Here is a 110733-nt window from a genome sequence, read left to right as displayed (position 1 = left end):
TCGGGGCGAAGAAGGGGTTCTGCGCCACATGCTGCCAGCCCTCGAAGGCGATCTCGGTGGCGCCGAGTGCGGCCATGCCGCCACGCAGGGCGATGCCATGCTGCTCGTGCAGCCACTTGCGCGCCACGGCGCCGGCCGCCACCACCGGCGCGGTCAGCCGCGCCGAGCTGCGGCCACCGCCGCGCGGGTCGCGCAGCCCGTACTTGTGGTGGTAGGTGTAGTCGGCGTGGCCGGGACGGAAGGTGTCGAGCAGGTTGCCGTAGTCCTTGCTGCGCTGGTCGGTGTTGCGAATCAGCAGGGCAATCGGCGTGCCGGTGGTGCGGCCCTCGAAGACGCCGGAGAGGATCTCGACCTGGTCGGCCTCCTGGCGCTGCGTCACGTGGCGCGAGGTGCCGGGGCGGCGGCGGTCGAGCTCGGGCTGGATGTCGGCCTGCGACAGCAGCATGCCGGGCGGGCAGCCGTCGATCACGCAGCCGATCGCCGGACCATGGGACTCACCGAAGGTCGTGATGCGAAAGAGATGGCCGAGGGTGTTGCCGGACATGAGCGTGCGATGCAGGAGGACGACCGCGATTGTCGCCGACCTCCCGCCCCGCGCGGCCGCAGATGCCGCGGCGCTCGTGCCGACCCGTGCAGATCGTCAGAACTGGCACGCCGGCCCGGCCTCCGCGGCCGGATCGTCGCCAGCGGCGGCGCGCCGGTTCAGCGTTGCGGCTGCTGCTCGGCCGGCGCCGCGTCCTCGACCGGCCAGTCGCGGATGTAGGCCTTGAGCATGCGGTTCTCGAAGTCCTGGCTGTCGACCACCGCCTTGGCAACGTCGTAGAAGGAGATCACGCCGAGCAGCGTGCCGCTGTTCATCACCGGCATGTAGCGCGCATGGCGGCCGAGCATCATGCGGCGCACCTCGTCGATCTCGGCCTCGGGCGTGCAGGTCAGCGGGTGGTCGTCCATCACGCTGCGCACCAGGCTCGCGCCGACGCTGCCGCCGCCCTTGACCACCGCCGCGATGACCTCGCGGAAGGTGAGGATGCCGACGAGGTCGCCATGCTCCATCACGACCAGCGAGCCGATGTCGAACTCGGCCATCGTGATCAGGGCCTCGGCGAGAGGCTGGTCGGGCACGACGGTGTAGAGCGTGCCGGCGCCCTTGCTACGCAGGATGTCACTGACTTTCATGGCCGGCTCCTAGAGAAACTGAAGGCCAATATAGCCCACAATGCCGCGCAATCGCATCGGGCCCGGACCTCTGCCGGCCGTCGCGAAACCCCTAGAGGAGAGCCCGATGCCCGGAGCATCTGATCCCGGTTTCGACACCCTCGCGCTGCATGCCGGCGCCGCCCCCGACCCGGCCACCGGCGCGCGCGTGACGCCGCTGCACCTGAGCACCTCCTTCGTCTTCGAGAGCAGCGAGCAGGCCGCCTCGCTGTTCAACCTCGAGCGGCCCGGCCATGTCTACAGCCGCATCAGCAACCCGACCAACGCGGTCTTCGAGGAACGCATGGCCGCGCTCGATGGCGGCGTCGGCGCCATCGCCACCGCCAGCGGCCAGGCCGCGTTGCATCTGGCGATCAGCACGCTGCTCGGCGCCGGCAGCCACATCGTGGCCAGTTCGGCGCTGTACGGCGGCTCGCACAACCTGCTGGCCTACACGCTGCCACGCTTCGGCATCGAGACGACCTTCGTCAAGCCGCGCGACATCGACGGCTGGCGCGCCGCGATCCGGCCCAACACCCGGCTGCTGTTCGGCGAGGTGCTCGGCAACCCCGGCCTCGACGTGCTCGACATCCCGCGCGTCAGCGCCATCGCGCACGAGGCCGGCCTGCCGCTGCTGGTCGACGCCACCTTCACCACTCCCTGGCTGCTGCGGCCGATCGAGCATGGCGCCGACATCGTCTTCCACTCGGCCACCAAGTTCCTCTGTGGCCACGGCACCGTGGTCGGCGGCGTGCTGGTCGACGGCGGCCGCTTCGACTGGGAACTCTCGGCGCGCTTTCCCGAGCTGACCGAGCCCTACGAGGGCTTCCACGGCATGGTCTTCAGCGAGGAAAGCAGCGACGGCGCCTTCCTGCTGCGCGCACGGCGCGAGGGGCTGCGCGACTTCGGTGCCTGCATGAGCCCGCACACCGCGTGGCTGATGCTGCAGGGGTTGGAGACGCTGCCGCTGCGCATGGCACGCCATGTGGAGAACACGCGCAAGGTGGTCGAGTTCCTCGCTGCGCAGCCGATGGTGGCGGCAGTCGGCTACCCCGAACTGGAGTCGCACCCGGACCACGCGCTGGCGCGCCAGCTGCTGCCGCGCGGCGCCGGGGCGGTGTTCAGCTTCGAGCTGAAGGGCTCGCGCCGCCAGGGCGAGGCCTTTGTCGAGGCGCTGAAGATCTTCTCGCACCTGGCCAACGTCGGCGACTGTCGCTCGCTGGTGATCCACCCGGCCTCGACCACGCACTTCCGCATGGACGAGGCAGCGCTGCGCGCGGCCGGCATCGGGCCGGGGTCGATCCGGCTGTCCATCGGGCTCGAGGATCCGGCGGACCTGATCGACGACCTGAAGCGGGCGCTGAAGGTGGCCGAGAAGGCGGTGCCATGAAGGCCGAGCGCCGGGCCGCGCCCAAGCCGGCCGCAGCCAGCCGCGAGACGCGCCTGGCGCTCGTGGCGTCCAAGTCGGCGCAGGCCGGCTTGGAGCCGCGCCACTCGCTCCCCTCGGGGGCTGAGCCCGGACATGGACAGTCCTGTGGACTGTTCATGCCTGGCGAAGGGCTGGGCCTCCCGGCCCAGCGCGGTCTGCAAGACCGGCCGACGTACTCGTCGGACGAGGGGTTGTCATGAATTTGATCGTCGACGGCCACGAGGCCTACGCCTACACCGGCGGCAAACCCTTCGACCCGGCCCTGCCCTGCGTGGTCTTCATCCACGGCGCGCTCAACGACCACGGCGTCTGGAACCTGCTGGCGCGCTGGTTCGCCCACCATGGCCGCTCGGTGCTGGCGGTCGACCTGCCCGGCCACATGCGCAGCGCCGGCCCGCCGCTGGCCGATGTCGAGGCCGCGGCCGACTGGGTGCTGGCGCTGCTCGATGCCGCCGGCGTGCAGCGCGCCGCGCTGGCCGGCCACAGCATGGGTTCGCTGATCGCGCTGGAGGCCGCCGGCCGCGCCCCCGAGCGCATCACCCACCTCGCGATGCTCGGCACCGCCTACCCGATGACGGTCTCGGCCGCGCTGCTCGAGACCGCGCTCGTCGAACCGTCGCGGGCGATCGAGATGACGGTCCAGTTCAGCTTCTCGACGCTGGCGCCCAAGCCGGGCTTTCCCGGCCCCGGCAACTGGTTGCGCGGTGGCAGCCGGGCACTGATGCACCAGGTGCTGGCACGCCAGGATGACCCGACCCTCTTTCACCACGACTTCTCGGTCTGCGACCGCTACGCCGGCGGGCTCGAGGCCGCGAGCCGCGTGCGCTGCCCGGCCACGTTCATCCTCGGCGAGCGCGACCAGATGACATCGCCCAAGGCCACGGCCGAACTGGCGCAGGCACTCAAGGCGCGGGTGCTGATGGTGCCGGCAGGGCATCAACTGATGGCCGAGGCGCCCGAGCCCGTATTGAATGCGATGCGAAGCGCATTAAGCTGATCCAGGCCGCTTTTTCACGATTGCCATGAACACCATCGCCGACACCTCCGCCGCCAAGCCCGACCCCCGCGCCATGCGCAGCTTCGCCGAGTTCTATCCCTTCTATCTGAGCGAGCACAGCAACCGCACCTGCCGCCGGCTGCACTTCGTCGGCTCGACGCTGACCCTGGTCTGCCTGGCGATGCTGGTAGCCACCGGCCGGCCGCAGTACTTCCTCTACGCCCTGCTCTGCGGCTACGGCTTTGCCTGGATCGGACACTTCGGCTTCGAGAAGAACAAGCCGGCCTCCTTCAAGCGCCCGCTGTGGAGCTTCATGGGCGACTGGGTGATGTACAAGGACATCTGGACCGGCAAGATCCGGTTCTGAGCCCCTCACCCGAACGCTGCGCCGATGGACGGCTCCTTCGATCATGTCGCGCGGCTGGCCGACGCGATCGAGCTGCCGATCGGTCGCTGGGACGGCGAGTTGCGGCTGAGCTTCTGCAACCAGCCCTACGTGGCCTGGTCGGGCCTCGATCGCGAACAGCTGATTGGCCGCACGATGGCCGAGATCTTCGGCGATGCCGCCTGGGCGGCCGCCAGCGACGCCTTCACACGCGCCCTTGCCGGCGAGACCGTCCGCTACGAACGGCAGCTGACGCACCAGGGCGGACCCTCGCGCTGGGCACGGATCCTCGCCTTCCCGGACCGCAACAAGGAGGGCCGGGTCGAGGCGATCTACACGATCGCGGTCGACATCCATCTGGACGTGCTCGCGCGCGAGCAGCTCGAGGCCAGCCGCAGACGGCTCGACCGGTTCACCGAGAACATTCCCTACCCGCTGACCTACGTCGACCGGGAGTTCAAGCTGCTGTTCGTCAACAAGGCCTACCAGCAGATCACCGGCATGGATGCCGCCCAGTTGCTCGGGCGCCCGATCGGCGAGGTGCGAGGCCCCAAGCGCTGGGAGGAGCACCGGCCCTACTTCGAGCGCGCGCTGGCCGGCGAGTCGGTGCAGTACACGCGCCTGGTGCGGCTCTCGGAACACGAGCAGCGCTGGATGCGCACCAGCTACGTGCCCGACCTCGATGCCAACGGCGAGGTCGTCGGCCTCTACACCGTCAGCATCGACGTCCACGAGCTCTCGCAGGCGCGCGAGCAGCTGCAGCGCAGCGTCGAGGAAGACACGCTGACCGGCGTGCTGAGCCGTGGCGCGGTCCTGGCCCGGCTCGAGAGCCGGCTGCCGCATGCCAGCCGGGCGGCGCCGCTGGCGCTGTTCTTCGTCGACCTCGATGGCTTCAAGGCCGTCAACGACAGCCTCGGCCATCGCGCGGGCGACCAGTTGCTGGTGGCCACCGCCGCCGCGCTGCAGTCGGCCGTTCGCGCCGACGACGTGGTCGGCCGCTACGGCGGCGACGAGTTCCTGGTGCTGGCCTCGGTGCGCGACGAGGCCGGCGCCCACGCGCTGGCCTCGCACCTGCGCGCCGCGGTGCGCCGCTGCGGCGCAGGCGTGGCGGGCGAGCCTAGCGTCAGCGCCAGCATCGGCTATGCGCTGGCGCCCGACGACGCGCTCGAGTCGGTGCGGCTGATCCAGCGTGCCGACGATGCGATGTACGCGGCCAAGCGGCTCGGTCGGGACCGCGCCTTTCACTGCGCCGAGGCCGAGCCGCTCAAGCGCGGCTGAAGACCGGGTGCCGGCCGCGAGTTCAGCGCCGGTCGATCATGTCCTGCAGCGTCAGCGTCTCGAAGCCGGCGCGTTGCCAGAAGCCGCGCACCGCCTCCGAGGGTTCGAGCAGCAGCGCAGCCAGCAGCGGCTGCGCCGGCGTGCGGGCCGGATCGACCAGCAGCACGTGGCGCGGCTCGTCGCCCTCGTCGAGCCGCACGACCCAGTCGAGCTGCAGCAGCGTGTCGAGGATCGGCTCGAGCTGCAGCGGGTCGGCCCGCAGCGTGGCCGCCATCTGCGCCGCACTAAGCCCATGCGCGCTGCCCTCGCGCGCCTGCGCGAGCAGGCCCAGCACCACCAGCGCCAGATCGAAGCGGTAGCCCGGCGTGTCGGCGCGCCGCACCACCTGCATCGACAGGCTGGGCGCATAGGCGGCGATCACCGCGCCGAGCAGCACGATGACCCAGACGAAATAGAGCCAGAGCAGGAAGATCGGCACCGCGGCAAAGGCGCCGTAGATCGTCGTGTAGCTCGGCGCCATGCGCAGGTAAAGCGCGAAGCCCCACTTGGCGATCTCGAAACCGATCGCCACGAAGATGCCGCCGGCCCAGGCGTGGCGCCAGCGCACCGCGGTGTTGGGCACGTAGTGGTAGAGCGCGGCCATGCCGGCAGCCAGCAGCACCGACTGCAGCACGTCGAAGAACAGCGCGCGGCCCTCCGAGCTCGGCGCGGCGCGGCCGCCCGACAACGCCATCAGGTACGTGGGCAGCGACAGGCTCATCCCCAGCACCAGCGGGCCCAGCGTCAGCGCGGCCCAGTAGACCAGCACCCGCTGCGCGATCCGCCGCGAGTGCGGCACGCGCCAGATGCTGTTGAGCGTGCGGTCGATGGTCATCATCAGCATCAGCGCGGCCAGCACGACGAACAGCAAGCCGACCAGGCCGATGCGGTTGGCCTTGAGCGCAAAGCCGGTCAGCGCGCCCAGCACCGGCTTGGCGATGTACTCCGGCACCAGCGCCTGCACGAAGTACTTCTCCACCGTGGCCTGCATGCGGCCGAACATCGGGAACGCGGTGAACACGGCCAATGTCACGGTGGCCAGCGGCACCAGCGCCAGCGTGGTGGTGAAGGTCAGGCTGCTCGCGGTCAGGCTCAGGTGGTCCTCGCCGAAACGCTTGCGCAGCGTGGCCAGCGTGTCGAACCAGGGCCAGGTGCGCAGGGTGCGCAGCAACTCGCGCAGGCGAGCGAGCAGCGAGCGCGACAGGGCGAGCGAGGAAGTCATGCTGGCTATCATGCCAGCCGTGACTGTCACTCCTGCCCCTGCCGACACCTCCGCGACGCCTGCCGCGGCCCCTTCCAGGGCGGCCCTCGCCTCGCGTGCGCTCGCCGTTTCCTGCGTGCTGGCGCTGATCGTGCTCGGCCTGGCCTGGGAACTGTGGCTGTCGCCCACCGGCCGCGGCACGCTGGCGCTCAAGGTGCTGCCGCTGGCCTTCGCCGTGACCGGGTTGCTGAAGATGCGGCTCTACACCTACCGCTGGCTCAGCCTGCTGGTCTGGCTCTACTTCACCGAGGGCGTGGTGCGCGCCAGCACCGAGACCGGCATCGGCATGGTCCTGGCGCTGGTCGAGGTGGCCCTGAGCGTGTTGCTCTTCGTGGCCTGCAGCTGGCATGTGCGAGCCCGGTTCAAGAACCGGGCGGCGCTCGCCGCCGGCTGAATCCCCGAGGTCGGAGCGCGCGGCCGACCCGAATTCAGATCGATGCAATGACCCCGACCCAAGACTCCAAACCCGCCCTGCTGCAGGAACTGCGCACGCTGCTTGGCGCCGCCCACGTGCTCGACGAAGGCGATCTCTCGGCCTGGGAGATTGACTGGCGCAAGCGCTACCGCGGCCGCGCGCTGGCGGTGGTGCGGCCCGGCAACAGCGAAGAGGTGGCGGCCGTGGTACGCGCCTGCGCGGCGCATGGCGTGGCCCTGGTGCCGCAGGGTGGCAACACCGGCCTGGTCGGCGGCGGCGTGCCCGATGCCAGCGGCAGCCAGTTGTTGCTGTCGCTGGCGCGACTGAACCGCATCCGTGCGATCGACCCCGCCAACCTGACGCTGACCGCCGAGGCCGGCTGCGTGCTCCAGGTGGTGCAGGAGGCGGCCGACGGCGCCGGGCTGCTGTTTCCGCTCAGCCTGGCGGCCGAGGGCAGTTGCACCATCGGCGGCAACCTCGCGACCAACGCCGGCGGCACCCAGGTGCTGCGCTACGGCAACGCGCGCGAGCTCTGCCTCGGGCTCGAGGTCGTCACGGCAACCGGCGAGATCTGGCACGGCCTCTCGGGCCTGCGCAAGGACAACACCGGCTACGACCTGCGCGACCTGTTCATCGGCAGCGAAGGCACGCTCGGCATCATCACCGCCGCCACGCTCAAGCTGCATCCGCGACCGGCGGCGAGCATGACCGCGCTGGCCGCCTGCGGCTCGCTCGAGCACTGCGTGGCGCTGCTGATGGGCGCCCGCGCGACGCTGGGCGCCGGCCTGAGCGGCTTCGAGGTGATGAACCGGCTTTCGCTGGCGCTGGTGGCGCGGCATTTCCCTCAGCTCGCGCAGCCGCTGCCACCGGCAAGCTGGGCGGTGCTGCTCGAACTCTCCGACCACGAGAGCGCCGAACACGCGCGCAGCGCCTTCGAGGCCCTGCTCGAGCAGGCGCTCGAGGCGGGCGAGATCTCGGACGCGGTGGTCGCCGAGAGCCAGGCGCAGTCGCACGCGCTGTGGCACCTGCGCGAGAGCATCCCGCTCGCGCAGAGCGAGGAAGGGCTCAACATCAAGCACGACATCGCGCTGGCGGTGTCGAGCATCCCGGCCTTCGTCGCCGCGGCCGACGCGGCGCTGCTGCGCCACGACGCCGGCATCCGCTTCGTCAACTTCGGCCACCTGGGCGACGGCAACCTGCACTACAACGTGCAGGCACCCGAAGGCGTCGATGGCGCCGCCTTCCTGCGCGAGCAGGAGCCGGCGGTCAACCGCATCGTCTATGACGCGGTGGTGGCCCATGGCGGCTCGATCTCGGCCGAGCATGGCATCGGCGAGCTCAAGCGCGAGGAGTTGGCGCAGCGCAAGAGTGCGGTGGCGCTCGCGCTGATGCGAGCGATCAAGCAGGCGCTCGACCCGCAGGGGATCATGAACCCGGGGCGGGTGCTCGCCGAGCCCTGAAGGCCCGGCCGCTATTGCAGCGGCTCTTTCAGCGCCGGCGGAAGGCTCAGGCTCATCACCTCGATGCCCTCGTCGCGCAGCGAAGCCGCGTCTTCGGCCGAGGCGCGACCGCGAATGCCGCGCTGCTCACCCTCGCCGTAGTGGATGCGCCGGGCCTCCTCGGCGAAGCGCTCGCCGACATCCTCGGTGCTGGCAATCGCGTGCCGCACGGCCTTGAGCCACAGAGCCTGCACGCTCTGCTGCTCGGGCGTGTGGCAGGCCGCCGGCACCGGCTCGGCAGCCCGCGGTGGTCGCGGGTTCGACAAATTCAGCCGCGGCGCACTCGGCAGCCGGTGCACGGTGGCACTGGCGCACAGCGGGCACTCGAGCAGGCCGCGCTCGCACTGCTGCGCATAGTCGGCCTCGGAGCCGAACCAGCCCTCGAAGCCATGACCCTGATCGCACTGGAGGTTGAGCACCTTCATTTCGACGCGATTATGGGCAGCCGCCCTCGACCGCGTTAGGTCGCCAGCTCAAGTCCCAGCGGCCTTCGCGCCAATGGCGCAGCCAGAGCAGGCCGATCAGGGTCTTGGCATCGGTGAGTTCGCCGGCGGCAGCCTGGGCCTCGAGCGCCTCGAGCGTGCTGAACTGCACATCCAGGAACTCGCCGGCGTCCAGCCGGGCCTCGCCGGCCACCAGGCCGCGCGCAAACCAGATCTCGATGCCCTCGGTCGAGTAGGCGATCGCGTTGTGCAGCACGCCGGCGCGAGCCCACTCGCGGGCGCGGTAGCCGGTTTCCTCGGCCAGCTCGCGCACCGCGCAATCGAAACCCGGCTCGCCGGCATCGAGCTTGCCGGCCGGGAACTCGAGGAAGGCTCGATCGAGCGGGTAGCGCCACTGGCGCTCGACGACCAGCCGGTCATCGTTGCAGATCGGCACGATCATCACCGCGCCCGGATGGACGACGTACTCGCGGTTGGCGGCGCGGCCGTCGGGCAGGCGCACGCTGTCGCGCCGGACCTCGAGAAAGCCACCGCGCCAGACCTGTTCGCTGTCGACGCGCCGCTCGCGCAGGTGGGCGTCGGGATCGGCGAGCGTCCGCTCCGGGGAAGCCGGCACGGCCGGATCAGACATGCCGGCGCCGCAGCAGGGCCCAGACAAATCCGGGGGCCGCGAAGGTCAGCATCAGGCAGGCCATCACCGCGTAGAACTCCCAGCCCTGCGCCGAGACCTGGCCGATGCGGCCCTCGATCAAACGACCGATAGCCACCACCGCGACGCCATAGACCACCAGTTCGAGCAAGCGCCACCCCAGCGACTTGCGCGGCAGCCGACGCGGGCCGAACGCGAACAGGCGCTCGTTGAGGAACGGCAGGTTGGCGCCGACCAGCGCCAGCGTGACGAGCAGCCAGGTGGCGGCGTCGGATGACATCGGCGGCACCGCTCCCGCCGGATCAGGTCGAAAGCGCGATGCGGATCGCGTCGGCGCAGGCGGCCATCAGCGCACCCGGCATCAGGCCCAGCACCAGAACCGCGGCGCCGTTGAACGAGAGCAGCACGCGCACGCCGGTCGGCGTCTCGATCAGCGGCTCGTCGCCGGCCGGGGCGTCGAAGTACATGGTCTTGACGACGCGCAGGTAGTAGAAGGCGCCGACCAGCGACAGCAGCACCGCGACCACCGCCAGCCCGATGTAGAACGGCGAGTTGGTGGAGACGATCGACTGCAGCACCGCCAGCTTGGCGTAGAAACCGACGGTCGGCGGAATGCCGGCCAGCGAGAACATGCAGATCGCCATCACCGCGCTCATCCAGCGGCTGCGCTGGTTGAGGCCGCGCAGGTCGGTGATCTCGTCGGCCTCGAAACCCTGCCGTGACAGCACCATGATCACGCCGAAGGTGGCCAGCGTTGTGATCACGTAGGTCAGCAGATAGAACATCGACGAGCTGTAGCCGTTGGCCGCCGAGTAGGTGTTGCCGAACACCACGGTCGGCGTCAGACCGAGCAGCATGAAGCCGAGCTGGGCGATCGCCGAGTAGGCCAGCATGCGCTTGAGGTTGGTCTGCGCGATCGCGGCCAGGTTGCCGAGCGTCATCGAGGCCACCGAGATCACGATCAGCATCTGCTGCCAGTCGACCGCCAGGCCGAGCATGCCCTCGACCAGCAGGCGGATCGTGACCGCGAAGGCGGCCAGCTTGGGCGCGCCGGCGATCATCAGCGTGACCGCGGTCGGTGCGCCGTGATAGACGTCGGGCACCCACATGTGGAACGGCACCAGGCCGAGCTTGAAGGCGAGGCCGGCGACGACGAAGACGATGCCGAAGACCAGCACCGACTTGTTGAGCTGGCCGCCGCCGATGGCCTTGTAGACCTCGGCGATCTCGAGCGAGCCGGTGGCGCCGTACATCATCGACAGGCCGTAGAGCAGGAAGCCGCTGGCGAGCGCGCCGAGCACGAAATACTTCATCGCCGCCTCGGTCGACTGCGCATGGTCACGCCGCAGCGCGACCATCGCGTACAGGCTCAGCGACATCAGCTCGAGGCCGAGGTAGACCACGAGGAAGTTGTTGGCCGAGATCATCACCGAGATGCCCAGCAGCGCGAACAGCGCCAGCGTGAACAGCTCGCCCTTGAGCAGGTCGCGGCTCTCGGCGTAGGGCCGCGCGTAGACCAGCGTCACCGCCACCGCCAGCGCGGCGAACAGCGCCAGCAGGTGGCCCATCGGGTCGGCGACGACCATGCCCTGCATTGCGTACAGCGTGAAGCCGCCCTGCAGGTAGAGCAGGTGCAGCAGCGCGACGGCGCCCAGCGTCAGCAGGCTCAGCACGTAGCTGACGGTGCGGCGCGGCGACTTGTCGAAGAGATCGACCAGCGCGATGACGCAGGTCATCGTCAGCAGCAGGATCTCGGGGTAGACGGCGAGCCAGTTCATCGCGGCGTTGGGATCGAGGGGATTCATGCGGGTGTCCTCAGTTCAGCTTGGACACCGCGACGTGCTTGAGCAACTCGGCAACCGAGACCTGCATCACGTCGGTGAAGGGCTTGGGATAGATGCCCATCCACAGCACGGCCGCCGCCAGCAGCGAGAGCATCAGGAACTCGCGCGCATTGATGTCGGAGAGCGTGCGGACGTCATCGTTGGCGACAGCGCCGAAGTAGACCCGCTTGACCATCCACAGGGTGTAGGCGGCGCCCAGGATCAGCGTCGAGGCGGCCAGCATGCCGATCCAGAAGTTGAACTTCACCGCACCGAGGATGACCATCCACTCGCCGACGAAGCCGGCGGTGCCCGGCAGGCCGCAGTTGGCCATCGCGAACAGCATCGCGAAGGCGGCGAACTTGGGCATGGTGTTCGTCACGCCGCCGTAGGCCGAGATCTCGCGCGAGTGGACGCGGTCGTAGAGCACGCCGATGCACAGGAACATCGCGCCGGAGACGAAGCCGTGGCTGATCATCTGCACGATGCCGCCGGCCATGGCGAGTTCGTTGAAGACGAAGAAGCCGAGCGTGACGAAGCCCATGTGGGCGATCGACGAGTAGGCCACCAGCTTCTTCATGTCGCCCTGAACCAGTGCGACGAAGCCGATGTAGAGCACCGCGATCAGCGAGATCGCGATGATGAAGCCGGCCCATTCGTGCGCGGCGTCGGGCACGATCGGCAGCGAGAAGCGCAGGAAGCCGTAGGCGCCGAGCTTGAGCATGATCGCCGCCAGCACCACCGAGCCGCCGGTCGGCGCCTCGACGTGGGCGTCGGGCAGCCAGGTGTGGACCGGCCACATCGGCACCTTGACCGCGAAGGCGGCGAAGAAGGCGAAGAACAGCAGGGTCTGCGCGGTCGCGCCTAGCGGCAGGTTGTGCCAGGCCAGGATGTCGAAGCTGCCACCCGACTTGGAGTACAGGTAGATCAGCGCGATCAGCATCAGCAGCGAGCCGAGCAGCGTGTAGAGGAAGAACTTGAAGGCCGCGTAGACGCGGTTCGGTCCGCCCCAGATGCCGATGATGATGTACATCGGGATCAGCGTGGCCTCGAAGAACACGTAGAACAGCAGGCCATCGAGCGCGCTGAACACGCCGACCATCAGCCCCGAGAGGATCAGGAACGCGCCCATGTACTGGTTGACGCGGGTGGTGATCACCTCCCAGGCCGAGATCACGACGATGATCGTGATGAAGGCCGTCAGCAGCACGAACCAGACCGAGATGCCGTCGACGCCGAGGGCGTAGCGCACGTTGAAGCGCTCGATCCAGCTCAGATTCTCGGCGAACTGCATCGAGGCCGTCGTGGTGTCGAAGCCGCTGATCAGCGGCAGCGTGACGAGGAAGGAGGCGATCGCGCCGACCAGCGCGATCCAGCGCACCGGGTTGGCGTGTTCGTCCCGGCCGAGCACGAGCAGCACGAGGCCGAAGGCGATAGGCAGCCAGATGGCGAGGCTCAACAGTCCCATTTGTGTTCTTCTTTGATCAGCGGCCCGGGCTCAGCGCCAGGTAGGGCCAGAGCTGCCAGGTCATGAGGGCGAACACGCCGATGATCATCACCAGCGCGTAGTGGTACAGGTAGCCGGTCTGAAACAGGCGGGTCAGCGACGCCACCATGCCGACCACGCGTGCCGAGCCGTTGATGGCGATGCCGTCGATCAGGCCGACGTCGCCGCCCTTCCACAGGCCGCGGCCGAGCAGGCGCGCACCGGCGGCGAGCACGTTCTCGTTGAACCAGTCGAAGTAGTACTTGTTGTCGAGCAGCTGGTAGAGCCAGCCGCAACGCGCCTTGATGGCGGCCGGAATCGCCGGCTGCTTCAGGTAGAACCACCAGGCGGTGACCACGCCGGCCAGCGCCAGCCAGAACGGCGCCGTCGTCAGCGAGTGCAGCGCCATCGCGGCGGCACCGTGGAAGTTCTCGGCGAGCTCGGCCATGGCCGGATGGCGCGCAGGGTCGACGACGATCGCGTCCTTGAAGAAGTCGCCGAACAGCATCGGGCCGATCGTCATGAAGCCGATCACGACCGAGGGAATCGCCAGCAGCACCAGCGGCGCGGTCACGACCCAGGGCGACTCGTGCGGCTCGTGCACCGCGTGGTCATCGTGGTCGTGCTCGGCATGGTCGTCGTGTTCGCCCGGGAAGGGCTTGTGGCGGAAGCGCTCCTCGCCGTGGAAGACGAGGAAGTACATGCGGAACGAATAGAAGGCGGTGATGAACACGCCCGCGGTGACCGCGAACAGCGCGAAGCCGGCGCCCGGCAGGTGGCTGGCATGGACCGCCTCGATGATGCTGTCCTTGGAGTAGAAGCCGGCGAACAGCGGCGTGCCGATCAGCGCCAGCGAACCGAGCAGCGAGGTGATCCAGGTGATCGGCATGTACTTGCGCAGGCCGCCCATGTTGCGGATGTCCTGGTCGTGGTGCATGCCGATGATCACCGAGCCGGCGCCGAGGAACAGCAGCGCCTTGAAGAAGGCGTGCGTCATCAGGTGGAACACCGCGACCGAGTAGGCAGAGACGCCGAGCGCGACCGTCATGTAGCCGAGCTGCGAGAGCGTTGAGTACGCCACCACGCGCTTGATGTCGTTCTGGATGATGCCGAGGAAGCCCATGAACAGCGCCGTGATCGCGCCGATCACCAGCACGAGGCTGAGCGCCACGTCCGACAGCTCGAACAGCGGCGACATGCGCGCGACCATGAAGATGCCAGCGGTGACCATGGTCGCGGCGTGGATCAGCGCCGAGATCGGGGTCGGGCCCTCCATCGAGTCGGGCAGCCAGACATGCAGCGGCACCTGCGCGCTCTTGCCCATCGCGCCGATGAACAGGCAGATGCAGGCCGCGGTGATCAGCGCCCAGCCGGTGCCCGGCATCGTCAGCTTGGCCAGCTCCGGCCCCTTGGCGAACAGCTCGGCGTAGTTCAGCGAGCCACCGTAGGCCAGCAGCAGGCCGATGCCGAGGATGAAGCCGAAGTCGCCGACCCGGTTGACCAGGAAGGCCTTCATGTTGGCGAAGATCGCGGTCGGCTTGGTGTACCAGAAGCCGATCAGCAGGTAGCTCACCAGGCCCACCGCTTCCCAGCCGAAGAAGAGCTGGAGCATGTTGTTGCTCATCACCAGCATCAGCATGCTGAAGGTGAACAGCGAGATGTAGGCGAAGAAGCGCTGGTAGCCCGGGTCCTCTTCCATGTAGCCGATGGTGTAGATGTGCACCATCAGCGAGACGAAGGTGACGACCACCATCATCATCGCGGTCAGCCCGTCGACGAGGAAGCCGATCTCCATCTTCAGGCCGCCGACGTTGAGCCATTCGTAGATCGTGGCGTTGAAGCGGGCGCCGTCGACCGCGACCGCCTTGAGCACGATGACCGACAGCACGAAGGAGATCGCCACGCCAAGCACGGTGATCCAGTGCGCGCCACGGCGGCCGACGGTCTTGCCGAACAGGCCGGCGACGATCGCGCCCACCAGGGGGGCGAGCGGCACGACCGTCAGCATTGATTGAGATAGCGCGGACATTGTTGTTCTCTCTCCGCGGCCCGCTGGTGCGAACCGCCTCAGGATGTCGTCTTTGCGGCCGATCCCTCGATCAGCCCTTGAGCGTGTCGAGTTCCTGGACGTCGATCGTCGAGCGGTTGCGGAACAGCACGACCAGGATTGCCAGGCCGATCGCCGACTCGGCGGCGGCCACGGTGAGGATGAAGAACACGAAGACCTGGCCCGCCATGTCGCCCAGGTAGTGCGAGAAGGCAACGAAGTTCAGGTTGACCGCCAGCAGCATCAGCTCGATGGCCATCAGCAGCACGATCAGGTTCTTGCGATTGAGGAAGATGCCGATCACCGACAGCGAGAACAGGATCGCGCCGAGGGTCAGGTAGTGGCCGAGGGTGATCATCACTGCTTGCCTCCTGCGACCTGCGCGCCTTCAGCCGCGGCGGCCACCGGCGCCACCTCGGGCTTCATCGGCACGATGCGCAGGCGGTCGGCCTTGCGCGCCTTGATCTGGTCGGCCGGGTCGATGTAGCGGCTGTCCTTGCGCCGGCGCAGCGTCAGCGCGATGGCGGCGATGATCGCCACCAGCAGCAGCACCGCGGCGATCTGCAGCGGGTAGAGGTACTGCGTGTAGATCTCGATGCCAAGCAGCTTGGTGTTGCCGAACTTGGCGAGCAGCGGATCGGCCGGCGCCGCCGTGCCGAGCCTGAAGCCGCGCATCACGATCAGCGCCATCTCGAGCGCGATCACGACGCCGATGATGGCCGCCAGCGGAAAGTGCTTCCAGAAGCCCTCGCGCAGGCGCTCGACGTTGATGTCGAGCATCATCACGACGAACAGGAACAGCACCATCACCGCGCCGACGTAGACCAGCACCAGCGCGATCGCGAGGAACTCGGCGCGCAGCAGCATCCAGATGCAGGCGGCGTTGAAGAAGGCCAGCACCAGGTAGAGCGCCGAGTGGACGGGGCTCCTGGCGGTGATGACGCGCAGCGACGCCAGCAACAGCAGTGCCGCGAATAGATAGAAGAGCGCGGAGTCGGTAGTCATGTTCTTGGCTGCGCTGATCAGCGGAAGCGGCCGTCGGCGGCGCGCGCCGCGGCGATCTCGGCCTCGTAGCGGTCACCGACGGCGAGCAGCATGTCCTTGGTGAAGTAGAGGTCGCCGCGCTTCTCGCCGTGGTACTCGAGCACGTGGGTCTCGACGATCGAGTCGACCGGGCAGCTCTCTTCGCAGAAGCCGCAGAAGATGCACTTGGTCAGGTCGATGTCGTAGCGCGTGGTGCGGCGGCTGCCGTCGTCGCGCACCTCGGACTCGATCGTGATCGCCATCGCCGGGCAGACCGCCTCGCATAGCTTGCAGGCGATGCAGCGCTCCTCGCCGTTGTCGTAGCGGCGCAGCGCGTGCAGGCCGCGGAAGCGCGGCGACAGCGGCGTCTTTTCCTCAGGGAACTGGACGGTGATCGCGGGCGACAGGAAATGACGGCCGGTGAGCTTCATGCCCTTGAGCAGCTCAATCAGCATGAAGGAGCTGAAGAACTCCTTGACCGACGTGATGGTGCTCATGCCGCACCTCCCAGATTCCAGATGTTCCACGGCGAGCGGATCCACAGGCCGACGACGACCAGCCAGACCAGCGTGATCGGGATGAAGACCTTCCAGCCCAGACGCATGATCTGGTCGTAGCGGTAGCGCGGGAAGGTGGCCCGCACCCACAGGAAGACCGTGACGACGCAGAAGGTCTTGAGGCCGAGCCAGATCCAGCCCGGGATCCAGTTGAACAGCGCGCTGTCGATCGGCGGCAGCCAGCCGCCGAGGAACAGCGTGACGGTCAGGATCGAGACCAGCAGCATGTTGGCGTACTCGGCGAGGAAGAACATCGCGAAGCTCATGCCCGAGTACTCGATCATGTGGCCGGCGACGATCTCGGACTCGCCCTCGACCACGTCGAAGGGGTGGCGGTTGGTCTCGGCCAGGCCGGAGATGAAGTAGACGAGGAAGATCGGGAACAGCGGCAGCCAGTTCCAGCTCAGGAAGTTCAGGCCCATCGAGGCGAAGCGGCCCTGGTCCTGGCTCAGCACGATGCCGCTCATGTTGAGCGTGCCCGAGACCATCAGCACCACGACCAGCGCAAAGCCCATCGCGATCTCGTAGCTGATCATCTGGGCCGAGGCGCGCATCGCGCCGAGGAAGGCGTACTTCGAGTTCGAGGCCCAGCCGGCGATGATCACGCCGTAGACCTCCATCGAGGTGATCGCCATCAGGAACAGCAGGCCGGCGTCGATGTTGGACAGCGCCTGCTCGGGGCCGAAGGGAATCACGACCCAGGCCACCAGCGCCGGCATGATCGTCATCACCGGGCCGAGGAAGAACAGGCCCTTGTTGGCCGCCGTCGGGACGATGATCTCCTTGAAGATCAGCTTCACCGCATCGGCGATCGGGGTCAGCAGGCCCCAGGGGCCGACGCGGTTGGGGCCGGGGCGGATCTGGGTCCAGCCGATCGCCTTGCGCTCCCACAGCGTGAGGTAGGCGACGCAGCCCATCAGCGGCAGCACCAGCAGGACGATCTTGAGCAGGTTCCAGAGCACCGGCCAGAAGCCGCCGAAGAGGCCGCCGCCGAAGTTGTAGAAGGTGTCGATCATGCTCAGGCCCTCTCGACGCCGATGGCACCGAACATCGCGCCGAGCGCGGCGGTGTCGGCATGGCCGGCCGGCACGCGCACGGTGCTTGCGGCGAGCGTTGCATCGAGTCGCGCCGGCAGCACGACGCTGGCGCCGCCCTGCGTGACACGCACCTTCGCGCCCGACTGCAGCCCGAGTTGCTGCCAGAGCGCGGTCGGCAGCGAAGCCACCGGCGGCGCGGCGTCGGCGGTGCGCTGCAGCGCCTCGGCGCGGCGCACCAACGAGTCGGTGCTGTAGATCGGCACGTCGGCAATGCGCTCGAAGGACCCGCCCTGCCCCGCAGCCGCGGCCGCGTCGGCAGTCGCCACGTTCGACAGGCGCCCAGGCAACTGGCTCAGGTCGCCCAGCGCCTCGGCCTTGATCTCCTCGCTGCTCTCGAAGCCGAAGCCCGGCACGCCGAGCATCGAACCCAGCACGCGCAGCACCTTCCACCCCGGGCGCGTCTCGGCCAAGGGCTTGACGACACCATGGAAGCTCTGCGCACGACCCTCGGCGTTGACGAAGGTACCGGAGGTCTCGCTGAACGGCGCAATCGGGAGCAGCACGTCGGCCACGTCGAGGTTGGCGTCGGCGAAGGGGCTCAGGCTCACCACCATCTGCGCACGGCCAAGCGCGCTGCGCGCGGCCTGCGGATCGGCGGCGTCGAGCACCGCCTCGGTGTTCATCAGCAGCATCGCCTTGCGCGGCTGGGCGCCGAGCATCTGCGCCGCGCTCAGGCCAGCAACGCCAGGCTGGGCATTGACGAGCTGGGCGCCGACGCTGTTGGCGGCGGCACCGAGATAGCCGCAACTGGCGCCGACCTGCGCGGCGATCCAGTTCGCCAGCGCGAGCAGCGATTCGGCCTGCGGATGGGCCGCGGCGGCGTTTCCGAGCAGCAGCGCCTTGCGCTCGCCCGAAAGCAGCGAGTCGGCGATGGACTGGGCCTCGGCACTGATGGCCACCGCGACCGGTGCGGCCACACCCTTGGCCTGCGCCACCGCAGCCGCCACCGAAGCCAGCGCGCCAACCCAGGCACTCGGCGCCGCGCTGATGCGCTGTGCCATCGGCATCAGCCAGTCGTCGGCCAGTGCGTTCAGCGCCGTGACCTGCGCGCCGCGGCGGGCCGCCTGGCGCAGGCGCTGGGCGAACAGCGGATGGTCCTTGCGCAGGAAGGAGCCGACCACGAAGGCACGATCCAGTGTCGACAGCGACGCGATCGAGGTGCCGAGCCAGCGCACCGATGCACTTGCCTCGGCGCCGGCATGGCGCAGCCGGTGGTCGATGTTCTCGCTGCCGAGGCTGCGTACCAGCTTGGCCAGCAGATGCAGTTCCTCGACGGTGCTGTGGGCCGAAGCCAGCGCGCCGATGGCGGCCGCGCCGTGGTCGGCCTTGACCTGCTGCAGGCCGTTGGCGACGTACTCGAGCGCGGTCGACCAGTCGACCACGACCCACTGCCCGCCCTGCTTGAGCATCGGTGCACGCAGCCGCTGCGAGCCATTGAGGGCCTCGTAGCCGAAGCGGTCGCGGTCGGCGATCCAGCATTCGTTGACCGCCTCGTTCTCGAGCGGCACCACGCGCATCACCTGGTTGGCCTTGACCTGGACGACCAGGTTGGCGCCGGTGCTGTCGTGCGGGCTCACGCTCTTGCGGCGCGACAGCTCCCAGGTGCGGGCGCTGTAGCGGAAGGGCTTGCTGGTGAGCGCGCCGACCGGGCAGATGTCGATCATGTTGCCCGAGAGCTCGGAGTCGATCGTCTCGCCGGCGACGGTGGTGATCTCGCTGTGCTCGCCGCGATGGATCATGCCGAGTTCCATCACGCCGGCCACTTCTTGCCCGAAGCGCACGCAGCGGGTGCAATGGATGCAGCGGCTCATCTCCTGCATCGAGATCAGCGGACCGACTTCCTTGTGGAAGACGACGCGCTTTTCCTCGTCGTAGCGCGAGGCCGACTTGCCGTAGCCGACCGCGAGGTCCTGCAGCTGGCACTCGCCGCCCTGGTCGCAGATCGGGCAGTCGAGCGGGTGATTGATGAGCAGGAACTCCATCACCGACTGCTGGGCCTTGAGCGCCTTGTCGCTCTTGGTGCGCACGATCATGCCCTGCGTCACCGGCGTGGCGCAGGCCGGCATCGGCTTGGGCGCCTTCTCCACCTCGACCAGGCACATGCGGCAGTTGGCCGCGATGCTGAGCTTCTTGTGATAGCAGAAGTGCGGGATGTAGGTGCCGGCCTTGTCGGCGGCATGCATCACGGTGCTGCCTTCGGTCACCTCGACCTTGCGGCCGTCGAGTTCGATTTCGATCATGTTCAGACAGTCGCCGCTGCGACCTTGGCGGTCTTGTGTTCGATCAGGTAGACGAACTCGTCGCGGAAGTGCTTGAGCATCGCCTGCACCGGCATCGCGGCGGCGTCACCGAGGGCGCAGATGGTGCGGCCCTTGATGTTGTCGGCCACCGAGTCGAGCAGCGCGATGTCTTCGGGTCGGCCCTGGCCCTTGGCAATGCGATCGACCATGCGCCACAGCCAGCCCGTGCCCTCGCGACACGGCGTGCACTGACCGCAGGACTCGTGCATGTAGAAGTAGCTCAGCCGCAGCAGGCTTTTCACCATGCAGCGCGAGTCGTTCATCACGATCACCGCGCCCGAACCCAGCATCGAGCCGGCCTTGGCGATGCTGTCGTAGTCCATCGTGCAGTCCATCATGATGGACGCCGGCAGCACCGGCGCCGATGAACCGCCCGGGATCACTGCCTTGAGCTTGCGCCCCTGCGCCCCGCCCTTCACGCCACCGGCCAGTTCGAGCAGCTTGGCAAACGGGGTGCCCATCGGCACCTCGTAGTTGCCCGGCCGCTCGACATCGCCGACCACCGAGAACAGCTTGGTGCCGCCGTTGTTGGGCTTGCCGCACTCGAGGTAGGCCTGGCCGCCGTTGCGGATGATCCACGGCACCGCGGCGAAGGTCTCGGTGTTGTTGATCGTGGTCGGCTTGCCGTAGAGGCCGTAGCTGGCCGGGAACGGCGGCTTGAAGCGCGGCTGGCCCTTCTTGCCCTCGAGCGACTCGAGCAGCGCGGTCTCTTCGCCGCAGATGTAGGCGCCGAAGCCGTGGAAGGCGTGGAGCTGGAAGCTGAAGCCGGATCCCAGGATCTTGTCGCCGAGGAAGCCCGCAGCGCGCGCTTCTTCGAGCGCAGCCTCGAAGCGATCATAGATCTCGAAGATCTCGCCGTGGATGTAGTTGTAGCCGACGCTGATGCCCATCGCGTAGGCGGCGATCGCCATGCCCTCGATCACGATGTGCGGGTTGTAGGCGAGGATGTCGCGGTCCTTGCAGGTGCCCGGCTCGCCTTCGTCGGAATTGCAGACCAAGTACTTCTGGCCCGGAAACTGACGCGGCATGAAGCTCCACTTCAGGCCGGTCGGGAAGCCCGCGCCGCCACGGCCGCGCAGCGCCGAGAGTTTCACTTCGGCGATCACCTGGTCGGGCGTCATGCCGCCGTCGGCGGCCAGGATCTTCCTGAGGGCGGCATAGCCGCCGCGTGCCACGTAGTCCTGCAGACGCCAGTTGCTGCCATCGAGGCCGGCAACGATCTGCGGGCCGATGTGGCGGTCGTGGAAGCAGGTCTCGCGGCCGGTGGCCTGGAACTTGGACAGGTCGAGCATGGTCGTCGCGTCCTTACTTCTTGTGCTGCGCCACGGGGTGGGCGGCGGCGTGGGCCTGCAGCGTGGCCAGCAGCTCATCGAGGCGCTGCTCGTCCATGAAGCTCAGCATCTGGCGATCGTTGACCAGCATCACCGGCGCGTCGGCGCAGGCGCCCAGGCACTCGCTGGGCTGCACGGTGAACACGCCGTCGGCCGTGCTGCCGTAGGGCTCGACGCCGAGCCGGCCGCAGACATGCTCGAGCGCGGTCTGGCCGTTGCGCAGCTGGCACGGCAGGTTGGTGCAGACGTTCAGCTTGAACTGGCCGACCGGCTGCTGGTTGTACATGTTGTAGAAGGTCGTGACCTCGTGCACCGCGATCGGCGCCATGCCGAGGATCGCTGCGATGCCCTCTTCGGCCTCGGGCGAGACGAAGCCCTGCTCGTGCTGGACGATCGCCAGGCAGGCCATCACGGCCGAGGCCTTGTGCTCGACCGGGTACTTGGCGATCTCGCGTTGGAAGCGCGCGAGGGTCTGTTCACTGAAATCCATGTTGCTCGCCTGCGGCTCGGGGCTGCTCATCGGTCGATCTCGCCGAACACGATGTCCATCGTGCCGATCACCGCCACCGCGTCGGCAATCATGTGGCCGCGCGACATCTCGTCCATCGCCGCCAGATGCGCGAAGCCCGGGGCGCGGATCTTGAGTCGGTAGGGCTTGTTGGCACCGTCGCTGACGAGATAGATGCCGAACTCGCCCTTGGGGTGCTCGACCGCCGCGTAGGCCTCGCCTTCGGGCACGTGGAAGCCTTCGGTAAAGAGCTTGAAGTGGTGGATCAACTCCTCCATGCTCGACTTCATCTCGAGCCGCGAGGGCGGCGCCACCTTGTGGTTGTCGGTGATCACCGGGCCAGGGTTGGCGCGCAGCCAGGCGATGCACTGCTTGATGATGCGGTTGCTCTGGCGCATCTCCTCGACGCGAACCAGGTAGCGGTCGTAGCAGTCGCCGTTGACGCCGACCGGGATGTCGAAGTCGAGGTGTTCGTAGACGTCGTAGGGCTGCTTCTTGCGCAGGTCCCACTCGACGCCGGAGCCGCGCAGCATCGGGCCGGTGAAGCCGAGGTTCAGCGCACGCTCGGGCGAGACGACGCCGATGCCGACGGTGCGCTGCTTCCAGATGCGGTTGTCGGTCAGCAGCGTCTCGTACTCGTCGACCCGGCCGTCGAAGCTGGCACAGAACTGCTCGATGAAGTCGAGCAGCGAGCCGCCACGGTTCTCGTTCATCTTCGCGAGCGCCTTGGCGTTGCGGATCTTCGAGTGCTTGTACTGCGGCATCGAGTCAGGCAGGTCGCGGTAGACGCCGCCCGGACGGAAGTAGGCCGCGTGCATGCGCGCGCCCGAGACCGCCTCGTACATGTCGAACAGGTCTTCGCGCTCGCGGAAGGCGTAGATCAGCACGTTCATCGCGCCGCAGTCGAGGCCGTGGGCGCCGATCCACATCAGGTGGTTCAGCAGCCGCGTGATCTCGCTGAACATCACGCGGATGTACTGCGCGCGCACCGGCACGTCGACGCCGAGCAGCTTCTCGATGGCCAGGCAGTAGGCGTGCTCGTTGCACATCATCGAGACGTAGTCCAGCCGGTCCATGTAGGGCAGCGACTGGATGTAGGTCTTGGATTCGGCGAGCTTTTCAGTCGCGCGGTGCAGCAGGCCGATGTGCGGATCGGCGCGCTGGATCACCTCGCCGTCGAGTTCGAGCACCAGGCGCAGCACACCGTGCGCGGCCGGGTGCTGAGGACCGAAGTTCAGCGTGTAGTTCTTGATCTCTGACATCACTGCAGCCCGCCGTAGTTCTCTTCGCGGATGATGCGCGGCGTGATCTCGCGCGGCTCGATCGTCACCGGCTGGTAGATCACGCGCTGCTGCTCGGGGTCGTAGCGCATCTCGACATGGCCCGAGACCGGGAAGTCCTTGCGCAGCGGATGGCCGATGAAGCCGTAGTCGGTGAGGATGCGGCGCAGGTCGGCGTGACCGTCGAAGACGATGCCGCACATGTCGAAGGCCTCGCGCTCGAACCACTCGGCCGCGCTCCAGACGCCGGTCAATGAGTCGACCAGCGGCAGATCGTCCTCGGGGCAGAAAGCCTTGAGGCGCAGGCGCCAGTTGTGACGCACCGAAAGAAGGTGCGAGACCACGCAGTAGCGCGGACCTTCGGCCAACGGCGAGGCGCCATCCTTGTAGCTCGAATAGTCGAGACCGCAGAGGTCGATCAGCTGCTCGAAGGCTAGCGTTGCGTCGTCGCGCAGCGTGCGGGCAATGGCCAGGTACTGGTCGGCGCGCACGGTGAGCGTGAGTTCGCCGCGGTCGCGCACCAGCGCGACGATCTTGTCGCCCAGCGCGGCAACGAGGGCCGGCTGCAGCAGGTCGAGTTTGTGGTCCATGGATCCTCGGTCCGGCTCAGCGCGCGATGGTGTTTTCGCGCCGGATCTTGCTCTGCAGCTGCAGCACGCCGTAGAGCAGCGCCTCGGCGGTCGGCGGGCAGCCCGGCACGTAGACGTCGACCGGCACGATGCGGTCGCAGCCGCGCACCACCGAGTAGCTGTAGTGGTAGTAGCCGCCGCCGTTGGCGCAGGAACCCATGCTGATGACCCAGCGCGGCTCGGCCATCTGGTCGTAGACCTTGCGCAGCGCCGGCGCCATCTTGTTGCACAGCGTGCCGGCGACGATCATCAGGTCGCTCTGGCGCGGGCTCGGCCGGAACAGCATGCCGAAGCGGTCGATGTCGTAGCGGGCCGCGCCCGCATGCATCATCTCGACCGCGCAGCAGGCCAAGCCGAAGGTCATCGGCCACAGCGAGCCGGTCTTGGACCAGTTGATCAGCTTGTCGGCCGAGGTGGTGATGAAGCCTTCGCTGAGAACGCCTTCAATGCCCATGTGCTACTCCGTTGAAGTCTGCGTTCATTCCCAGTCGAGGGCGCCCTTTTTCCACTCGTAGGCAAAGCCGACGACGAGGATGGCGAGGAAGATCATCATGGCCCAGAAGCCGGTGGCGCCGATCTCGTTGAGCGAGACCGCCCACGGAAAGAGGAACGCGATCTCGAGATCAAAGAGGATGAACAGGATCGCGACGAGGTAGTAGCGCACGTCGAACTTCATGCGCGCGTCCTCGAAGGCCTCGAAGCCGCATTCGTAGGGACTGTTCTTGGCCGCATCGGGCTTGCGCGGGCCGAAGATGAAACCGAGCACCTGGGGCGCCACGCCGACCGCCACGCCAACCAGGATGAACAGGATCACGGGCAGGTACTGGTCAAGGCTCATGTTCGGCTGGCTCTCTGCGCGGGTAAACCACAGGCTATTGTCGTCCGGACAAAACAAAGCGCGCTGGCACAACCGGGTCCACCTTGCGACCCCGTCGCACTTGCAGCGCGCCCGGTCCCCTGTTCATTGCTGTCAGGGCGCTGGACCGGGGCCATTTGGCGCCCGATCCACGTTCATCAATTCGTTGGTGCCGTCGGCGAGACTCGAACTCGCACAGCTTTCGCCACTACCCCCTCAAGATAGCGTGTCTACCAATTTCACCACGACGGCTCCGGTGGCCGTGATGCTCGCTTCGTGCTCGAACATCGCAGGCTCGGAAATACTGTTCGGCTGGCTTGAGGAATGGCTCACCGAACAGCCAGAGATTCTAGCGTCAAACGAAGTGCCGATCCAACATTTTGGTGCACTGCGCCATTGGAATCGCGCAACTTCAACGCGTCGGAATCTGGTCGGCGCCCGAAGCCGCAGGCGCCGGCGTCAACACCGCGCTGGCAGCCGGTGCAGCGCCGGGAATCTGCGTCGCGATCGCGGCACTTGCTGCCGAGGCGGCGGGTGCCGCACGCTCGAGGATGCTCGAGCCGGCACCGGCATCGCGGTGCGTGGCCAGGTAGCCCAGCGCCAGCGTGCTGACGAAGAAGATGCCGGCGCAGACCGCGGTCGTGCGCGACAGGAAGTTGGCGCTGCCGGTGGCGCCGAACAGGCTGCCCGAGGCACCGCTACCGAAGGAGGCGCCCATGTCGGCGCCCTTGCCGTGTTGCACCAGCACGAGGCCGATCATCGCCACCGCGGAGAGCATCTGCACGACGAGAACGAGGGTGGTCAGAAACTGCATTTCAAAGGACTCCAGGAAGCTTGATAGTTGATGTTGGGTTGGCCGCGGCGATCGGGCTCAGACCCGCGCCGCGCGGCAGATCGCGAGGAAGTCGGCCGCCTTCAGCGAGGCGCCGCCGATCAGGCCGCCGTCGATGTCGGCCTTCGCGAAGAGTTCGACCGCGTTGTCCGGCTTGACGCTGCCGCCGTAGAGGATCTGCATCTGTGCCGCGCGCGGCGTGGCCGCGGCCAGTTGCGCGCGCAGCAATGCATGAACCTGCTGCGCCTGTTCGGGGCTGGCGGTGCGACCGGTGCCGATCGCCCACACCGGCTCGTAGGCAACGACCATCTCGCCGGCGCAATGGGCCAGCGTGTGGATCACCGCCGACAGCTGCCGCTTGACCACGGCCTCGGTCTCGCCGGCTTCGCGCTGGGCCAGCGTCTCGCCGACGCAGACGATCGGCGTGATGCCCTTCGCGAGCGCGGCCTTGGCCTTGTCGGCCACCAACTGGTCGGACTCGGCATGAAGCGCGCGGCGCTCGGAGTGGCCGACGATCACGTAGCGGCAGCCGAAGTCGGCCAGCATCGGCGCCGAGACCTCGCCGGTGTAGGCGCCCTGCTCGTGCTGCGAGCAGTCTTGCGCGCCCCAGGCGAAGGCGGTGCGCGCCAGCCGCTCGGCGGCCTGCGCCAGGTAGGGAAACGGCACGCAGACGGCGGCATCGGCCGGCAGCGGCCCGGCCGCCTTGAGCGCCTCGAGCAGCTGCTCGTTGGCGGCATGGCTGCCGTGCATCTTCCAGTTGCCGACGACCAGGGTTCGACGCGATTGAGTCATCTGCTTGGCTCCGTTCACCAGCTCAGCACGATCTTGCCGACATGCTTGCCGGACTCCATCAGCGCATGCGCCGCAGAAGCCTGCGCCGCCGGGAAGGTGGCATGGATCGCCGGCTTGACACGCCCGGCCTCGATCAGGGGCCAGACCCGCTCGCGCAGCGCGCGCGCGATCTGCGCCTTGTATTCCACCGTGCGTGGGCGCAGCGTCGAGCCGGTGATGCTCAGCCGGCGCCGCAGCAACTGGCCGGCATCGAAGCCGGCCTTGACGCCGCCCTGCACGGCGATGATCGTGATACGCCCATCGTCGGCCAGGGCCTCGATCTCGCGCGCCACGTAGTCGCCGGCCACCATGTCGAGGATCACGTCGACGCCGCGGCCAGCGGTCAGGCGCTTCGCCTCGGCCACGAAGTCCTGCGTCTTGTAGTTGATCGCATGGTCGGCACCGAGCGCGAGGCAGGCCCGGCCCTTCTCGTCGTCGCCGGTGGTGACGATCACCTTCGAGCCCAGCGCCTTGGCAATCTGGATCGCGGTCACGCCGATGCCACTGGCACCGCCCTGCACCAGCAGCGTCTCGCCGGGTTGCAGGCGAGCACGCTCGAAGACGTTGATCCAGACCGTGAAACAGGTTTCCGGCAGGCTCGCGGCCTCGACATCGCTCAGGCCCCTGGGCACCGGCAGCACCTGGCCGGCCGGCGCCACGCATTGCTGCGCATAGCCACCGCCATGGGTCAATGCGCAGACCCGGTCGCCGATCGCGACGTTGGCCAGCGCCAAGGCCTCGGCACTGCCGCCGATCACGCGGCCGGCCACCTCCAGACCCGGCAGGTCGGAGGCGCCCGGCGGCGGCGGGTAGACGCCGAGGCGCTGCAACACGTCGGGACGGTTGACGCCCGACGCGCTGACCTCGATCAGCAACTCGCCGGCCGCAGGCACCGGCGCCGGTCGCTCGACCGGCGTCAGTACCTCGGGGCCGCCGGGGCGGGAGATCTCGATCGCTTGCATGCTTGCGAGAACCAGGGCGCTCGCGCGCCCCGACTCACCCATCGATCAGGACTGCTGCGGCTCGTTCGAGCCGTTGTCGCCCTGCGGCGCAGCCTCGGCGGTCGCCGGCGCGTCGTTGCGTTCGGTGCGCTCCGGGCGCGAACCACGGTCGCCGCGCTCTCCACCGCGATAGCCGCCACGGTCACCGCCGCGGTCGCCACGATCGCCGCGGAAACCGCCACGGTCGCCGCCTTCGCGACGCGGACGGTCATAGCCACCACCGGTGTCTTCCGGCATGCCTTCGGGACGCTCGAGCAGCGCCTTCAGCGACAGCTTGATGCGGCCCTTCTCGTCGGTCTCGAGCACCTTGACCTTGACGACCTGGCCTTCCTTGAGGAAGTCCTCGACGCGCTCGACGCGCTGGTGCGCGATCTGGCTGATGTGCAACAGGCCGTCCTTGCCCGGCAGGATGTTGATCAGCGCACCGAAGTCGAGGATCTTGGTGACCGGGCCTTCGTAGACTTGGCCGATCACGGCCTCGGCCGTGATGTCCTCGATGCGCTTCTTGGCCAGCGCGGCGCGCTCGCCGTCGGTCGAGGCGATCGTGATGGTGCCGTCTTCGCCGATGTCGATCGTGGTGCCGGTTTCCTCGGTCAGCGCACGGATCACCGCGCCGCCCTTGCCGATCACGTCACGGATCTTCTCGGGGTTGATCTTCATCGTGTACAGACGCGGTGCGAACTCCGAGACTTCGGTGTTGGGCGTGCCCATCGCCTCGACCATCTTGCCGAGGATGTGCAGGCGCGCTTCCTTGGCCTGCGCCAGCGCAACCTGCATGATCTCCTTGGTGATGCCCTGGATCTTGATGTCCATCTGCAGCGCGGTCACGCCGCCGGTGGTGCCGGCGACCTTGAAGTCCATGTCGCCGAGGTGATCCTCGTCGCCGAGGATGTCGGTCAGCACCGCGAAGCGGTTGCCGTCCTTGATCAGGCCCATCGCGATGCCGGCCACGTGCGCCTTCAGCGGCACGCCGGCGTCCATCAGCGCGAGGCAGCCGCCGCACACCGAGGCCATCGACGAGGAGCCGTTGCTCTCGGTGATCTCCGAGACCAGGCGGATCGCGTAGGCGAACTCGTCCTTCGGCGGCAGCACCGGGATCAGCGCGCGCTTGGCGAGTCGGCCGTGGCCGATCTCGCGCCGCTTGGGGCTGCCAACACGGCCCGTCTCGCCGGTGGCGAACGGGGGCATGTTGTAGTGCATCATGAAGCGGTCTTCGAACTCGCCGGCCAGCGCGTCGATGCGCTGCGCGTCGCGGTCGGTGCCGAGCGTGGCGATCACCAGCGCCTGCGTCTCGCCGCGCGTGAACAGCGCCGAGCCGTGGGTGCGCGGCAGCACGCTGCTGCGGATCTCGATGTCGCGCACGGTGCGCGTGTCGCGACCGTCGATGCGCGGCTCGCCGGCCAGGATCTGGCTGCGAACGATCTTGGCTTCGATGTCGAACAGCAGGCCCTCGACCTTGACCTTGTCGAAGCTGGCGCCATCGGCACCCAGCGCGGCAAAGACTTCGGCGTAGGCGGCGCGCGTGGCTTGCGTGCGCGACTGCTTGGAGCGGATCTGGTAGGCGGCGCGCAGCTTGTCTTCGGCAATGCCGTTGACCTTGGCGATGAAGTCCTCGTCCTTGGCCGGCGGCTGCCAGTTCCAGGCCGGCTTGCCGGCGTCACGCACCAGTTCGTTGATCGCGGCGATCGCGATGTTGCCCTGCTCATGGCCGAACACCACGCCGCCGAGCATGACCTCTTCGCTGAGTTGGTCGGCTTCGGACTCCACCATCAGCACGGCGGCTTGCGTGCCGGCGACGATCAGATCCATCTTCGACTCGGTGAGCTGGGTCTTGCCCGGGTTCAGCACGTACTCGCCGTTGATGTAGCCCACGCGAGCGGCACCGATCGGGCCGTTGAACGGGATGCCCGAGATGGCCAGCGCGGCGCTCGAACCGATCAGCGCGGCGATGTCGGCCGAGACCTCGGGGTTCAGCGAAAGCACGTGCACCACGACCTGGACTTCATTGAAGAAGCCTTCCGGGAACAGCGGACGCAGCGGGCGGTCGATCAGGCGGCTGGTCAGCGTCTCGAGCTCGCTCGGGCGGCCTTCGCGCTTGAAGAAGCTGCCGGGGATCTTGCCGGCGGCGTAGGTCTTCTCGATGTAGTCGACGGTCAGCGGAAAGAAGTCCTGGCCCGGCTTGGCCTCGGTGCGCGCGACCACGGTGGCGAGCACGACGGTGCCTTCGATGTCGACGACGACGGCGCCGCCCGACTGGCGGGCGATCTCACCGGTCTCGAGCACGACCTGATGCTGGCCCCACGTGAAGCTCTTGGTGACTTTGTTGAACAGGCTCATGGAGTGTCTCCGTTGAAAGCGTTCGGTACGCGCGGCGTACTCATCGCGTTGGCCCGCAGGAACGGCGCGGGGCGAACCGGGAGTCAGCGTCTGGTGCGGGATGCCATTCCAGGGCGGGCGCTTGCAGGGCGCGATTCACGCGCCGGCCTTGGAATGACACATCTTCCGACCCATTGATTGGCCGAACTCCAAAGACAAAGAGCCTGTGCTGGCAGCAACCAGACAGGCTCTTCGTGTTCATGGGCAAATTACTTGCGCAGGCCCAGCTTGGCGATCAGCGCGGTGTAGCGGTCGGCGTCCTTGGCACGCAGGTAGTCCAGCAGCTTGCGGCGGCGGCTCACCATGCGCAACAGGCCGCGACGGCCGTGGTGGTCCTTGGCGTTGGCCTTGAAGTGCGGCGTCAGGTGGTTGATGCGTGCGGTCAGCAGCGCGACCTGGACTTCGGGGCTGCCGGTGTCGTTAGCGGCGCGGGCATTGGCCTGGACGACTTCGGTCTTGTTGATCGTGACGGTGGTCATGTGTTTCCTGTGGGAGATCAGGGACGAACCACAGGCCACCACGATGGGCAACTAGCGGTTTCGTCGTTGCGACTTGCGGTCACGGGTGAAACCGACCCATGCCGTGCGAATCCCTGCGGTCGTTTGACTGCAGAGCCGGGCATTATAGCGCGACCCGACGATTCGCCGCCGGCTCTTGAATCGGCGGCCACCAGTCCCAGATGCGGGTCATGGGTGGCGCAAGGGGCGCCGCCAGCACCGGACCCAAGGAAGACACCATGTTCGTGATGCCCGTGACCCGCTCCCACCGCGCCGCTTCGCTCGGCGACTTCAACCGTGCCGTCGACCGCCTGTTCGACAGCGGCTTCGACCGCTTCCTGGACGGCGTGCGCACCGGCGCGCCGCGCCTGCCGGCCGTCGATCTCGTCGAAACCGAGGCCGGCTACACGCTGAGCGCCGAATTGCCCGGCGTCGCCAAGGAAGACATCAAGGTCTCGATCATCGGCAAGCGCGTCTCGATCGAGGCCGCCGTGAAGGCTGCGCCGAAGTCCGAATCCGCAGAGAGCACCGAGCCGGCGCAAGTCGCCAGTCGCGTCCTGCTGACCGAGCGCGGGACGGCCCGCTTCGAACGCCGCTTCAGCCTGCCACGCGAACTCGACGAGCAGGCCTCGAGCGCCCGCTTCGACAACGGCGTGCTGGTGCTGGACCTGGTCAAGAAGGCGCTGCCCGGCGCGACCGAGCTGAGCATCGGCTGATCGGCCCTCTGGCCAGGCTCAACAGAGCTCGGCCAGCGGCCAGCGCGGCAGCACGTCGAAGGCGCCGGCCGCCTGCGGCCGCGCCAGTCCGGCCTGCACCCGCATCGCCGCGGCCAGCGCGATCATCGCGCCGTTGTCGGTGCACAGCGCGAGTTCGGGGTAGTGCACGCGCACGCCACGCCGCGCGCACTTCTCGTCGAGCAGCGCGCGCAGTCGCAGATTGGCGCCGACACCGCCGGCCACCACCAGCCGCCGCAGGCCGCTGGCCTTGAGTGCTGCCATCGACTTGGCGACCAGCACGTCGACGATCGCGGCCTGGGTCGAGGCGGCCAGGTCGGCGCGGCCCTGCTCGCAGACATTGCTGCCGAGCTTGCCGAGTTGCACCCGCACCGCCGTCTTGAGCCCGGAGAACGAGAAGTCCAGGTCGCCGCTGTGCAGCAGTGGCCGCGGCAGCTTGAAGGCCTGCGCGTCGCCGAACTCGGCCAGCCGCGCCAGCGCCGGCCCGCCCGGGTAGCCCAGCCCGAGCAGCTTGGCGCTCTTGTCGAAGGCCTCGCCGGCGGCATCGTCGATGGTCTCGCCGAGCAATTCGTAGCGGCCGACACCGTCGACCCGCATCAACTGGGTATGACCACCCGACACCAGCAACGCGACGAACGGAAACTCGGGCGGATCGGTCGACAGGAACGGCGACAGCAGATGTCCTTCAAGGTGGTGCACGCCGACCACCGGCCGGTTGAGCGCCAGCGCCAGCGCGCTCGCCGCGGCACTGCCAACCAGCAGCGCGCCGGCCAGGCCGGGTCCGCGGGTGAAGGCGACCAGGTCGACCTCGGCCAGCGTACGCTCGGCCTCGGTCAGCACCTGCCGTGTCAGCGGCAACACGCGCCGAACGTGGTCGCGCGAGGCAAGCTCGGGCACCACGCCACCGTAGGCCTCGTGCATCTGCACCTGGCTGTGCAGCGCGTGCGCCAGCAGGCGCGGCGGCGCGGTGCCGCCGGCGTCGACCAGCGCCACGCCGGTCTCGTCGCAGGAAGATTCAAAGCCCAGGATCAGCATGCGGCGAGTGTAGACAGCGCCGTTGTCGCAGGAGCCCGGCCGCGGCCCCGGCTGCCAGCAACCGGCGGTACATCAACTTTCAGCTTGTCACACTTCAGCCGTTGCAACCGTCACGAACTCAGGGCTGACCGGTCTTTCGGCCGTCACGGTCGCGCGCTACTCTGGCGTCCCATAGAACGACTTCAGTCGTCGCCACGCTCAACCGAGGCACCCCCGTTGGGACCATGAAGCACTACAAGCTCTCCGGCTGGCCCGACCTGCCGCCGGTCTACCACCGCACCGCCTACCGCCGGATGCTGCACCTGATGTCGCAGCGTTTTGCGTCCGTGGCCCAACTCACCAACGAGAGCGGCCTGGCCCGACCTGCCGTCATCGCCTTCCTCGACATGCTCGGCGAGCGCCAGGTGCTGCGCGAGCAGGAGGTTGGCGCGCCCGATTCGCTGTTCGGCAATTCGCTGAGCTGGTTCCGCCGCACGATCAGCGGCGCCCTCGACCGCAGCCACCGCCTCTGATGCCGTGCGCCGCGGCCCCGAGCCGCCGGTGGCACGGAACTTGATACATCTTTCATGGCCACTCGAGCCTTGGTTCGGGTTGCCATCTCCTCAGCAGGGCCTAGGCCCTTTCCCCACCCTCCCGGTGCAAGCCGGGAGGGTTTTTTCATGGCCGCGGGTCAGGCGGTGCGCGTGCGCACCGTGCCGGTGCTGTTGCGCCCCGCCCGGAACCACACCCACAGGCCGATCGCCACCATCGGCAGGCTCAGCCACTGGCCCATACTCAGGCCCAGGCCGAGCAGGCCGAGGAAGCTGTCGGGCTCGCGGAACCACTCCGCCGTGAAGCGCAGGCAGCCATAGCCGATCATGAACAAGGCCGCCACGCGGCCGGTCGCGCGCGGCTTGCGGCCATACCACCAGAGCAGCGCAAACAGCAGCACGCCCTCGAGCGCGAACTGGTAGAGCTGCGAGGGGTGCCGCGCGATGCCGTCGCGTGCCTGCGGAAACACCATCGCCCAGGGCAAGGCCGGATCGGCGGCGCGCCCCCACAACTCGCCGTTGATGAAGTTGCCCATGCGCCCGGCCGCCAGGCCCAGCGGCGCGCAGGGCGCGACCACGTCGGCCACTTCGAGGAAGGGTCGCTTGCGGGTGCGGCCGAACAGCCAGAGCGCGGCGATCACGCCCAGCAAGCCGCCATGGAAGGCCATGCCGCCCTGCCAGACGGCGAAGATCTCGAGCGGATGGGCGAGGAAATGCGCGGGCTTGTAGAAGATCACATAGCCGAGTCGGCCACCGAGGATGACGCCGAGCACGCCGTAGAACAGCAGGTCCTCGATGTCGCGCGGGGTCCAGCCGAGTTCCACGTAGGGCGGCCGCGAGACGCGCAGCCGGGCCAGCAGCAGGAAGAGCACGAAGGCCACCAGGTACATCAGGCCGTACCAGTGGACGCCAAAGGGAATGCCGATCGAGTGCAGGTCGATCGCGATCGGGTTGTATTGCGGATGGGTCAGCATGGGACGGGATTCTCGCCGCGTCACACGGCAGCCGAGCGGCGCGGCGTCGGCGCCGGGTGGGCACGTACGAAGTCGATGAAGCGTGCCAGCGCCGGCGGCGGTAAAGGCTCGGCACGCCAGACCAGACTGGTCCGGACCCGCACCTCCAGCGCCCGCGGCGCCGGCCGATAGACCACACCGGGCCGCTGCAATGCGCCGATCGTCGCCGGCACCCAGGCCAGGCCGAGCCCGGCCGAGACCAGGTTGACGATGGTCTGCATCTGGATCGCCTGCTGCGCGACGGTTGGCTGCAGGCCGTGGCGCTGGTAGAGCGCCAGCACGGTGTCGAACAGCGAGGGCGCGATGGCCCGCGGAAACAGCACCAGCGGCTCGGACAGCACCGCGGCCGGCGCCAGCCGCGCGCTGGCGGCCAGCGGATGAGCCTCAGGCAGCGCCAGCCACAGCGCCTCGTCGAGCACCGCCATCGAGGCCAGCCCGGCCGGCGGCGCTTCGGGCGCGTGCAGCACGAAGCCGGCATCGAGCTCGCCGCGCTCGAAGGCGCGCAACTGCACGTCGGCGGTGGCCTCGATCAGTTCGACGCCGACCCCGGGTTGCGCTTGCCGGAAGCCACGCAGCCAGCCAGGCAGCGGGCCGAAGCCGATGGTCGAGACAAAGGCGAGCCGCAGCCGTCCGACGCTGCCGGCCGCGGCCTCGCGGGCGGCCGCCGGCAGCGCCGCCGCGGCGGCCAGCAGCGAGCGCACCGGCTCGACCAGTGCCGCGCCGGCCACGCTCAGCGCTACGCCGCGGCGGCCGCGCTCGAAGAGCCGCTCGCCGACCCTCGCCTCGAGCTGCAGGATCGACTGCGTCAGCGCCGGCTGCGTGATGTGAAGCCGCTGCGCGGCGCGGCCGTAGTGCAGCGTCTCGGCCAGCAGCATGAAATGGCGCCAGCCCCGCAATTCCGGCGAGGCACTCGAACTCGTCGTTTCCATCAGCCGAACTTATCAGAGTCGCCAGCCGATGCGATTGGACGCCGGTCGGCGGCGGCTCCGATACTTCGGCCCTGAATCCGCACGTTCAAGGACCGCCATGAGCAACTCTCTCAACCGCCGCTCGAGCCACATCACCGAGGGCGTCGCCCGCGCCCCGAACCGCTCGATGTACTACGGCATGGGCTACCAGGAGAGCGACTTCGGCAAGCCGATGGTCGGCGTCGCCAACGGCCACAGCACGATCACGCCCTGCAACTCGGGCCTGCAGCGGCTGGCCGATGCCGCCGTCGAGGGACTCAAGGCGGCCGGCGCCAACCCGCAGATCTTCGGTACCCCGACCATCAGCGACGGCATGGCGATGGGGACCGAGGGCATGAAGTACAGCCTGGTCTCGCGCGAGGTGATCTCGGACTGCATCGAGACCTGCGTCGGCGGTCAGTGGATGGACGGCGTGCTCGTCATCGGCGGCTGCGACAAGAACATGCCGGGCGGCCTGATCGGCATGCTGCGCGCCAACGTGCCGGCGGTCTACGTCTACGGCGGCACGATCCTGCCCGGCAAGTACAAGGGCCAGGACCTCAACATCGTCAGCGTCTTCGAGGCCGTCGGCCAGTTCAGCGCCGGCAACATGAGCGAAGAGGATTTCTGCCAGATCGAGCGCCGCGCGATCCCCGGCAGCGGCTCCTGCGGCGGCATGTACACCGCCAACACCATGAGCTCGGCCTTCGAGGCGCTCGGCGTCGCCCTGCCCGGCTCGTCGACGATGGCCAACGTCGAGGACGAGATCGTGGCCCGCACCGCCGAGGCGGCGCGGTTCCTGGTCGAGGCCATCCGCAACGACCTCAAGCCGCGCGACATCGTGACCCGCAAGAGCATCGAGAACGCGGTCGCGGTGATCATGGCCACCGGCGGCTCGACCAACGCGGTGCTGCACTTCCTGGCCATCGCCCACGCGGCCGAGGTCGAGTGGACCATCGACGACTTCGAGCGCATGCGCAAGAAGATCCCGGTGCTGTGCGACCTCAAGCCCAGCGGCAGGTACCTTGCGGTCGACCTGCACCGCGCCGGCGGCATTCCGCAGGTGATGAAGCTGCTGCTCGACGCCGGCCTGCTGCACGGCGACTGCATCACGATCACCGGCAAGACGGTGGCCGAGAACCTGGCCGAGGTGCCGCCGCTGCGCACCGACCAGGACGTGATCCGCGCCGTCGCGCAGCCGATCTACGCCCAGGGCCATCTGGCGATCCTGCGCGGCAACCTCTCCAGCGAAGGCTGCGTGGCCAAGATCACCGGCCTGAAGAACCCGGTCATGAGTGGACCGGCGCGGGTCTTCGACGACGAGCAATCGGCGCTCGCCGCGATCATGGCCAAGCAGATCGTCGCCGGCGACGTGATGGTGCTGCGCTACCTCGGCCCCAAGGGCGCGCCCGGCATGCCGGAAATGCTCGCCCCCACCGGCGCGCTGATCGGCCAGGGCCTCGGTGAAAGCGTCGGCCTGATCACCGACGGTCGCTTCTCCGGCGGCACCTGGGGCATGGTGGTCGGCCACGTGGCGCCGGAAGCGGCTGCCGGTGGCCCGATCGCGCTGGTGCAGGAGGGCGACACGATCACGATCGATGCCCATCGCCTGCTGCTGCAACTCGAGGTCAGCGACGCCGAACTGGCACGTCGGCGCGCCGCCTGGACCGCGCCCAAGCCGCGCTACACGCGCGGGGTTCTGGCCAAGTTCGCGTTCAATGCCTCGAGCGCCAGCACCGGCGCGGTGCTCGACCGTTTCGAGGACCGCTGAGAGTAGTGGCCGCGACGAGTCGCGGCGTTCGCGCTGTCCAGGCTCGCAGCTGCGGGCCTGGAGCCGCGGCACTCGCTGCGCTCACCTTCGGCTCATGCCGCTCGCAGAGCTCGCGTCCTTCGTGCCGTCCAAGCCCGCGCAGGCGGGCTTGGAGCCGCGGCACTCAGCGCTTGGTGTCTTCGCCGTCGACGCGGCTGACCGCGCTGTCGATGCGGCTGTGAATGATCGAGTCGTGCTGCTTCTTGCGCTCGGCCGTACGCTTGCGCTCGATCGATTCTTCCTGCTTGCTCTGCATCGCCTTGTACTGGGCGGCACGCTTGTTCAGCTTTTCGTGCGAGCGCGGATCGATGCCCAGGGCGACCATGTTGCGCCGACGGCGCTCGTTCTTGCGCTCGTCCATCTTGCGCATCTCGGCGCGCTTGGTGAAGCCGGTCGCATCGGCCCACCACCACCACGCGGCGGCCACGCCGAATGGCGACAGGATCACCCACCACGACCAGGCACCGGGCGGGCCAACGTCGACCAGCTTGAGCAGCAGGAGCAGCACGCCCAGCACAATGAACCACATGTCTCGAAGCCCTCTTCGACGACGCAAGCAGCATCGAGCCTTCGCCTGTGTCGCCGATCAATAGAATGTCTCGAAGCACTTTACTCGATGACCCCTCGGGTCAGAAGGAAGGATTCCATGAATCTGCGCCTGCCGCTGTTCCTGCTCGCCGTTGCCATGGGGGCCGCGGCGCCTGCCCTTGCCAGTTCCGAGCTCGCGCAGAAGAAGAACTGCATGAGCTGCCACCAGGTGGACAAGAAGGTGATCGGCCCGTCCTTCAAGGACATCGCCGCCAAGTACGCGGGCCAGAAGGATGCCGCCGACCGGCTCGCACAGAAAGTCGTCAAGGGTGGTGTCGGTACCTGGGGCCAACTGCCGATGCCGGCCAATCCGCAGGTCAGCGAGGCCGAAGCCAAGCAGCTGGTCGGCTGGATCCTCGGGCTGAAGTAGAGCCCCACCGGCATGAAAAAAGGCCCGCCTAGGCGGGCCTTTTCTTGGGCGCCCGGAGCGCGGCCTCAGTTCGTCTGCGCGAGCTGCTCGAGGATCGCCGGGTTCTCGAGCGTCGAGATGTCCTGCGTCACCGCCTCGCCCTTGGCGACCTGGCGCAGCAGGCGCCGCATGATCTTGCCGCTGCGGGTCTTGGGCAGGTTGTCGCCGAAGCGTATGTCCTTGGGCTTGGCTATCGGGCCGATCTCCTTGGCGACCCAGTCGCGCAGCTCCTTGGCGATGGCCTTGGCCTCCTCGCCGGTCGGGCGCGAACGCTTGAGCACGACGAAGGCGCAGATCGCCTCGCCGGTGGTGTCGTCGGGCCGGCCGACCACCGCCGCCTCGGCCACCAGGTCGGTGTGCGCCACCAGCGCGCTCTCGATCTCCATCGTGCCCATCCGGTGGCCCGAGACGTTGAGCACGTCGTCGATGCGGCCGGTGATCGTGAAGTAGCCACGCTCGGCATCGCGGCTGGCGCCGTCTCCGGCCAGGTAGTAGCCCTTGAGCTCTGGCGGGTAGTAGCTCTTCTTGAAGCGCTCGGGATCGCCGTAGATCGTGCGGATCATGCTCGGCCACGGCTTCTTGACGACGAGGATCCCGCCCTGCCCGTTCGGCACGTCCTCGCCCAGTTCGTCGACGATCGCCGCGGTGATGCCGGGGAACGGCAGCGTGCACGAACCCGGCACCAGCGGCGTGGCGCCCGGCAGCGGCGTGATCATGTGGCCGCCGGTCTCGGTCTGCCACCAGGTGTCGACGATCGGGCAGCGGCCGCCGCCCACGTTGGCGTGGTACCACTCCCAGGCCGCCGGGTTGATCGGCTCGCCGACCGAGCCGAGGATGCGCAGGCTCGACAGGTCGCTGTGCTTCGGATGGGTCGCCGGGTTGGTCTCGGCGGCCTTGATCAGCGAGCGGATCGCGGTCGGCGCGGTGTAGAAGATCGTGACCTTGTGCTTCTCGATCGTCTTCCAGAAGCGGGCCGCGTCGGGGTAGGTCGGAACGCCTTCGAACACGATCTCGGTGCCGCCGCAGGCCAGCGGTCCGTAGGTGATGTAGGTGTGGCCTGTGACCCAGCCGATGTCGGCGGTGCACCAGAACACATCGTCGTCCTTCAGGTCGAAGGTCCACTTGGTGGTCAGCGCCGCGTGCAGCAGGTAGCCGCCGGTCGAATGCTGCACGCCCTTGGGCTTGCCGGTCGAACCCGAGGTGTAGAGCAGGAACAGCGGATGCTCGGCCGAGACCCATTCGGGTTCGCAGGTGGTCGGGCGGTCATAGGTGAGTTCGTGCAGCCACAGGTCGCGCGGCGCGTTCAAAGCGACCTTGCCGCCGGTGCGCTGGTAGACGATGACGTTGCGAATCGAATCGCAGCCACCGAGCGCGAGCGCCTCGTCGACGATGCTCTTGAGCGGCAGCGCCTTGCCGCCGCGGGCCTGCTCGTCGGCCGTGATCACCAGCACCGCGCCGGCGTCCTCGATGCGGTCGCGCAGGCTCTGCGCCGAGAAGCCGCCGAAGACCACCGAGTGGGTGGCACCGATGCGGGCGCAGGCCTGCATCGCGACCACGCCCTCGATGCCCATCGACATGTAGATGACGACCCGGTCGCCCTTCTTGACGCCGAGCGAGCGCAGGCCGTTGGCCAGGCGGCAGGTCCGCGCCAGCAACTCGGCGTAACTGACCTTCGTGACCGCACCATCATCGGCCTCGAAGATGATCGCGGTCTTGTCGCCAAGGCCGCGCTCGACATTGCGGTCGAGGCAGTTGTAGGAGACGTTGAGCGTGCCGTCCTCGAACCACTTGAAGAAAGGCGCATTGCTCTCGTCGAGCACCTTGGTGAAGGGCTTCTTCCAGCTGACGAATTCGCGCGCCAGCCGGCCCCAGTAGCCCTCGTAGTCGGCCTCGGCCTCGGCCGCCAGCTTGAGATAGGCCGCCATGCCCGACACATGGGCTCCGGCCGCAAGAGCGGCGGGCGGGGCATAGACCTTGAGTTCGTGGTTCTGCTCGCTCATCTGGATGTCTCCTCTTTGCTGGTGGGCGCTCGGGTCTGTGCCTGCGCCCTCGCACTGTCACTGCAGCCTCTTACTATCGCCTGACGCAGCCGCTGCAACATGCACCCCACCTAGAATTCGCCGCAACCGGACATTCCCTCGACCGCCCTCCCATGCCAAACAACCTCGACCACCCCATGCCCGCGGGCATGCGCCCGCTGTCCAACCTGATTTTTGCCAGCCGCTGGCTGCAGTTGCCGCTGTACCTGGGCCTGATCCTGGCCCAGGGCGTCTATGTTTACCTGTTCTGGGTCGAACTGGTTCACCTGATCGAAGCCGCCTTCGGCAACCAGGCGGCCATCCAGACCCTGGTGGCGAGCAGCGGCTACAAGTCCGAAGCCGCCGTGAACTCGCTCAACGAGACGGTGGTCATGCTGGTGGTTCTGGCGCTGATCGACGTGGTGATGATCAGCAACCTGCTGATCATGGTCATCGTCGGCGGCTACGAGACGTTTGTATCGCGGCTGCGGCTGGAGAACCACCCCGACCAGCCCGAGTGGCTGAGCCATGTGAACGCCTCGGTGCTCAAGGTCAAGCTGGCCACCGCGATCATCGGCATCAGTTCGATCCATCTGCTGAAGACCTTCATCAATGCCGCCAACTACGACGAGAAGGTGCTGATGTGGCAGACGCTGATCCACATCACCTTCCTCTTCTCGGCGCTGGCGATTGCCGGCGCTGACCGCCTCATGCCGCATCCTGCCCGCCCACCCGCGGCAGGCGGGCACTGAGCGGGGCCTTGCGCGCCCTCGCCGCGAACGCGCTGATCGCGCTGCTGGTCTGCGCCGGTGTTGCGCCGGCTTCCGCCGGCGACAGCCCCTCGGCCCGACCCGGCGTCAGCGTGCTCGCGCCGCCGCTGAGGATCGCCCCGCTCGGCCGCGATCGCACGCTGCGCATCTACCTGCCACCGTCGTATGCGCAGGGTCAACGGCGCTACCCCGTGATCTACATGCACGACGGGCAGAACCTGTTCGACGCCGCCACCTCCTTCGCCGGTGAATGGGGCGTCGATGAGACGCTGGACGAGCTGGCGCGCAGCAAGGGCTTCGAGGCCATCGTGGTCGGCATCGACCACGGCGGCGACAGGCGCACGACCGAGCTGAACCCTTGGGACCACCCACGCTTCGGCCGCGGCGAGGGCGAGGCCTACCTCGACTTCGTGGTCGAGGTCGTCAAGCCCTTCATCGACGCGCGCTACCGCACGCGCCCCGAGCCGGCGTCGACCGCGATCATCGGCAGTTCGCTCGGCGGCCTGATCTCGCACTACGCGATCCACCGTCACCCGCAGGTCTTTGGCAAGGCGGGTGTGTTCTCGCCAGCCTACTGGGTCGCGCCGGCGATCTACGACTACGTGCGCGAGCATCCGCTGCCGGCCACGGCGCGGGTCGAGCTCACCATGGGCGGACGCGAGGGCAGCGAGCCGATCACCGACGTCAGGCGCATGCAGGCCCTGCTCGCGCAGGCGCCGGCGACGCGCGGGCAGCAGCTCGTGCTGGAGCCGCAAGCCGAACACAACGAGGCCGCCTGGCGTGCCCGCTTCGGCCCGACGGTGATCCGGCTCTTCGATCTGCCGGACTGACTCGGCCTCAGTCGCGCGCCAGCGACTCCGGCAATGGCGCCTTCGACGCCAGGCGCCGATGCAGCGCCGCCTGCGCCATCAGGTTGGCCGACACCGGGGCGCTCAGGAACAGGAACAGGGTGATCAGCAGTGCGGCCAGCCCGAAACGGCCGTCGAGCCAGGACGTCATCAGGCTCGCCAGCAGCAGGCCGCCGACACCGAGCGTGGTGGCCTTGGTCGGCGCGTGCAGGCGCATGAAGAAATCCTCGAAGCGCAGCAGGCCGAGCGAGCCGATCAGCGTGAACAGGCCGCCGAGCACCAGCAAGAGCGCGATGACGATCTCGCCGCCAAGCAAAAGGAACAGGAAGGTGCTCGCAATCATGGTCCCGTCCTCACTCCACGGCGTTGCCGCGACTCAGGTAGCGCGCCAGCGCCACCGTCGAGACGAAGCCCAGCATCGCGACGATCAGCGCCGCCTCGAACAGCAGGTCCGAGCGCAACCGTACGCCAAGCAGGATCACGAGTGCCACGACGTTGATGTAGAGCGTGTCGAGCGCCAGCACACGGTCCGTCGCGTCGGGCCCGCGCAGCAGGCGCCAGCCGCCGAGCAGCAGCGCCAGCGTCACGCAGACCATGGCAAAGCCCAATGCCCATTCGATCATTCGAAGATCTCCTTCAGCGGTGCCTCGTAGCGGGTGCGGATCTCGGCCACCAGCGCGGCGGCGTCTTCGCAGTCGAGGGCGTGGACGAGGATCGCATGGCGAGCCTCGTCGACCACGCAGGACACGGTGCCGGGCGTGGTGGTGATGATGGTGGCCAGCAGGCTGATCGCGCGCTCGCCGCGCAGCGCCAGCGGCACGACGACCCATTGCGGATGAGGTTTGCGCCACGGTGACAGCACGAGCCGCGCGACCACGAAGTTCGACACCACGATGTCGCGCAGCACGGTCGAGACCAGCCGCACCAGTGCCCAGCCCAGCCGCCACGGCGGCGCCGACCGGCGCAGCGGCGAGCCTTGCGGCAGGAAGCCGCTGAGCAGGCGCGGCAGAACCAGACCGAGCAGCGCGGCCGTGATCAGCTGTGGCAGGGCCAGGCTGTGCTGCAGCAGCAGCCACATCGCGGCGATGAGCAGGCTCAGCACCGGATAGGGCAGCCAGCCGCGCGACTTGTCCTTCATCGACCTGCTCCCGCCGGTTCCCCGCGGTAGGGCCGCAGCGTCGGCGCCGGTGCCGTGCCGAGCACGGCCCGGCCGTAGGCCTCGCGGTCGAGCAGTTGCAGCGCGGTGGCGTCGGTGTAGCGTTTCAGCGGTTCGGCGCAGAAGCTCAGCGCCACGCCGGCCAGCAGCGGCGCGATCGTCGCCATCAGCAGGCGCGGACTGGCACCGGCCGAGGCCGCCACCGGCTCGCCGCCCACGCTCCAGAACAGGATGCTGCCGGCTCGGGCCAGGCCTAGCAGCGTGAGGAAGCCGACGCCCAGCACCACGCTCCACACCGCGACCTGCCACGGATGGCCGCTGGCCGACTGCAGCAGCATCAGCTTGCCGATGAAGCCCGGCAGCGGGGGAAGCCCGGCCACCGAGCCGGCGGCCATCAGCATCAGCAGCCCGAGCAGTGCCGGCTGCGCCACCGCCGAGCCCGGCACCAGCCGCTCGGCGGCGTCGCCACGCTGTGCGGCCACCAGTTCGACCAGCATGAACAGGCCAGCAATCACCAGCGTGCTGTGCGCCAGGTAGTACAGCGTGGCCGACCAGGCCGCAGCACTGAACAGGCCGAGCGCGGCCAGGATGGTGCCGACCGAGACCACGGTCAGCCACGCCACCAGGCGCGGCAGCGTGTGCGCCGCGAGCGCGCCCAGCACGCCGAGCACGCTGGTGGCCAGCGCCAGCGGCAGCAGCCAGGGCTGCATCAGCAGCGCGCTGGCACCGGCCTCCGGACCGAGGATCACACCGTGAAAGCGCAGGATCGCGTAGACGCCGACCTTGGTCATGATCGAGAACAGCGCGGCCACCGGCGCACAGGCCGCGGCATAGGTGGCCGGCAGCCACAGGCCGAGCGGCACCAGCGCCGCCTTGAAGCCGAACACCACCAGCAGCACGCCGGCAGCCACCTGCAGCAGCGCCGCGTCGGCCGCGCCGAGCTGCGGCACGCGCAACGCCAGCTCCGCGAAGTTGAGCGTGCCGGTGCTGGCATAGACCAGCGCGGCACCGACCAGGAACAGCGCCGAGCCGAGCAGGTTGAGCGCGACGTAGGCGATGCCGACCCGGAAGCGCTCGCGCCCCTGGCCGTGCAGCAGCAGCACGTAGGAGGCGATCAGCAGCACCTCGAAAAAGACGAAGAGGTTGAACAGGTCGCCGGTCAGGAAGGCGCCGTTGAGCCCCATCAGCTGGAACTGGAACAGCGCGTGGAAGTGGCGCCCGTGCGCATCCCAGCCGCCGCTCGCGTAGAGCAGCACCGGCAGCGCGACGCAGGCGCTCAGCACCAGCATCCAGGCGGCGAGCCGGTCGACCACCAGCACGATGCCGAAGGGTGCCGGCCAGTGGCCGAGCGGGTAGGCCATCAGCTCGCCGGCGGCGGCCGCGCGCGCCAGTTGCACAGCGACCAGCAGGCCGAGCGTCACCGAGGCCAGCGACAGCCAGCGCGCCCAGCGCAGCCGGCGGTGGCCGTGGCCACCCTGCGGCGTACCGCCGTGGTCGCCGAGCAGCAGCAGCGCGATCGCGGTGAAGGCCGGCAGCAGCACCGGCACGACCGGCAGGTGGTTGGCCAGGGCGCCGCTCATCGAGGCCCCTCCTCGTGGCCGTCGACCTGGTCGGTGCCGGTTTCGTGGCGGGCGCGCAGCGCCAGCTCGATCAGGAAGCCGGTGGTCGCGAAGCCGATCACGATCGCGGTCAGCACCAGCGCCTGTGGCAGCGGGTCGGCCATGCGCGCGCCGGCGCCGACGATCGGCGCCGCGTCGAGCCACAGCCGCCCCATCGCGAAGATGAAGACGTTGACCGCGTAGCCGAGCAGCGTGAGGCCGAGCACGACGCTGAAGCTGCGCCCGCGCAGCAACAGGTAGATGCCGCAGGCACTGACCCAGCCGATGCCGGTGGCGATGAGGAACTCGAGGCTCATCTGGCGCTGGCCTCCATCGTCGCCGGCGTCCTGCTGACCGCGCCGAGCACCGACAGCGCCAGCAGCGTCGCCCCGACCACGGTCAGATAGACGCCCAGGTCGAACAGCGCCGCGCTGGCCAGCGCCAGTTCGCCCAGCAGCGGCACCACCGGATGGCCGAAGGCGCTGGTCAGGAAGGGTTCGCCGAAGGCCATCGCGCCGGCTCCGGTCAGCGCGGCCACCAGCAGCCCGCTGCCGACCCAGGCGGTGAAGCGGCGCCCGCCGGCGGCGTGCAGGATGGCGTCCGCCCGCGCCTGGCCGAGCGCCATGTACTGCAGCACCAGCGCCGCCGCGGTGATCAGGCCGGCGACGAAGCCGCCGCCGGGGAGGTTGTGGCCACGCCAGAACAGGTGCAGCGAGAACACCAGTGCCAGCGGCAGCACCAGCCGCGCCAGCGCGCGCAGCAGCAGCGGATGGGTCGCGAAGCGCCATGGCCGGTTCGCCTCGTCGAGCGCAGGTCGGCGCAGTCGCAGCCCGTCGAGCATCGCCAGCGCGCCGATGCCGGCGATCGCCAGCACCGTGATCTCGCCGAAGGTGTCGAAGCCGCGGAAGTCGACCAGGATCACGTTGACCACGTTGTTGCCGCCACCCTGTGGCAGTGCGTTCTGCAGGAAGAACCAGGAGATCGAGTCGTGCTCGCGCGTCATCACCAGCCAGGCGAGCCAGCCGATGGCGCCGCCGCCGGCCAGCGCCAGCAGCGCGTCGCGAGTGCGGCGCAGCGCACTCGATTCGCGCGGCGCGACCGTCGGCAGCAGGGCCAGGCCGAGCATCAGCAGCACCGCGGAAATCACCTCGACCGCGAGCTGGGTCAGCGCCAGGTCGGGCGCCGACAGGCTGGCAAAGGCCAGCGCCGCGACGAGCCCGATCACGCCGACCAGCACCACCGCGGTGAAGCGCTGTCGGTGCCAGCGCAGCAGCGCCGCGCCGCACGCCAGGAGCAGCAGCCACAGCGCCAGCGCCAGCGGCGTGACCGGCGTCAGCGCGCGAGCGCCGGTGCCCAGGTCGGCGCCGAGCAGCGGCCAGCCGCCGACGACGAGTGCCGCCGCCAGCATCAGGGCCGCGTAGCGCTGCAGCGAGCCGTTCTCGAGGCGTGCGGTGACACGCCCGGCCAGGCCGAACAGGTGATCGACCGCGTGCGTGAACAACAGCCGGCCGGTGAGCCCACGCGGATGGTGCAGATGGAGATCGAAACGGCGCTGCAGCGCCCAGTACAGCGCAAGGCCGCTGACGGTGGCGATCAGGCTCATCACCAGCGGCAGGTTGAAGCCGTGCCAGAGCGCCAGGCGCACCCGCGGTGCCGGCGCGCCGAGCACGGCGTCGGCCGCTACCTGCACCAGCGGACCGACCGTCAGCGCCGGCAGCACCCCGACCAGGATGCACAGGCCGACCAGCAACGCCACCGGCAGCTTCATGAACAACGGAGGTTCGTGCGGATGCGGCCTGGGCAGATCGCCCAGCTCGCCGTTGAAGAACACGTCGTGCACGAAGCGCGCCGAGTAGGCCACCGAGCAGGCCCCGGCGAAGGTGGCCACCACCGGCACGATCCAGCCCCAGCCCGCATGGACCGCGGCTAGTGCCTCGGCGAAGAACATTTCCTTGGACAGGAAGCCGTTGAACAGCGGCACGCCGGCCATCGAGGCCGCCGCCACCATCGCCAGCGTCGCAGTCCAGGGCATGTACCTCAACAGCCCCGAGAGCTGGCGCATGTCGCGGGTGCCGGTCTCGTGGTCGATGATGCCGGCGGTCATGAACAGGCTGGCCTTGAAGGTCGCGTGGTTGATGACGTGGAACACCGCCGCCACCGCCGACAGCGGCGAATCCAGGCCGAGCAGGAAGACGATCAGGCCCAGATGGCTGATCGTCGAGTAGGCCAGCAGGCCCTTGAGGTCGTGGCGGTAGACCGCGATGTAGGCGGCGAAGGCCAGCGTCAGCAGGCCGGTGCCGGCGACGATCACCTCGAACAGCAGGCTGCCGCCGAGCACCGGATACAGCCGCGCGATGAGGAACACGCCGGCCTTGACCATCGTCGCCGAGTGCAGGTAGGCCGACGCGGGCGTCGGCGCCGCCATCGCTTCGGGCAGCCAGAAGTGGAACGGCCACTGCGCGCTCTTGGTGAAGCAGCCGAGCAGGATCAGGCACAGCGCGGCCGGGTACAGCGGGTGCGCACGCACGACGTCGCCGCGGCCGAGCAGCTCCGAGAGCTCGTAGCTGCCGCCGATCTGGCCCAGCAGCACCACGCCGGCGAGCAGTGCGAGGCCGCCGCCGCCGGTGACCGCGAGCGCCATGCGCGCGCCGGCGCGCGCCTCGGCCTTGTGGCCCCAGTAGCCCACCAGCAGGAAGGAGCTGATGCTGGTCAGCTCCCAGAACACGACCAGCAGGAGCAGGTTGTCGGCCAGCACGACGCCGAGCATCGCCGCCATGAACAGCATCAGCAGCGCGTAGAACTTGCCGCGCGGATCGTCCGGGCCCAGGTAGTACTGGCCGTAGAGCACCACGAGCGCACCGATGCCGGTGATCAGCAGGCCGAACAGCAGTGCCAGTCCGTCCAGGCGTAGGCCGAAGCTCAGGCCGAGCTCCGGCACCCAGTCCCGGTGCGCGAGCAGCGTGCGGCCCGCAAAGACCTCGGGGGCGAGCGACAGCAGGATCGCCAGCGCCGCCAGCGTCACCGCCGCGGCGATCCACGCCGGCAGCGCACCCGCCACCCGCCTGCGACCGGCCCATGCCGTGAGCAGCACGCCCGGCAGCAACGGCAACAGGACGACGAGCGGCAACAACAGTTCGGTCATTCAGGCAGCGCGGGCATCGGTGGCTTGGCCGCGATGATGCCCGCTGCCGCGCGGGGCTGGCTAAACTTCTGGTTTCCCCTGTCCTCCAGCCACACGCCGCGCCGGCGTCCCGCCATGAGCACCATCCGCTACGCCGACTTCGTCGAATCCATTGCCGCCGCGCTGCAGTACATCAGCTACTACCACCCGGCCGACTACATCGCCCACCTGGCCCGCGCCTACGAGCGCGAGCAGAGCCCGGCGGCGAAGGACGCGATCGCGCAGATCCTCACCAACAGCCGCATGAGCGCCGAGGGCAAACGGCCGGTCTGCCAGGACACCGGCATCGTCAACGTCTTCCTCAAGATCGGCATGGACGTGCGCTGGGAGGGCTTCCCGGGCTCGATCGAGGACGCCGCCAACGAGGGCGTGCGCCGGGCCTACAACTTCGCCGACAACAAGCTGCGCGCCAGCATCGTGGCCGACCCGCATTTCGCCCGCAAGAACACCGGCGACAACACGCCGGCGGTGATCCACATGAACGTGGTGCCGGGCAGCACGGTCGACGTGACGGTCGCCGCCAAGGGCGGCGGCTCGGAGAACAAGAGCAAGTTCGTGATGATGAATCCGAGCGATTCGCTGGTCGACTGGGTGCTGAAGACGGTGCCGACGATGGGCGCCGGCTGGTGCCCGCCGGGCATGCTCGGCATCGGCATCGGCGGCACCGCCGAGAAGGCGATGCTGCTGGCCAAGGAAGCCTTGATGGAAGACATCGACATGCACGAGTTGCTGGAGCGCGGTCCCAAGGACAAGTTCGAGGAACTGCGCATCGAGCTGTACCAGAAGATCAACGCGCTCGGCATCGGCGCCCAGGGCCTGGGCGGCCTGACCACGGTGCTCGACGTCAAGATCGCGACCTACCCGACCCACGCCGCCGGCAAGCCGGTGGCGATGATCCCGAACTGCGCCGCGACGCGCCATGCGCACTTCGTGCTCGACGGTTCCGGGCCGAGCTACCTCGAGGCGCCGAGCCTGGACCTCTGGCCCGACGTGCACTGGGCGCCCGACTACAACAAGAGCAAGCGCGTCAACCTCGACACGCTGACCCGCGACGAGGTGGCCAGTTGGAAGCCGGGCGACACGCTGCTGCTCAACGGCAAGATGCTGACCGGCCGCGACGCCGCCCACAAGCGCATCCAGGACATGCTGGCCAAGGGCGAGCAACTGCCGGTGGACTTCAGCAACCGCGTCATCTACTACGTCGGCCCGGTCGACCCGGTGCGCGACGAGGTGGTGGGCCCGGCCGGCCCGACCACCGCGACGCGGATGGACAAGTTCACCGAGATGATGCTGGCCCAGACCGGCCTGATCGCGATGATCGGCAAGGCCGAGCGTGGACCGACCGGCATCGAGGCCATCAAGAAGCACAAGAGCGCCTACCTGATGGCGGTCGGCGGCGCGGCCTACCTGGTGAGCAAGGCGGTCAAGACCGCCAAGGTGGTCGGTTTCGCCGACCTCGGCATGGAGGCCATCTACGAGTTCGAGGTGGTCGACATGCCGGTCACGGTGGCGGTCGATGCCGCGGGCACCAGCGTCCACAACACCGGCCCGGCCGAATGGCAGGCCAAGATCGCCAACATCCCGGTCGCGGTGGTGGCCTGAAGGCGCCGCTGCCGGCCTATGCCTGCCCCGTGTGCGGCGGGCCGAACGGCTGCGCGCCCGCCGCCAGCGGCAGCTTCGAGTCGGCCTGCTGGTGCGCCTCGTTGCGCATCGCGCCGGCCGTACTCGACGTGTTGCCGCCGGCGCAGCGCGGTGCAGCCTGCCTGTGCCGCGATTGCGCCACGCGCGAGCCGTGCTGAATCAACTCGCCAACCCAGGCGGGGGATAGCCCCCGGCGCTCGGGCGGGCTGACACTGCGGCCCGCGCCGGGCCGGCTTCGTCGTGGTCGGCGGCGCGCGCGCCCAACGCCCGGAGCGACCCTTATGAAAACCTGGATTCGTCGCGGTCTGATCGCCGTGTTCGTCCTCGCCCTGCTGGCCGGCGGCGCCATCTGGGTCGGCCTGCGCTTGGGCGACGCTCGCCACCAGCGCGTGGTGCAGGTTCCGACGCTCAAGATCGAGCTTCCGACCGACCCCGCCAGCCTCGAGCGCGGCGCCTACCTGTACCGCTCGCGCGGCTGCGCCGAGTGCCACGGCCAGAACGGCGAGGGCCGCGTGTTCGCCGACAACCAGAAGGACCTCAGGCTGGCCGGTCCGCACATCGGCCCGCACTCGGCGCTGACCGCCGGCTACCAGGTCGAGGACTGGGTGCGCGTCATCCGCCACGGCGTCAAGCCCGCTGGCCACCCGGTCTTCGTGATGCCGAGCGAGGACTACAACCGCCTGAGCCGTGCCGACCTTGGCGCGCTGGTCGCGCACCTGCAGCGGCTGCCGGCCACGCAGGGCGGACCTGCAGTGCTCGAACTGCCGCTGCCGGCACGCGTGATGTATGGCTTCGGCGCACTGAAGGACGCTGCCGAGAAGATCGACCACACGCTGCCGCCCTCGGAGCCGATCGCCGACGACGGCTCGGCGCGGCATGGCGAGTATGTGGCGCAGATGTGCCTCGGCTGCCACGGCCCGGGCCTGGTCGGCGGGCGCATCCCGGGCGCGCCGCCGGACTGGCCGCCGGCCGCCGACCTGCGCCGCGGGGGGCCGATGAAGCTCTACGCCAGCACGGAGCAGTTCACTTCCATGATGCGCACCGGCAAGCGCCCCGATGGCAGCGCCGTGAGCCCGGTGATGCCCTTCACCGCACTGAAGGAACTCAGCGACATCGACCTGCGCGGCTTGCACGCCTACCTGCAGACGCTGCCGCCGGCGGCGCCCTGAGCGACGCCCTTAGCGCACCGTCACGCCCTTCCAGAAGGCGACGCGGCCCTTGAGTTCGGCCGCGGCCTCCCTGGGTTCGGGATAGAACCAGGCCGCGTCGGGGTTGATGTTGCCGTCGACCAGCAGCGAGTAGTAGCTGGCCTCGCCCCTCGACGAGGACATGGTCTTGTGGTTGCTCGACAGCAGGTACTCGCGCTTGACGGCGCTCTCGGGGAAGTAGTGGTTGCCTTCGACGACCACGGTATCGTCGCTTTCGGCGATCACGACGCCGTTCCATATCGCTTGCATCGGGGAGTTCCTTGGGGGGCGGTTGCTCACAGGCCCAGCCAATGCAGGCTGAACCAGCGCCTGGCGTCGCACCAGACCGGGCCGGGGACGAAGCCGGCCCGGGCCGCCAGCTCGCGAAAGCCGTCGACGCCGTACTTGTACGAATTCTCGGTGTGAAGGCCCTGCCCGGCCGCGAAGTCGAAGGCCTGGCCGGCCAGGTGCACGCGTTGGGCGCGGCGGCTGAGCAGATGCATCTCGACGCGCTGCAGCCGCGGCTCGTAGAAGGCGTAGTGCTCGAAGCCATCGAGCTCGAAGTCGGCACCGAGTTCGCGGTTGGCGCGCGCCAGCAGGTTGAGGTTGAAGGCGGCAGTGACGCCGGCCGCGTCGTTGTAGGCCGCGTGCAGCAGGCCGGCATCCTTGACCAGGTCGACGCCGACCAGCATGCCGCCGGGCACCGCGCTGCCGCGCAGCAGCGCCGCCGCGTCGCGCAGGAAATGCAGCGCCTCGTCGGGACTGAAGTTGCCGATCGACGAACCGGGAAAGAAGCCGACCCGGCGCACCGGCCCCGGACCGGGCGGCAAGGCGGGCAGATCGAAGGGCCGCGTGAAGTCGGCCGCCAGCGGCTGCACCAGCAGCCCCGGATGCTCGAGCCGCAGCAGGTCGGCCGCGGCGTGCAGGTGCTCGGCGCTGATGTCGATCGGCACGAAGCGCCGCGGCTGCTGCAGCGCCTCGAGCAGCAGCCGCACCTTGCGGCTGGAGCCGGCCCCGAACTCGATGATGTCGGCGTGCGGCCCGATGCAGCGCGCGATCTCCGGCGCATGGTCGGCGAGGATCCGCAACTCGGTGCGGGTCGGGTAGTACTCGGGCAGCTCGCAGATGCGGTCGAACAGCGCCGAGCCGGCCGCGTCGTAGAAGAACTTGGGGGGCACAGAGCGCGGTCGCCGCTCGAGACCGGCGAGCAGTTCGCGTCCGAACTCGCTGGCCGTCGTGCGGGTGTCGAGCGCCTGCTTCACGCCACGGACTCCACACCCTTGGTTGCGCGCCAGCCGCAGGTTCGTCGGCCGCTCGCTCCCTTCACGCTGCGCCGATCACCATTGGCATTGGGCCCCTCGTAGCGTGCGCTCATGTCGCATCCCTTGCCAGCCGCAGGCCGCTGAACTGCCAGCGCGCCGCCGGCGGGAAGAAGTTGCGATAGCTGCTGCGCGCGTGGCCGGGCGGTGTCGCACGGCTGCCGCCGCGCAGCACCACCTGGCCGACCATGAACTTGCCGTTGTACTCGGCCACCGCGCCCGCCAGCGGCCTGAAGCCGGGGTATGGATCGTAGGAGGAGCGCGTCCATTCCCAGACCGAGCCGACGTCGCCGAGCAGGCCATCGTCGGCCGCGGCCTCCCACTCGAACTCGGTCGGCAGCCGCGCGCCGGCCCATTCGGCGTAGGCCGCCGCTTCGTAGAAGCTCAGGTGGCAGGCCGGCGCGGCCGGATCGAGGGCCCGCCGGCCCTGCAGCGTGAAGTGCAGCGGTGCCGCGCGCTCGCGCAGGTCCCAGTACAGCGGCGCGCTCCAGCCCTGTGCCTGTACCGCAGCCCAGCCATCGCTGAGCCAGAGGCTCGCCTGGCGGTAGCCGCCGTCGTCGATGAAGGCAAGGAATTCGCCGCAGCTCACCGGCCTCGAAGCGACCTCGAAGGGCTGCAGCAGCACGCGGTGGCGCGGCCGCTCGTTGTCGAAGCAGAAGCCGGCGTCGTCGGCCGCACCCGCCTGCGCGATGCCGCCGGGCCGCCCTCGCCACGCGCACGGCTCGACGCCTGCCGGCTGCAGCGCAACGGCTTCCGCTGCCGCTCCGGATGCGTAGGCCGGCTGCAGCGGATTGAGCGACAGCAGGTGCAGGATGTCGCTGAGCATCAGCTCCTGGTGCTGCTGTTCGTGCTGCAGGCCAAGCTCGATCAGCGGCGCAGCCGCCGACCAGGCGACGGGGTCGGCTTCAGCGGCAAAGCTGGCCAGCGCCGAGTCGACATGTGCGCGGTAGGCCAGCACCTCGTCGAGCGAGGGTCGGGTCAGCAAGCCACGCTGCGGTCGCGGATGGCGTGCACCGAGCGCCTCGTAGTAGGAGTTGAAGAGAAAGCCGTAACGCGGGTCGAAGACGCGGTAGTTGCCGGCATGGGGCTGCAGCACCACGGTCTCGAAGAACCAGCTCGTGTGCGCCAGGTGCCACTTGGTCGGACTGGCGTCGGGCATCGACTGCACGCACTGGTCCTCGGCCGACAGCGGCGCGGCGATCTCCAGCGACCGTCCCCGCACGGTCTCGACGCGGGCGCCGAGGGCGGCTCGCGGATCGGTGCTGGCTTGGCGCTGTGAGTTGCTGATCAAGGCCGGCCCTCGGGCATCGCGGCGCACGGATGGCGCCTGCGCAAGACGCGCACCGTAGCAGAAGCCGCGCGCCGGTGCAGCGCCTCGGACTCAGTGCGACGGCCGCCAGCGCCTCAGCAGCAGCGCGTTGCCGACCACGCTGACGCTGCTGAAGGCCATTGCCGCGCCGGCGATCACCGGATTGAGGCCGCCGAGGGCCGCCAGCGGGATGCCGACCACGTTGTAGGCGAAGGCCCAGAACAGATTCTGGCGGATCTTGGCCCAGGTGCGGCGCGAGACGTCGATCGCGTCGGCCACCAGCGCCACGTCGCCGCGCATCAGCGTGATGCCGGCGGCGTGCATCGCGACGTCGGTGCCGGTGCTCATGGCGATGCCGACGTCGGCCGCGGCCAGCGCCGGCGCGTCGTTGATGCCGTCGCCGACCATCGCCACCGTCGCCCCGCCGGCCTTCAGGCTCGCGACCAGCGCCGCCTTGTGCTCGGGCAGGACCTGGGCATGGACCTCGTCGATGCCGAGCGTGGTCGCGACCGCCTGCGCCGCGCCCGGGTTGTCGCCGCTGACCAGCACCGTGCGCAGGCCCCGGCGCTGCAGGCGCGCGATCGCCTCGGGCGCGCCCGGCTTGAGCGCATCGCCAAAGGCGAGCAGGCCGAGCAGGCGCGGCGCGGCGCCGACCCCGGCAGGGACTTCGGCGATGAAGGACACCGTGCGGCCCTCGGCCTGCAGTTCGGCGACGCGCGGCGCGAGCGCCGTGATGTCGACGCCGAGCTGCGCCATGTAGGGCTCGCTGCCCAGGTGCAGTTCGCGGCCGCCGACGCTGCCGGTGATGCCGCGTCCGCTGACGGCGCGCAACTCGCGCGCGGCGGGGATCGCGATGCCTTCGGCCTGCGCCGCGCGCAGCACCGCGCGCGCCAGCGGATGCTCGCTGCCCGATTGCAGCGCCGCGCTGGCGGCCAGCAGCGCGCCGCGCTCGCCATCGGTGGCGACCGCCGCCACCAGTTCGGGCCGGCCGACGGTCAGCGTGCCGGTCTTGTCGAAGGCGACGATGCCGATCCGGTGCGCCGTCTCCAGCGCCTGCGCGTCCTTGATCAGGATCCCGTGGCGGGCCGCGACGCCGGTACCGGCCATGATCGCCGCCGGCGTCGCCAGGCCGAGCGCACACGGACAGGCGATCACCAGCACCGCCACCGCGTTGAGGATCGCGCGCTGCCAGTCGCCGGTGCCGATGCCCCAGCCGAGCAGCGTGAGCAGCGCGATGCCGAGCACCACCGGCACGAAGACCGCGCTGACCCGGTCCACCAGGCGCTGGATCGGCGCCTTCTGCGCCTGCGCCGACTCGACCATCCGCACGATGCGCGCCAGCGTCGACTCGGCACCGACCGCGCTGGCACGCACCAGCAGCCGGCCCTCGCCGTTGACCGCGCCACCGGTCACTCGGTCGCCGACATGGCGCGCCTGCGGCAGGCTCTCGCCGGTGATCAGCGACTCGTCGACCTCGCTCGCGCCCTCGAGCACCACGCCATCGGCAGCGATGCGCTCGCCCGGCCGCACCACCAGCACGTCGTCCGCGCGCAACTCGGCCAGCGCCAACTCGTGCTCCGCGCCGTCGCGCAGCACCTGCGCGCGCTGCGGCCACAGCGCCTGCAGCGCGCGGATCGCCTCGGTGGTCTGGCGCTTGGCGCGCGCCTCGAGCCACTTGCCGAGCAGCACCAGCGTGATCACGACCGCCGAGGCCTCGAAGTACAGGTGCGGATCACCCGTCATCAGCAGCCACAGGCTCAGGCCGAAGGCGGCCGAGGTGCCGAGTGCGACCAGCAGGTCCATGTTGCCGGTGCCGGCCCGCAACGCGGCCCAGCCGGCGCGATAGAAGCGCGCGCCGAGCCAGAACTGCACCGGCGCCGCCAGCAGCAGCTGCAACCAGCCGGGCAGCATCGCGTGCACGCCGAAGGGCATGCCGAGCATCGGCAGCGCCAGCGGCAGCGACAGTGCGGCGGCGATCAGCACATGACGCTTCTCGCGCGCACCGCGGTCATCGCCGGCATCGGGTGCCGGTGTCGTGGCGGTGTCCTCGTGCGCGCCATAGCCGGCGCGCCGCACCGCGGCCACCAGCGTCGCGACCTCGGTGCCGACAACGCTCACTTCGGCGCTCTCGGTCGCCAGGTTGACGCTGGCCTCGACCACGCCCGGCACCGCGCGCAGCGCGCGCTCGACGCGACCGACGCAGGAGGCGCATGTCATGTCCTCGATGCGCAGCCGCACGCTGCGCTGTGCCAGCGCGTAGCCGGCACGCTCGACCGCCGCGCGCAGCGCCGGCAGCGCCAGGCCGGCCTCGGCCCGCACATGGGCCGTGTCGGTCGCCACGTTCACCTCGGCCCGCTGCACGCCCGGCACGGCGGCCAGCGCGCGCTCCACGCGCCCGGCGCAGGCCGCGCAAGTCATGCCGACGATCGGCAGCGACCACTCGCGCCCGGTGGCATCGGGTGTCGCGGCACCGGGGCTGGCAAGGGTGGCGGAGGTGTTCATCGGCAAGGGTTTCGGTCCAAGTCTGTCAGATCGGGGCCGAAGCCCGCTTCTCAAGCCGGCAGCAGCCGGGTTCCAATGGCTTCGATGGCCACACCGACCGACGATCCGCCGACGCCGCCGCAGCCCGGTCTTTTCGGCGAGCCCGCCCCCGTCGCGCCGCCGCCGAAGCCCAAGGCCACCGGCGTGCGCGCCATCGAGGCCGACGCGGAGCTGCGTGCCCTCGGCGCCGCGATGCCGCCGCTGCTGCGCATGGGCAGTTCGTCCTGGTATTTCCCGGGCTGGCGCGGCCTGGTCTGGGCCGACGAGGTATCGGAAGCGGCGCTGCCGCGCCAGGGCCTGCCGGCCTACGCGCAGCATCCGCTGCTGCGCACCGTCAGCCTCGACCGCAGCTTCTACCGCCCCCTGCCGAGCGCCGAGTACGCGCGGTTGGCCGCACAGGTCCCGGCCGACTTCCGCTTCGTCGTTAAGGCCGCGTCGATGGTCTGCGACGCCACGGTGCGCGAAGCCGGCAGCGGCCGCGCGCTGCTGCCCAATCCGCTGTTCCTCGATCCGGCCGCCGCGCTCGAGCAGGTCTGGCGGCCGGCGGTCGAAGGTCTGGGCGACAAGCTCGGCGCACTGGTGTTCCAGCTCTCGCCGCTGCCGCGCGCCTGGCTGGCGGAGCCGGCGCTGTTCCTGGCCCGGCTCGATGCGATGTTCGAGGCGCTGTTCGCCTGGCGAGCGGCCGCGCGCACGGGCGACAGCGGGCTGGTCGCCATCGAGCTGCGCGACCCCGGCCCGCTCGGCCCCGAACTGGCCGCCCTGCTCGCCCGCCACGGCGTGCGCTACTGCGTCGGCTTGCACGACCGCATGCCGCCGCTGGAGGAGCAGCTACCGATGCTGCGCGCGCTGTGGCCCGGCCCGCTGGTGCTGCGCTGGAACCTGCAGCGCGGCTATCGCTACGGTGCGGCCAAGGAGGCTTTCGAGCCCTTCGACAAGCTGCTGGCACCCGATCCGCAGACACGCTCGGCGCTGGCCAGGCTCGTCGCCGCCACGCTGCGCGCCGGCCAGCCGGCCCTGGTGACGATCAACAACAAGGCCGAAGGCAGCGCGCCGCTGTCGGTGCGGGCACTGGCGCGGGAAATCGCCGCCCTGCTCAGCGCGGGGTGAGCGTCAGCACCCGCGGCTCCGATGCGCCGTCACCCCAGACCGGCAGGTCCTCGCCACGGGCCCAGCCGGCCACCATGTTGCGGTAGCCCGGCTCGAAGAACAGGCCGCTCTGGCCGCTCGAATGCATGAAGCGCGACTTCGATGGATCGCCGAGGTCGTAGATCGCGCGCAGGCTCGGTCCATGCTCGTCGAGGAACAGCTCGCCGGTGCCCGGGTCGGGCTTGAGCGCGACGCGGCTGACGTTGACCGTGTAGGTATCGCCGCCGACCGGCACCCGCAGCTCGAACAACCGGGCCAGCAGCGGCACCTTGCTGAAGGGCCGATGCTCGCTGCGAGCCTGGTGCGCATCGCCCCAGCGCCACTTCGCCACATCGCTGCCGTGGCGTGCCGCCAGTTGCACCAGTGCGCGATCGAAGGCGGCGTCGGCCTGGTCGGCGCAGGTCTCGACGGCCGGCGTGTGGAGCTCGTCGCACCAGGACGCGTCGTCGCGCTCGAGCACCGCCTCGAGCGCATCGCGGAAGCTGCGGTTGGCGAGCTGGCGTTCGTAGAGCGCCTCGCCGACGTCGTCGGCGAAGACGCCACGCGTGAGTTCGCGCACCCAGGCCCAGGCGATCAGCGGCGCGGCGTGGTCGGCCTGCATGTCGGCCTCGAAGGCGCGCAGCTCGGCCTGCGCGGCCGCCGCCAGCGGATGCTTCGAACGCGCCGCGCGCAGCAGCGGCAACAGCTTCTGCGTGGCGAGCGAGACCTGGTCGAGCTGGATCGCGCGCAGGCTCGCGACGTCATGCTGCGGTCTGGCCCGCAGCAGCGCCTCGATGCGCTGCTGGCGATAGGGCAAGGCCCATTCGCTGCCGATGTAGTGCGGGTAGCTGTCGTCGTGGATGCGCTGGTTGGCGGTCGCGATCCAGCCGCGCGCCGGCGCGATCTCGCGTGGCGTGCGGTTGGCCGGCAGGTAGCCCTCCCAGTCGTAGCGCGGCTCCCAGCCGGGCGCCGGCGCCAAGCCGCCCAGGTCGTTGTCGGCGCGTCGCACCGGCACCCGCCCGGCCGCCACGAAGGCGATGCGATCGCGGTCGGCGACCACCATGTTCTGCATCGGCGCGACGTATCTCGCCGACGCGCTGATGAACTCCTCGACCGAGTGCGCCCGATTGAAGGCGATGCCGGCGGCGACCGCGCTGGCGTCGGGGTCGAGCGCGGTCCAGCGCATCGCGATCGCGTAGCGCTGGCCGTCCTGCCCGGTCAGGCCCGCGGTGGCCGGAGCGCCGGCATCCGAGATCAGCGGCCCGTGACGCGAGCGGCGCGCGGTGAAGGCGACATCGGGCGCACCCTTGACCTTGATGAGCTCGTCGAAGCGCTCGAAGCGCGCCCAGCGATTGCCCTCGCGGCTCTCGAGGTAGCGCTGGGGGTCGGCCGGGTCGATCTTCTCGAGATAGAGGTCCTGCACGTCGGGCCCGGTGTTGGTGAAGCCCCAGGCGATCTGCTCGTTCTGCCCCAGCACCACCATCGGCAGGCCGGGCATCGTGGCACCGGCCACACGCAGGCCGGGCGCCTCCAGGCGCGCGAAATACCAGAGCGCCGGCGCGCTCAGCTTGAGGTGCGGATCGTTGGCCAGCAGCGGCTGCCCGCTCGTGCTGTGCGCCCCGTCGACGACCCAGTTGTTGGAGCCCGCGCCCTCGACTCCGGCATCGCCCAGCAGGCGATCGAGCCATGGCGAAGCCGCCGCCAACGCGGCCGGTGCACCGTCGCCATGCACGCCGAGCCGCTTGTAGAGCGAGGCGTAGTCGCGCACCGGCAGCGGCTCGTCGCCCGGGTACGGCGGCAGCAACTGCCCGACCCGCTCGACCGGCATCCGCTCTGCCAGGCGCAGACGCAGCAGTTCGCTGTTCCAGTTGCCGCCGAGATCCCAGGCCATCATCGTGGCCCAGGCCAGGCTGTCGACCGGGCTCCAGTCCTCGGGCTTGATGCCCAGCAGCACAAACTCCGGCGGCCGCGCGGGCAGGTGCTGGCGCAGCACCGCATTGATGCCGGCCGCGTAGGCTTCGAGCGCGCGGCGGGTGCCGGCATCGGCCTTGACCCACTGCTCGGCCGCGGCGCGCCGCACGCCCAGGGCACGCAGGAACTTGTCGGCCTCCAGCGCGTTAGGCCCGAAGGCCTCAGCCAGGCGTCCGGCGCCGATGCGGCGATGGGTTTCGAGCTGCCACAGACGGTCCTGCGCATGGGCAAAGCCCAGGCCGAACCAGGCGTCCTCGGCCGAAGCGGCGCGGATGGTCGGGATGCCGTGCTCATCGCGCTCGATGCGCAACTCGGCCAGCGGCCCGCGTACCGACAGATTGCCCTCGACCTGAGGCCGGGCCCGGCTGGTGTAGATCCATCCGCTGGCCAGCGCCAGCAGCAGCAGCAACAACAGGCTCAACAGAACCCAGCGCAACACTCGCATCGACACGTCCCTCGACTACGCGATCAGTGTCGACGCGCGCCGCTCTCGCGCGCATCGGGGCAAGTGCCCCCGGGGGAATCGCTAGCCGGCTACTGGAATGCCCGCTGCGGCCACTCCGACGCCCCGGTCAGCCGCCGAGGAAGTCGCGCTTGCCGAGATCGACGCCGTTGTGGCGCAGGATCGCGTAGGCCGTCGTCACGTGGAAGAAGAAGTTCGGCAGCGCGAAGTGGCGCTGATAGTTCTCGCCGTCGAACTGCATCGGCTCGCGGTTGCGCATCGGTATGCTGACCGGCGCCGATTCGCGCCCATCGAGTTGCGCCGCCGGCACGCTGCCGACGAATTCGAGGGTCGCGGCGATGCGCGCCTTCAGTTCGGCGAGGCTGGTCTCCTTGTCCTCGAACTTCGGCGCCTCGATGCCGGCGACCCGCGCGACACCGAACTTGGCGGCGTCGCAGGCCATCTGCACCTGGCGCACGAAGGGCAGCATGTCGGGCGCCAGCCGCAGCTGCAGGTAGACCGCGGGCTCGAACTTCTTGCCGACGGCATGGGCCTCGGCCTTGTCGAGCCAGGCCGACAGGTTCGAGAGCATCTTCAGGTAGACCGGCACGCTGGCCGAATGCATCGAGATCGTCATCACGCTTCTCCTCAACGAAGCGTGATCCTAACGACGAGCGCCAGAACGCGCTCGGCGAGGGCCACAGGCACAATCCGCGGCAGCAAGCCGTCCCCCGCATGAACATCATCATCCTCGACGACTACCAGGACGCGGTGCGCAAGCTGCGCTGCGCGAGCCGGCTCGAAGGCCTCAACGCCAAGGTCTTCACCAACACGGTCAAGGGCATCGGGCAGCTCTCGGTGCGACTGCGCGACGCCGAGGTGCTGGTGCTGGTACGCGAGCGCACCGCGTTCCCGAAGCAACTGCTCGAGAAGCTGCCCAAGCTCAAGCTGCTGGCGCAGACCGGGCCCGTCGGCCCGCATATCGACATCGAGGCCTGCACCCGGCTCGGCATCGCGGTGGCCGAGGGCGTGGGTTCACCGATCGCGCCGGCCGAGCTGACCTGGGCCCTGACGCTGGCAGCGATGCGGCGCCTGCCGCAGTACATCGGCAACCTCAAGCACGGCGCCTGGCAGCAGTCGGGTCTCAAGTCCTCGTCGATGCCGCCCAACTTCAGCATCGGCCTGGTGCTGCATGGCAGGACGCTCGGCCTCTGGGGCTACGGCAAGATCGGCCAGCTGGTTGCCGGCTACGGCCGTGCCTTCGGCATGCGGGTGCTGGTCTGGGGCAGCGAGGCCTCGCGCCAGCAGGCGCTGGCCGATGGCTTCGAGGTGGCGCCGAGCCGCGAGGCGCTGTTCGAGCAGGCCGACGTGCTGAGCCTGCATCTGCGGCTAGTCGATGCCACGCGCGGCGTCGTGCGCTACGAAGACCTGTCGCGCATGAAGCCGACCGCGCTGTTCGTCAACACCTCGCGCGCCGAACTGCTCGAGGAAAACGCGCTGGTGACCGCGCTCAACCGCGGGCGGCCCGGCATGGCCGCGGTCGACGTCTTCGAGAGCGAGCCGATCCTGCAGGGCCACCCGCTGCTGCGGCTGGAGAACGCGGTTTGCACGCCGCACATCGGCTATGTCGAGCAGGACAGCTACGAGCAGTACTTCGCCGCCGCCTTCGAGAACGTCGTCAACTTCATCGCCGGCCAGCCGAGCGGGATCGTCAACCCCGAGGCGCTGAAGGTGCGGCGTTGAGCGCCGCAGCAGTCGCCAGTTCGCGCTGGGCGCTGCTGTTCGGCAATTTCGTGATCGGCTGCGGCCTGATGGTCGTGGCCGGCTCGCTGAACGACCTGACGCGCTCGCTCGAAGTGAGCGTCGCGGTTGGCGGCCAGCTGATCGCGATCGCCGCGGTCGTGATGTGCGTGGCCGCGCCGCTGCTGGCCGGGCTGGTGTCGGGTTTCGACCGGCGTGTGCTGCTCGCGCTGGCGCTGCTCTGGTACGGCGTGGGCCACGCGGTCAGCGCGCTGGCGCCGAACTACGCCGCGCTGGTGCCGCTGCGCGCGATCTCGATGCTGGCGGCGGCGGTGTTCACGCCGCAGGCGGCTGCGGCGATGGGCTTCATCGCCGCGCCGGCCGAGCGCGGCCGGGCGATCACCTTCATCTTTCTCGGCTGGTCGGTGGCGTCGGTGTTCGGCATGCCTCTGCACGCCTGGATCGGCGAGAGCTTCGGCTGGCGCTGGGCCTTCGCGCTGGTGGCGCTGCTGTCGCTGGTCGGCGCGGCCTGGGTCTGGCGCGCGATGCCAGCCGGCATCCGGCCGCCGGCGCTGGGCGCGGCCGCCTGGCGCGAGACGCTGACCAATCCGGTGCTGATGGCCGTGATCGGCGTCACCGCGCTGCAGGGCGCGGGCCAGTTCACTCTGTTCTCCTACTTCGCGCCCTACTACCGCCAGGTGCTCGGCGCCAGTCCGCTGCAGATCAGCCTGCTGTTCGGCTGGTTCGGTCTGTTCGGGCTGGTCGGCAACGTGATCCTGTCGCGCAACATCGATCGCATCGGCCCGCCGCGTGCGGTCTTCTGGCTGATGCTGCTGATCACGACCAGCCTGCTGCTGTGGCCGCTGGCGACGACGGTGGGTACGGTTGCGATCGTGGTCGTGCCATGGGCACTGGGTTGCTTCGCCGCCAACTCGGCGCAGCAGGCCCGGCTCGGCGCCGCCGCGCCGGCGCTGGCTCCGGCGCTGATGGCGCTCAACTCCTCGGCGATCTACCTCGGCCAGGCCGCGGGTGCGGCCAGTGGCGGCCTGATGCTGGCCGGCAGCGGCTACTCGATGCTGGCAGCGGTCGGCATCGCCTGGATGGTGGCGGCCCTGGTGCTGAGCCGCTGGGCGCAGCGGCGCGGCACTTGAAACACCCGCTCTACTTGGTGCCGAAGATCTTGTCGCCGGCGTCGCCCAGGCCGGGAATGATGTAGCCCTGCTCGTTGAGGTGGCTGTCGATGGCGGCGGTCCAGCAGCGCACGTCAGGGTGGGCCGCGGCCAGCGCGCGCACGCCCTCGGGCGCGGCCACCAGCACCAGCGCGCGAATGTCGCGGCAGCCGCGCTTCTTGAGCAGGTCGACGGTCGCGATCATCGAGCCGGCGGTGGCCAGCATCGGGTCGATGATCAGCGCGCAGCGCTCGTCGAGCTGGCCGACGAAGTTCTCGAAGTAGTGCACCGGCTGCAGCGTCTCGTGGTCGCGGGCGAGGCCGACGACGCTGATCTTGGCGTTGGGCACCATGTCGAGCACGCCGTCGAGCATGCCGATGCCGGCGCGCAGGATCGGCACCACAGTCACCTTGCGGCCCTTGATCTGCTCGATGTCGGTCGGCCCGCTCCAGCACTCGACGCGCACCGTCTCGAGCGGAAAGTCGGCGGTGGCCTCGTAGGCCAGCAGTCGCGCGACCTCGGCAGTCAGCTCGCGGAACTTCTTGGTCGAGATCTCGGCCGCGCGCATCAGGCCGAGCTTGTGGCGCACCAGCGGGTGGCGGACTTCGATGACGGACATGGCAGCACTCGCTCGAGGGTTCGGCGCAGTGTAGCCAGCGCCGGCGGCGGCACGGCCGGGGCTCAGGCCGGCACCGGCGCCTGCAGCACCGCGATCGTCGCAAGGCAGGTCGCGACATGCTCGCGCCGCTCGCCGTCGTGGGCCCAGACATCGGCGCGCACCACGGCCTGGCGGCGGCCGGCGCGCAGCACCTCGCCACGCGCACTGAGTGCCTGGCCGCGTGCCGGCGCCAGCAGGTTGATCTTGAACTCGGAGGTCACGACGTCGCCCACCACCGTGGCCGCGGCCCACGAGACCGCGGTATCGGCCATGTAGGCCAGCACCGCGCCATGGGCCTGACCGTGGTGCTGGCGGTGTTCGGGCCGCAGCGGCGCGCGGATCGTCACCTGCCCGGGCTCGATGGCCTCGATGCTGGTGCCCATCCATGCGGTGAAGGGGCTGCGCCCGATCACCGCTTCGAAGGCGGCGCGCAACGCTGCGGGATCGGTCGGCAAGGGGTTGGTGCTCATGGCGGACTCCTCGGAGTAAGCCCCGAGTCTTGCCGCGACCACGAGCCGGCGCTGTCGCCTGCGCGAAGCGGCGGCTTCAGCGCCGCTGGCGCACCGCTTCGAACAGGCAGATGCCGCTGGCGACCGAGACGTTCAGGCTCTCGACCGCGCCCGCCATCGGGATCGAGACCAGTTCGTCGCAATTCTTGCGGGTGAGCTGGCGCATGCCGGCGCCCTCGGCGCCGAGCACGATCGCGGTCGGGCCGTCGAGGCGGGCGTCGAAGACGGTCTGCGAGGCGTCGTCCGAGGTGCCGACCACGTTGATCAGCCGCTCCTTGAGTTCGCCGAGCGTGCGCGCGAGGTTGGTGACCATGAAGTACGGCACCGTCTCGGCGGCGCCGCTGGCGACCTTGCTGACGGTGGCGTTGACGCCGACCGCGTGGTCCTTGGGCGCGATCACCGCGTGGGCACCGGCGCCGTCGGCCACGCGCAGCACCGCACCCAGGTTGTGCGGGTCGGTCACGCCGTCGAGCACCAGCAGCAGCGGCACGCCGCCGGCGGCCTCGACAGCATCGAGCAGGTCGTCGAGCGAGGTCGCCAGCTGCACCGGCCGCGCCTTGGCGACCACGCCCTGGTGGCGGGTGGTGCCGGCCAGCGCGTTGAGGCGGCCGTCGTCGACCTCGATCAGGCGCACGCCAGCCTCCTCGGCACGGGCGACGAAGGCCTTCATGCGGGCATCGCGGCGGGTACCGTCGACATAGAGCTCGACGATCGAATCGGGCGCGGTCTTGAGGCGCACGGTCACGGCATGAAAGCCATAGAGCGGGCGCGTGGGGGTGTTGGAGGCCATCGGCCGATTATCGGCGCCGCATGAATGATGAACGGCGCGCTGAGCGCGGCCGAATGAACGATGAACCGAACTCATTCATTGTTCATTCGATGGCGCGCAGCGCCGAGTTCAGTGTTCATTGAGCCACCCGCCCCGCCTCGATGCGGATCTGGCGATCGCAGCGCGTCGCGATGCCGCGGTCGTGCGTGACCAGCACCAGCGTCGTGCCGCGCTCGCGGTTGAGCTCGAACATCAGCTCCATCACCGTCTCGCCGGTCGCGAAATCGAGGCTCCCGGTCGGCTCGTCGGCCAGCAGCACCGCCGGCTGCACGACGAAGGCACGCGCCAGCGCGACCCGCTGCTGCTCGCCGCCAGAAAGGACCCGCGGGTAGTGGCCAAGCCGCTGCGCGAGGCCCACGCGAGCCAGCATCTCTCCGGCGCGGGCGCGCGCATCGGGTGCGCCCTGCAACTCGAGCGGCAGCATCACGTTCTCAAGCGCGCTCAGGTTGGGCAGCAGCTGGAAGCTCTGGAACACGAAGCCCACCTGCTGCGCGCGCACCGCGGCGCGGGCATCCTCGTCGAGGCTGAACAGGTCGGTGCCGGCCAGCTGCACCTTGCCCCGGGTCGGCACGTCGAGCCCGGCGATGATCGCCAGCAGCGTGCTCTTGCCCGAGCCCGAGGCGCCGACGATCGCGCAGCTCTGCTGCGGCGCGAGCGCGAAGTGGATATCGTCAAGAATGGTCAGGGTGCCGGTCGAGTCGCTCACCTGCTTGCTGACATGCTCGACCGCAATGATGGATTCGCTCATGAACGATGTCGAAGGAGGTCCGATGTTCTTGCTTGGCTTGTTGCGGGGTCACTGTAGCCGCTGGCTCGGCGTCCTGTTGCTGGCGGGACTTGGCGTGCAGTTGCCGACCGCCGCCGCGCCGGCCCCGGACTCGACGCTGCTGGTGGTGGGCGACAGCCTCTCGGCCGAGTACGGCCTGCAGCGCGGCAAGGGCTGGGTCGCGCTGCTCGAGGCGCAGCTCGCCGAGCAGCGCGCCGCGCCGAAGGTGGTCAACGCGAGCATCAGCGGCGACACCACCTCCGGCGGCCGCTCGCGACTGCCGGCCGCGCTGGCGCAGCACAAGCCCTCGTTGGTGGTGATCGAACTCGGCGCCAACGATGCACTGCGTGGCCTGCCGCTGTCGATGACCGAGGCCAACCTGCGCGAGATGACGCGCGCCGCCAGGGCCACCGGCGCCAGGGTGCTGCTGCTGGGGATGCAGCTGCCGCCCAACTACGGCAAGACCTACGGCGAGGAATTCGCCGCGCTCTACGCCCGCGTCGCCAAGGACGAGGGTGCCGCGCTGGTGCCCTTCTTCCTCAAGGGCGTGGCCGACGGGCCGGATCCGCTGAAGCTGTTCCAGGCCGACCGGATCCACCCGAACGAGAGTGCGCAGCCCCTGATGCTGGGCAATGTGTGGCCGGTGCTGCGGCCGCTGCTAGCAAAGTAGCCAGAGTCCTGACCCTGGGCTTGCGCGGCGCAATGTTTAGCATCGCAACTGATCGGCCCGCCACGACCGGACGGACGACGCCATGACCCAGCGCGAGATACCTCCCGCTCCGCGACCGCTCGGTGCGCCTCGACGCCGGCCGGAAGATGCCGACTGGCTTCAGTGGATCGCCGAGAACCGGCTGCGCAACTGCGCCCCGGATTCGATGCTGGAGACGATGGTCGCCGCAGGACTCGATCGGCCGGCGTCCGAGCGTGCAATCGCGGCGATGGAAGCGAACCCCGTGTTCCTTGCGGCACGCCGCCACCAGCAGTTGCATCGCAAGCTCGCCTCGGTGCTGGCCAACCAGCAGCGGATCTGGGAACTGGGCCGGCAGTACGAGCAGGTCGAGAAGCGCAGCGGGGTCTCGACGCCCGAGTTCATGGAACGCTACGTGATCGGTTCGCGGCCGCTGGTGCTGAGCGATCTGGCGCGCGACTGGCCGGCCCTGCAGCGCTGGTCGCCGGCCGACCTGCGCACGCGCTTCGGCCACCTCGACGTCGACATCCAGGCCGGGCGGGAGCAGAACCCGAGGTACGAGCAGGACAAGCTCAAGCACCGGCAAGTCGCCCGACTCGGCGACTTCGTCGACCGCGTGCTGGCCGGCGGCCCGACCAACGACTACTACCTCACCGCCAACAACGAGGTGCTGCGCCGCCCCGAGTTCGCACCATTGCTCGCCGACATCGGAACGCTGCCGCCGTTCTGCGACCCGGACCAACTCGCTCGCAGCTCCTCGTTCTGGTTCGGCCCGGCCGGCTCGATCACGCCGCTGCATCACGACACGCTGATGCTGCTGCACACGCAGGTGGTGGGCCGCAAGCGCTGGCGCTTCATCTCGCCGCTCGAGACGCCCAGGCTCTACAACCACGACGGCGTGTTCAGCCCGATCGACCTCGATCGCCCGGACCTCGACCGCTTCCCGGACTTTCGCGGCGTCAAGGTGCTGGAGGTGGTGCTGGAGCCCGGCGACACGGTCTTCCTGCCGCTGGGCTGGTGGCACCAGGTCACCTCGCTCGAGACCAGCCTGTCGTTCTCGTTCTCGAATCTCGCCTTCCCCAACACCTACAGCTACGACAACCCGTCGATCCAGGACTGGTGAGGCGGCCGCTCAGTCGACGACCGGAGCCTGATGCTCGACGCCTGCCTGCGCAGACTGCCGGGCGTCGAAGTTCATCGCGCCGGCCGCACAAGCCTTGCTCGAGCGCCGGTCTGGTCGGAACCGTCGCGACAGCGATAGCGGGTCAATCCCAAAACTGGCAGCCAGTCTTCACCGAGGACCGGTTTCAGACGCCCTTGCGTGAGGGTAGAAGGTTCGCGGTGGTCACGTCATGCGCCGCCGGACGGGGCCACTTGCCACGGCAAAGCATGGGGCGCTCGCTGTCAGGCTTGCAAGTCAACCCAGGAGTCCGCCCGTGAAAGTCTTGATCGCCGTGTTGCTCACCGGCTTGGCGTGCGGCAGCGCGCTCGCCCAAAGCGACGCCGATCTCGCCAGGCAGCTGTCCAATCCGGTGGCCGCGCTGATCAGCGTGCCGCTGCAATACAACTACGACGAGCACTACGGCAGCGACGAGCGCGGCCACAGGTCGTTCATCAACGTGCAGCCGGTGGTGCCGATCACGCTGAACGCCGAGTGGAACCTCATCAGCCGCACGATCCTGCCGGTCGTGCTCGACCAGGCGAACGTCAACCCCGGCACCAGCCAGTCGGGCATCGGCGACATCGTGCAGAGCTTCTTCTTCTCACCCAGGGAGCCGACCGCCGGCGGGCTGATCTGGGGCGCCGGGCCGGCGCTGCTGCTGCCCACCGGCAGCGACGACCTGCTCAGCGGCCGCAAGTGGGGCCTGGGGCCTACCGCGGTGCTGCTCAAGCAGGAAGGGCCTTGGACCTACGGCGCGCTGGCCAACCACATCTGGTCGGTGGCCGGCGAGAGCGGGCGTTCGGACATCAGCTCCACCTTCCTGCAGCCCTTCGTCACCTACACGACGCCCACCGCGTGGACCTTCGGACTCAACACCGAATCCTCCTACGACTGGAAGGCCGAGCAGTGGTCCGTGCCGATCAATGCCACCGTCACCAAGCTGCTGAAGGTGGGCGGGCAGGCAATGAGCGTCGGCGGCGGCGTGCGCTACTGGGCCGACAGTCCGCAGGGCGGCCCGCACGACTGGGGCCTTCGACTGGTGGTGACGTTCCTGTTTCCGAAATGAGTGTCCGGGTGCCCCGCGGCAACGCGTCCTCGTGTGGAGAACGCTGTCGAGGCCGTCTCAGTCGTCGCTGGCATCGAGCCCGGGAAACAGCACCTCGGTGAACCCGAACTGCTTGAAGTCGCGCACCCGCATCGGATACAGCACGCCGTCGAGGTGATCGCACTCGTGCTGCACCACACGGGCGTGAAAGCCCTCCGCGTCGCGATCGATGGGCTGGCCCTTGGGGTCGAAACCGGTGTAGCGGATGCGGCTCCAGCGCGGCACCACGCCGCGCAGGCCGGGCACCGAGAGGCAGCCCTCCCAGCCCTCCTCCACGTCCTCCGCCAGTGGCGTGATCTGCGGATTGATCAGCACCGTGCGCGGCACCGGCGGCGCATCGGGGTAGCGCTCGCTCTTGCTGAAGCCGAAGATCACCAGTTGCAGGTCGACGCCGATCTGCGGCGCCGCCAGGCCGGCGCCATTGGCCGCCTCCATCGTGTCGAACATGTCGGCGATCAGCGCGTGCAGTTCGGGCGTGTCGAAGGCGGTCACCGGCTGCGCGACCCGCAGCAGGCGCGGATCACCCATCTTCAGGATCTGGTGGATCGTCATGCACCGATTCTGCCGCCGGCGCGGCTGTGCGGCATCCTGCTGATGAGCCTGGGCCTGCTTCCGCTGGCGGCGCACGCCAACCCCCGCCACGAGCAGGCCGCGGCCGCGGCGCGCGAAGGTCGATTCGACGCCGCTATCCGCGCCCCCCCGCGCGCTCGATGCAGCGGGCACCGACCCGCGCTTGCGCGAAGAACTGGCCGTGGTGCTGGCCCGGCCCGGCCGCGATGCCGAGGCGGTGGCCGCCTTCGAGCGCCTGCCCGCTGCCACCTCGCCCCGGCCTATGTGCGGCTCGAGTTGGCACGCGCCTACCGACGCCTGGCCCGCTTCGACGATGCGCAGCGGCTGCTGGCGGTGCAGCCGCACGCGCCGGACGCTAGCGAATGAACTCGATGCGACGCAGGTCGGACAGCGACGCCAGATAGGGACCGAGCTCGGAACTGCCGGACAGCGTGGTGTTGGCGGCCATCGCGTCGAGTCGGCGGCCATCGACCAGCACCAGGCGCAGGCTGCCGTCCCACGGCTGGACGATCTCGACGCTCGAGAGATGCTCGAAGCCGACCTCCCGGCCGTCCTTGAGCGGCAGCGCGGCGCCGAGGATCTCCGCGGTGGGCCTGAGTTCGACGCGCTTGCCACCCTTGCCGGTGACGCGCAGCGCCGTGAAGGGCTGGGCCGTGGCAGCGACCGGCGCGGCCTGCGAGCCGTCGCGGACGAACTCGATGCGCCGGATCTCCGACAGGCTCGACAGGTACTTGCCGAGCTCCGAGACGCCTGACAGCGTGGTGTTCGCGGCCCGCACCTCGAGCCGTCGGCCGTCGCGAAGGGTCAGCGCCAGCGTGCCGTCCCAAGGCTGCGTGATGTCGATGCTGAGCAGGCGGTCGAAGCCCACCTCCTGCCCATCCTGCAGCGGCAGCCGGTCGCCCAGGATCTCGGCGCCTGGCTTCAGCGCCACGCGACTGCCGCCCTTGCTCGTCACCAGCACCGCGCGGTGCATGGCGCCCGCCGCAGCATCGGCGTTCGCGGCCGACGGCGGCGCGTCGGCGACGACGACCGGCGCCGCCGCCACGTCCACGGCCTTCGGCGGCGCGGCGTCGGCCGCCGCCGCGGATGCGCCGGCCGGTGCCGTCCGCGCCGACTCGGCACCGGCGCTGCCCTGCGTCTGAGCGCCTGCAGGCGCCGACCGATTGCCGATCAGGCCGGCCTGCACCAGCACCGCGATCAGTCCGCCGACCGCGGTGATGATCCCGGCCAGCGCGGTCAGCAGGCCGGGCAGCGTGGTCCACCAACTCTTGTCGGGATCGGCCATCGAGTGACTCCGGCTGCGAGGAGCGCGGATGATGCGCCCGCCGCCGTCGTGGCGTCCAGCGCACGGCCTGGCGCCGGATCAGCCGGCGGCCAGCAGCGCGCGCAGTCCGTCCTCGTCGAGCACCGGCACGCCGAGTTCGCGCGCCTTGTCGAGCTTGCTGCCGGCCTCGGCGCCGGCCACCACGTAGTGCGTCTTCTTCGACACCGAGCCGGCGACCTTGGCGCCGGCGGCCTCGAGCATTTCCTTCGCTTCCTCGCGGCTCAGCGTCGGCAGCGTGCCGGTCAGCACGAAGGTCTGGCCGGCCAGCGGCTTCGGGCTCAGGTCGGCCTCGCCCTCGTGCTCGGCCCAGCCGATGCCGGCGGCGCGCAGCTGCTCGACCACCTCGCGGTTGTGCGCTTGATCGAAGAAGGTACGAATGCTCTGCGCGACGATCGGGCCGACGTCGGCGACCTCGGCGAGTTGCTCGACGGAGGCATCGAGCACGCGGTCGAGCGCGCCGAAGTGGCGCGCCAGCGCCTTGGCGGTGGCCTCGCCGACATGGCGGATGCCGAGCGCGTAGATGAATCGCGCCAGCGTGGTCTGCTTGCTCTTCTCGAGCCCGGCCAGCAGGTTCTGCGCGCTCTTCTCGCCCATGCGCTCGAGCGCCATCAGCTTGGCCAGGCCCAGCCTGTAGAGCTCGGGCAGCGTGCGGATCAGCGCGCCCTCGCCTTCGGCCTCGCCCTCGCCCACCAGCTGCTCGACCAGCTTGTCGCCGAGGCCCTCGACGTCCATCGCACGGCGGCCGGCGAAATGCAGGATGGCCTGCTTGCGCTGCGCCGCGCAGAACAGCCCGCCGCTGCAGCGCCAGTCGGCCTCGCCCTCCTCGCGCACGATGGCGCTGCCGCATACCGGGCACTTGCCGTCGAGGCGCTTGTAGAGATCAAAAGCTTCCCCGGCATCGGCCGGGCGCCGCTCGAGCACCACGCCGACCACCTCGGGAATCACGTCGCCGGCGCGGCGCACGATGACGGTGTCGCCGATGCGAACATCCTTGCGCCGGGTCTCGTCCTCGTTGTGCAGCGTGGCGTTGCTGACCGTGGTGCCGCCGACAAAGACCGGCTCCAGCTTGGCCACCGGCGTCAGCTTGCCGGTGCGGCCGACCTGGATGTCGATGTCGCGCAGCACCGTCATCTGTTCCTGCGCCGGGTACTTGTGGGCCACCGCCCAGCGCGGCTCGCGCGTCACGAAGCCAAGGCGCTGCTGCAGCGCGATGTCATCGAGCTTGTAGACCACGCCGTCGATGTCGAAGGGCAGCGCGTCGCGCGCCGCACCGATCCGCTGGTGATAGCGCACCAGGCCTTCTGCTCCCGCCACCACCTCGCGCTCGGCGTTGACCGGCAGGCCCATCGCCGCCAGCGCGTCCATCGTCGCGCTGTGGGTGGCCGGTTGGACCCAGCCCCGCAGCTCGCCCAGACCGTAGGCAAAGAAGCTCAGCGGGCGCTTCGCGGCGATCGCCGGATCGAGCTGGCGCACCGCGCCGGCGGCGGCGTTGCGCGGGTTGACGAAGGTCTTCTCGTTCTTCGCACCCTGCGCGATCAGCTCGCGCTGGCGCTCGTTGAGCGCCTCGAAGTCGGCGCGCGCGATGTAGACCTCGCCGCGCACCTCGAGCACCGGTGCCTGCACGCCCTGCAGCCGCAGCGGAATGCGGCGGATGGTGCGGATGTTCTGCGTGACGTCCTCGCCGGTCTCGCCGTCGCCGCGCGTGGCGGCCTGCACCAGCACGCCGTGCTCGTAGCGCAGATTGATCGCGAGGCCGTCGAACTTGAGTTCGCAGGCGTAGGCCACCGGCGGCGCGTCCTCGGCCAGCGCGAGTTCCTTGCGCACGCGGGCGTCGAAGGCGATCGCGCCCGAGTCCTCGGTGTCGGTCTCGGTGCGGATCGAGAGCATCGGCACCGCGTGGCGCACCGGCGCGAAGCCGGGCAGCAGCGCGCCGATCACGCGTTGGGTCGGCGAATCGGGCGTGCGCAACTCGGGGTGCGCGGCCTCGATGGCCTGCAGCTCCTGGAACAGGCGGTCGTACTCGGCGTCGGGGATGCTCGGCTCGTCGAGCACGTAGTAGCGGTGGGCATGCTCGTGGAGCAGCGCCCGCAACTCGGCGGCGCGCCCGGCGGGCGAGGTGGCAAGCAGATCGGTGGGCGACGACATGGGCCGCGAGTCTAGGGCCACGCGACGTGCCACCGCCGCGGCGCTTCGCGACTTCAAGCCTTGAACACCTGCCTGCCGTCCATCCAGGTTTCGAGCACCGCGATGTCCTTGATCCGCTCCGGATCGACCCGGCGCGGGTCCTTGTCGAGGATCACGAAGTCGGCCAACTTGCCGGCCTCGAGACTGCCGACCTCGTGCTCCGAGCGCAGTTGCCAGGCCGCCTCGGAGGTCACGCCGCGGATCGCCGATTCGACCGAGACGCGCTCGCCCGGCGCCAGCACGAAGTGCGGCTCTTGCCAGGTGCGCCGCGTCACCGCCATCTGGATCATCTGCAGGGGGTTCGGGTCGGTCACCATGAAGTCGGAGTGCAGCGAGAAGCCGACGCCTGCCTTCTCGACGCTGCGGGCGCGCACGAGCAATTGCACCTTCTTGCCGCCGAAGACCTTGTCGCGCATCGCGACGCCCCAGTAGTGCACATGGCCGATCAGGAAGCTCGCCGAGACGCCCAGCTTCTTCATCTTCGCGATCTGCTCGTCGTGCAGGATCGAGCAGTGCTCGATGCGCGCGCGCTGCCTGCCCACGTCTACGCCGGTGTCGCTGACCGCCTGCAATGCCGCCAGCACGTTGTCGATCGCGGCGTCGCCGTTGCCGTGGATCGCCAGTTGCCAGCCCTTGGCGGCGCGGTCGATCGCCTGCGTCTTCAGTTCCTCGACGCTCATGTAGGCAATGCCGCGGCTGTCGGAGTTGAGGTAGGGCTCGCGCTGCAGCCCGGTGAAGCCCTGGTTCGAGCCGTCGGCAACCAGCTTGTAGCCGACGACGCGAGCCAGCGCGTTGCCGTCGCCGGGCTTGACGCCGGCCTTGTCCCAGGCCTCGAGGCCCACGGTGTAGAAGGCATAGGCCCGGATGCGCGCCTGCAGCCGCCCCGACTGGGCCGCGCCCATCATCACCTTCAGGTCCGCCGGCGACTGCGACAACGAGCCGAGCGCGAGTTCGCTGACGGTCGTCAGCCCGAACCTGCCCCAGCGGCCGAGCAGGCCGATCAGCGCCTTGACCGGATCGGCGTTCTTCACCGCGGGGTTCTTGAGCAGCACCTGCGAGAAGGCCAGGTTGTTCTTCATCGTGCCGTTCAACTTGCCGTCGGCACCGCGCACGAACTCGGCCCCGGGCGGGTCCTTCACGTCCTCGGCAATGCCGGCGACCTCGAAGGCCTTGCGGTTGGCGTAGGCGAGGTGGCCGGAGGCATTCAGCACGAAGACCGGATGCTCGGTCGAGACCGCGTCGAGCTCGGCAAAGGTCAGCGCCGGCGGCCCGCGCTGCAGCGAGGGGTCGAAGTTGCGCGCCAGGATCCATTCGCCCGGCGCGGTCGTCTTCGCCCTGGTCTTCAGGTGATCGAGCACCTGGCCGGCGCTGCTGAAGCGGGCCATGCCGACGTAGTCCATCAGGCTGTCGACCACGCTGCCAGCGACCACATGAGAATGCGGCTCGACGAAGCCCGGCAGCATCACCCGACCGGCGAGCTCGACCACCTTGGCGCTGGTGCCGGCGGCGGCACGCACCGCCGCGTCGGTGCCGACGGCCAGGATCTGGTTGCCGCGGAGCGCGATGGCCTCGGCCTGCGAGAAGCGCCGATCCACCGTCAGGATCGTGCCGCCGGTGAAAACCGTCGTCACGGCGGCGTCCTGCGCCAGCGAGAGGGCCGGCAGCGCGCCCGCCGCAGCGGCCGCCACGCCGGACAGCAGCGTGCGCCGGCGCAGCGATGGCGGCTCCGACGCAACGAGCTTCGCCAGCTCGTCATTCGACGCGAAGAGCGCGCCGAGCGCCCCGTTGCAGCAGCAGCACTCGTAGCTCGCTCGGGTCATGCCGACCTCGCTTCGGTTGGATGAGGGGAGATCAGGCGACGGCTTCGCGGCTGCGGCAAGGCCTCGCCGCCGCCTCAGCTGAACAGCCGCCGCGCCGCCGGCGTGCCGGCCGCGAGCTCCTGCGCCGCGAGATCGGCGTAGAGCTGCGTCACCGCCGCGCCGATGGCCGGAAAGCTCTGCGGCGACAGGGGCGTTCCGCTGTCGTCGAACATCGCCGCGTCGAGCGCGATGCACAGCGCCTCGCCGGCCGCACACCAGGCGTCGAAGGGGCGTTCCTCGGCCGGGGTCTGCGGCACGTCGAAGGCGAGCGTGAGCTCGCGCACCGCGCTCTGCGCCGGATCGTCAGCGAGCGCGGCCTGGCTGTCGAAGTTGAGGCTCAGCACCGGCGGCGCGCCATCCTCGGCCGAGGGCAGCACCAGCCGGCCCGGCAGCGCGCTGGTGACGAAGCCATGGCGCGCCGCATGCTGCTGGATGTAGCCCGGGGTCCAGGCCGCGCCGCGCGCCACCAGCCGCAGCGCCAGTTGTGCGTCGTGCTGGCTGGCAAAGGCATCGAGCTCGCGTGCGCGCGCCACCGACTCGAGCATGTCGTCGCCGAACTCGACGCCGGCCTGCAGTTCCTCGGCAAAGGCCTCGACCTTCTGCGCGTACTCGGAGTACTCGATCTCGTTGAGCGCGCCGCTGCGGTTGGCGAGCTGCACGCCGGCCTGGAACGAACGGTAGACGGTGCCGGTGCGCAGCGGCTCCCACTCGCCGCTGGCCGAGTTGAGACCCTCGATCAGCACCGGCTTGGTGCCGGCCCGGCGCGAAGGCGGCAGGTGCTGGATCGCGGCGTCGCCGCTGACCGCGGCCTCGGGCTGCAGCGTCGCGATGGTGTCGACCAGCGCATCCAGACGCGGGCCGGCGCTGCGGCGCTGCGCACGCGCGGCCGGGCTTTCGTCAGCCGCCTGCGGCTCGACCATGCCGGCCACGCCCAGCGTCGGCTCGCGCCGCTCGTCGGCCGTGGCGGCCGGCTGCGGCGCCTCGCCTTCGTTGCGCGCCCGCTTGAGCTCGCTGCGGCGCGACTGCCATGCCCCGTGAGCCACCACCCCGGCCAGCGCGAGGCCGCCCAGGATCGCCAGCCAAAGCTGCAGGCTGCTCATGTCGTTCAGGCCGTCGCCAGCGACACCGCGGCGTCCATGTCGACCGCCACGATGCGCGAGACGCCCTGCTCCTGCATCGTCACGCCGATCAGCTGCTCGGCCATCTCCATCGCGATCTTGTTGTGCGAGATGAACAGGAACTGGGTGCCGGCGCTCATCTGCTTGACGAGCTTGCTGTAGCGCTCGGTGTTGGCGTCGTCGAGCGGCGCATCGACCTCGTCGAGCAGGCAGAACGGCGCCGGGTTGAGCTGGAAGATCGCGAACACCAGCGCGATCGCGGTGAGGGCCTTCTCGCCGCCCGAGAGCAGGTGGATCGTGCTGTTCTTCTTGCCGGGCGGCTGCGCGAGCACCTGCACGCCGGCATCGAGGATCTCGTCGCCGGTCATCACCAGCCGGGCCTGGCCGCCACCGAACAGGCTGGGGAACATCACGCCGAAATGCTCGTTGACGGTGTCGAAGGTGCCCTTGAGCAGGTCGCGCGTCTCGAGGTCGATCTTGTGGATCGCGTCCTCCAGCGTCTTGATCGCATCGACGAGGTCGGCGGTCTGGGCATCGAGGAAGCCCTTGCGCTCGCGCGCGCTGGTGAGTTCGTCGAGCGCGGCCAGGTTGACCGCGCCGAGTGCCGCCACCTCGCGGCCGATGCGGTCGATCTCGCCCTGCAGGCCGTAGAGCTTGACGTTGCCGTCGGCGACGCCCTGCGCCATCGCCTCGAGGTCCACGTTGGCCGCGCTGAGCTGCTCCAGGTACTGCGCGCCGCCGAGCGAGGCGGCCTGCTGCTCGAGTTGCAGCTTGGTGATGCTCTCGCGCAGCGGCTCGAGGCTGCGCTCGAAGCTCAGGCGCTGCTCGTCGGCCTGGCGCAGCTGCGCCGAGAGTTCGTCGTAGTGGCTGCGCTGGGCACCGAGTGCCTGCTCGCGCTGCAGCTTGAGCGCCAGAGCGTCCTGCAGCCCGGTCTGGGCCGCGGTGTCGTTGAAGGCGGCGAGCTCGGCCTCCATCTGGGCCTGGCTCTGGGCGTTGTTCTGCACCTGCTGGGCCGCGGTCTCGATCGCGCGTTGCAGCTCGCCGCGGCGCGCAGCCAGCGCGCGGCTCTGGAAGGCGGCCTCCTGCGCCTGGCGCTCGAGCGCGCGCAACTGCTCGCGGGCATCGGCCAGCTTGCGTTCGGCAGCGATCACGCCTTCTTCGAGTTCGGCATGGCGCTCCTGCTCGGTGGCGAGCTGCAGGTCGAGTTCCTCGAAGCGCGCCTCGCCGGTGGCGCGGCGCTCCTGCAGCGCTTCCAGTTGCGCGTCGATCTCCTCGAGCTCACCCTGCAGCTGCGCGCGACGGCTGTTGGCGGCCTCGGCCTGCTGGGCCAGGCGCAGCGTCTCGACCTGCAGCTGGTGGGCGCGCGTCTGCGCCTCGCCGGCCTCGCGGCGGGCGCCGACCAGGCGGCCGGTGGCATCGGTGTAGGCGGCCTCGGCACGGATCAGCGCCGCGCGCGACTCCTCGACCAGGAAGGCCTGGGCCCGCACCTGCTTGTCGAGGTTCTCGATCTCCTGCGCGCGGGCCAGCATGCCGGCCTGCTCGGAGTCGGGGGCGTAGAAGGCCACCGCGAACTGGCTGACCGCATGGCCGGCGCGGGTCATGATGACCTCGCCGTGGGTCAGCTTGCCGCGATTTGCGAGCGCCTCGTCGAGCGAGGCGGCGGTGTAGACGCCCTCGAGCCAGTCGTTGAGCAGGGCCTTGAGGCCGGCGTCATCGAGGCGCAGCAGGTCGGACAGGCGCGGGAGCGTCGCATGCGTGTTGGCGATCGCCGCGCCGGGTGCGCTGTAGAAGGCCAGCCGCGCCGGCGGCGGATCGTTCTCGAAGGCGCGCACGATCTCGGGCCGGCCGACCGCCAGCGCGTTCATGCGCTCGCGCAGCGCAGCCTCCAGCGCCGCCTCCCAGCCGGCCTCGACGTGGAGCCGGGTCCACAGGCCCTGCAGGCCGTCGAGGCCATGCTTGGCCAGCCAGGGGCGCAGCTTGCCCTCGGTCTGCACCTTTTCCTGCAGCGCGCGCAGCGCCTCCAGCCTCGCCGACAGATCGGCCTGCTTGCCGGCCTCGGCGTTGCTCGTGGCCTGCGCGGCACGGCGCGCCTCGTCGAGCAGCGGCGTGCCTTCGGTCAGCTCGTGCAGGCGCTCGTCGGCGACGGCCTGCATCTCTTCGGCCGCGGCAAGCTGCTCGCGCAGGCTCGCCAGCCGGGCCTCGTCGGGCGCGACCAGTTGCTGGCGCTCGCCCCCGAGACGCTCGCGCCGCTGCGTGATCGCGCGGCTCTGCTCCTCGATGTTGCGGCTCTCGGCGGCCAGCAGCTGGATCTGCTGCTGCACCTCGCCGGCCTTGCTGCGTTGCTGGTTGCTGGTGGCCTGCGCGGCGCGCAGGGCGTCTTCGCTGGCCGGCAGGTTCAGCGCCTGCTCCTCGGCCTGCGCGGCCAGGACCTCGGCCTGCTCGTCGGCACCGGCGATCTGCTCGGCGATGCTGTCGAGTTCGACCTGCGCCTGCTCGCTGCGCTGCGCCCAGCCGGTGGTCTGCGCGGCCAGCTCGGCCAGGCGCTGTTCGAGCCTCTGGCGCCCCTCGACCACGTAGCGGATGCGCTCCTCGAGCCGGCTCACCTCGAGCGCAGCCTCGGCCAGCGAACCCTGCGCGGTGTGCAGCTCGTCGCTGGCGGCGTAGTGGTCCTGGCGCACCGTCTCGAGCCGTGCTTCGACGTGGCGCAACTCGGCCACGCGCGACTCGAGCGCGTTGGTCGCCTCCAGCACCGCGGCATGCACGCGCGCCTCCTCGGCGCTCGCGTCGCGGTGCTTGATGAACCAGAGCTGGTGCAGCTTGGTCGTGCCCTGTTCCTGCAGGCCGCGGTACTGCGTCGCGACCTCGGCCTGCTTCTCGAGCTTGTCGAGGTTGTTGTTGAGCTCGCGCAGGATGTCCTCGACCCGCGTCATGTTCTCGCGCGTGTCCTTGAGGCGGTTTTCGGTCTCGCGCCGGCGTTCCTTGTACTTGCTGACGCCGGCCGCCTCTTCGAGGAACAAACGCAGCTCCTCGGGCTTGGATTCGATGATCCGCGAGATCGTGCCCTGGCCGATGATGGCGTAGGCGCGCGGGCCGAGGCCGGTGCCGAGGAACACGTCCTGCACGTCGCGCCGGCGCACCGGCTGGTTGTTGATGTAGTAGCTGCTGGTGCCGTCGCGGGTGAGCACGCGTTTCACCGCGATCTCGGTGAACTGGTTCCACTGGCCGCCGGCACGCGCGTCCTCGTTGGCGAACACCAGCTCGACGCTGGCGCGGCTGGCCGGCCTGCGGTTGCCGGAGCCGTTGAAGATCACGTCCTGCATCGACTCGCCGCGCAGCTCGCTGGCCTTGCTCTCGCCGAGCACCCAGCGCACCGCGTCCATGATGTTGGACTTGCCGCAACCGTTGGGGCCGACCACGCCGACCAGCTGGCCGGGCAGCTGGAAGTTGGTGGGTTCGGCGAAGGACTTGAAGCCGGACAGCTTGATCGAGTTCAGGCGCATGGAGGAGAGAGCCGGCCGAATCGCCTAAGTCTTTGATTTGATTGGGTAATCCGTGCCTTGCAAGGGCCGGAAAGCGCGCGCGATGATAGCATCGCACCCTGTCCCGAACCGAGCTCCAAGGCTGGCTGCAGCCCTCACGATCATGGCCACCACCCGTCCCAAGAAGAAGCCCGCAACGGAAACGCCGGGCCGCCCCAAGTTTCCTGACTCCCCCTCGGGGGGGCGGACGCCGCAGCGCGGCGGCCTTGGGGGCGCTCCTCGGCAACGCGAGATGCCGGCCAACCCGCCGACCGCGCCGAGCAAGGAACTGCATGTGTTCCCGAACCCGGCGCCGGAGCGCGACTACGTGATCCAGTTCCAGATCCCGGAGTTCACCTGCCACTGCCCGCTGACCGGCCAACCCGATTTCGCGCACTTCACGATCGACATGATCGCCGACGAGCTCTGCATCGAGCTCAAGAGCCTGAAGATGTACTTCTGGAGCTTCCGCAACGAAGGCGCCTTCCATGAAAAGGTCACCAACGACATCCTCTCCAAGATCGTCGCAGTGACCAAGCCGCGCTACGCGCGCATCAGCGCCAGGTGGTACGTGCGCGGCGGCATCTACACGAACGTCGTCGCCGAGCACCGCAAGAAGGGCTGGAAGCCGGCACCGCGCATCGATCTGCCGGCGCACGCCGAGGAGCGCGGGCTGCTCGGCTGACAAGTTGAGCGGCTTGTCGCCTACAGCGTCGGCCGTCGCCGATGCCAGTCGGTGGCCTGCTCGTAAGCCTGCGCGAGCGCGAGCACGCGTGCGTCGGCAAGCGGCGGGCCGCCAATCTGCAGGCCGATCGGCAGCCCGGAACGCGAGAATCCGCAGGGCAGCGAAATGCTCGGCAGGCCGCCCAGGCTGAAGGCAAAGGTGCAGGCGTTCAGTGCGAACGGCTCGCGCGCCTCGGCCAGGGGCAATGGCAGGCCGGGCAGCGTCGGCAACACCACCAGGTCGACCTTGGCGAAGGCCTCGTGGATGGCGGCCCGATGGCGCGCCAGGTCGCCGCGCAGTCGGGCCTCCTCTGCGATCGGAATGTCGCGGCCGGCCAGCAGCATGTCGCGCGTGCGCGGGTCGTAGCGCTCGGGCATCTGCGCCAGGGTTGGTGCATGGAAGGCATAGGCCTCGGCGTCAATCAGCCGCCCGAGTTGCTCGGGCATCGGCAACTCGGCCTCACGCACCTCGGCGACCAGTGAGCGCAGCACGCCGAGCGCAGCGTCGAGCGCGGCCTGCACCTCGGCCTCGATCGGCGCGTCGCAGAGACTGCCCGGCGCGTGGAACACGCCAATGCGCAGACGCGACACCGGCGGCAGCGCCTCGGGCTCGAGTGCCGCCACCAGCGGATGATCGGTCATCGCGCGCAGCATCAAGATGGCGTCGGCCACGCTGCGACACAGCGGCCCGACATGATCGAACGAGGTCGAGACCGGTACCACGCCGCGGCTGCTGACGACGCCAAAGCTCGGCTTGAAGCCAACGATGCCGCAGCACGCGGCCGGGATCCTGATCGAGCCGCCGGTGTCGGTACCAACGGCGCCAAAGCACAGCGATGCGGCCACCGCGGCCGCCGAGCCGCCCGACGAGCCTCCGGCCGTGCGCGCCGGATCCCAGGGGTTGTGCACCGAGCCGAAGTGGCTGATCGCCGAGGTCGTGCCCCCCGAAAACTCGTGCAGATTCAGCTTGCCGAGGATGACCGCGCCAGCGGCCTTCAGTCGTTGCACCACCTCGGCGTCTTCGCCGGGGATGCGCTCGACGAAGACCTCGCTGCCGGCAGTGGTGCGCACGCCGCCGGTGTCGATGTTGTCCTTGAGCGCAATCGGAATGCCGTGCAGCGGGCCGCGCCAGTGCCCCGCGGAAAGTTCGGCCTCGGCCAGACGCGCATCGGCCAGCGCCTGCTCGGCGGTGACCGTGATGAAGGAGTTGAGGGCCGGGTCGATGCGGGCGACGCGCGCCAGGCAAGCGTGCGTCAGCTGCAGTGGCGAGAGCACCCCCGCCCGCACGGCCAGCGACGCGTCGCGCAGGTCAAGCCGAGCCGGATCGCTGGCCGAACTGTCCGGTGCCCGAGCGCGCGACGAGCATCCCAACTGGGCAAGCGCCGCGGCGGCGCAAAGCGACGGGACGCCGGCCAACCAGCGTCGACGGGACCAGCGCGACATGCTCATCCTTGAAGGCCACGGATGCGGCGATGCTAGCGACGGCCAGCAGCGGTCAGCAGCTACGGAAACCATGTACGGATTCGGGCGCTAAGCTCGTGTAGGGGCCCTGCGGCCCGGCGAAGGAGCACGCAATGGATCTCGAACGCTGGGGATCGCTGTCGGTCGATGACCATGTGCACGACAAGACGCGCGACCTGGTCGCCAACGTGCTGCTCTACGACCGACTGGTGTTTCCGGTCATGACGCCGGAGCAGGACGACCGCCGGAACGAGGCCCACTACTGGCGCACCCACGGTTGGGACCCGGAGCTGCAACAAGAGCGGCTCGACCTGCTCGGCCCGCTGGCGATCCGCAAGCCGTGGAGCCAGGCGCTGCGCGACCAGTTCAAGTCGCGCATGGCCGAGATCGGCAAGGAACAGTTCGACTCGCAGCACGTGGCCAAGGACGTGACCCGCATGATCCTGGCGGCGCAGCAGCCCGAACTGCCTGATGGCGTGGCGCACGCCCACGTGATCCCGGCCTACAACTCGCTGGCCGGGCTGGCGCGCGACGGCGGCCTCGCCGATCCGGGCGCCGCGCTGCCGCCACAGGCGGCCGACATCGCGCAGCAGGTCCTGCTGCTGACACGACGCCTGGCGGTGATCGACCTGCCCAAGCCGGAGGAATCGCTGAGGCTCGCGGTCGAGCTGTCGAAGGACAAGGCCTTCCGCGAGCGGCGCCATGCGCTCTTCGACTGGCAGCAGTCCAAGGCATTGCAGGGCGTGCCGGCCGAGGCCGTTGTGGCCCACCTGAGCCAGTTGACCGAGGACTACAACGACGCGGTGCAGAAGGCGACCGGCAAGGTCTACTGGAAGTACGCCTTCATGGTCTGCGGCGTCGGCGCCGGCTTCGTCTTCGGGGCGCTACCCGGCGCCGCGGCGGCGGCCTCGATCGCGGTGGCGCGCTTCTGGATGTTCGACCGCAAGCCCGACGCGGTGAACGACGCGAGCCGGCCGGCGGCGATGTTCCACGACATAGAGCAACGGGTCGGGCTCAAGCTCAAGCCGGCGGCGGCCTGAGTCTCACGCCGCCTTCGCCAGCGCCTGCAGCCTTGGCTCCATCAGCCTGAACCAGAGCGGCGGCACGCTCGCCGCGAAGATGCAGCCGGCATAGCCGGTCGGCAACTGCGGCCCCGGCAGTGGCCGCAACTCCGGATACGGCTTCGACGCGTGCATGTGGTGGTCGCTGTGGCGCTGCAGGTTGGCGATGAAGCTGTTGGTCAGCCAGTGATCGGCGTTCCAGGCGTGCTGCATGCCAAAGGGCTCGCGCCGGACGCCGTCGACACGGCGCTGCAGCCCGTAGTGCTCGATGTAGTTGATGGCCTCGAGCAGGAACACCGCGTAGGCCGCCTGCGCACCCCAGAACAGCAGCGCCGGAGCACCCAGCCAGAGCCACAGCAGCGCCAGCCAGGCCAACTGCGCCAGCGTGATCCACAGCAGCAAGCTCTGGTACCAGCCGCGCCGGCGCTGCGCCAGTTGCCGCGCCTCCAGCCGCCATGCGCTGACGAGGCTGCCGCCGAGCGTGCGTGGCAGGAAGCGCCAGAGGCTCTCGCCACGGCGCGCCGAGGCCGGGTCCTCATGGGTCGCGGCGCGCGGATGGTGGCCGCGGTAGTGCTCGACCATGAAGTGCGCATAGAGCACGCTGGCCATCAGGAACCAGCCGAGCACGCGATCGGCGCGGCGCCTGCCGTGGCCGAGTTCGTGCGCGTAGGTGATGCCCTGCGATCCGGTGACGGAACCCACGCCGATGCCGAGCGCGACGATCGCCGGCCAGCCGAGTGGCCCCTGGACGCCATGGCCGCCGGCCACCCAGAGCCCGAGGCCGAGCAGCGCCGTCTGCAGCAGTGCATGCGTCCAGAGCACGCCGCGATGCCAGGGCCGGGGAGGCTCGGCCGGCGGCGAGCGCTGCGCACCGGGCAGCCGCTCGACGGCCGCCAGCGCCAGCTGCAGCGCGAGGGTGAAGCCCCAGGCCGCCCACGGCGAACGCCAGGCGGCGAGCGCCACGCCAATCGGCATCAACCAGCCCAGCGCGAAGCGCCAGCGGCCGGAGGCCAGGAAACCGGCGGCAACAGATGTGGATGCCATGCTGCAATGGTCGTGCTTGCGTCACGCCAGCGTCAACGGCGTTTGCCCGCCGGCGAAGGCGGCCGGGAGCTTCCCGATAATCGGGGCCATGAATCCCCTGCTGGCGAAACTGCAGCCCTACCCCTTCGAGCGGCTGCGCGCCCTCACCCGCGATGTCAGGCCGAACCCGGCCTTCAAGCCGATTAGCCTCGGCATCGGCGAGCCCAAGCATGCGACGCCCGAGTTCATCAAGAGCGCGCTGAGCGCTGGCCTCGACGGCCTGGCGGTCTACCCGGCCACCGCCGGCGAACCTGCGCTGCGCGAGGCCTGCAGCGCCTGGCTGCGGCGGCGCTACGGCGTGGCGGTAGACGCGGCGACGCAACTGCTGCCGGTGAACGGCTCGCGCGAGGCGCTGTTCTCGCTGGCCCAGACCGTGATCGATCCGAGCCGTGCCGGCGCCACGGTGGTCTGCCCCAATCCCTTCTACCAGATCTATGAGGGCGCGGCGCTGCTGGCCGGCGCGCACATCGTGTTCGCCGACAGCGACCCGGCGCGCAATTTCGCCGTCGACTGGTCGAGCATCGACGAGGCGACCTGGGCCTGCACACAGCTGCTCTTCGTCTGCTCGCCCGGCAACCCGACCGGCGCGGTGATGCCGCTCGAAGAATGGAAGAAGCTGTTCGAGCTCAGCGACCGCCACGGCTTCGTGATCGCCAGCGACGAGTGCTACTCCGAGATCTGGTTCGGCGACGAACCGCCACTGGGCGGGCTGGAAGCGGCGCTGAAGCTCGGCCGCACGGATTTCAGGCGCCTGATCGCCTTCACCAGCCTGTCGAAGCGCAGCAACGTGCCCGGCCTGCGCTCGGGCTTCGTGGCCGGCGATGCCGAGATCGTCAAAGCCTTCCTGCTCTATCGCACCTACCACGGCGGCGCGATGGGACCGGCCGTGCAGCGCGCCAGCGTCGCAGCCTGGAACGACGAGCCGCATGTTGAGCACAACCGCGCGCTCTACCGCGAAAAGTTCGCCCGCGTCACGCCGCTGCTGGCCGAGGTCCTCGACCTGCGCCTGCCCGACGCGGGCTTCTACCTGTGGGCCGGCGTGCCCGGCAGTGACGCAATGCGCGACCAGCGCTTCGCCCGCGAGTTGCTCGCTCAATACAATGTGACGGTGCTGCCCGGCAGCTTCCTGGCGCGCGACACGGCCCGCGGCAACCCCGGCACCGGGCGCATCCGCATGGCGCTGGTCGCCGGCGTCGATGAATGCATCGAGGCGGCCGAGCGCATCGCGGCCTTCACCCGTTTCTTCTGAGACCCTTCCTCATGACCACCGCCCAACTGCAGTCCACCATCGAAGCCGCGTGGGAATCGCGCGCCAGCATCAACGCGGCCAACGCGCCCGAGGTGCTGGCCGCGGTCGAGCAGGTCATCAAGGACCTCAACAAGGGTCGGCTGCGCGTGGCCGAGCGCCAGGGCGTGGGCCAGTGGAGCGTGAACCAGTGGGTCAAGAAGGCGGTACTGCTTAGTTTCCGCCTCAAGGACAACCGCCTGATGCGGGCCGGCGATCTCGGCTTCTACGACAAGGTCGACACCAAGTTCGCCCACCTCAGCGAGCAGGAGATGCGCGCCACCGGCGTGCGCGTGGTGCCGCCGGCGGTGGCGCGGCGCGGCAGCTTCATCGGCAAGAACGTGGTGCTGATGCCGAGCTACGTCAACATCGGCGCCTATGTCGACGAGGGTTCGATGGTCGACACCTGGGCCACCGTGGGCAGCTGCGCACAGATCGGCAAGAACGTGCACCTCTCGGGCGGCGTCGGCATCGGCGGCGTGCTCGAGCCGCTGCAGGCCAATCCGACGATCATCGAAGACAACTGCTTCATCGGCGCCCGCTCCGAGGTGGTCGAGGGCGTGATCGTCGAGGAGAACTCGGTGATCTCGATGGGCGTCTACATCGGCCAGAGCACAAAGATTTACGACCGCACCACCGGCGAGGTGTTGTACGGGCGCGTCCCGGCCGGCTCGGTGGTGGTTTCCGGCAACCTGCCCAGCGCGGACGGCAAGTACAGTCTTTACGCGGCAGTGATCGTCAAGCGCGTGGACGCGCAGACGCGCTCCAAGACCAGCATCAACGAACTGCTCCGGGGCGCCTGAGCCGCGGCAGCAACAGGGAGAATGCAGCGATGAGCAGTGGCAACATGGAGCGCGTGCTGCGCCTGATGGCCGACAAGAAGGCCTCCGACGTCTACCTCTCGGCCAACGCGCCGATCCAGATCAAGATCAACGGCCAGCTGCTGCAGCTTTCCGACACCGCGCTCACGCCCGAGCAGCCGCGCCAGTTGCTGGCCGAGGTGCTGACGCCCAAGCAGATGGAAGAGCTCGACGAACTCGGCGAGCTCAACATGGGCATCGGCCTGGCCGGCGTCGGCAGCTTCCGCCTCAGCGCCTTCAGGCAGCGCGGCTCGATCGCGGCGGTGTTCCGCTGCATTCCGGTCGACATCCCGTCGCTCGACTCGCTCAAGCTGCCGGCCACGCTCAACACGATGATCCTCGAGAAGCGCGGCCTGATCCTGCTGGTCGGCGCCACCGGCACCGGCAAGAGCACGACGCTGGCGGCGATGCTCGAGCATCGCAACAAGAACATGGCGGGCCACATCCTCACGATCGAGGATCCGGTCGAGTTCCTGTTCTCCAACAAGAAGTCGATCGTCAACCAGCGCGAGGTCGGCCGCGACACGCAGAGCCTGCAGGTCGGCCTCAAGAACGCGCTGCGCCAGGCCCCCGACTGCATCCTGATCGGCGAGATCCGCGACCGCGAGACCATGACCGCGGCGATCTCCTACGCGCTCTCGGGCCACCTGGTGGTCTCGACGCTGCACGCCAACAACAGCTATCACGCGCTCGGCCGCATCCTGAGCTTCTACACGCCCGAGGCACGCCCGGCGCTGCTCGGCGACCTCTCGGCCGCGCTCAAGGCGGTGGTCTCGCAGCGCCTGATCCGTTCGGTCGCCGGCGGCCGCGTGCCCTCGGTCGAGGTGCTGCTCAACACCAAGCTGATCTCCGACCTGATCGCCCAGGGCGACTTCTCGGCGATCAAGGAGGCGGTCGAGAACTCGATGGCCGAGGGTTCGCAGACCTTCGAGTTCGATCTCGCGCGGCTCATCAACGACGGCGTCATCAGTCGCGAGGACGGCATCGCCTACGCCGACTCGCCGACCAACCTGATGTGGCGCCTGCAGAACGACACCGGCACCGTCTCCAAGCTCATTCCCAAGAAGGAGGAGAAGGACGAGGGTCCCTCCTTCACCGAGATCAATCTCGAGGTGCGCTACGACGACGGTCCCAAGCGCACCAACTTCGGCGCGCTGCAATAGCTTGGGCACCGGATGGACCTGCAGCATGAAACGCTGCGCCTGGCCGAACAGCTGATCGCGCGGCGTTCGGTCACGCCCGACGACGCCGACTGCCAGCAGCTGATCGGCGAGCGCCTCGCGGCCTGCGGCTTCGAGCTGCAGACGCTGCAGAGCGGGCCTGAGGACTTCCGCGTCACCAATCTCTGGGCGATCCGCCGCGGCAGCGCGGGCAGCGCCGGCAAGCTGCTGGTCTTTGCCGGTCACACCGACGTGGTGCCGACCGGCCCGCTCGAGCGCTGGACCAACGACCCCTTCGTGCCGAGCCATCGCGACGGCCTGCTCTTCGGCCGCGGCGCTGCCGACATGAAGAGCTCGCTGGCGGCGATGGTCGTGGCGGCCGAGAGCTTCGTCGCCGCGCAAGCGCAGCATGCCGGCGGCATCGCCTTCCTGCTTACCAGCGACGAGGAAGGCCCGGCCAACGACGGCACCGTGCGCGTGGTCGAGTGGCTGCGCGAGCAAGGCACGCGCCTGGACTACTGCGTCGTCGGCGAGCCCTCCTGCGTCGGCGTGCTTGGCGACATGATCAAGCATGGTCGGCGCGGTTCGCTTTCGGCTCGGCTTGTGATTCACGGCGTCCAGGGCCACGTGGCCTACCCGCAGCTGGCCGACAACCCGATCCACCGCCTCGGCGCGCCGCTGGCCGAGCTGGTCGCGATGCGCTGGGACGAGGGCAACGAGCATTTCCCCCCGACCAGCATGCAGGTCTCGAACCTGCATGCCGGCACCGGCGCCGGTAACGTGATCCCGGGCGAGGCGGTGCTCGACTTCAACTTCCGCTACAGCACGGCCAGCACGCCCGAGCAGCTCAAGCAGCGCGTGCACGAGCTGCTCGACCGCCACGGCCTGCGCTACACGCTGGCCTGGACGCTCGGCGGCCTGCCCTTCCTCACCGCGCCCGGCACGCTGACCGATGCGATGCGCGCCTCGATCCGCGCCGTCACCGGCCGCGAGGCGGTACTGTCGACCACCGGCGGCACCTCCGACGGCCGCTTCATCGCGCAGATCTGCCCGCAGCTGGTCGAGCTCGGGCCGATCAACGCGAGCATCCACAAGATCGACGAACACGTGGCGGTGGCCGACCTGGGCCCGCTGGCGCAGATCTATCGCGGCGTGCTGGAACGGCTCATCGCATGAGACGCGCAGCCGATGTGCGCCGACCGCGGGCCGAGCGCCGGGCCGCTCCCAAGGCGGCCCGCGTCCCCTTGGGGGACCGGCCGACGTACGCGTCGGACAAGGGGTCGTCATGACCCTGATCGAACTGATCGAGCGCGAGGCGGCCCGCCTCGACGCAGCCGGCCTGGCCTTCGGCCACGGCACCGCGAACGCCTTCGACGAGGCCGCATGGCTGGTGCAGTGGTCGCTCGGCCTGCCGATCGATGCACTCGGCGAACATGAGCAGCGCGCGGTGAGCGAGACCGAGGCTGCCAAGGCCGCCGAGCTGATCGACCGCCGCATCGCGACCCGCCAACCCGCGGCCTACCTCACCCACGAGGCCTGGTTGCAGGGCATACCGTTCTACGTGGACGAGCGCGCCATCGTGCCGCGCAGCTTCATTGCCGAACTGATCGCCGACGCCTCGATCGACTTCTGGCTCGGCGACCACACCAAGCGCGTGCTCGACCTCTGCACCGGCAACGGCAGCCTCGCGGTGCTGGCGGCGATGGCCTGGCCGGAGGTTGACGTCGATGCCAGCGACCTGTCGGCCGACGCGCTGGCCGTGGCGCGCATCAACGTCGAGCGGCATGCGCTGCAGGACCGCATCACGCTGCTGCAGGGCAATGGCCTGGCGGCGCTGAGCGGCCCCTACGACCTGATCCTGTGCAACCCGCCCTACGTCAACGCGGCCTCGATGGCGGCGCTGCCGGCCGAGTACCGGGCCGAGCCCGAACTGGCATTGGCCAGCGGCGAGGACGGCATGGACTTCATCCGCGGCCTGCTCGCGGACGCGCCGCGCGTGATGAGCGAGAACGCTGTGCTGGTGCTCGAGATCGGCAACGAGCGGGCCAACTTCGAACGCGCCTTCCCGCGCCTTGAGGCGGTGTGGCTTGCCACCAGCGCCGGCGAGGATCAGGTGCTGCTACTCACCCGCGACACGCTGGCAGCCGGGTAGCGACGCGGCCCTCGCGCAGGGACCGCTCTCAGCGATCCGCCGAGGCCCGGCGCAGCAGCAACAGCGCACCGACGCCGATCGCAGCCAGCAGCACCGTCAGAGGATCGATGTCGACCCCAGTCCGGGCCTCGCGCGCCGGCTCGGCCGGCTGCCGGACCTGCGCCGACGGCAGATCGGCCGGAGCACCGACAATAGGGGCAGTCGTGACCTGAGCGCTCTGGGCGCCATCGGCGGGTGTCGGCGCCGCGAGCGCCGCTCCGGCCCCCAGGCCAAGCGCCACGGCCAACCCCGCTAGCCAACGGTGGATCCCTTTCATACTGCACTCCCAAGCGGGTCGAAGCGCCCGCCGCTGAGTGCACCTTAGATTTCGGTGCGGCAACGCAGCAACCCCCTAGTTGCGGTCGCTCCAACACCCGTTTTCGCTCTGTGCAAAGCGCACCGGGAAAATACAAGAATGATCCAGATCAAGTCACTTTCGCTGCGCCGCGGCACCAAGCTCGTGCTGAGCAACGCGAGCCTCACGCTCAACCCGGGGGAGAAGGTCGGCCTGATCGGCCGCAATGGCGCCGGCAAGTCCTCGCTGTTCGCATTGCTCACCGGCAAGCTGCAGGCCGACGCCGGCGACTTCGACTTCCCGCGTCGCTGGCGCATGGCCGAAGTCGCGCAGAACATGCCCGAGACCGATCAGCCGGCCACCGCCTTCGTGCTCGAGGGCGACACCCGGCTGATGGAGGCCGAGGCTGCGCTGCGCGTCGCCGAGGAGGCCGACGACGGCCACGCGATCGGCGAGGCGCACGCCGTGCTGGCCGAGGTCGGCGCCTACGACGCCGTGCCGCGCGCCCAGGCGCTGATGCTCGGCCTCGGCTTCAAGAGCGCGCAACTCGACGCGCCGGTCGACAGCTTCTCCGGCGGCTGGCGCATGCGCCTGCAACTGGCACGTGCGCTGATGTGCCCGAGCGACCTGCTGCTGCTCGACGAACCGACCAACCACCTCGACCTCGACGCCCTGGTCTGGCTCGAGGCCTGGCTGCAGCGCTACGAGGGCACGATGCTCGTGATCAGCCATGACCGCGAGTTCCTCGACGCGATCACCAAGGTCACGGTGCACCTCGACGACGCCCAGCTCACGCGCTACGGCGGCAACTACACGACCTTCGAGACCATGCGCGCCGAGCGCATGAGCCAGCAGGCCGCCGCCTTCAGCCGCCAGCAGGACAAGGTGGCGCAGCTGCAGCGTTTCATCGACCGCTTCAAGGCCAAGGCCAGCAAGGCCAAGCAGGCCCAGAGCCGGGTCAAGGCGCTGGAGCGCATGGAGAAGCTGGCGCCGGTGCTGACCGCGGCCGACTTCAGCTTCGAGTTCCGCGAGCCGGCCAACCTGCCGAACCCGATGCTCGCGATGCGCGACATGGTCTGCGGCTACCCCTCGCTCGATGGCGGCGAGCCGATCACGATCGTCGCCGGCATCAACCGCTCCGTGATGCCGGGCCAGCGCATCGGCATCCTCGGCGCCAACGGCCAGGGCAAGTCGACGCTGGTCAAGACACTGGCGCGCACCCTGCCGCAGATCAGCGGCAGCGTGACCGAGGGCAAGGGCCTGTCGATCGGCTACTTCGCCCAGCAGGAGATGGACGTGCTGATGCCCGACAGCGGCCCGCTCGAGCACATGATCCGGCTGGCCAAGCAGATCCTTCCCGGCGGCGGCTGGCGCGAGCAGGAACTGCGCGACTTCCTCGGCCAGTTCCGCTTCACCGGCGAGATGGTGCACCAGCAGGTCGGCTCGCTGAGCGGCGGCGAGAAGGCGCGCCTGGTGCTGGCGATGATCGTCTGGCAAAAGCCCAACCTGCTGCTGCTCGACGAGCCGACCAACCACCTCGACCTGAGCACCCGCGAAGCGCTGAGCATGGCGCTCAACGAGTTCGAAGGCAGCGTGATGCTGGTCAGCCACGACCGCGCGCTGCTGCGCGAGGTCTGCGACGAGTTCTGGCTCGTCACCCGCGGCGGCGTCGGCGACTTCGACGGCGACCTCGACGACTACCAGCGCTGGCTGCTCGAACAGGCCAAGGAGCAGGCCAAGGCCTACGCACAGGCGCAGCGGACGGCGGTGGCGACACCGGCTCCGGCACCTGCGCCCAAGGCCCTGGCGCCAGCCGCGGCGCCGACCGCCGGCTCCGGCCGCGACGATCGCAAGGCCACTGCCGAGCAGCGCCAGAAGCTCGCCGCGCGGGCCAAGCCGCTGAAGACCGAACTGGCCAGGGTCGAGGCCCGCATGGCGGCGGCCAACACCGAGCGCGCCGCGCTCGGCGATAGCCTGGCCGACGCGGCGCTCACCCCGGCCCACCGCGCCGAGCGCGGCAAGCGCCTCAAGGCGCTCGAAGACGAGATCGCGGCGCTGGAGGCGCGCTGGCTGGAGCTGGGCGAGTCGATCGAGGCGCTGGCGGGCTGAGTTTCGCCGCGTTCAGCGCGCCGGAAGGTGGCGCGACACGCGCGCCAGCAGCAGTTCGACCAGCGCCGGCTCCATGAAGCTATAGCGGTCAGCAATGTCGAGGCAGATGATCCGCTTGCCGCCCAGGTGCGGTCGAAAGCGCTGCTCGAGCTTGCGTCGCTGCGCCTTCTCCATCACGAAGATCAGTTCGGCCCAGCTCAGCGCCTCGGGCGTCAGCGGCGTGTCGGACTCGGGCTTGAGTCCGGCGGAATCGACCTCGATGCCGGGCCAGTCGGCGAACACCTGCTCGGCGGTCGGGCTGCGCAGGCGGTTCTGGCCGCAGACAAAGAGCACCCTGCGCGCCACGCTCACAGCCCGCGCACCATCTCCACGTGCGGAATGCCCGCCTCCTCGAAGCGCGGGCCGCGCTCGGTGAAGCCGGCGCGTGCGTAGAAGCCGACCGCGGACAGCTGCGCGTGCAGCACCGCCTCGCGGTCGCCGTTCTGGCGCGCGGCCTGCATCAGCGCGGCGAGCACCGCGCGCCCGGCGCCGCCGCCGCGCAGCGGCTGGCGCACCGCCATGCGGCCGATCTTGGCCACGCCCGGCACATGCTCGAGCAGCCGGCCGGTGGCCAGCGGCATGCCGATGCGGTTGTAGGCCACCGCGTGCAGGCAGCCAGCGTCGGCGGCGTCCCACTCCATCTCGGCCGGGATCGCCTGCTCCTCGACGAAGACCTCGGTGCGGATCGCGCGTGCGTCCTTGCCCAGCTCGCCCCAACTGCCGGTGCGCACCTCGAACATCGGCTTGCCGGCCTCGAAGCCGTCGATCACCGCCCGCAACTCGTGCGGCACCGGCTTGCTGGTCTGGGTGGCGGGATCGGCAAAGACATAGACCAGTTCGCCCGAAACCAGCAGCTTCTCCTGCCTGAAGACGCCGGCGGCCAGCAGCATCGACGAGCTGCCGATGCGGGTACAGCGGATGCCGATGTCGAGCACGTCGTCGTAGGCAGCCGAGGCGTGGTATTCGAGCGTGGCCTTGCGCACGTAGAGATCGCCGCCGAAGTAGTGCATCGATTCGATGTAGGGCAGCGCCAGCGCGCGCCAGTAGTCGGCGACCGCGGTGTCGAAGTACATCAGGTAGTGGCCGTTGAAGACGATCTTCTGCAGGTCGACCTCGACCCAGCGCACGCGCAGGCGGTGCAGGTGGCGGAATTCGGCGCGGTTCATGGTCTTGGCTTCCATTCGGTTCAGATCGAGAAGGCGGCCCTGAGGGCCTGAGCGGCGGCGGCGTGCGCCCGTCCTGCCTCGGGGATCGCGCGGCCCATCTTGATGAAATCGTGGACCACGCCGCGCCAGATTTCCAGTTCGACCGGCACGCCGGCGGCGCGCAGCTGGTCGCCGTAGGCCACCGCGCTGTCGGTCAGCGGGTCGCATTCGGCCAGGCCGATCCAGGCCGGGGCGGCACCCTCCACTTCGTCGGCGCAGCGCGGCGCAAAGCGCGGGTCGTGGCGTGCGTGGCGGTCGATGGTCTGCTCGAAGAACCAGTCGATGGTCGTGACGTCGAGCAGGTAGCCGTTGCCGTAGAGGTGGTACGAGGCTGTGCCCTCGAGCTCGCCGCAGCCGGGGTAGAACAGCAGCTGCAGGGCCAGCGCGGGGCCGCCGTGGCGTGCCACGTGCACCGCGGTGGCCGCCGCGAGCGTGCCGCCGGCGCTGTCACCGCCGATCGCGATGCGCGTGCCGTCAAGGCCGAGCGCCTCGGCGCCGGCCGCCAGCCAGTGCAGCGCGTCGAGCGTGTCCTCGAAAGCGACCGGAAAGCGCCACTCGGGCGCCAGCCGGTAGTCGAGCGACAGCACCGCCGCGCCGCTGAGCAGCGCCAGCTGGCGGCACAGGCTGTCGTGGGTGTCGACGCTGCCGATCGTGAAGCCGCCACCGTGCAGGTAGAGCAGCACCGGCAGGCCGGTGTCGAGGCTCGGCGCGTAGAGCCTCGCGGCCAGCGCATGGCCGTCGCGGGCCGGGACCTGCAGGTTCTCGACCCGCGGCAGCGCGGCGCGCGGCAGGTCGAGGATCTCGGATCCCGCGAGGTAGGCCGCGCGCGCGGCCACCGGCGTCAGCGTGTAGAACGGCGGGCGCGCGGCGCGGTGGATCCGCTCGAGCACGCCCTGCATCTGCGGCGTCAGTTTCATTGGAACGTCAGTGACAAGAGCTCTGGCCGGCCGCGAGCATACTGGTCGGATCGATCAACCGAGTTCGTCGATTGCCCATGGCCACCATCCTCTATCTCACCCAGATCCAGTTCGACTTCGGCGCGGTGAAGCTGCTCGCCGAGGAATGCGCGCGCGTCGGCATCAAGCGCCCGCTGATCGTCACCGACGCCGGCGTGCGTGCGGCCGGCGTGCTGCAGCCGGCGCTGGATGCGCTCAAGGACCTGCCCGTCGCGGTGTTCGACGGCACGCCGTCCAACCCGACCGAGGCCGCCGTGCGCGCGGCGCGCGAGGTGCTCGAGGCGCACAAGGCCGACGGCCTGGTGGCGGTCGGCGGCGGCTCCAGCATGGACCTGGCCAAGGGCCTGTCGATCCACGCCACCCACCCCGGACCGCTCAAGACCTACGCCACCATCGAGGGCGGCTCGCCGAAGATCACGACCGCCGTGCTGCCGATCATCGCGGTGCCAACCACCAGCGGCACCGGCAGCGAGGTCGCGCGCGGCGCGATCGTCATCGTCGACGATGGCCGCAAGCTCGGCTTCCACAGCTGGCACCTGATGCCCAAGGCGGCGATCTGCGACCCCGAGCTCACGCTCGGCCTGCCGCCGCTGCTGACCGCTGCCACCGGTATGGACGCGATCGCGCATTGCATGGAAACCTTCATGGCGCCGCCCTTCAACCCGCCGGCCGACGGCATCGCGCTCGATGGCCTCACGCGCGGCTGGGCCCATATCGAGGGTGCCACGCGCACGGGCGCCGACCGCGAGGCGCGCAAGCACATGATGAGCGCCTCGATGCAGGGCGCGATGGCCTTCCAGAAGGGCCTGGGCTGCGTCCACAGCCTCAGCCACAGCCTCGGCGGCGTGAACCCGCGGCTGCACCACGGCACGCTCAACGCGATGTTCCTGCCGGCCGTGATCGCCTTCAACGCCGAGGCCGAGAGCGTCAGGAGCGAGCGCCGCCTGGAGCGCATGGCGCAGGCGATGGAACTGGGCAGCGCCGCCGACCTTGGCCCGGCGATCAAGGACATGAACGCCCGTCTCGGCCTGCCCACCGGCCTGGCAGCGATGGGCGTCGAGCGCGACTGGTTCGACAAGATCATCGACGGCGCGCTGGCCGACCATTGCCACAAAACCAACCCGCGGCTGGCGAGCCGCGAGGACTACCGCGCGATGCTCGAAGCGGCGATGTGAAGAGCGACGTGCCGGTGCCCGGCGCTCAGTCGTAGGTCAGGGTCACGGTGATCGTGTCCTGGTAGAGGCCGGCGCTCGGGTAGGCGCCGCCGGCGATGGCGCCGGCGACGATGTGAGTGACGGTCCGCGCCGCGAAGTCGAGGATCGGCCACGTGATGGCGCCGCTCGCCGTGACCGTGCCGCCGGTGCCATCGCCCCAGACGCTGGTGTTGAGCACGGCCGGCACCGTCGTCAGGTAGAGGTTGTAGTTGAGCGTGTCCGGCGCCTTCGTCAGGCGGCGCTGGGCAAAGGTGCCGGCGCCGGTCGACAGGGCCGCGCTGTAGTTCAGGGTCCGCGCGTCGAACAGCACCCGCGTGCAGCGGATCGTCATCGTCGCCGACGAATTGTTCTGCGTGCCCGTGTAGGCGCCGAAGGCGAGCGTACCGACCGCGACCGTGCAGCTGTGCGCGGCATGGGCATCGACGGCCTGCGCCAGCAACAGCGCGGCGCCACACAGGCGCAGCAGTGCTCTCATGAATTGCTTCCCTTGCAGCTGTAGGGGCCGAGCTCAGAGACCGCCGGATCGGCCGCCCCGAGTTTGACCTCGATCTCGCAGACCACGCCCGGCGAACGCACGCGCAGCCGGTGACTGCCTTCCAGATTGCTCACGAAGGCCTCGCCATCGAAGCCGATCGGGTAGCGCTCGGCCCGCCCTTCGACCTCGACCATCGCGCCCACCGGCAGTGGCTTGCCGGCACCGTCGACGAAGCGCAGCAGCGCGTTGCGCTCGCGCCTGAGCGCAAAGTCGATCAGCACGCCGGTGCGCTGGTAGGAGGTCACCCATTCGCGCGTCTTCGAGACGCTGGCATCGATCGGCACCGAAAGCGGATCGATGGAGATCTTGCTCGCGTTGTAGGCCGGGATGCGCGAGATGACGAGTTGGCCGTCGGCGTCGGTGCGGCCGACCACGACGTTGTCCTGCAGCACGTCGACGCCGGCGACGCCGCCGACGCGCACCAGGCCGAAGCTCTCGGTGATCGGGCGCGCGAGGAAGGCGCTGCCGCCGAGGAAGCCGACGCCGCCGGAGATCGAGCCGCGCACCGCCTCCGAGCCGTAGGCACGGGCCACCTCGACACCGTAGCGGCCGATCGCGCTGGCGTACTCGACGCCGGCCTCGGCCCGGCCATCGGTCTGGGCCAGCAGACGATAGCCATAGCCCTCGCCGACCGGCGGCGCCTGCTGCACCGACACAATTCCGTAGCCGTTGTTCGAGCCGCCGCTGCGCGTGTTCTGGTAGCCCGCCGAGCCGCTGGCGCTGCCGCCGAGCAGGAACGAGAAGCCGGCATAGACCTGGGTCTGGTTCGGCCAGCCGATCGAGCGGCTCAGGGCCAGGGTGAAGAATCCCAGTGGCCCGGCCGAGCGCGAGTAGCTCAGCGTGCCCACGTCGAACCCCGGGAAGTCCCAGTACTCGCGCTTGGCCAAGGCCAGCGCGAGCGACCCGCCGCCACCCAGGCTCAGGCTGGTGGTGGCGTAGGCGAGCCGCTTCAGCCGCGGCGCGGCGAGCAGGTCGCCCAACTCGCCGACCTCGCCGACCTCCTGCGCATCGGGGCTGGCCCAGGTCGAGCGCAGCGCGAAGCTGAACCATTGCGCCTGGCGGCTGAAGCCGAGGATCAGCCGCGTGCCGGTGCCGCGCTCGCCGATGCTGGCCACCGCGCCGGCGGTCAGCACGCCGGCGTTGCCGAGCAGGGCGTCGGCGCTGAGGCCGATGCCGCGCACATGGTTGTCGCCCTCGGCGCGCCCTTCCAGCGTCAGCTCGTTGCTGATGCCCTCGCGGTAGACCAGCGAGCCGAGCCAGCCGCGGTAGTCGGCGCTCCTGATGCCGTAGTTGTAGCGCGGCACGCCCAGGTCGAAGGCGAACTGCGACAGCCCCGGCGCCAGCAGATCGCGGGCGACGTAGAAGGGCTGCGAAATCACCTGCTCCTGGCCGAAGGCGTTCCTGACCACCACCGACATCTCGCCGGCGCCGGTGATCATCGGCATGTTGTTGATGGCAAAGGGCCCGGACTGGACCGGCTGCGACGCAAGCCGCACGTTGTTGGCGTAGATGTCGACGGTCGACGGCAGGCTCGCGAGACCGCCGATCGACTGCAGCGGATAGCTGATGAACGAGGGCTGCAGCGAAAAGTTGGAGCTGTACTGCAGGCCGGCATAGCGCACCGCCCGGCCCCAGCTGCCGGGCAGGCTGATCGCATCGCCGGCCACTACCGTGCGCATCGTGTCGACGTCGTCGTAGCGCCAGTTGGTGTCGAGGCGAACCAGCTTCTGCGTCTGGCCGTAGCCGAAGACGCTGGGGTTGGCGACGGCGCTGACCAGGCCGCTGCCGTAGGGCCCGAAGACCACCGCCTCGCCGGCTCCCGACGCGTACTGGCTCGACGGCGCCAGCTCGGTGCCGCGATCGGCATAACCGAACAGCGAGTAGTTGAGGAAGCCGCCCCAGTCCGGGCGCCGCGGCCGCAGGCTCGCGCCCGGAGCCAGGCTGGCCTGGGTGCCGCCGAGCGCGGTCGGCTCGATCTCGAGCACCAGTTCCTGGCGCGCACCATCGACGCGATGAGCCAGCCCAGCAATGCCATCGAGCTCGACGTAGCGCCGCCCGCCGATGTCGATGCGCGGCGGTGCCGTGCCGCGCGGCACCAGATCGAGCGTCGCGAAGCTCGCCTCGTCGAGGTAGGTGCGCGATCCCTGCCGCGCGACGTAGACGACGTCGGGCCGCAGCGCGCCGTTCAGGCGCAAAGCCAGGGTGGCCAACTCGGACTCCGCCTCCGGCGCCGACTCGGCCGCCAGCATCGGCCCGCTGCCAAGTGCCAGCGCCATGCCGACGGCGGCGATTCGCAGCGCGTGCCGCATGGCCGGACCGCTGGCGTCAGCGCGGCGACGCGGCCTGGACATTCAGCTCGATCGGTCCGACGTTGCTCTGCGCCTTGACGGCGATGGGAGCGGCGGCCGCCTTCGGATCCGCCGCCGCCAGCGGCAGGCGGCGCTCGGCGCCGGCCAGCACGACGAAGACACCCTGCTGCGCCAGCACCTGGCCACCCTGAGAGACAACGAGGTCGGTCAACCGCAGGTGGCGCGGGCCTTCGTTGGCAATCCTGAGCTGCGAGGCACCGGCGGGCGCCTTCTCGATGGAGACGAGCGGCTGCGCGCGTCCCTCCTTGGCGATCGGCGCCACGAACATCGGGATGTCCATGGCCAGCGCCATGCGCAAGCCCAGCGAAGCCGGCTGCGCCTCGGGCACCTCGGTGCTCGGCACCTCGCGCACCAGCAGCCGGTAGGCGCGCTCGCGCTCGCGATCGGGCGGGTTGCGCAGCGCCACGCGCACGATCTGCTCGCCGCCGGGCGGGATCGTTGCCAGCGAGGGGTTCAGGATCAGGTCCGAGGTCGCGCCCTGCTCGTCCTGGCCGCCGACCTGCTGCCAGGCGCGCGCCTGGATCTGCAGCGTGACCGGCGTGTCGCCGCTATTGCTCAGCGTCAGCACCGCCGTCGGCGCGGCGGCCGACAGCTCGACGCGCATCGGCGACAGACCGAAGGTACCGGCGCTCGCCGCGCCGCACCACATCGCCAGCCCCGCGGCCAGCGCAAAACCCCAGATTCCAGGCGCTCGTCGCACGAACATCGCTCCCGTCCCAAAATGGAAAATGACGGCGGCCAATACCGGCCCGCCGTCATCGTATCTCCCGGCCGCCGCATGTCAGGACACGCGACGCCGCCAGGGCGGGATTCAGTTATAGGTGAGCGTCATCGTGATGGTGTCGGCATAGGCACCACTCTGAGGAAACTGCCCAGCCGGCACCGAACCGCAAATTGCGATGGTCTTCGCACCGCCGGTAGTTGCAAACAGCGTCGTCAGCTCTGCGCCCGTCGGCGCGCCAGTCGCGTTCCATTCGTTCGTGCCGGCGGCCGGGCAGGTCGTCAGCGTCGCGCCGGTCGGCACGTCGATGTTGTAGTTGAGATATTCACCGACAGCACCCAGCATACGTTTCTGATTAGCGGTACCCACATTGGCGCCGTCGCCGAGAAACAGACTGCTAACCGTCACGCCCTTATTGCAGCTCAGGGTGATAGTGCCGGTACCCGTCAGCGCGGCTCCGGCATAGGCGCCAAAGGCGACGCCGGCGGCGGAACTGACGGTGCAGGTATTGTTGACGGTCGCCGTCACAGGAAAGGTGCCGATGGCCGTAGCCGCGACGGCCGCGTTGGCAATTGCCAGAAGACCCGTCGACGCCAGCGCAACTCGCGCGCAAACTCGCTTGAAATTCATGGTGCTGGATCCAGTCAGAAGTAGTTGGATGCTGGCCAGATTGTAAGTGGGCACTACGCCGCACTCGCGCCGAATTGCGCGCAAATGTACCGACATTGACGACCGTAGCCGTTCAAGTTGAGCTGACTGGGGTTTCTGTGAGACTTGTCTCAAAACCCTTGATCCGCAGGCCCCGCCGTCCGTCGCCCTCCCGCGTCAACAGCCCAGGGCGAGCGCGCGGCGCTCAGGCTTTGCCCGATACGCCTGCGCAGTGGGAGCGATCTAATGCAAGGGTCGGAAACCGAGGAGTTCCAGCTTGGACACACGGGTGGCGACCAGCAGTCCGCTGTACCTGCTCGAGCGCAGCGACGTCGGGCTGGTTCAGCTCGACCGCGACCTCAAGGTCGTGGCGATGAACAGCTTCGCGCGGCGCGTGCTGCCCGTCGAGGACAAGCAGCCCTTCGAGAAGATGGTGCTGTCCTTCCATCCCGAGCGCTCGCAGTCGAAGGTCAAGTTCCTGCTCGACCAGGCCGAGTGCCCGGTCAGCAACCCGCCACCGATGACGATGATCATCAACATTCCCGAGCGGGTGTTGCTGATCAAGGTGAGCAAGCTGTCCGACCTGCGTGGCGACACCTTCGGCTACACGCTGGTGTTCTATGACATCACCGATGCCGTGATCCGCGACGAGCCGGGTGCGTCGCGCCCGGGCACCAAGCGCCAGTTGCTGAAGATCCCGACGGTATCGGCCAACCGCATCGTGCTGGTCGACGCCGCCAGCGTGCGCTACGTGCGCGCCGAGGGTCACTACACCTGGGTTCACACGGCGCAGGGCTCGAGCTTCTGCAACCTGACGATCGGCGATCTGGAGGGGCGGCTCGACAGCGGCTCGTTCCTGCGCATCCACCGCAGCTACATCGCCAACCTCGACTACGCCGAGCAGATCGTGCGTGACGACGGCAAGGTGCTGCTCAAGCTCAGCGGCGACGAGGACCGCGGCTTGCCGGTGGCGCGCAGCAGCGTGCCGCGCCTGCTCGACCGCCTCGGCATCACCGAGGTCGCAGCCGAGCGCTGAGTCGGCCATGCCAGCACGCGGCTCGTGCAGTGCGCAGCGTCGTTCGTGTACGGCGCCACGCGGTTCGTGCAGCGCCCGCGCTTGCTGCACTGCGTCGTCGGTACTGTCGTCGCCGACGCCAGGATCGGGCGCGCCCGGTTCGTGATCGTCCACGACGACCTTGCAGGAGACAGCGACCATGATTCCAGCCGCGTTCGACTATCACGCGCCGCGCTCGGTCGGCGATGCGATCAAGCTGCTTGGCGACCTGGGACCCGACGCCAAGCTGCTGGCCGGCGGCCACAGCCTGCTGCCGATGATGAAGCTGCGCTTCGCGCAGCCGAGCCACCTGGTCGACCTCGGCCGGATCGGCGAGTTGCGCGGCATCTCGCAGTCCGGCAACGAGATCCTGATCGGCGCGATGACGACCGAGGACGACCTGCTTCGTTCGCCGCTGCTGGCCGACAAGCTGCCGCTTCTGGTCGAGGGCGCCGGCTGGATCGCCGATCCTCAGGTGCGCTACAAGGGCACGATCGGCGGCGACATCTCGCATGGCGACCCGGGCAACGACCACCCGGCGCTGATGCTGGCGCTCGACGCCTCCTTCGTGCTGCAGGGGCCGAAGGGTGAACGCGTCGTCAAGGCCGAGGGCTTCTTTGTCGGCTTCTATTCGACGCTGCTCGAGCCCGACGAGATCCTGACCCGCATCCGCATCCCGATCCCGCCGCCGGGTAGCGGCTGGTCGTACCAGAAGCTCAAGCGCAAGACCGGCGACTTCGCGACCGCGGCCACGGCGGTCCTGCTGCAGATGAGCGGCGGCAAGGTCGCCAAGGTCGCGATCGGCCTGACCAACGCCGGCCCGACCGCGCTCAAGGCGAGTGCCTCCGAGGCCAGCCTGGTCGGCAAGGCGCTCGACGCCGCCAGCGTCGACGAGGCGGCGCGGCTGGCAATGTCGATCTGCGAGCCCTCGACCGACCAGCGCGGCGACGTGGCCTACAAGACGGCGATGTGTGGCGAGATGACGCGCCGCGCGCTGCAGGCCGCGGCCGCGCGCGCGAACTAGGGCCTGTTAACGCTACCGGAGGGCTCGCGTGACCCAGGAAACAAAGGCCATCAAGGCGCAAAGCGCAGCCGGGGTAGTCTCCCGGCGAGCTTTGCAACGCCGAGGGCCGCAGTTTCCTGGGATCACCCTTCGGGCCCGGGTCGCGCAGGCCGCAAGGCGGCGTTGCTCGGTCGTTGCGTGCAAGAAGCACGCGTCCTCCCTCGCGCCTACCCCTGCGGCCTGCGCGGCCCGGGCGCGAGCCCTCCGGTAGCGTTAACAGGCCCTAGGCGGGAGCTCAGCATGGCAAACACGCACAAGGTGCACTTCACGCTCAACGGCAAGGGCGTGAGCGTCGAGGTCGAGCCGCGCGAGCTGCTCATCCACACGCTGCGCGAGAAGCTCGCGCACACCGGGCCACACATCGGCTGCGAGACCTCGCACTGCGGCGCCTGCACCGTCGACGTCGACGGCATGTCGCTGAAGAGCTGCACCGTGCTGACGGCACAGTGCGAGGGCGCCGAGATGCTCACGATCGAGGGGCTGGAGCAGGCCGGCGTGCTGCACGCGCTGCAGCAGGCCTTTCACGAGGAGCACGGCCTGCAGTGCGGCTACTGCACGCCCGGCATGATCACGCGCGCCTACCGCCTGCTCCAGGAGAACCCGAATCCGAGCGAGCAGGAGATCCGCTACGGCATCGCCGGGAACCTGTGCCGCTGCACCGGCTACCAGAACATCGTCAAGGCGGTGCAGTCGGCCGCGAAGAAGCTCGCGGCCGCGACGGCCTGATCCCCTCGAACACACGGGAGCACTCTCATGGGCGACATGGCCGAACTCCAGGAACGCGAACAGAAGCTGCAGGGCATGGGCACCTCGCTGCTGCGCAAGGAGGACGCGAAGTTCATCCGCGGCCAGGGCAGCTACGTCGATGACATCAAGCTGCCCGGCATGCTGTTCGGCGCGCTCGTGCGCAGTCCGTACGCGCATGCGCGCATCAAGGGCATCGACAAGAGCAAGGCGCTGGCCTGCCCCGGGGTGGTGGCGGTGCTGACGGCCGACGACCTGAAACCCGTCAACCTGCACTGGATGCCGACGCTCGGCGGCGACGTGCAGGCCGTGCTGGCCGACAAGAAGGTGTGCTTCCAGATGCAGGAAGTGGCCATGGTGCTGGCCACCGACCGCTACACGGCAGCCGACGGCGCGGCGCTGGTCGAGGTCGACTACGAGGAGTTGCCGGCGATCGTCGACCCGAAGCATTCGATGGACAAGGACGCGGTGGTCATTCGCGAGGACATCGCCGACAAGACCGAGGTCGGCCACGGCCCGCGCACCCACCCGAACCACATCTTCACCTGGGAAGCCGGCGACAAGGCCGCGGCCGACGCGGCCTTTGCCGGCGCCGCCGTCACGGTGCGCGAGGAGATCCTGAACCCGCGCGTGCACCCCTGCCCGCTCGAAACCTGCGGCTGCGTCGCCTCCTTCAACAAGGCCACGGGCCATCTCACGGTCTACATGACGACCCAGGCCCCGCACCTGGTGCGCACCGTGCTGGCGATGCTGTCGGGCGTGGCCGAGAGCAAGATCCGCGTGGTCGGCGGCGACATCGGCGGCGGCTTCGGCAACAAGGTGCCGGTCTACCCCGGCTACGTGGTTGCAATCGTCGCGTCGATCGTGACCGGCGTACCGGTCAAGTGGATCGAGTCGCGGATGGAGAACATCGGCACCACCGGCTTTGCGCGCGACTATCACGGCGTCGGCGAACTCGCGGCCGATGCCGATGGCCGCATCAAGGCGCTGCGCTTCACCGCGCTGGCCGACCATGGCGCCTTCAACTCGCATGTCTCGGCCACCAAGCTCCCCGCCGGCCTGTTTTCGATCTGCACCGGCTCCTACGCGATCCCGAACGCCTATTGCCGGGTCGACGCGGTCTACACCAACAAGGCACCGGGCGGCGTGGCCTACCGCTGCTCGCTGCGCGTGACCGAGGCGGTCTACCTGATCGAACGCATGATCGACGTGCTGGCCCTGAAGCTCGGCATCGACAAGGCCGAGATCCGGCGCCGCAACTTCGTCAAGGCCGAACAGTTCCCCTACACCACCTCGCTCGGCTGGACGCTCGACAGCGGCGCCTATCACCCGGCGCTCGACAAGGTGCTCAAGGCGGTGGACTACGAGGGCCTGCGCCGCGAGCAGGCCGCCCTGCGCGCCGACCCGAAAGCCACGACGCTGATGGGCATTGGCCTGGCCACCTTCACCGAGATCGTCGGTGCCGGCCCGACCAAGGTCTGCGACATCCTCGGCATCGGCCTGTTCGACAGCTGCGAGATCCGCGTCCATCCGACCGGCGGCGTCATCGCCCGCCTGGGCACGATGACCCAGGGCCAGGGTCACGCCACGACCTACGCGCAGATCATCGCCACCGAGCTTGGCCTGCCGGCCAGCGACATCGTGGTCGAAGAGGGCGACACCGACAAGGCGCCCTACGGCGCCGGCACCTGGGGTTCGCGCTCGACGCCGGTCTCGGGTGCGGCCACCGCACAGGCCGCACGCAAGATCAAGGACAAGGCCAGACAGATCGCCGCCCACCTGCTCGAAGTGGCCGAGGCCGACCTCGAATGGGAGATCGATCGCTTCAAGGTCAAGGGCAACCCGGAGCAGGCCAAGACCATGAAGGAGATCTGCATGGTCGCCCATACCTCCAACATTCCGGCCGGCATGGAGCAGGGCCTGAACGCGGTGTCCTACTACGACCCGCCGAACATGACCTTCCCCTTTGGCGCCTACCTGTGCGTGGTCGATGTCGACCGCTACACCGGCGAGACCAAGGTGCGTCGCTTCTACGCGCTCGACGACTGCGGCACGCGCATCAACCCGATGGTCATCGAGGGCCAGATCCACGGCGGGCTGACCGAGGCCTTCGCGGTGGCTTTCGGCCAGCAGATCCCCTTCGACGACAACGGCAACCACCTCGGCAACAGCCTGATGGACTACTACCTGCCGACCTCGATGGAGACGCCGCACTGGGAGACCGACCACACGGTCACGCCCTGCCCGCACCATCCGATCGGCGCCAAGGGCGTGGCCGAGTCGCCGCATGTGGGCGGCATCCCCTGCTTCAGCAACGCGGTGATCGATGCCTTCGCGCACCTGGGCGTGACCCACATGGACATGCCGCACACCGCCTTCCGCGTCTGGCAGCAATGCCACGCGCTAGGTCTCGACCGCCACGCATGAAAGTCCGGCTCGAAAGGAGCTTCGATCCGCCGGCCTCGGCCGGACTCAACGACCTGGTGTCGGGCCTGGCATGACTTCCGATCGCGCGCAGGAACTCGCCGCCTGGCAGCGCGACCTGGCGCAGGCCGGCTACATCGCCGAACCGAGCCTGGTGGCCGCGCTGCTGCTGATGCAGGACCTCGGCCGGCCGCTGCTGCTCGAAGGCGACGCCGGCGTCGGCAAGACCGAGGTCGGCAAGGTGCTGGCAACGATCCGCAACACGCGGTTGATCCGGCTCCAGTGCTACGAGGGGCTCGACGCACACTCGGCGATGTACGAATGGAACTACCAGCGCCAGCTGCTCGCGATCAAGCTGCTCGAGCATGACGAACGCGCGAGCGGCAAGGATCTGGCGCAGAAGGAGCAGGACATCTTCTCCGAGCGCTACCTGCTCAGGCGCCCGCTGCTCGAAGCCATCAGCTGCGAGCAGCCGCCGGTGCTGCTGATCGACGAGGTCGACCGCGCCGACGAGGCCTTCGAGGCCTACCTGCTCGAACTGCTGTCCGACTTCCAGCTCTCGATCCCGGAACTCGGCACTGTGCACGCAACCAGCCGGCCGCTGGTGGTGATCACCTCCAACGGCACCCGCGAGCTGTCGGACGCGCTGCGCCGGCGCTGCCTGTACCAGTACATCGACTACCCCGACCACGCCAAGGAACTGGCGATCGTGCAGAAGAAGGCACCCGCGGTGGCGGCCGCGCTGGCGCAACAGATCGTCGCCTTCGTGCAGGCGGTGCGCCGCATGGATCTGCAGAAGAAGCCCGGCATCGCCGAGACCCTCGACTGGGCCGCGGCGCTGCTGCGACTCGACATTTCCGTGATCGAACAAGACGGCGCCGAACGCATCCTGCAAACGCTGAGCGCCCTGATCAAGACCCGCGACGACCGGGCGGCCTTCCCGCGCGAGGTCGTGGCCCGACTGGCGGCCGCATGCTGAAGCTCGACGATCCACCGCTGCTGAACGACATGGCTGCGGCGCGGCTGAGGAGCTTCCCGGCCTTTCTGCACGCCAACGGTTTTGCGGTCGGCGGGGCCGACGCGGTGCCGGTGCTGCACGCCGCTCAGCGTGTCGGGGTGCTCGATCCGCAGATCCTGCGCTGGAGCCTGCAGGCGCTGCTGTGCGGTCGCGGCGACGAATGGCGGCGCTTCGACGAGCTCTTCGATGCCTGGTTCCTGCCGGCCAACCGCTGGCAGCGGCCCGAACGCCGCGAGGCCGAGGACGGCAGGCTCGGCGGCGACACGCATGAAGCGCCCGCGCGCGATCGCGACGCGACTGGCGACGACGACGAGCAACGCCCGCGCCGCGCCGCCAGCCGCGAGGAGGTCCTGAGCTCGACCGATTTCCGCGCGCTGACCGAACGCGAGCACACGCTAGACATCGAGGCGCTGATGCGCCGCCTTGCCCGCCAGCTCAAGCGCCTGCGCCTGCGCCGCGAGGCCCGCGCGCGCCACGGCCGGCGGCTCGACCTGCCCGCCATCATCCGCCGCAGCGTCGCCAGCGGCGGCACGCCGTTCCACCTCGAATGGCGCGACCGCCGCCGCGTGCGCCCGCGCCTGGTGCTGCTGATCGACGTCAGCCGCTCGATGGCGCTCTACAGCTTCTTCTACCTGCGGCTGGCGCGCGCGCTCGGCGCCGAATTGCCGGACGTGCACAGCTTCATCTTCCACACCCGCGTCACCGCGGTGTCGAAGGCGCTGCACGACCCCGACCCGTGGCGCGCGCAGGAGCAATTGCACCTGATCGCGCAAGGGTGGGCCGGCGGCACCCGCATCGGCGAAAGCCTGGCGCAGTTCAATCGCGAACATGCAGCGCGCATCGTCCATTCGCGTACCGCGATCCTGATCATGAGCGACGGCTACGACACCGGCGATCCGGCGCTGCTTTCGCAGGCGCTGGCGCAACTGCGGCGGCGCGCGCGGCGCGTGGTCTGGCTCAACCCGCTCGCCCAGCGCCCGGGCTACGCGCCGAGCTGCCAGGGCATGCAAGCCGCGCTGCCGCATCTGGACCTGCTCGCGCCCGGAGCCGACCTCGCCAGCATCCGCGCGGTGCTGCCCCAACTGCTGGCCACCTTGCACTGACGATGGGCTGCCTTCTCAAGGCCAACGGCCTCTACAGCCGCACCACCATCGGCGCCGTCCTGCTGGCGGCCGGCGCCGGCTCCCGGCTGGGCGGGCGGCCGAAGGCCCTGCTCGAACTGGGCGGCGTGCCGTTGATCCTGCGTCAGTTGATCGCCCTGTCGGGCGCCGGCGTCGACGAGGTCGTGGTCGTGCTCGGCCATCACGCCGCGGCGATCGAGGCCGCGGTGCAAAGCTTTCCGATCACGCTGGCGCACAACCCCGCGCCCGACGAGGGCCAGGCCGCGTCGGTTCGCGTCGGCTTGCGCGCGCTGTCGCCCAGGCTCGACGCGGTGATCGTCGCGCTGGCCGACCAGCCGCTGATCGACGCGCAGGACATCACCGCCCTCATCAGCGCCTTCAAGAAGCGTGGCGACGCGGCGATGGTGGTGCCCAGAGTGCGCGGCGACGACGGCGTCGCCGAACCGGGCAATCCGGTGATCTTCGAGGCGGCGCTGCGCGACGAGTGGCTGGCCGGCAGCGCCGACGCCGCCTGCCGGCGCTGGCGCCTGGCCAACCCCGAGCGCGTGCGCTGGCTCGACACCGACAACCGGCGCTACTGGATCGACATCGACACGCCGGAAGACATCGAGCGCTTCACGGCCGCCACCGGCCATGTGTTGAGCTGGCCGTCCAGGGTCGCGACCGAGGCTGCGTCATGAGTGCGGCGCCCGCGCACGATCGCCTCGCGCTGCGCCTGATGCTCGCGCGCGCCGTGGCCTGGGCCTTGCTGCTCACCGGCTGGCTCGGCCTGGGCAGCCTCGCCTGGGTGCTGGCCCCGGGGCCCCTCGGCGCATTTGCGCTGGTCGCGCTGTGGCTGCTTGCACTCGGGCTGGCGGCCACGGTGGCAACGCGCGACACCCTGCCGGCGTGGACCCGCCGCGTGGCCCTGTCGCTGTGCGCGGCGCTCGCCGCCGCCGCGCTGGCCTGGACCACCCGCGGCGGCGGCGTGCCGGCCTTGCTGGTGGCCCTGATGGCATGGGCCGGCCTGACGGCCCTGGCCTCCGGCGTCGTTCGCAGCCTGCGCCTGGCTGGGACGGTGCGGCCCGGACCGCCGATTGCTGCGGCGAGCCTCGGCGCGCTCTGCGCCGGTCTGGTGCTGGGCGATCTTGGCGACCTGCCGGCGCTGGCCTTGCGCTCGGCCGCCTTCGTGCTGGCAGCCGCCGTTGCGCTCATCGCTTTGCAGGGCGGCGAAGCTGCACGCGCTACCGCCAGCCGATGCCGCGCCGGATTGTTCGACTGTTCGCTCCCGGCCTGGCCGGCGGGCGCATGGCACGACGCGCGGCAATGGCCGACGCTGCTGGCCGGACTGGCGATGCTGCCGATGATGGCCTCGCTGCCGTTGATGGTGGCCTGGTGCCGCGCCGAGGCCATCGCGCCGCAGTCGATGGTGCTGCTGCATCTTGCGGCGATGTTCGTGCCCGCGCTGCTGTTGCGCTCCTGGATCGCGCGTTGGTCGTCGCGCACGCTGTCGGCGGTCTGCGCCGCCAGCCTTGCGACCGGGGCCATCGCGGCGATCTGGCTCCCCGGTCCGTGGAACCTGCTGGGCCTGGCCGCGGCCCATGGCGCGGCATGGAGCCTGGCCTGGGCCGGACAGTTGTGGGCGCCCGATCGACGCGGTCGCCAGGGGACCTCCCCGTTGCGGGCCGCGATCGGCTATGCCGCGCTGACCCTCGCCTTCGGCGCCGTGGTCGCAAGCTTCGGCAGCGCCGGCGTCCCTGCCACCCAGGCGGCACTGGGTCTGGCCGCCGCGCTCGCATGGTTGTTCGGCACCCTTCGGCCCGCCTCGCCGGCTGCTGCCGTGCCCGATCTCAGCGACGTGCGCACCGAGGGTCGCGCCAGCGGTCGATGAGGCGGCGGTCGGCGCGAAAGCGCCGCCGGCGGCGGGCCGGCGCCTGACTCAGCCCGTGGCGCCGGGCGCCGCCAGTTGCTGCTGCTCCTGCTCCACCCGCATTCGCGCATGCACGTAGGCGCCCTGCGGCACGTGCAGCAGGTCGGCCACGCGCCACAGCACATGGCGCTCGTGGGCGCTGAGATGGCCGTCGGCCAGCGCCACTCTCCACATGTGCTCGATCATGCGCAGCTTCTGCGGCATCTCGAAGGCGGCGTCGATGCGCGAGGTGAAGCTGAACAGATCGGTCGACTGCCGCGCCGTCGTCTCGGCCAGCTCGGCCAGGCGCTGCGCCTCGTCGGCCGCGAGCGCGAACTTGTCGCGCAGCGCGGCCAGCACCGCCTCGCGCTCACCGGCGTGAAAGCTGGTGTCGGCGCGCATCACCTCCACCAGCATCACCGCGGTGGCGAGCTGCAGCGCGTGCTCGGTGGCTTGCGGGTCGCTGCCCGGCGCGGGCGGCAGCAGGTTGTCGAACAGGTCCTTCAGGGTCTTGAGCATCGATCGCTTTCGGTTCTTCTTCTACGACCGCTGGCTGCCGGCCGGCTCCTGGCGCGGGCCGGCAAACCTGAGCGCCGACCGGGCACGCGCCCTCGCCGCCTCGACCTCGCGGTTGCGCGGCTCTGAGCTGGTCACGAGCGAGCGCACCAGCACCCTGGCGCTGGCGGCAACCTCCTCCACCGCACGCTCGAAGGCCGCCTCGTTGGCCCTGGACGGCAGGTTGAAGCCACTGAGCTTGCGTACGAACTGCAGCGCGGCGTCGCGGATCTCGAGCTCGGTGGCCGGGGGTTCGAAGTTGAACAGCGTCTTGATGTTGCGGCACATGGCGGTATGACGAAGTGCTTGGCTTGAGCGATCGTACGTCGGCCTGCAGCGGCGGCCGCAACGGCGCGCGACCTTCAGGCGCGGCGCTCGAAGGCCAGCTTGAGGCCCAGGCCGATCAGCACCGCGCCACTTGTGCGGTAGATCCACGCGAGCACCCTGGGCCGCGAACGCAGCCAACCCGACAACAGGCCCGCGCCCAGGCCTACCGGTCCCTTGACCATGAAGGTGAGCGCGGCGAACGCGAGGCCGAGCACGAAGATGCCGAGCGTGGGATGCGCGGCGCCCGGCAGCACGAACTGCGGCAGGAAGGCGAAGTAGAAGACCGCGATCTTGGGGTTGCTGATGTTCGACAGCGCCCCGTCCAGGAACAGGCGCCAGAGCGGGCGCGGCGCCACGGCCGACATCGCCAGCTCTTGCTTCTGCGCGCGCAGCAACTGGATGCCGAGGTAGACCAGATAGGCCGCCCCGACCAGCTTGAGCGCGAGGAACAGCCACTCCGAGGTGCGCAGCAACGCACCCAGGCCCAGCGTGGCCAGCACGGTGTGGCCGACCAGGCCGACGCTGACTCCCGCCGCGGTGGCCACCCCGGCCGCGGCGCCCTGCGCGATCGAGCGCGACATCACGAGGATCATGTCCTGCCCCGGCGTAACGATCAGCACCAGCGAGGCGACGATGAACAGCAACCAGGTGACTTCGACCATCGCCAAGGCTCCTCGCAGCGGCTGAGTGTGGGCATCGACGGCCCGCGCTCGCGACCCGCTCGACGAAGCGCCTAGCTTAGCCTCGCTTGCTCGCGCCAGCCGCGGACGCAACGTGGATTGCGCCGCTAGCGAGGCACACGGCCGTAGATGATCGACTGCACCGTGCCCGAGCGAAAGCGCACCGTGGCCATCAGGTTGCCGGGGCCGCGGTCATAAAGCCACTCGTCCGTCAGCTGGCATGGGACGAAGGCGCTGGCGAATACCTCCGGCACCGGCTCCAGCGTCTGCGCGTAATACACGGGGGCACAGAAGCTGTCCTTGAGCAGCGGCTGCCCGCACTTGAAGGCAACCGCCAGCCTCGAGTCGCCCTCCGACGCCAGCCCGCCGGCGCAGCGCAGCGACTCGGCCCTGGCGGGCAGGCACAGGAGAAGGACGGTGGCGGCCGCAACGCAAACGCGAACACTGGTGTTCATGCTCGGCTCCTCTGACTCGGTGCTGGTGGGAGTGTGCTCCGAAGGGCGCAGCCGTCGATACCAACCGCGCGAGCGTCAGTCCGGCCCGCTGGGGATGAACACGTCGCCCGCCCGAGCACAAGCCAACAGCTTCCCTGCACGACGTGACGACGAAGACGCGCTGAACAGGTCAACCGGCGGCGGGCAAGCTCGACTAACCCTTGGTGGCCTTGATGACCGAGGTCCACGCGATTGGAATGGAGCCCCGCTGAGCGGTTCGCATCTGGGTCCGCACCTCGCGCGCATGCCGCGCCGGGTGCAACAAGGCCGTCTGTAGAGGGGCAGTCTGTTCTCTGTCTCGGCAGGTCTTCAAACTGCGTCGTGATTCAACTGAAAAAACTCAATGTGCGATCTCAGATCAGCGGCTTGACGTGCGGGGAAGTCCCTGTAAAGGGTTAGACGGCACGCTCACCCTGGCCTCGAAATACGACTTCGAAGCGCTCGCAGACGACAGGCATCTTTGGATCTCGGACACGGCCAATGCGCTGGCACTCTCTTCCAAAGTATGCCGAGTGAGCTTTCTGCCAGTACTGAAGCGAACCATCCCCTTCACCCTCCGAGGCTGCAAACTCTGCTGAGACTTGATCGTATGCGATGACATCGACCCGTTTTGTCTCGATGACGCAGAGCGGCGTCTTGGCCCAGTTTGTGACGACGCTCAGGTCGCCAGCCTTTGGCAATGGCACTGCCGCTGCCTCGAAAGACCAGACGAGCCCGGCTGTTGCTCGCTTCGTGCCGGCCAGAACAAGCAGAGCAAGTTCGTCGGCGCTTTGCTCGTTGTCATCGAAGTGGAAAGCCTCGAAGAAGCGAGGAGTGGGGTCTTTGGTCTGCACCTGAACGAAGGACTTCCAGAACGGAGCGATGTGAGCTGGGATGTTCATGTGCCGTCTAACTTTGAAGTTGAGCGGGCCGCAACGGCGCCACTGACCTGACCGAAGCAAGACAGCGTTCCACGCCCTTGTGGATCCGCTCGAACGACAGGTTAGGCAACATTTGAGGGCGCGCCTAGGAGCCTGAGTTGTGCAAAGAGAGTGGCGCTAATCGCAGTGCCTGAGACTGCCCCTCCAACTGCGCCTGCGGCGGCCCAACGAAGCAGCGACGGCGGCGCCAGACTAGCGGTGAACAGCAGCCCAAACGCGAGCGATACGCTCACGCCGAAGGCGGCGCCTAGTGCAGCACGCACGGGTGCGGATAGGTGCTCGCGTCGACGCCGAAGCACGTGTCCGAAGGCGGCGCCAGTTACGAGTGCAGGGATGGTGCCCAACGGATAGGCGAGTACCAGGCCGTAGAGCCAGAGGATGCTGATTGTTGCGGGTAACGCGGAGACGCTGGAGCTTTGAGCCAGGGTACTGGTTGCTACCGAGGCAACCTGGAGCACTTGGTCGACGAGTACGAAACCGAGTGCTCCGAACGCGGGGCCAATGAGTGCGAAGCGTACGAGGATCCAGAGCATGGCTTGCCTTCTGCGGCCTAACGAATGAGTTGAGCGACCACCGCAGGCGGTCCACTTGGACGAGATGTTAGAGCCTGCATTTACGCTGTCGCCCTCGCATTCGACCAGTAGCGAAGCACGCAGTTCTCAGGGCCGAACAACCGGAGCGTTTCTGCGAGGTTGTCCGAGACCCACGGATCCAATGTCAGGCCGCGGTCCGTGCTGACAACTATTGATAGCTTGTCGTGCAGTACTAGCTCGACGAAATGGCTGACCGCAGATTCCGCCGGCACGCAGAGCCACTCGGCAAGCAAGTCCGAATGCGTGTGCCACTCGCCGCCTTTGAACCCCACGGCGACTTCGCCGCCTTCGTGTTCAACGACAGCCAACGTGAGCTGGCCGTCAGGGCTCGAATGCTGCTCTATCGTGCGCATGGTTGGACTCTACGTTTGAGTTCAGCGGCCGCCGGAGGCGGTCCGCTGCAATGATGGGTTAGCAACTGTCTTCAAAGTCAAGCTCCGATGGGCTGCCGCAGATGACGGGCAGCGTTCCACATCGCCTGGTCGCGCAGCATCGCATTGAGG

The 110733-nt window shown here is 69.4% G+C and carries 106 protein-coding genes and 1 tRNA gene (1 of these 107 only partly in view); 38 read left to right on the top strand and 69 right to left on the bottom strand.

What is annotated here, in order from left to right:
* On the bottom strand, window positions 1-544 hold the 5' portion of the coding sequence (gene aroC, locus EV670_RS16190; protein ID WP_130434067.1) for a chorismate synthase. Its footprint begins 560 nt before the window's first position; only the first 544 of its 1104 coding nucleotides appear in the window; its start codon is at window positions 542-544; the stop codon falls past the left edge of the window.
* Window positions 545-702: 158 nt separating this feature from the next.
* Window positions 703-1176: a CBS domain-containing protein gene (locus EV670_RS16185; protein WP_130434065.1), complete on the bottom strand. Its 474-nt coding sequence runs from the start codon at window positions 1174-1176 to the stop codon at window positions 703-705.
* Between the two features lie 106 nt (window positions 1177-1282).
* On the opposite strand from EV670_RS16185, the gene EV670_RS16180 reads away from it, so the two are divergent.
* From EV670_RS16180 to EV670_RS16165, 4 genes are all read left to right on the top strand, one after another.
* Entirely contained in the window at window positions 1283-2584 is a 1302-nt protein-coding gene (locus tag EV670_RS16180; protein ID WP_130434063.1) for an O-acetylhomoserine aminocarboxypropyltransferase, read from the top strand.
* A gap of 235 nt (window positions 2585-2819) precedes the next feature.
* Window positions 2820-3620, top strand: a complete 801-nt coding sequence (locus EV670_RS16175; protein WP_130434061.1) for an alpha/beta fold hydrolase — start codon at window positions 2820-2822, stop codon at window positions 3618-3620.
* A 25-nt stretch (window positions 3621-3645) separates the two neighbouring features.
* On the top strand, window positions 3646-3987 hold the full coding sequence (locus EV670_RS16170) for an Mpo1-like protein (protein WP_130434059.1): 342 nt from the start codon (window positions 3646-3648) through the stop codon (window positions 3985-3987).
* Window positions 3988-4011: 24 nt separating this feature from the next.
* Window positions 4012-5283: a sensor domain-containing diguanylate cyclase gene (locus EV670_RS16165; RefSeq protein WP_130434057.1), complete on the top strand. Its 1272-nt coding sequence runs from the start codon at window positions 4012-4014 to the stop codon at window positions 5281-5283.
* Between the two features lie 22 nt (window positions 5284-5305).
* Here the strand turns inward: EV670_RS16165 and EV670_RS16160 are convergent, their stop codons facing one another.
* Entirely contained in the window at window positions 5306-6544 is a 1239-nt protein-coding gene (locus EV670_RS16160) for a YihY family inner membrane protein (RefSeq protein WP_130434055.1), read from the bottom strand.
* A 10-nt stretch (window positions 6545-6554) separates the two neighbouring features.
* Here EV670_RS16160 and EV670_RS16155 point away from each other — a divergent pair, with 10 nt between their 5' ends.
* Together EV670_RS16155 and EV670_RS16150 are read left to right on the top strand one after the other, a co-directional pair.
* On the top strand, window positions 6555-6977 hold the full coding sequence (locus EV670_RS16155; RefSeq protein WP_130434053.1) for a DUF2069 domain-containing protein: 423 nt from the start codon (window positions 6555-6557) through the stop codon (window positions 6975-6977).
* 47 nt (window positions 6978-7024) lie between these two features.
* The gene (locus tag EV670_RS16150) at window positions 7025-8458 is read left to right on the top strand and encodes an FAD-binding oxidoreductase (protein WP_130434051.1); all 1434 of its coding nucleotides are present in this window, start codon (window positions 7025-7027) and stop codon (window positions 8456-8458) included.
* Between the two features lie 11 nt (window positions 8459-8469).
* Here EV670_RS16150 and EV670_RS16145 read toward each other — a convergent pair whose 3' ends face one another.
* The 23 genes from EV670_RS16145 to rpsO all read right to left on the bottom strand — a co-directional run bounded on the left by EV670_RS16145 (window position 8470) and on the right by rpsO (window position 30045).
* Window positions 8470-8922, bottom strand: coding sequence for a DUF1178 family protein (locus EV670_RS16145; RefSeq protein ID WP_130434049.1), 453 nt, complete (start codon window positions 8920-8922; stop codon window positions 8470-8472).
* Window positions 8923-8932: 10 nt separating this feature from the next.
* Window positions 8933-9571, bottom strand: coding sequence for an NUDIX domain-containing protein (locus EV670_RS16140; protein ID WP_130434047.1), 639 nt, complete (start codon window positions 9569-9571; stop codon window positions 8933-8935).
* On the bottom strand, window positions 9564-9869 hold the full coding sequence (locus EV670_RS16135) for a DUF2818 family protein (protein ID WP_130434045.1): 306 nt from the start codon (window positions 9867-9869) through the stop codon (window positions 9564-9566). The genes EV670_RS16140 and EV670_RS16135 overlap by 8 nt, the downstream gene beginning before the upstream one ends.
* Before the next feature lie 22 nt (window positions 9870-9891).
* A complete protein-coding gene (gene nuoN / locus EV670_RS16130; protein ID WP_207225092.1) occupies window positions 9892-11394 on the bottom strand; it encodes an NADH-quinone oxidoreductase subunit NuoN in 1503 nt (500 codons plus the stop codon).
* A gap of 10 nt (window positions 11395-11404) precedes the next feature.
* A complete protein-coding gene (locus tag EV670_RS16125; RefSeq protein WP_130434043.1) occupies window positions 11405-12880 on the bottom strand; it encodes an NADH-quinone oxidoreductase subunit M in 1476 nt (491 codons plus the stop codon).
* 16 nt (window positions 12881-12896) lie between these two features.
* Complete coding sequence (nuoL, locus tag EV670_RS16120) at window positions 12897-14927, bottom strand: NADH-quinone oxidoreductase subunit L (protein ID WP_130434041.1); 2031 nt, start codon at window positions 14925-14927, stop codon at window positions 12897-12899.
* 70 nt (window positions 14928-14997) lie between these two features.
* Window positions 14998-15303 (bottom strand): NADH-quinone oxidoreductase subunit NuoK, encoded by a 306-nt coding sequence (nuoK, locus tag EV670_RS16115; protein ID WP_130434447.1) that lies wholly within the window; start codon window positions 15301-15303, stop codon window positions 14998-15000.
* A complete protein-coding gene (locus EV670_RS16110) occupies window positions 15303-15950 on the bottom strand; it encodes an NADH-quinone oxidoreductase subunit J (RefSeq protein ID WP_130434039.1) in 648 nt (215 codons plus the stop codon). The genes nuoK and EV670_RS16110 overlap by 1 nt, the downstream gene beginning before the upstream one ends.
* A 17-nt stretch (window positions 15951-15967) precedes the next feature.
* Window positions 15968-16465: an NADH-quinone oxidoreductase subunit NuoI gene (gene nuoI / locus EV670_RS16105; protein ID WP_130434037.1), complete on the bottom strand. Its 498-nt coding sequence runs from the start codon at window positions 16463-16465 to the stop codon at window positions 15968-15970.
* Window positions 16462-17541: an NADH-quinone oxidoreductase subunit NuoH gene (gene nuoH / locus EV670_RS16100; RefSeq protein WP_130434035.1), complete on the bottom strand. Its 1080-nt coding sequence runs from the start codon at window positions 17539-17541 to the stop codon at window positions 16462-16464. The genes nuoI and nuoH overlap by 4 nt, the downstream gene beginning before the upstream one ends.
* A 2-nt stretch (window positions 17542-17543) precedes the next feature.
* A complete protein-coding gene (gene nuoG, locus EV670_RS16095) occupies window positions 17544-19862 on the bottom strand; it encodes an NADH-quinone oxidoreductase subunit NuoG (protein WP_130434033.1) in 2319 nt (772 codons plus the stop codon).
* Window positions 19863-19864: 2 nt separating this feature from the next.
* Window positions 19865-21214 (bottom strand): NADH-quinone oxidoreductase subunit NuoF, encoded by a 1350-nt coding sequence (gene nuoF / locus EV670_RS16090; RefSeq protein WP_130434031.1) that lies wholly within the window; start codon window positions 21212-21214, stop codon window positions 19865-19867.
* A gap of 13 nt (window positions 21215-21227) precedes the next feature.
* Window positions 21228-21773, bottom strand: coding sequence for an NADH-quinone oxidoreductase subunit NuoE family protein (locus tag EV670_RS16085; protein WP_242617014.1), 546 nt, complete (start codon window positions 21771-21773; stop codon window positions 21228-21230).
* Window positions 21770-23023, bottom strand: coding sequence for an NADH-quinone oxidoreductase subunit D (locus EV670_RS16080; protein ID WP_130434029.1), 1254 nt, complete (start codon window positions 23021-23023; stop codon window positions 21770-21772). Before EV670_RS16080 ends, EV670_RS16085 begins: the two co-directional genes overlap by 4 nt.
* On the bottom strand, window positions 23023-23631 hold the full coding sequence (locus tag EV670_RS16075; RefSeq protein WP_130434027.1) for an NADH-quinone oxidoreductase subunit C: 609 nt from the start codon (window positions 23629-23631) through the stop codon (window positions 23023-23025). Before EV670_RS16075 ends, EV670_RS16080 begins: the two co-directional genes overlap by 1 nt.
* Window positions 23632-23647: 16 nt before the next feature.
* Window positions 23648-24124: a NuoB/complex I 20 kDa subunit family protein gene (locus EV670_RS16070; protein WP_130434025.1), complete on the bottom strand. Its 477-nt coding sequence runs from the start codon at window positions 24122-24124 to the stop codon at window positions 23648-23650.
* A gap of 24 nt (window positions 24125-24148) precedes the next feature.
* The gene (locus EV670_RS16065; RefSeq protein ID WP_130434023.1) at window positions 24149-24508 is read right to left on the bottom strand and encodes an NADH-quinone oxidoreductase subunit A; all 360 of its coding nucleotides are present in this window, start codon (window positions 24506-24508) and stop codon (window positions 24149-24151) included.
* A 185-nt stretch (window positions 24509-24693) separates the two neighbouring features.
* Window positions 24694-24778 (bottom strand) — tRNA-Leu (locus tag EV670_RS16060).
* A gap of 160 nt (window positions 24779-24938) precedes the next feature.
* Complete coding sequence (secG, locus tag EV670_RS16055; RefSeq protein ID WP_130434021.1) at window positions 24939-25340, bottom strand: preprotein translocase subunit SecG; 402 nt, start codon at window positions 25338-25340, stop codon at window positions 24939-24941.
* A 57-nt stretch (window positions 25341-25397) separates the two neighbouring features.
* Window positions 25398-26150 (bottom strand): triose-phosphate isomerase, encoded by a 753-nt coding sequence (tpiA, locus tag EV670_RS16050; protein WP_130434019.1) that lies wholly within the window; start codon window positions 26148-26150, stop codon window positions 25398-25400.
* Window positions 26151-26164: 14 nt separating this feature from the next.
* The gene (locus EV670_RS16045; RefSeq protein WP_130434017.1) at window positions 26165-27151 is read right to left on the bottom strand and encodes an NAD(P)H-quinone oxidoreductase; all 987 of its coding nucleotides are present in this window, start codon (window positions 27149-27151) and stop codon (window positions 26165-26167) included.
* A 45-nt stretch (window positions 27152-27196) separates the two neighbouring features.
* Window positions 27197-29527, bottom strand: coding sequence for a polyribonucleotide nucleotidyltransferase (gene pnp, locus EV670_RS16040; RefSeq protein WP_130434015.1), 2331 nt, complete (start codon window positions 29525-29527; stop codon window positions 27197-27199).
* Window positions 29528-29775: 248 nt separating this feature from the next.
* Window positions 29776-30045, bottom strand: a complete 270-nt coding sequence (rpsO, locus tag EV670_RS16035) for a 30S ribosomal protein S15 (RefSeq protein ID WP_130434013.1) — start codon at window positions 30043-30045, stop codon at window positions 29776-29778.
* A 257-nt stretch (window positions 30046-30302) separates the two neighbouring features.
* Between rpsO and EV670_RS16030 the strand changes: the two genes are divergently transcribed.
* The gene (locus tag EV670_RS16030) at window positions 30303-30779 is read left to right on the top strand and encodes an Hsp20/alpha crystallin family protein (RefSeq protein ID WP_165393345.1); all 477 of its coding nucleotides are present in this window, start codon (window positions 30303-30305) and stop codon (window positions 30777-30779) included.
* Window positions 30780-30797: 18 nt separating this feature from the next.
* On the opposite strand, the gene tsaD is transcribed toward EV670_RS16030, so the two are convergent.
* Entirely contained in the window at window positions 30798-31832 is a 1035-nt protein-coding gene (gene tsaD / locus EV670_RS16025; RefSeq protein ID WP_130434009.1) for a tRNA (adenosine(37)-N6)-threonylcarbamoyltransferase complex transferase subunit TsaD, read from the bottom strand.
* Window positions 31833-32056: 224 nt separating this feature from the next.
* Here tsaD and EV670_RS16020 point away from each other — a divergent pair, with 224 nt between their 5' ends.
* A complete protein-coding gene (locus tag EV670_RS16020; protein ID WP_130434007.1) occupies window positions 32057-32344 on the top strand; it encodes a hypothetical protein in 288 nt (95 codons plus the stop codon).
* 158 nt (window positions 32345-32502) lie between these two features.
* Here EV670_RS16020 and lgt read toward each other — a convergent pair whose 3' ends face one another.
* Window positions 32503-33336, bottom strand: a complete 834-nt coding sequence (gene lgt, locus EV670_RS16015) for a prolipoprotein diacylglyceryl transferase (RefSeq protein WP_130434005.1) — start codon at window positions 33334-33336, stop codon at window positions 32503-32505.
* A gap of 20 nt (window positions 33337-33356) precedes the next feature.
* Window positions 33357-34304 carry a LysR family transcriptional regulator gene (locus tag EV670_RS16010; RefSeq protein ID WP_130434003.1) on the bottom strand — a complete coding sequence of 316 codons (948 nt, stop codon included), beginning with the start codon at window positions 34302-34304 and terminating at the stop codon, window positions 33357-33359.
* A 97-nt stretch (window positions 34305-34401) separates the two neighbouring features.
* Between EV670_RS16010 and ilvD the strand changes: the two genes are divergently transcribed.
* Entirely contained in the window at window positions 34402-36093 is a 1692-nt protein-coding gene (ilvD, locus tag EV670_RS16005) for a dihydroxy-acid dehydratase (RefSeq protein ID WP_130434001.1), read from the top strand.
* Window positions 36094-36256: 163 nt separating this feature from the next.
* Here the strand turns inward: ilvD and EV670_RS19010 are convergent, their stop codons facing one another.
* Window positions 36257-36661 (bottom strand): TIGR04438 family Trp-rich protein, encoded by a 405-nt coding sequence (locus tag EV670_RS19010; protein WP_130433999.1) that lies wholly within the window; start codon window positions 36659-36661, stop codon window positions 36257-36259.
* 117 nt (window positions 36662-36778) lie between these two features.
* Between EV670_RS19010 and EV670_RS15995 the strand changes: the two genes are divergently transcribed.
* A complete protein-coding gene (locus tag EV670_RS15995; protein WP_130433997.1) occupies window positions 36779-37090 on the top strand; it encodes a c-type cytochrome in 312 nt (103 codons plus the stop codon).
* Window positions 37091-37155: 65 nt separating this feature from the next.
* Here EV670_RS15995 and acs read toward each other — a convergent pair whose 3' ends face one another.
* On the bottom strand, window positions 37156-39129 hold the full coding sequence (gene acs, locus EV670_RS15990; protein ID WP_130433995.1) for an acetate--CoA ligase: 1974 nt from the start codon (window positions 39127-39129) through the stop codon (window positions 37156-37158).
* Window positions 39130-39317: 188 nt separating this feature from the next.
* On the opposite strand from acs, the gene EV670_RS15985 reads away from it, so the two are divergent.
* On the top strand, window positions 39318-39899 hold the full coding sequence (locus EV670_RS15985; protein ID WP_130434443.1) for a TIGR00645 family protein: 582 nt from the start codon (window positions 39318-39320) through the stop codon (window positions 39897-39899).
* A gap of 8 nt (window positions 39900-39907) precedes the next feature.
* On the top strand, window positions 39908-40747 hold the full coding sequence (locus tag EV670_RS15980; RefSeq protein WP_165393344.1) for an alpha/beta hydrolase: 840 nt from the start codon (window positions 39908-39910) through the stop codon (window positions 40745-40747).
* Window positions 40748-40754: 7 nt separating this feature from the next.
* Here EV670_RS15980 and EV670_RS15975 read toward each other — a convergent pair whose 3' ends face one another.
* From EV670_RS15975 to EV670_RS15950, 6 genes are read right to left on the bottom strand one after another with little or no spacing between them, the layout of a single operon-like run.
* Window positions 40755-41108, bottom strand: coding sequence for a Na+/H+ antiporter subunit G (locus EV670_RS15975; protein ID WP_130433991.1), 354 nt, complete (start codon window positions 41106-41108; stop codon window positions 40755-40757).
* Window positions 41109-41118: 10 nt separating this feature from the next.
* Window positions 41119-41388 carry a K+/H+ antiporter subunit F gene (locus EV670_RS15970; RefSeq protein ID WP_130433989.1) on the bottom strand — a complete coding sequence of 90 codons (270 nt, stop codon included), beginning with the start codon at window positions 41386-41388 and terminating at the stop codon, window positions 41119-41121.
* Window positions 41385-41903, bottom strand: a complete 519-nt coding sequence (locus tag EV670_RS15965; protein WP_130433987.1) for a Na+/H+ antiporter subunit E — start codon at window positions 41901-41903, stop codon at window positions 41385-41387. Before EV670_RS15965 ends, EV670_RS15970 begins: the two co-directional genes overlap by 4 nt.
* Window positions 41900-43501, bottom strand: coding sequence for a monovalent cation/H+ antiporter subunit D (locus tag EV670_RS15960; protein ID WP_130433985.1), 1602 nt, complete (start codon window positions 43499-43501; stop codon window positions 41900-41902). Before EV670_RS15960 ends, EV670_RS15965 begins: the two co-directional genes overlap by 4 nt.
* Complete coding sequence (locus EV670_RS15955) at window positions 43498-43836, bottom strand: Na+/H+ antiporter subunit C (RefSeq protein ID WP_130433984.1); 339 nt, start codon at window positions 43834-43836, stop codon at window positions 43498-43500. Before EV670_RS15955 ends, EV670_RS15960 begins: the two co-directional genes overlap by 4 nt.
* Complete coding sequence (locus tag EV670_RS15950) at window positions 43833-46661, bottom strand: monovalent cation/H+ antiporter subunit A (RefSeq protein WP_130433982.1); 2829 nt, start codon at window positions 46659-46661, stop codon at window positions 43833-43835. The genes EV670_RS15955 and EV670_RS15950 overlap by 4 nt, the downstream gene beginning before the upstream one ends.
* 114 nt (window positions 46662-46775) lie before the next feature.
* On the opposite strand from EV670_RS15950, the gene EV670_RS15945 reads away from it, so the two are divergent.
* The 3 genes from EV670_RS15945 to EV670_RS15935 all read left to right on the top strand — a co-directional run bounded on the left by EV670_RS15945 (window position 46776) and on the right by EV670_RS15935 (window position 49510).
* Window positions 46776-48302, top strand: a complete 1527-nt coding sequence (locus EV670_RS15945; RefSeq protein WP_130433980.1) for a fumarate hydratase — start codon at window positions 46776-46778, stop codon at window positions 48300-48302.
* The gene (locus tag EV670_RS15940) at window positions 48257-48499 is read left to right on the top strand and encodes a cysteine-rich CWC family protein (protein ID WP_130433978.1); all 243 of its coding nucleotides are present in this window, start codon (window positions 48257-48259) and stop codon (window positions 48497-48499) included. Before EV670_RS15945 ends, EV670_RS15940 begins: the two co-directional genes overlap by 46 nt.
* A 123-nt stretch (window positions 48500-48622) precedes the next feature.
* Window positions 48623-49510, top strand: coding sequence for a c-type cytochrome (locus EV670_RS15935; protein WP_130433976.1), 888 nt, complete (start codon window positions 48623-48625; stop codon window positions 49508-49510).
* A 9-nt stretch (window positions 49511-49519) separates the two neighbouring features.
* Here the strand turns inward: EV670_RS15935 and EV670_RS15930 are convergent, their stop codons facing one another.
* From EV670_RS15930 to EV670_RS15915, 4 genes are all read right to left on the bottom strand, one after another.
* Window positions 49520-49798, bottom strand: coding sequence for a DUF427 domain-containing protein (locus EV670_RS15930; RefSeq protein WP_130433974.1), 279 nt, complete (start codon window positions 49796-49798; stop codon window positions 49520-49522).
* Between the two features lie 26 nt (window positions 49799-49824).
* On the bottom strand, window positions 49825-50790 hold the full coding sequence (egtD, locus tag EV670_RS15925; protein WP_242617013.1) for an L-histidine N(alpha)-methyltransferase: 966 nt from the start codon (window positions 50788-50790) through the stop codon (window positions 49825-49827).
* Window positions 50791-50899: 109 nt separating this feature from the next.
* Window positions 50900-52138, bottom strand: coding sequence for an ergothioneine biosynthesis protein EgtB (gene egtB / locus EV670_RS15920; RefSeq protein ID WP_207225091.1), 1239 nt, complete (start codon window positions 52136-52138; stop codon window positions 50900-50902).
* Window positions 52139-52228: 90 nt separating this feature from the next.
* On the bottom strand, window positions 52229-54658 hold the full coding sequence (locus EV670_RS15915; protein WP_130433970.1) for a heavy metal translocating P-type ATPase: 2430 nt from the start codon (window positions 54656-54658) through the stop codon (window positions 52229-52231).
* 84 nt (window positions 54659-54742) lie between these two features.
* On the opposite strand from EV670_RS15915, the gene EV670_RS15910 reads away from it, so the two are divergent.
* Window positions 54743-55804, top strand: coding sequence for a DUF72 domain-containing protein (locus EV670_RS15910; RefSeq protein WP_130433968.1), 1062 nt, complete (start codon window positions 54743-54745; stop codon window positions 55802-55804).
* Here EV670_RS15910 and EV670_RS15905 read toward each other — a convergent pair.
* A complete protein-coding gene (locus tag EV670_RS15905; RefSeq protein ID WP_130433966.1) occupies window positions 55791-58238 on the bottom strand; it encodes a penicillin acylase family protein in 2448 nt (815 codons plus the stop codon). The two genes, EV670_RS15910 and EV670_RS15905, sit on opposite strands and share 14 nt — an antisense overlap.
* A 127-nt stretch (window positions 58239-58365) precedes the next feature.
* Window positions 58366-58872, bottom strand: a complete 507-nt coding sequence (locus tag EV670_RS15900; protein ID WP_130433964.1) for a DUF1993 domain-containing protein — start codon at window positions 58870-58872, stop codon at window positions 58366-58368.
* A gap of 98 nt (window positions 58873-58970) precedes the next feature.
* On the opposite strand from EV670_RS15900, the gene EV670_RS15895 reads away from it, so the two are divergent.
* Together EV670_RS15895 and EV670_RS15890 are read left to right on the top strand one after the other, a co-directional pair.
* The gene (locus tag EV670_RS15895; RefSeq protein ID WP_130433962.1) at window positions 58971-59978 is read left to right on the top strand and encodes a D-2-hydroxyacid dehydrogenase family protein; all 1008 of its coding nucleotides are present in this window, start codon (window positions 58971-58973) and stop codon (window positions 59976-59978) included.
* A complete protein-coding gene (locus EV670_RS15890) occupies window positions 59975-61126 on the top strand; it encodes an MFS transporter (RefSeq protein WP_242617012.1) in 1152 nt (383 codons plus the stop codon). The genes EV670_RS15895 and EV670_RS15890 overlap by 4 nt, the downstream gene beginning before the upstream one ends.
* 10 nt (window positions 61127-61136) lie before the next feature.
* Here EV670_RS15890 and upp read toward each other — a convergent pair whose 3' ends face one another.
* From upp to EV670_RS15870, 4 genes are all read right to left on the bottom strand, one after another.
* Window positions 61137-61763: a uracil phosphoribosyltransferase gene (upp, locus tag EV670_RS15885; protein WP_130433960.1), complete on the bottom strand. Its 627-nt coding sequence runs from the start codon at window positions 61761-61763 to the stop codon at window positions 61137-61139.
* Between the two features lie 62 nt (window positions 61764-61825).
* Window positions 61826-62272, bottom strand: a complete 447-nt coding sequence (locus EV670_RS15880) for a PaaI family thioesterase (protein ID WP_130433958.1) — start codon at window positions 62270-62272, stop codon at window positions 61826-61828.
* Between the two features lie 76 nt (window positions 62273-62348).
* Window positions 62349-63101: a 23S rRNA (guanosine(2251)-2'-O)-methyltransferase RlmB gene (rlmB, locus tag EV670_RS15875; protein WP_130433955.1), complete on the bottom strand. Its 753-nt coding sequence runs from the start codon at window positions 63099-63101 to the stop codon at window positions 62349-62351.
* Between the two features lie 115 nt (window positions 63102-63216).
* Window positions 63217-63888 carry an ABC transporter ATP-binding protein gene (locus EV670_RS15870; RefSeq protein WP_130433953.1) on the bottom strand — a complete coding sequence of 224 codons (672 nt, stop codon included), beginning with the start codon at window positions 63886-63888 and terminating at the stop codon, window positions 63217-63219.
* Here EV670_RS15870 and EV670_RS15865 point away from each other — a divergent pair.
* The 3 genes from EV670_RS15865 to EV670_RS15855 all read left to right on the top strand — a co-directional run bounded on the left by EV670_RS15865 (window position 63887) and on the right by EV670_RS15855 (window position 66822).
* Window positions 63887-64576: an arylesterase gene (locus EV670_RS15865; RefSeq protein WP_278044430.1), complete on the top strand. Its 690-nt coding sequence runs from the start codon at window positions 63887-63889 to the stop codon at window positions 64574-64576. The genes EV670_RS15870 and EV670_RS15865 overlap by 2 nt on opposite strands.
* A gap of 268 nt (window positions 64577-64844) precedes the next feature.
* The gene (locus tag EV670_RS15860) at window positions 64845-65717 is read left to right on the top strand and encodes a cupin-like domain-containing protein (protein WP_165393343.1); all 873 of its coding nucleotides are present in this window, start codon (window positions 64845-64847) and stop codon (window positions 65715-65717) included.
* Between the two features lie 313 nt (window positions 65718-66030).
* Complete coding sequence (locus EV670_RS15855; protein ID WP_242617011.1) at window positions 66031-66822, top strand: transporter; 792 nt, start codon at window positions 66031-66033, stop codon at window positions 66820-66822.
* Between the two features lie 57 nt (window positions 66823-66879).
* On the opposite strand, the gene def is transcribed toward EV670_RS15855, so the two are convergent.
* The 6 genes from def to smc all read right to left on the bottom strand — a co-directional run bounded on the left by def (window position 66880) and on the right by smc (window position 77416).
* Window positions 66880-67413 carry a peptide deformylase gene (gene def, locus EV670_RS15850; RefSeq protein WP_130433947.1) on the bottom strand — a complete coding sequence of 178 codons (534 nt, stop codon included), beginning with the start codon at window positions 67411-67413 and terminating at the stop codon, window positions 66880-66882.
* A gap of 373 nt (window positions 67414-67786) precedes the next feature.
* The gene (locus tag EV670_RS15845) at window positions 67787-68716 is read right to left on the bottom strand and encodes a hypothetical protein (protein WP_130433945.1); all 930 of its coding nucleotides are present in this window, start codon (window positions 68714-68716) and stop codon (window positions 67787-67789) included.
* Window positions 68717-68794: 78 nt separating this feature from the next.
* The gene (ligA, locus tag EV670_RS15840) at window positions 68795-70900 is read right to left on the bottom strand and encodes an NAD-dependent DNA ligase LigA (RefSeq protein WP_130433943.1); all 2106 of its coding nucleotides are present in this window, start codon (window positions 70898-70900) and stop codon (window positions 68795-68797) included.
* Between the two features lie 53 nt (window positions 70901-70953).
* A complete protein-coding gene (locus EV670_RS15835; protein WP_130433941.1) occupies window positions 70954-72759 on the bottom strand; it encodes an amidohydrolase in 1806 nt (601 codons plus the stop codon).
* A 74-nt stretch (window positions 72760-72833) separates the two neighbouring features.
* Complete coding sequence (locus tag EV670_RS15830) at window positions 72834-73898, bottom strand: cell division protein FtsZ (protein ID WP_130433939.1); 1065 nt, start codon at window positions 73896-73898, stop codon at window positions 72834-72836.
* A 5-nt stretch (window positions 73899-73903) separates the two neighbouring features.
* Window positions 73904-77416 carry a chromosome segregation protein SMC gene (gene smc, locus EV670_RS15825; protein ID WP_130433937.1) on the bottom strand — a complete coding sequence of 1171 codons (3513 nt, stop codon included), beginning with the start codon at window positions 77414-77416 and terminating at the stop codon, window positions 73904-73906.
* A 271-nt stretch (window positions 77417-77687) separates the two neighbouring features.
* On the opposite strand from smc, the gene queF reads away from it, so the two are divergent.
* Window positions 77688-78119, top strand: coding sequence for a preQ(1) synthase (gene queF, locus EV670_RS15820; RefSeq protein WP_130433935.1), 432 nt, complete (start codon window positions 77688-77690; stop codon window positions 78117-78119).
* A 20-nt stretch (window positions 78120-78139) separates the two neighbouring features.
* Here queF and EV670_RS15815 read toward each other — a convergent pair whose 3' ends face one another.
* On the bottom strand, window positions 78140-79432 hold the full coding sequence (locus EV670_RS15815) for an amidase (RefSeq protein WP_165393342.1): 1293 nt from the start codon (window positions 79430-79432) through the stop codon (window positions 78140-78142).
* 299 nt (window positions 79433-79731) lie between these two features.
* Between EV670_RS15815 and EV670_RS15810 the strand changes: the two genes are divergently transcribed.
* A complete protein-coding gene (locus EV670_RS15810) occupies window positions 79732-80658 on the top strand; it encodes a hypothetical protein (RefSeq protein WP_130433930.1) in 927 nt (308 codons plus the stop codon).
* A gap of 3 nt (window positions 80659-80661) precedes the next feature.
* Here EV670_RS15810 and EV670_RS15805 read toward each other — a convergent pair whose 3' ends face one another.
* Entirely contained in the window at window positions 80662-81723 is a 1062-nt protein-coding gene (locus EV670_RS15805; protein ID WP_130433928.1) for an alkane 1-monooxygenase, read from the bottom strand.
* A gap of 88 nt (window positions 81724-81811) precedes the next feature.
* On the opposite strand from EV670_RS15805, the gene dapC reads away from it, so the two are divergent.
* The 5 genes from dapC to prmB all read left to right on the top strand — a co-directional run bounded on the left by dapC (window position 81812) and on the right by prmB (window position 87219).
* The gene (gene dapC, locus EV670_RS15800; RefSeq protein WP_130433925.1) at window positions 81812-83011 is read left to right on the top strand and encodes a succinyldiaminopimelate transaminase; all 1200 of its coding nucleotides are present in this window, start codon (window positions 81812-81814) and stop codon (window positions 83009-83011) included.
* Window positions 83012-83022: 11 nt separating this feature from the next.
* On the top strand, window positions 83023-83850 hold the full coding sequence (gene dapD, locus EV670_RS15795) for a 2,3,4,5-tetrahydropyridine-2,6-dicarboxylate N-succinyltransferase (RefSeq protein WP_130433923.1): 828 nt from the start codon (window positions 83023-83025) through the stop codon (window positions 83848-83850).
* A 29-nt stretch (window positions 83851-83879) separates the two neighbouring features.
* Complete coding sequence (locus EV670_RS15790) at window positions 83880-85070, top strand: PilT/PilU family type 4a pilus ATPase (RefSeq protein WP_130433909.1); 1191 nt, start codon at window positions 83880-83882, stop codon at window positions 85068-85070.
* A 12-nt stretch (window positions 85071-85082) separates the two neighbouring features.
* Window positions 85083-86243 carry a succinyl-diaminopimelate desuccinylase gene (gene dapE / locus EV670_RS15785; protein WP_130433907.1) on the top strand — a complete coding sequence of 387 codons (1161 nt, stop codon included), beginning with the start codon at window positions 85083-85085 and terminating at the stop codon, window positions 86241-86243.
* A gap of 109 nt (window positions 86244-86352) precedes the next feature.
* Window positions 86353-87219, top strand: coding sequence for a 50S ribosomal protein L3 N(5)-glutamine methyltransferase (prmB, locus tag EV670_RS15780; RefSeq protein ID WP_130433905.1), 867 nt, complete (start codon window positions 86353-86355; stop codon window positions 87217-87219).
* 28 nt (window positions 87220-87247) lie between these two features.
* Here prmB and EV670_RS15775 read toward each other — a convergent pair whose 3' ends face one another.
* Window positions 87248-87499 (bottom strand): hypothetical protein, encoded by a 252-nt coding sequence (locus EV670_RS15775; RefSeq protein WP_130433903.1) that lies wholly within the window; start codon window positions 87497-87499, stop codon window positions 87248-87250.
* A 174-nt stretch (window positions 87500-87673) separates the two neighbouring features.
* Here EV670_RS15775 and EV670_RS15770 point away from each other — a divergent pair, with 174 nt between their 5' ends.
* A complete protein-coding gene (locus EV670_RS15770) occupies window positions 87674-89662 on the top strand; it encodes an ABC-F family ATP-binding cassette domain-containing protein (protein ID WP_130433901.1) in 1989 nt (662 codons plus the stop codon).
* 12 nt (window positions 89663-89674) lie between these two features.
* Here EV670_RS15770 and EV670_RS15765 read toward each other — a convergent pair whose 3' ends face one another.
* The 3 genes from EV670_RS15765 to EV670_RS15755 are packed head-to-tail and all read right to left on the bottom strand — an operon-like array spanning window position 89675 to window position 91823.
* Window positions 89675-89995 (bottom strand): low molecular weight protein tyrosine phosphatase family protein, encoded by a 321-nt coding sequence (locus EV670_RS15765; protein ID WP_242617010.1) that lies wholly within the window; start codon window positions 89993-89995, stop codon window positions 89675-89677.
* A gap of 14 nt (window positions 89996-90009) precedes the next feature.
* The gene (locus EV670_RS15760; protein ID WP_130433899.1) at window positions 90010-90867 is read right to left on the bottom strand and encodes a YbgC/FadM family acyl-CoA thioesterase; all 858 of its coding nucleotides are present in this window, start codon (window positions 90865-90867) and stop codon (window positions 90010-90012) included.
* Window positions 90868-90887: 20 nt separating this feature from the next.
* Window positions 90888-91823 carry an alpha/beta hydrolase gene (locus EV670_RS15755; protein ID WP_242617009.1) on the bottom strand — a complete coding sequence of 312 codons (936 nt, stop codon included), beginning with the start codon at window positions 91821-91823 and terminating at the stop codon, window positions 90888-90890.
* A 77-nt stretch (window positions 91824-91900) separates the two neighbouring features.
* On the opposite strand from EV670_RS15755, the gene EV670_RS15750 reads away from it, so the two are divergent.
* Complete coding sequence (locus EV670_RS15750; protein WP_130433897.1) at window positions 91901-93037, top strand: iron-containing alcohol dehydrogenase; 1137 nt, start codon at window positions 91901-91903, stop codon at window positions 93035-93037.
* A gap of 25 nt (window positions 93038-93062) precedes the next feature.
* Here EV670_RS15750 and EV670_RS15745 read toward each other — a convergent pair whose 3' ends face one another.
* The 4 genes from EV670_RS15745 to EV670_RS15730 form a co-directional block, all read right to left on the bottom strand.
* Window positions 93063-93551 carry a spore coat protein U domain-containing protein gene (locus EV670_RS15745; RefSeq protein WP_130433895.1) on the bottom strand — a complete coding sequence of 163 codons (489 nt, stop codon included), beginning with the start codon at window positions 93549-93551 and terminating at the stop codon, window positions 93063-93065.
* Complete coding sequence (locus EV670_RS15740) at window positions 93548-95920, bottom strand: fimbria/pilus outer membrane usher protein (RefSeq protein ID WP_165393341.1); 2373 nt, start codon at window positions 95918-95920, stop codon at window positions 93548-93550. The genes EV670_RS15745 and EV670_RS15740 overlap by 4 nt, the downstream gene beginning before the upstream one ends.
* Window positions 95921-95936: 16 nt before the next feature.
* Entirely contained in the window at window positions 95937-96686 is a 750-nt protein-coding gene (locus tag EV670_RS15735) for a fimbrial biogenesis chaperone (RefSeq protein ID WP_130433891.1), read from the bottom strand.
* 105 nt (window positions 96687-96791) lie between these two features.
* Complete coding sequence (locus EV670_RS15730; protein WP_165393340.1) at window positions 96792-97331, bottom strand: Csu type fimbrial protein; 540 nt, start codon at window positions 97329-97331, stop codon at window positions 96792-96794.
* Window positions 97332-97626: 295 nt separating this feature from the next.
* Between EV670_RS15730 and EV670_RS15725 the strand changes: the two genes are divergently transcribed.
* The 8 genes from EV670_RS15725 to EV670_RS15690 all read left to right on the top strand — a co-directional run bounded on the left by EV670_RS15725 (window position 97627) and on the right by EV670_RS15690 (window position 106643).
* On the top strand, window positions 97627-98385 hold the full coding sequence (locus EV670_RS15725; RefSeq protein ID WP_130433887.1) for a PAS domain-containing transcriptional regulator: 759 nt from the start codon (window positions 97627-97629) through the stop codon (window positions 98383-98385).
* A gap of 178 nt (window positions 98386-98563) precedes the next feature.
* Entirely contained in the window at window positions 98564-99427 is an 864-nt protein-coding gene (locus EV670_RS15720) for an FAD binding domain-containing protein (RefSeq protein ID WP_130433885.1), read from the top strand.
* A gap of 279 nt (window positions 99428-99706) precedes the next feature.
* Window positions 99707-100192: a (2Fe-2S)-binding protein gene (locus EV670_RS15715; protein ID WP_130433883.1), complete on the top strand. Its 486-nt coding sequence runs from the start codon at window positions 99707-99709 to the stop codon at window positions 100190-100192.
* A 27-nt stretch (window positions 100193-100219) separates the two neighbouring features.
* Entirely contained in the window at window positions 100220-102637 is a 2418-nt protein-coding gene (locus EV670_RS15710) for an aerobic carbon-monoxide dehydrogenase large subunit (protein WP_130433881.1), read from the top strand.
* A gap of 70 nt (window positions 102638-102707) precedes the next feature.
* On the top strand, window positions 102708-103613 hold the full coding sequence (locus EV670_RS15705) for an AAA family ATPase (protein ID WP_130433879.1): 906 nt from the start codon (window positions 102708-102710) through the stop codon (window positions 103611-103613).
* On the top strand, window positions 103607-104755 hold the full coding sequence (locus EV670_RS15700) for a vWA domain-containing protein (protein ID WP_130433877.1): 1149 nt from the start codon (window positions 103607-103609) through the stop codon (window positions 104753-104755). Before EV670_RS15705 ends, EV670_RS15700 begins: the two co-directional genes overlap by 7 nt.
* A gap of 2 nt (window positions 104756-104757) precedes the next feature.
* A complete protein-coding gene (locus EV670_RS15695) occupies window positions 104758-105453 on the top strand; it encodes a nucleotidyltransferase family protein (protein ID WP_130433875.1) in 696 nt (231 codons plus the stop codon).
* Window positions 105450-106643 carry a hypothetical protein gene (locus tag EV670_RS15690; RefSeq protein ID WP_130433873.1) on the top strand — a complete coding sequence of 398 codons (1194 nt, stop codon included), beginning with the start codon at window positions 105450-105452 and terminating at the stop codon, window positions 106641-106643. Before EV670_RS15695 ends, EV670_RS15690 begins: the two co-directional genes overlap by 4 nt.
* Window positions 106644-106691: 48 nt before the next feature.
* On the opposite strand, the gene EV670_RS15685 is transcribed toward EV670_RS15690, so the two are convergent.
* From EV670_RS15685 to EV670_RS15660, 6 genes are all read right to left on the bottom strand, one after another.
* On the bottom strand, window positions 106692-107180 hold the full coding sequence (locus EV670_RS15685; RefSeq protein ID WP_130433871.1) for a tellurite resistance TerB family protein: 489 nt from the start codon (window positions 107178-107180) through the stop codon (window positions 106692-106694).
* 21 nt (window positions 107181-107201) lie between these two features.
* Window positions 107202-107504, bottom strand: coding sequence for a DUF2277 domain-containing protein (locus tag EV670_RS15680; RefSeq protein ID WP_130433869.1), 303 nt, complete (start codon window positions 107502-107504; stop codon window positions 107202-107204).
* 74 nt (window positions 107505-107578) lie between these two features.
* Window positions 107579-108205, bottom strand: coding sequence for a LysE family translocator (locus EV670_RS15675; protein ID WP_130433867.1), 627 nt, complete (start codon window positions 108203-108205; stop codon window positions 107579-107581).
* A 125-nt stretch (window positions 108206-108330) separates the two neighbouring features.
* Window positions 108331-108678 carry a DUF2845 domain-containing protein gene (locus EV670_RS15670; protein WP_130433865.1) on the bottom strand — a complete coding sequence of 116 codons (348 nt, stop codon included), beginning with the start codon at window positions 108676-108678 and terminating at the stop codon, window positions 108331-108333.
* Window positions 108679-109112: 434 nt separating this feature from the next.
* Complete coding sequence (locus tag EV670_RS15665) at window positions 109113-109598, bottom strand: ASCH domain-containing protein (RefSeq protein ID WP_130433863.1); 486 nt, start codon at window positions 109596-109598, stop codon at window positions 109113-109115.
* Between the two features lie 652 nt (window positions 109599-110250).
* Window positions 110251-110583 (bottom strand): hypothetical protein, encoded by a 333-nt coding sequence (locus EV670_RS15660; protein WP_130433861.1) that lies wholly within the window; start codon window positions 110581-110583, stop codon window positions 110251-110253.
* Between the last annotated feature and the right edge of the window lie 150 nt (window positions 110584-110733).

This window comes from Rivibacter subsaxonicus (genome assembly GCF_004217215.1).
Lineage (GTDB): Bacteria > Pseudomonadota > Gammaproteobacteria > Burkholderiales > Burkholderiaceae_C > Rivibacter > Rivibacter subsaxonicus.
Note: the sequence above shows the minus strand (reverse complement) of the source record. Positions and strands in the feature narration are given on the sequence as shown.

What these genes read in the sequence shown, in the direction of transcription:
- EV670_RS15715 (WP_130433883.1), top strand. Translation starts at nt 99,707, where the DNA reads ATGGCAAACACGCACAAGGTGCACTTCACGCTCAACGGCAAGGGCGTG.
- pnp (WP_130434015.1), bottom strand. Translation starts at nt 29,527, where the DNA reads ATGAGCCTGTTCAACAAAGTCACCAAGAGCTTCACGTGGGGCCAGCAT.
- EV670_RS15975 (WP_130433991.1), bottom strand. Translation starts at nt 41,108, where the DNA reads ATGATTGCGAGCACCTTCCTGTTCCTTTTGCTTGGCGGCGAGATCGTC.
- EV670_RS15755 (WP_242617009.1), bottom strand. Translation starts at nt 91,823, where the DNA reads ATGAAACTGACGCCGCAGATGCAGGGCGTGCTCGAGCGGATCCACCGC.
- EV670_RS16070 (WP_130434025.1), bottom strand. Translation starts at nt 24,124, where the DNA reads ATGGGCATTGAAGGCGTTCTCAGCGAAGGCTTCATCACCACCTCGGCC.
- tpiA (WP_130434019.1), bottom strand. Translation starts at nt 26,150, where the DNA reads ATGACTCAATCGCGTCGAACCCTGGTCGTCGGCAACTGGAAGATGCAC.
- EV670_RS15660 (WP_130433861.1), bottom strand. Translation starts at nt 110,583, where the DNA reads ATGCGCACGATAGAGCAGCATTCGAGCCCTGACGGCCAGCTCACGTTG.
- queF (WP_130433935.1), top strand. Translation starts at nt 77,688, where the DNA reads ATGCCGGCCAACCCGCCGACCGCGCCGAGCAAGGAACTGCATGTGTTC.
- nuoK (WP_130434447.1), bottom strand. Translation starts at nt 15,303, where the DNA reads ATGATCACCCTCGGCCACTACCTGACCCTCGGCGCGATCCTGTTCTCG.
- tsaD (WP_130434009.1), bottom strand. Translation starts at nt 31,832, where the DNA reads ATGCTGATCCTGGGCTTTGAATCTTCCTGCGACGAGACCGGCGTGGCG.
- acs (WP_130433995.1), bottom strand. Translation starts at nt 39,129, where the DNA reads ATGAGCGAGCAGAACCACGAACTCAAGGTCTATGCCCCGCCCGCCGCT.
- EV670_RS15915 (WP_130433970.1), bottom strand. Translation starts at nt 54,658, where the DNA reads ATGAACACCTCCGCCACCCTTGCCAGCCCCGGTGCCGCGACACCCGAT.
- EV670_RS15970 (WP_130433989.1), bottom strand. Translation starts at nt 41,388, where the DNA reads ATGATCGAATGGGCATTGGGCTTTGCCATGGTCTGCGTGACGCTGGCG.
- EV670_RS15810 (WP_130433930.1), top strand. Translation starts at nt 79,732, where the DNA reads ATGGATCTCGAACGCTGGGGATCGCTGTCGGTCGATGACCATGTGCAC.
- rlmB (WP_130433955.1), bottom strand. Translation starts at nt 63,101, where the DNA reads ATGGCCTCCAACACCCCCACGCGCCCGCTCTATGGCTTTCATGCCGTG.
- EV670_RS15700 (WP_130433877.1), top strand. Translation starts at nt 103,607, where the DNA reads ATGCTGAAGCTCGACGATCCACCGCTGCTGAACGACATGGCTGCGGCG.
- EV670_RS15680 (WP_130433869.1), bottom strand. Translation starts at nt 107,504, where the DNA reads ATGTGCCGCAACATCAAGACGCTGTTCAACTTCGAACCCCCGGCCACC.
- EV670_RS16085 (WP_242617014.1), bottom strand. Translation starts at nt 21,773, where the DNA reads ATGAGCAGCCCCGAGCCGCAGGCGAGCAACATGGATTTCAGTGAACAG.
- EV670_RS16170 (WP_130434059.1), top strand. Translation starts at nt 3,646, where the DNA reads ATGAACACCATCGCCGACACCTCCGCCGCCAAGCCCGACCCCCGCGCC.
- EV670_RS16125 (WP_130434043.1), bottom strand. Translation starts at nt 12,880, where the DNA reads ATGGGACTGTTGAGCCTCGCCATCTGGCTGCCTATCGCCTTCGGCCTC.
- ilvD (WP_130434001.1), top strand. Translation starts at nt 34,402, where the DNA reads ATGAGCAACTCTCTCAACCGCCGCTCGAGCCACATCACCGAGGGCGTC.
- nuoN (WP_207225092.1), bottom strand. Translation starts at nt 11,394, where the DNA reads ATGAATCCCCTCGATCCCAACGCCGCGATGAACTGGCTCGCCGTCTAC.
- EV670_RS16185 (WP_130434065.1), bottom strand. Translation starts at nt 1,176, where the DNA reads ATGAAAGTCAGTGACATCCTGCGTAGCAAGGGCGCCGGCACGCTCTAC.
- dapD (WP_130433923.1), top strand. Translation starts at nt 83,023, where the DNA reads ATGACCACCGCCCAACTGCAGTCCACCATCGAAGCCGCGTGGGAATCG.
- EV670_RS15790 (WP_130433909.1), top strand. Translation starts at nt 83,880, where the DNA reads ATGAGCAGTGGCAACATGGAGCGCGTGCTGCGCCTGATGGCCGACAAG.
- EV670_RS15865 (WP_278044430.1), top strand. Translation starts at nt 63,887, where the DNA reads ATGAACGATGTCGAAGGAGGTCCGATGTTCTTGCTTGGCTTGTTGCGG.
- EV670_RS16080 (WP_130434029.1), bottom strand. Translation starts at nt 23,023, where the DNA reads ATGTCAGAGATCAAGAACTACACGCTGAACTTCGGTCCTCAGCACCCG.
- EV670_RS15950 (WP_130433982.1), bottom strand. Translation starts at nt 46,661, where the DNA reads ATGACCGAACTGTTGTTGCCGCTCGTCGTCCTGTTGCCGTTGCTGCCG.
- nuoI (WP_130434037.1), bottom strand. Translation starts at nt 16,465, where the DNA reads ATGAGCACCATCACGTCGGTCAAGGAGTTCTTCAGCTCCTTCATGCTG.
- EV670_RS15830 (WP_130433939.1), bottom strand. Translation starts at nt 73,898, where the DNA reads ATGAGCAGCCTGCAGCTTTGGCTGGCGATCCTGGGCGGCCTCGCGCTG.
- EV670_RS15690 (WP_130433873.1), top strand. Translation starts at nt 105,450, where the DNA reads ATGAGTGCGGCGCCCGCGCACGATCGCCTCGCGCTGCGCCTGATGCTC.
- EV670_RS15675 (WP_130433867.1), bottom strand. Translation starts at nt 108,205, where the DNA reads ATGGTCGAAGTCACCTGGTTGCTGTTCATCGTCGCCTCGCTGGTGCTG.
- EV670_RS16180 (WP_130434063.1), top strand. Translation starts at nt 1,283, where the DNA reads ATGCCCGGAGCATCTGATCCCGGTTTCGACACCCTCGCGCTGCATGCC.
- EV670_RS16075 (WP_130434027.1), bottom strand. Translation starts at nt 23,631, where the DNA reads ATGGACCACAAACTCGACCTGCTGCAGCCGGCCCTCGTTGCCGCGCTG.
- EV670_RS16140 (WP_130434047.1), bottom strand. Translation starts at nt 9,571, where the DNA reads ATGTCTGATCCGGCCGTGCCGGCTTCCCCGGAGCGGACGCTCGCCGAT.
- lgt (WP_130434005.1), bottom strand. Translation starts at nt 33,336, where the DNA reads ATGCTGACCCATCCGCAATACAACCCGATCGCGATCGACCTGCACTCG.
- EV670_RS15740 (WP_165393341.1), bottom strand. Translation starts at nt 95,920, where the DNA reads ATGCGGCACGCGCTGCGAATCGCCGCCGTCGGCATGGCGCTGGCACTT.
- EV670_RS15710 (WP_130433881.1), top strand. Translation starts at nt 100,220, where the DNA reads ATGGGCGACATGGCCGAACTCCAGGAACGCGAACAGAAGCTGCAGGGC.
- dapC (WP_130433925.1), top strand. Translation starts at nt 81,812, where the DNA reads ATGAATCCCCTGCTGGCGAAACTGCAGCCCTACCCCTTCGAGCGGCTG.
- dapE (WP_130433907.1), top strand. Translation starts at nt 85,083, where the DNA reads ATGGACCTGCAGCATGAAACGCTGCGCCTGGCCGAACAGCTGATCGCG.
- nuoH (WP_130434035.1), bottom strand. Translation starts at nt 17,541, where the DNA reads ATGATCGACACCTTCTACAACTTCGGCGGCGGCCTCTTCGGCGGCTTC.
- nuoG (WP_130434033.1), bottom strand. Translation starts at nt 19,862, where the DNA reads ATGATCGAAATCGAACTCGACGGCCGCAAGGTCGAGGTGACCGAAGGC.
- EV670_RS19010 (WP_130433999.1), bottom strand. Translation starts at nt 36,661, where the DNA reads ATGTGGTTCATTGTGCTGGGCGTGCTGCTCCTGCTGCTCAAGCTGGTC.
- smc (WP_130433937.1), bottom strand. Translation starts at nt 77,416, where the DNA reads ATGCGCCTGAACTCGATCAAGCTGTCCGGCTTCAAGTCCTTCGCCGAA.
- prmB (WP_130433905.1), top strand. Translation starts at nt 86,353, where the DNA reads ATGACCCTGATCGAACTGATCGAGCGCGAGGCGGCCCGCCTCGACGCA.
- EV670_RS16145 (WP_130434049.1), bottom strand. Translation starts at nt 8,922, where the DNA reads ATGAAGGTGCTCAACCTCCAGTGCGATCAGGGTCATGGCTTCGAGGGC.
- EV670_RS16160 (WP_130434055.1), bottom strand. Translation starts at nt 6,544, where the DNA reads ATGACTTCCTCGCTCGCCCTGTCGCGCTCGCTGCTCGCTCGCCTGCGC.
- upp (WP_130433960.1), bottom strand. Translation starts at nt 61,763, where the DNA reads ATGTCCGTCATCGAAGTCCGCCACCCGCTGGTGCGCCACAAGCTCGGC.
- EV670_RS15945 (WP_130433980.1), top strand. Translation starts at nt 46,776, where the DNA reads ATGAGCACCATCCGCTACGCCGACTTCGTCGAATCCATTGCCGCCGCG.
- ligA (WP_130433943.1), bottom strand. Translation starts at nt 70,900, where the DNA reads ATGTCGTCGCCCACCGATCTGCTTGCCACCTCGCCCGCCGGGCGCGCC.
- EV670_RS15935 (WP_130433976.1), top strand. Translation starts at nt 48,623, where the DNA reads ATGAAAACCTGGATTCGTCGCGGTCTGATCGCCGTGTTCGTCCTCGCC.
- rpsO (WP_130434013.1), bottom strand. Translation starts at nt 30,045, where the DNA reads ATGACCACCGTCACGATCAACAAGACCGAAGTCGTCCAGGCCAATGCC.
- EV670_RS15805 (WP_130433928.1), bottom strand. Translation starts at nt 81,723, where the DNA reads ATGGCATCCACATCTGTTGCCGCCGGTTTCCTGGCCTCCGGCCGCTGG.
- EV670_RS15905 (WP_130433966.1), bottom strand. Translation starts at nt 58,238, where the DNA reads ATGCGAGTGTTGCGCTGGGTTCTGTTGAGCCTGTTGTTGCTGCTGCTG.
- EV670_RS15745 (WP_130433895.1), bottom strand. Translation starts at nt 93,551, where the DNA reads ATGAGAGCACTGCTGCGCCTGTGTGGCGCCGCGCTGTTGCTGGCGCAG.
- EV670_RS15900 (WP_130433964.1), bottom strand. Translation starts at nt 58,872, where the DNA reads ATGACGATCTCGATGCATTCGGCCAGCGTGCCGGTCTACCTGAAGATG.
- EV670_RS15985 (WP_130434443.1), top strand. Translation starts at nt 39,318, where the DNA reads ATGCGCCCGCTGTCCAACCTGATTTTTGCCAGCCGCTGGCTGCAGTTG.
- EV670_RS16010 (WP_130434003.1), bottom strand. Translation starts at nt 34,304, where the DNA reads ATGGAAACGACGAGTTCGAGTGCCTCGCCGGAATTGCGGGGCTGGCGC.
- EV670_RS16155 (WP_130434053.1), top strand. Translation starts at nt 6,555, where the DNA reads ATGCCAGCCGTGACTGTCACTCCTGCCCCTGCCGACACCTCCGCGACG.
- EV670_RS15770 (WP_130433901.1), top strand. Translation starts at nt 87,674, where the DNA reads ATGATCCAGATCAAGTCACTTTCGCTGCGCCGCGGCACCAAGCTCGTG.
- EV670_RS16165 (WP_130434057.1), top strand. Translation starts at nt 4,012, where the DNA reads ATGGACGGCTCCTTCGATCATGTCGCGCGGCTGGCCGACGCGATCGAG.
- EV670_RS16135 (WP_130434045.1), bottom strand. Translation starts at nt 9,869, where the DNA reads ATGTCATCCGACGCCGCCACCTGGCTGCTCGTCACGCTGGCGCTGGTC.
- EV670_RS15910 (WP_130433968.1), top strand. Translation starts at nt 54,743, where the DNA reads ATGGCCACACCGACCGACGATCCGCCGACGCCGCCGCAGCCCGGTCTT.
- EV670_RS15845 (WP_130433945.1), bottom strand. Translation starts at nt 68,716, where the DNA reads ATGGCCGATCCCGACAAGAGTTGGTGGACCACGCTGCCCGGCCTGCTG.
- EV670_RS15940 (WP_130433978.1), top strand. Translation starts at nt 48,257, where the DNA reads ATGGCAGGCCAAGATCGCCAACATCCCGGTCGCGGTGGTGGCCTGAAG.
- EV670_RS15695 (WP_130433875.1), top strand. Translation starts at nt 104,758, where the DNA reads ATGGGCTGCCTTCTCAAGGCCAACGGCCTCTACAGCCGCACCACCATC.
- EV670_RS15930 (WP_130433974.1), bottom strand. Translation starts at nt 49,798, where the DNA reads ATGCAAGCGATATGGAACGGCGTCGTGATCGCCGAAAGCGACGATACC.
- EV670_RS15720 (WP_130433885.1), top strand. Translation starts at nt 98,564, where the DNA reads ATGATTCCAGCCGCGTTCGACTATCACGCGCCGCGCTCGGTCGGCGAT.
- secG (WP_130434021.1), bottom strand. Translation starts at nt 25,340, where the DNA reads ATGCAGTTTCTGACCACCCTCGTTCTCGTCGTGCAGATGCTCTCCGCG.
- EV670_RS15670 (WP_130433865.1), bottom strand. Translation starts at nt 108,678, where the DNA reads ATGAACACCAGTGTTCGCGTTTGCGTTGCGGCCGCCACCGTCCTTCTC.
- EV670_RS15960 (WP_130433985.1), bottom strand. Translation starts at nt 43,501, where the DNA reads ATGAGCGGCGCCCTGGCCAACCACCTGCCGGTCGTGCCGGTGCTGCTG.
- EV670_RS15895 (WP_130433962.1), top strand. Translation starts at nt 58,971, where the DNA reads ATGAACATCATCATCCTCGACGACTACCAGGACGCGGTGCGCAAGCTG.
- EV670_RS16030 (WP_165393345.1), top strand. Translation starts at nt 30,303, where the DNA reads ATGTTCGTGATGCCCGTGACCCGCTCCCACCGCGCCGCTTCGCTCGGC.
- EV670_RS15955 (WP_130433984.1), bottom strand. Translation starts at nt 43,836, where the DNA reads ATGAGCCTCGAGTTCCTCATCGCCACCGGCATCGGCTGGGTCAGTGCC.
- def (WP_130433947.1), bottom strand. Translation starts at nt 67,413, where the DNA reads ATGACGATCCACCAGATCCTGAAGATGGGTGATCCGCGCCTGCTGCGG.
- EV670_RS15730 (WP_165393340.1), bottom strand. Translation starts at nt 97,331, where the DNA reads ATGAATTTCAAGCGAGTTTGCGCGCGAGTTGCGCTGGCGTCGACGGGT.
- EV670_RS15860 (WP_165393343.1), top strand. Translation starts at nt 64,845, where the DNA reads ATGGAAGCGAACCCCGTGTTCCTTGCGGCACGCCGCCACCAGCAGTTG.
- EV670_RS16065 (WP_130434023.1), bottom strand. Translation starts at nt 24,508, where the DNA reads ATGAGCCTTGACCAGTACCTGCCCGTGATCCTGTTCATCCTGGTTGGC.
- EV670_RS16110 (WP_130434039.1), bottom strand. Translation starts at nt 15,950, where the DNA reads ATGACTACCGACTCCGCGCTCTTCTATCTATTCGCGGCACTGCTGTTG.
- EV670_RS16045 (WP_130434017.1), bottom strand. Translation starts at nt 27,151, where the DNA reads ATGCAAGCGATCGAGATCTCCCGCCCCGGCGGCCCCGAGGTACTGACG.
- nuoL (WP_130434041.1), bottom strand. Translation starts at nt 14,927, where the DNA reads ATGTCCGCGCTATCTCAATCAATGCTGACGGTCGTGCCGCTCGCCCCC.
- EV670_RS15880 (WP_130433958.1), bottom strand. Translation starts at nt 62,272, where the DNA reads ATGAGCACCAACCCCTTGCCGACCGATCCCGCAGCGTTGCGCGCCGCC.
- nuoF (WP_130434031.1), bottom strand. Translation starts at nt 21,214, where the DNA reads ATGCTCGACCTGTCCAAGTTCCAGGCCACCGGCCGCGAGACCTGCTTC.
- EV670_RS15685 (WP_130433871.1), bottom strand. Translation starts at nt 107,180, where the DNA reads ATGCTCAAGACCCTGAAGGACCTGTTCGACAACCTGCTGCCGCCCGCG.
- EV670_RS16020 (WP_130434007.1), top strand. Translation starts at nt 32,057, where the DNA reads ATGAAGCACTACAAGCTCTCCGGCTGGCCCGACCTGCCGCCGGTCTAC.
- EV670_RS15750 (WP_130433897.1), top strand. Translation starts at nt 91,901, where the DNA reads ATGGCCACCATCCTCTATCTCACCCAGATCCAGTTCGACTTCGGCGCG.
- EV670_RS15760 (WP_130433899.1), bottom strand. Translation starts at nt 90,867, where the DNA reads ATGAACCGCGCCGAATTCCGCCACCTGCACCGCCTGCGCGTGCGCTGG.
- EV670_RS15965 (WP_130433987.1), bottom strand. Translation starts at nt 41,903, where the DNA reads ATGAAGGACAAGTCGCGCGGCTGGCTGCCCTATCCGGTGCTGAGCCTG.
- EV670_RS15995 (WP_130433997.1), top strand. Translation starts at nt 36,779, where the DNA reads ATGAATCTGCGCCTGCCGCTGTTCCTGCTCGCCGTTGCCATGGGGGCC.
- EV670_RS15665 (WP_130433863.1), bottom strand. Translation starts at nt 109,598, where the DNA reads ATGAACATCCCAGCTCACATCGCTCCGTTCTGGAAGTCCTTCGTTCAG.
- EV670_RS15705 (WP_130433879.1), top strand. Translation starts at nt 102,708, where the DNA reads ATGACTTCCGATCGCGCGCAGGAACTCGCCGCCTGGCAGCGCGACCTG.
- EV670_RS16175 (WP_130434061.1), top strand. Translation starts at nt 2,820, where the DNA reads ATGAATTTGATCGTCGACGGCCACGAGGCCTACGCCTACACCGGCGGC.
- EV670_RS15735 (WP_130433891.1), bottom strand. Translation starts at nt 96,686, where the DNA reads ATGTTCGTGCGACGAGCGCCTGGAATCTGGGGTTTTGCGCTGGCCGCG.
- EV670_RS15870 (WP_130433953.1), bottom strand. Translation starts at nt 63,888, where the DNA reads ATGAGCGAATCCATCATTGCGGTCGAGCATGTCAGCAAGCAGGTGAGC.
- EV670_RS15835 (WP_130433941.1), bottom strand. Translation starts at nt 72,759, where the DNA reads ATGACCCGAGCGAGCTACGAGTGCTGCTGCTGCAACGGGGCGCTCGGC.
- EV670_RS16150 (WP_130434051.1), top strand. Translation starts at nt 7,025, where the DNA reads ATGACCCCGACCCAAGACTCCAAACCCGCCCTGCTGCAGGAACTGCGC.